General features: G+C 66.9%; 106 protein-coding genes, 2 tRNA genes and 1 riboswitch (2 of these 109 running past the window's edge). Of the genes, 58 read left to right on the top strand and 50 right to left on the bottom strand.

Features of this window, described 5'->3' with window-relative positions:
* From WG901_RS10275 to WG901_RS10260, 4 genes are all read right to left on the bottom strand, one after another.
* On the bottom strand, window positions 1-967 hold the 5' portion of the coding sequence (locus WG901_RS10275) for a class I SAM-dependent methyltransferase (protein ID WP_339586973.1). The gene continues 269 nt to the left of window position 1, outside the view; only the first 967 of its 1,236 coding nucleotides appear in the window; its start codon is at window positions 965-967; the stop codon falls past the left edge of the window.
* Window positions 968-1,311: 344 nt separating this feature from the next.
* A complete protein-coding gene (gene fabI, locus WG901_RS10270) occupies window positions 1,312-2,118 on the bottom strand; it encodes an enoyl-ACP reductase FabI (protein WP_339586972.1) in 807 nt (268 codons plus the stop codon).
* Complete coding sequence (locus WG901_RS10265; protein WP_339586971.1) at window positions 2,115-3,131, bottom strand: YihY/virulence factor BrkB family protein; 1,017 nt, start codon at window positions 3,129-3,131, stop codon at window positions 2,115-2,117. Before WG901_RS10265 ends, fabI begins: the two co-directional genes overlap by 4 nt.
* 6 nt (window positions 3,132-3,137) lie before the next feature.
* Window positions 3,138-4,058, bottom strand: a complete 921-nt coding sequence (locus WG901_RS10260) for a DnaJ C-terminal domain-containing protein (protein WP_339586970.1) — start codon at window positions 4,056-4,058, stop codon at window positions 3,138-3,140.
* Window positions 4,059-4,219: 161 nt separating this feature from the next.
* Here WG901_RS10260 and pdxH point away from each other — a divergent pair, with 161 nt between their 5' ends.
* From pdxH to WG901_RS10245, 3 genes are read left to right on the top strand one after another with little or no spacing between them, the layout of a single operon-like run.
* Window positions 4,220-4,828, top strand: coding sequence for a pyridoxamine 5'-phosphate oxidase (gene pdxH / locus WG901_RS10255; protein ID WP_339586969.1), 609 nt, complete (start codon window positions 4,220-4,222; stop codon window positions 4,826-4,828).
* Between the two features lie 13 nt (window positions 4,829-4,841).
* Window positions 4,842-5,774, top strand: coding sequence for a cation diffusion facilitator family transporter (locus tag WG901_RS10250; protein WP_417602695.1), 933 nt, complete (start codon window positions 4,842-4,844; stop codon window positions 5,772-5,774).
* A complete protein-coding gene (locus WG901_RS10245; RefSeq protein ID WP_339586968.1) occupies window positions 5,774-6,565 on the top strand; it encodes a PhzF family phenazine biosynthesis protein in 792 nt (263 codons plus the stop codon). The genes WG901_RS10250 and WG901_RS10245 overlap by 1 nt, the downstream gene beginning before the upstream one ends.
* Here WG901_RS10245 and WG901_RS10240 read toward each other — a convergent pair.
* Complete coding sequence (locus WG901_RS10240) at window positions 6,562-7,683, bottom strand: serine hydrolase domain-containing protein (protein ID WP_339586967.1); 1,122 nt, start codon at window positions 7,681-7,683, stop codon at window positions 6,562-6,564. The two genes, WG901_RS10245 and WG901_RS10240, sit on opposite strands and share 4 nt — an antisense overlap.
* 31 nt (window positions 7,684-7,714) lie before the next feature.
* On the opposite strand from WG901_RS10240, the gene WG901_RS10235 reads away from it, so the two are divergent.
* Complete coding sequence (locus WG901_RS10235) at window positions 7,715-8,068, top strand: hypothetical protein (RefSeq protein ID WP_339586966.1); 354 nt, start codon at window positions 7,715-7,717, stop codon at window positions 8,066-8,068.
* Here WG901_RS10235 and mnmA read toward each other — a convergent pair.
* Window positions 8,065-9,231: a tRNA 2-thiouridine(34) synthase MnmA gene (gene mnmA, locus WG901_RS10230; RefSeq protein ID WP_339586965.1), complete on the bottom strand. Its 1,167-nt coding sequence runs from the start codon at window positions 9,229-9,231 to the stop codon at window positions 8,065-8,067. The two genes, WG901_RS10235 and mnmA, sit on opposite strands and share 4 nt — an antisense overlap.
* A gap of 124 nt (window positions 9,232-9,355) precedes the next feature.
* On the opposite strand from mnmA, the gene WG901_RS10225 reads away from it, so the two are divergent.
* The 6 genes from WG901_RS10225 (at window position 9,356) to WG901_RS10200 (ending at window position 16,397) form a co-directional block, all read left to right on the top strand.
* A complete protein-coding gene (locus WG901_RS10225) occupies window positions 9,356-9,685 on the top strand; it encodes a hypothetical protein (protein WP_339586964.1) in 330 nt (109 codons plus the stop codon).
* An 8-nt stretch (window positions 9,686-9,693) separates the two neighbouring features.
* Window positions 9,694-9,993, top strand: coding sequence for a CtrA inhibitor SciP (sciP, locus tag WG901_RS10220; RefSeq protein WP_217405124.1), 300 nt, complete (start codon window positions 9,694-9,696; stop codon window positions 9,991-9,993).
* 235 nt (window positions 9,994-10,228) lie between these two features.
* Window positions 10,229-11,416 carry an efflux RND transporter periplasmic adaptor subunit gene (locus WG901_RS10215; protein ID WP_339586963.1) on the top strand — a complete coding sequence of 396 codons (1,188 nt, stop codon included), beginning with the start codon at window positions 10,229-10,231 and terminating at the stop codon, window positions 11,414-11,416.
* A 3-nt stretch (window positions 11,417-11,419) separates the two neighbouring features.
* Window positions 11,420-14,626, top strand: a complete 3,207-nt coding sequence (locus WG901_RS10210; protein WP_339586962.1) for an efflux RND transporter permease subunit — start codon at window positions 11,420-11,422, stop codon at window positions 14,624-14,626.
* 32 nt (window positions 14,627-14,658) lie between these two features.
* Window positions 14,659-15,873, top strand: coding sequence for a DUF445 domain-containing protein (locus WG901_RS10205; RefSeq protein WP_339587698.1), 1,215 nt, complete (start codon window positions 14,659-14,661; stop codon window positions 15,871-15,873).
* The gene (locus tag WG901_RS10200) at window positions 15,870-16,397 is read left to right on the top strand and encodes a GNAT family N-acetyltransferase (RefSeq protein WP_339586961.1); all 528 of its coding nucleotides are present in this window, start codon (window positions 15,870-15,872) and stop codon (window positions 16,395-16,397) included. The genes WG901_RS10205 and WG901_RS10200 overlap by 4 nt, the downstream gene beginning before the upstream one ends.
* Here the strand turns inward: WG901_RS10200 and WG901_RS10195 are convergent.
* Window positions 16,394-16,951: a nuclear transport factor 2 family protein gene (locus WG901_RS10195; protein WP_339586960.1), complete on the bottom strand. Its 558-nt coding sequence runs from the start codon at window positions 16,949-16,951 to the stop codon at window positions 16,394-16,396. The genes WG901_RS10200 and WG901_RS10195 overlap by 4 nt on opposite strands.
* Window positions 16,952-17,078: 127 nt before the next feature.
* Between WG901_RS10195 and WG901_RS10190 the strand changes: the two genes are divergently transcribed.
* Entirely contained in the window at window positions 17,079-17,765 is a 687-nt protein-coding gene (locus WG901_RS10190; RefSeq protein ID WP_339586959.1) for an enoyl-CoA hydratase/isomerase family protein, read from the top strand.
* Window positions 17,766-17,882: 117 nt separating this feature from the next.
* A complete protein-coding gene (locus tag WG901_RS10185) occupies window positions 17,883-18,695 on the top strand; it encodes a TauD/TfdA dioxygenase family protein (RefSeq protein ID WP_339586958.1) in 813 nt (270 codons plus the stop codon).
* A 61-nt stretch (window positions 18,696-18,756) separates the two neighbouring features.
* Here the strand turns inward: WG901_RS10185 and WG901_RS10180 are convergent, their stop codons facing one another.
* From WG901_RS10180 to sucC, 3 genes are all read right to left on the bottom strand, one after another.
* Entirely contained in the window at window positions 18,757-19,689 is a 933-nt protein-coding gene (locus WG901_RS10180; protein WP_339586957.1) for an electron transfer flavoprotein subunit alpha/FixB family protein, read from the bottom strand.
* Between the two features lie 42 nt (window positions 19,690-19,731).
* Complete coding sequence (locus WG901_RS10175; RefSeq protein ID WP_339586956.1) at window positions 19,732-20,478, bottom strand: electron transfer flavoprotein subunit beta/FixA family protein; 747 nt, start codon at window positions 20,476-20,478, stop codon at window positions 19,732-19,734.
* A 188-nt stretch (window positions 20,479-20,666) separates the two neighbouring features.
* On the bottom strand, window positions 20,667-21,866 hold the full coding sequence (gene sucC, locus WG901_RS10170; protein WP_339586955.1) for an ADP-forming succinate--CoA ligase subunit beta: 1,200 nt from the start codon (window positions 21,864-21,866) through the stop codon (window positions 20,667-20,669).
* Window positions 21,867-22,023: 157 nt separating this feature from the next.
* On the opposite strand from sucC, the gene WG901_RS10165 reads away from it, so the two are divergent.
* Complete coding sequence (locus WG901_RS10165; RefSeq protein WP_339586954.1) at window positions 22,024-22,809, top strand: 3'(2'),5'-bisphosphate nucleotidase CysQ; 786 nt, start codon at window positions 22,024-22,026, stop codon at window positions 22,807-22,809.
* On the opposite strand, the gene WG901_RS10160 is transcribed toward WG901_RS10165, so the two are convergent.
* A complete protein-coding gene (locus WG901_RS10160) occupies window positions 22,806-23,402 on the bottom strand; it encodes a TetR/AcrR family transcriptional regulator (RefSeq protein WP_339586953.1) in 597 nt (198 codons plus the stop codon). The genes WG901_RS10165 and WG901_RS10160 overlap by 4 nt on opposite strands.
* A 72-nt stretch (window positions 23,403-23,474) precedes the next feature.
* Here WG901_RS10160 and bdcA point away from each other — a divergent pair, with 72 nt between their 5' ends.
* Window positions 23,475-24,188 (top strand): SDR family oxidoreductase, encoded by a 714-nt coding sequence (bdcA, locus tag WG901_RS10155; protein WP_339586952.1) that lies wholly within the window; start codon window positions 23,475-23,477, stop codon window positions 24,186-24,188.
* Between the two features lie 42 nt (window positions 24,189-24,230).
* Window positions 24,231-24,344, top strand: a riboswitch (yybP-ykoY riboswitch).
* 89 nt (window positions 24,345-24,433) lie between these two features.
* The gene (locus tag WG901_RS10150) at window positions 24,434-25,003 is read left to right on the top strand and encodes a TMEM165/GDT1 family protein (RefSeq protein ID WP_339586951.1); all 570 of its coding nucleotides are present in this window, start codon (window positions 24,434-24,436) and stop codon (window positions 25,001-25,003) included.
* 37 nt (window positions 25,004-25,040) lie between these two features.
* On the opposite strand, the gene WG901_RS10145 is transcribed toward WG901_RS10150, so the two are convergent.
* Window positions 25,041-25,736 (bottom strand): YiaD family glycine zipper/OmpA-like lipoprotein, encoded by a 696-nt coding sequence (locus WG901_RS10145; protein WP_339586950.1) that lies wholly within the window; start codon window positions 25,734-25,736, stop codon window positions 25,041-25,043.
* Between the two features lie 183 nt (window positions 25,737-25,919).
* Between WG901_RS10145 and WG901_RS10140 the strand changes: the two genes are divergently transcribed.
* Window positions 25,920-27,251 (top strand): hemolysin family protein, encoded by a 1,332-nt coding sequence (locus WG901_RS10140; RefSeq protein WP_339586949.1) that lies wholly within the window; start codon window positions 25,920-25,922, stop codon window positions 27,249-27,251.
* A gap of 19 nt (window positions 27,252-27,270) precedes the next feature.
* Here WG901_RS10140 and WG901_RS10135 read toward each other — a convergent pair.
* Together WG901_RS10135 and WG901_RS10130 are read right to left on the bottom strand one after the other, a co-directional pair.
* A tRNA-Gly gene (locus tag WG901_RS10135) sits at window positions 27,271-27,344 on the bottom strand.
* Window positions 27,345-27,348: 4 nt separating this feature from the next.
* Entirely contained in the window at window positions 27,349-28,176 is an 828-nt protein-coding gene (locus WG901_RS10130) for a tyrosine-type recombinase/integrase (protein ID WP_339586948.1), read from the bottom strand.
* A gap of 37 nt (window positions 28,177-28,213) precedes the next feature.
* On the opposite strand from WG901_RS10130, the gene WG901_RS10125 reads away from it, so the two are divergent.
* Window positions 28,214-28,831 carry a glycoside hydrolase family 108 protein gene (locus WG901_RS10125; protein ID WP_339586947.1) on the top strand — a complete coding sequence of 206 codons (618 nt, stop codon included), beginning with the start codon at window positions 28,214-28,216 and terminating at the stop codon, window positions 28,829-28,831.
* A gap of 121 nt (window positions 28,832-28,952) precedes the next feature.
* Entirely contained in the window at window positions 28,953-29,495 is a 543-nt protein-coding gene (locus WG901_RS10120; RefSeq protein ID WP_339586946.1) for a hypothetical protein, read from the top strand.
* 647 nt (window positions 29,496-30,142) lie between these two features.
* Here WG901_RS10120 and WG901_RS10115 read toward each other — a convergent pair.
* Both WG901_RS10115 and WG901_RS10110 read right to left on the bottom strand, forming a co-directional pair.
* Complete coding sequence (locus WG901_RS10115; RefSeq protein WP_339586945.1) at window positions 30,143-30,655, bottom strand: hypothetical protein; 513 nt, start codon at window positions 30,653-30,655, stop codon at window positions 30,143-30,145.
* Between the two features lie 51 nt (window positions 30,656-30,706).
* Complete coding sequence (locus WG901_RS10110) at window positions 30,707-30,919, bottom strand: hypothetical protein (protein ID WP_339586944.1); 213 nt, start codon at window positions 30,917-30,919, stop codon at window positions 30,707-30,709.
* Window positions 30,920-31,215: 296 nt separating this feature from the next.
* Here WG901_RS10110 and WG901_RS10105 point away from each other — a divergent pair, with 296 nt between their 5' ends.
* Window positions 31,216-31,458 carry a hypothetical protein gene (locus WG901_RS10105; RefSeq protein WP_339586943.1) on the top strand — a complete coding sequence of 81 codons (243 nt, stop codon included), beginning with the start codon at window positions 31,216-31,218 and terminating at the stop codon, window positions 31,456-31,458.
* Window positions 31,459-31,866: 408 nt separating this feature from the next.
* Window positions 31,867-33,183: a malonyl-CoA decarboxylase gene (locus WG901_RS10100; protein WP_339586942.1), complete on the top strand. Its 1,317-nt coding sequence runs from the start codon at window positions 31,867-31,869 to the stop codon at window positions 33,181-33,183.
* Between the two features lie 169 nt (window positions 33,184-33,352).
* Here WG901_RS10100 and WG901_RS10095 read toward each other — a convergent pair whose 3' ends face one another.
* From WG901_RS10095 to pepN, 6 genes are all read right to left on the bottom strand, one after another.
* Window positions 33,353-33,889: an adenine phosphoribosyltransferase gene (locus WG901_RS10095; protein ID WP_339586941.1), complete on the bottom strand. Its 537-nt coding sequence runs from the start codon at window positions 33,887-33,889 to the stop codon at window positions 33,353-33,355.
* Between the two features lie 78 nt (window positions 33,890-33,967).
* Window positions 33,968-34,804 carry a cytochrome c1 gene (locus tag WG901_RS10090; protein ID WP_339586940.1) on the bottom strand — a complete coding sequence of 279 codons (837 nt, stop codon included), beginning with the start codon at window positions 34,802-34,804 and terminating at the stop codon, window positions 33,968-33,970.
* A 27-nt stretch (window positions 34,805-34,831) separates the two neighbouring features.
* Complete coding sequence (locus tag WG901_RS10085; RefSeq protein ID WP_339586939.1) at window positions 34,832-36,115, bottom strand: cytochrome b; 1,284 nt, start codon at window positions 36,113-36,115, stop codon at window positions 34,832-34,834.
* Window positions 36,116-36,157: 42 nt separating this feature from the next.
* On the bottom strand, window positions 36,158-36,724 hold the full coding sequence (gene petA, locus WG901_RS10080; protein ID WP_339586938.1) for a ubiquinol-cytochrome c reductase iron-sulfur subunit: 567 nt from the start codon (window positions 36,722-36,724) through the stop codon (window positions 36,158-36,160).
* A 203-nt stretch (window positions 36,725-36,927) separates the two neighbouring features.
* A complete protein-coding gene (gene pgeF / locus WG901_RS10075) occupies window positions 36,928-37,701 on the bottom strand; it encodes a peptidoglycan editing factor PgeF (RefSeq protein ID WP_339586937.1) in 774 nt (257 codons plus the stop codon).
* Window positions 37,694-40,366, bottom strand: coding sequence for an aminopeptidase N (gene pepN, locus WG901_RS10070; RefSeq protein WP_339586936.1), 2,673 nt, complete (start codon window positions 40,364-40,366; stop codon window positions 37,694-37,696). The genes pgeF and pepN overlap by 8 nt, the downstream gene beginning before the upstream one ends.
* A 58-nt stretch (window positions 40,367-40,424) precedes the next feature.
* Between pepN and WG901_RS10065 the strand changes: the two genes are divergently transcribed.
* Complete coding sequence (locus WG901_RS10065; protein WP_339586935.1) at window positions 40,425-41,192, top strand: Rossmann-fold NAD(P)-binding domain-containing protein; 768 nt, start codon at window positions 40,425-40,427, stop codon at window positions 41,190-41,192.
* Here WG901_RS10065 and WG901_RS10060 read toward each other — a convergent pair.
* Window positions 41,189-42,190, bottom strand: coding sequence for a threonine aldolase family protein (locus tag WG901_RS10060; RefSeq protein ID WP_339586934.1), 1,002 nt, complete (start codon window positions 42,188-42,190; stop codon window positions 41,189-41,191). The genes WG901_RS10065 and WG901_RS10060 overlap by 4 nt on opposite strands.
* 53 nt (window positions 42,191-42,243) lie before the next feature.
* Here WG901_RS10060 and WG901_RS10055 point away from each other — a divergent pair, with 53 nt between their 5' ends.
* Both WG901_RS10055 and WG901_RS10050 read left to right on the top strand, forming a co-directional pair.
* Window positions 42,244-42,534 (top strand): GNAT family N-acetyltransferase, encoded by a 291-nt coding sequence (locus tag WG901_RS10055; protein WP_339586933.1) that lies wholly within the window; start codon window positions 42,244-42,246, stop codon window positions 42,532-42,534.
* 282 nt (window positions 42,535-42,816) lie between these two features.
* The gene (locus tag WG901_RS10050; RefSeq protein ID WP_339586932.1) at window positions 42,817-45,234 is read left to right on the top strand and encodes a TonB-dependent receptor; all 2,418 of its coding nucleotides are present in this window, start codon (window positions 42,817-42,819) and stop codon (window positions 45,232-45,234) included.
* Between the two features lie 113 nt (window positions 45,235-45,347).
* Here the strand turns inward: WG901_RS10050 and WG901_RS10045 are convergent, their stop codons facing one another.
* From WG901_RS10045 to WG901_RS10025, 5 genes are all read right to left on the bottom strand, one after another.
* On the bottom strand, window positions 45,348-46,052 hold the full coding sequence (locus WG901_RS10045; protein ID WP_339586931.1) for a phosphotransferase-like protein: 705 nt from the start codon (window positions 46,050-46,052) through the stop codon (window positions 45,348-45,350).
* 2 nt (window positions 46,053-46,054) lie between these two features.
* The gene (locus WG901_RS10040; protein WP_339586930.1) at window positions 46,055-47,005 is read right to left on the bottom strand and encodes a DUF7065 domain-containing protein; all 951 of its coding nucleotides are present in this window, start codon (window positions 47,003-47,005) and stop codon (window positions 46,055-46,057) included.
* Window positions 47,002-47,457, bottom strand: coding sequence for a nuclear transport factor 2 family protein (locus WG901_RS10035; RefSeq protein ID WP_339586929.1), 456 nt, complete (start codon window positions 47,455-47,457; stop codon window positions 47,002-47,004). Before WG901_RS10035 ends, WG901_RS10040 begins: the two co-directional genes overlap by 4 nt.
* A gap of 84 nt (window positions 47,458-47,541) precedes the next feature.
* The gene (locus WG901_RS10030) at window positions 47,542-48,738 is read right to left on the bottom strand and encodes a M20 metallopeptidase family protein (RefSeq protein WP_339586928.1); all 1,197 of its coding nucleotides are present in this window, start codon (window positions 48,736-48,738) and stop codon (window positions 47,542-47,544) included.
* Between the two features lie 63 nt (window positions 48,739-48,801).
* Window positions 48,802-49,710 (bottom strand): CDP-alcohol phosphatidyltransferase family protein, encoded by a 909-nt coding sequence (locus WG901_RS10025; RefSeq protein ID WP_339586927.1) that lies wholly within the window; start codon window positions 49,708-49,710, stop codon window positions 48,802-48,804.
* A gap of 186 nt (window positions 49,711-49,896) precedes the next feature.
* On the opposite strand from WG901_RS10025, the gene WG901_RS10020 reads away from it, so the two are divergent.
* The 5 genes from WG901_RS10020 (at window position 49,897) to WG901_RS10000 (ending at window position 54,600) form a co-directional block, all read left to right on the top strand.
* Window positions 49,897-51,021 carry a CDP-alcohol phosphatidyltransferase family protein gene (locus tag WG901_RS10020; protein WP_339586926.1) on the top strand — a complete coding sequence of 375 codons (1,125 nt, stop codon included), beginning with the start codon at window positions 49,897-49,899 and terminating at the stop codon, window positions 51,019-51,021.
* A 104-nt stretch (window positions 51,022-51,125) separates the two neighbouring features.
* Window positions 51,126-51,839 carry a phosphocholine cytidylyltransferase family protein gene (locus WG901_RS10015; protein WP_339586925.1) on the top strand — a complete coding sequence of 238 codons (714 nt, stop codon included), beginning with the start codon at window positions 51,126-51,128 and terminating at the stop codon, window positions 51,837-51,839.
* A complete protein-coding gene (locus tag WG901_RS10010) occupies window positions 51,836-52,477 on the top strand; it encodes an HAD family hydrolase (protein WP_339586924.1) in 642 nt (213 codons plus the stop codon). Before WG901_RS10015 ends, WG901_RS10010 begins: the two co-directional genes overlap by 4 nt.
* A 196-nt stretch (window positions 52,478-52,673) precedes the next feature.
* A complete protein-coding gene (locus WG901_RS10005; RefSeq protein WP_339586923.1) occupies window positions 52,674-53,774 on the top strand; it encodes an inositol-3-phosphate synthase in 1,101 nt (366 codons plus the stop codon).
* 76 nt (window positions 53,775-53,850) lie between these two features.
* Window positions 53,851-54,600 carry a phosphocholine cytidylyltransferase family protein gene (locus tag WG901_RS10000; protein WP_339586922.1) on the top strand — a complete coding sequence of 250 codons (750 nt, stop codon included), beginning with the start codon at window positions 53,851-53,853 and terminating at the stop codon, window positions 54,598-54,600.
* Between the two features lie 38 nt (window positions 54,601-54,638).
* On the opposite strand, the gene WG901_RS09995 is transcribed toward WG901_RS10000, so the two are convergent.
* Window positions 54,639-55,136: a DUF2141 domain-containing protein gene (locus tag WG901_RS09995; protein ID WP_339586921.1), complete on the bottom strand. Its 498-nt coding sequence runs from the start codon at window positions 55,134-55,136 to the stop codon at window positions 54,639-54,641.
* A gap of 295 nt (window positions 55,137-55,431) precedes the next feature.
* Here WG901_RS09995 and rpe point away from each other — a divergent pair, with 295 nt between their 5' ends.
* The 7 genes from rpe (at window position 55,432) to WG901_RS09960 (ending at window position 62,498) form a co-directional block, all read left to right on the top strand.
* Entirely contained in the window at window positions 55,432-56,097 is a 666-nt protein-coding gene (gene rpe, locus WG901_RS09990; RefSeq protein ID WP_339586920.1) for a ribulose-phosphate 3-epimerase, read from the top strand.
* Complete coding sequence (locus WG901_RS09985) at window positions 56,098-58,005, top strand: heparinase II/III family protein (protein ID WP_339586919.1); 1,908 nt, start codon at window positions 56,098-56,100, stop codon at window positions 58,003-58,005.
* A gap of 249 nt (window positions 58,006-58,254) precedes the next feature.
* Entirely contained in the window at window positions 58,255-59,847 is a 1,593-nt protein-coding gene (gene purH, locus WG901_RS09980; protein WP_339586918.1) for a bifunctional phosphoribosylaminoimidazolecarboxamide formyltransferase/IMP cyclohydrolase, read from the top strand.
* 126 nt (window positions 59,848-59,973) lie between these two features.
* On the top strand, window positions 59,974-60,123 hold the full coding sequence (locus WG901_RS09975; protein WP_339586917.1) for a hypothetical protein: 150 nt from the start codon (window positions 59,974-59,976) through the stop codon (window positions 60,121-60,123).
* Between the two features lie 10 nt (window positions 60,124-60,133).
* The gene (gene msrA / locus WG901_RS09970) at window positions 60,134-60,835 is read left to right on the top strand and encodes a peptide-methionine (S)-S-oxide reductase MsrA (RefSeq protein ID WP_339586916.1); all 702 of its coding nucleotides are present in this window, start codon (window positions 60,134-60,136) and stop codon (window positions 60,833-60,835) included.
* 20 nt (window positions 60,836-60,855) lie between these two features.
* On the top strand, window positions 60,856-61,317 hold the full coding sequence (locus tag WG901_RS09965; RefSeq protein WP_339586915.1) for a Fur family transcriptional regulator: 462 nt from the start codon (window positions 60,856-60,858) through the stop codon (window positions 61,315-61,317).
* Between the two features lie 2 nt (window positions 61,318-61,319).
* On the top strand, window positions 61,320-62,498 hold the full coding sequence (locus tag WG901_RS09960) for a carboxylate--amine ligase (RefSeq protein ID WP_339586914.1): 1,179 nt from the start codon (window positions 61,320-61,322) through the stop codon (window positions 62,496-62,498).
* Here the strand turns inward: WG901_RS09960 and WG901_RS09955 are convergent.
* From WG901_RS09955 to WG901_RS09945, 3 genes are read right to left on the bottom strand one after another with little or no spacing between them, the layout of a single operon-like run.
* Window positions 62,470-63,030 (bottom strand): arsenate reductase/protein-tyrosine-phosphatase family protein, encoded by a 561-nt coding sequence (locus WG901_RS09955; RefSeq protein WP_339586913.1) that lies wholly within the window; start codon window positions 63,028-63,030, stop codon window positions 62,470-62,472. The genes WG901_RS09960 and WG901_RS09955 overlap by 29 nt on opposite strands.
* Window positions 63,030-64,004 carry a polysaccharide deacetylase family protein gene (locus WG901_RS09950; protein ID WP_339586912.1) on the bottom strand — a complete coding sequence of 325 codons (975 nt, stop codon included), beginning with the start codon at window positions 64,002-64,004 and terminating at the stop codon, window positions 63,030-63,032. Before WG901_RS09950 ends, WG901_RS09955 begins: the two co-directional genes overlap by 1 nt.
* Before the next feature lie 5 nt (window positions 64,005-64,009).
* The gene (locus tag WG901_RS09945; RefSeq protein WP_339586911.1) at window positions 64,010-64,867 is read right to left on the bottom strand and encodes a cupin-like domain-containing protein; all 858 of its coding nucleotides are present in this window, start codon (window positions 64,865-64,867) and stop codon (window positions 64,010-64,012) included.
* 166 nt (window positions 64,868-65,033) lie between these two features.
* Here WG901_RS09945 and WG901_RS09940 point away from each other — a divergent pair, with 166 nt between their 5' ends.
* On the top strand, window positions 65,034-65,510 hold the full coding sequence (locus tag WG901_RS09940; RefSeq protein WP_339586910.1) for a PilZ domain-containing protein: 477 nt from the start codon (window positions 65,034-65,036) through the stop codon (window positions 65,508-65,510).
* A gap of 9 nt (window positions 65,511-65,519) precedes the next feature.
* Here the strand turns inward: WG901_RS09940 and WG901_RS09935 are convergent, their stop codons facing one another.
* Window positions 65,520-65,975, bottom strand: coding sequence for a YiiD C-terminal domain-containing protein (locus WG901_RS09935; RefSeq protein ID WP_339587697.1), 456 nt, complete (start codon window positions 65,973-65,975; stop codon window positions 65,520-65,522).
* On the bottom strand, window positions 65,975-66,358 hold the full coding sequence (locus tag WG901_RS09930; protein ID WP_339586909.1) for a VOC family protein: 384 nt from the start codon (window positions 66,356-66,358) through the stop codon (window positions 65,975-65,977). The genes WG901_RS09935 and WG901_RS09930 overlap by 1 nt, the downstream gene beginning before the upstream one ends.
* A gap of 97 nt (window positions 66,359-66,455) precedes the next feature.
* Here WG901_RS09930 and dxs point away from each other — a divergent pair, with 97 nt between their 5' ends.
* A complete protein-coding gene (gene dxs, locus WG901_RS09925; RefSeq protein ID WP_339586908.1) occupies window positions 66,456-68,378 on the top strand; it encodes a 1-deoxy-D-xylulose-5-phosphate synthase in 1,923 nt (640 codons plus the stop codon).
* 214 nt (window positions 68,379-68,592) lie between these two features.
* Window positions 68,593-69,000 (top strand): nucleoside diphosphate kinase regulator, encoded by a 408-nt coding sequence (rnk, locus tag WG901_RS09920; RefSeq protein WP_339586907.1) that lies wholly within the window; start codon window positions 68,593-68,595, stop codon window positions 68,998-69,000.
* Window positions 69,001-69,043: 43 nt separating this feature from the next.
* Here the strand turns inward: rnk and WG901_RS09915 are convergent, their stop codons facing one another.
* Complete coding sequence (locus tag WG901_RS09915; RefSeq protein WP_339586906.1) at window positions 69,044-70,690, bottom strand: peptide MFS transporter; 1,647 nt, start codon at window positions 70,688-70,690, stop codon at window positions 69,044-69,046.
* 300 nt (window positions 70,691-70,990) lie between these two features.
* Between WG901_RS09915 and WG901_RS09910 the strand changes: the two genes are divergently transcribed.
* From WG901_RS09910 to WG901_RS09895, 4 genes are all read left to right on the top strand, one after another.
* The gene (locus WG901_RS09910) at window positions 70,991-71,272 is read left to right on the top strand and encodes an integration host factor subunit beta (RefSeq protein ID WP_339586905.1); all 282 of its coding nucleotides are present in this window, start codon (window positions 70,991-70,993) and stop codon (window positions 71,270-71,272) included.
* A 61-nt stretch (window positions 71,273-71,333) separates the two neighbouring features.
* Window positions 71,334-71,418 (top strand) — tRNA-Leu (locus tag WG901_RS09905).
* A 97-nt stretch (window positions 71,419-71,515) separates the two neighbouring features.
* The gene (locus WG901_RS09900) at window positions 71,516-74,029 is read left to right on the top strand and encodes a TonB-dependent receptor (RefSeq protein ID WP_339586904.1); all 2,514 of its coding nucleotides are present in this window, start codon (window positions 71,516-71,518) and stop codon (window positions 74,027-74,029) included.
* A gap of 190 nt (window positions 74,030-74,219) precedes the next feature.
* Complete coding sequence (locus tag WG901_RS09895) at window positions 74,220-74,882, top strand: PilZ domain-containing protein (RefSeq protein WP_339586903.1); 663 nt, start codon at window positions 74,220-74,222, stop codon at window positions 74,880-74,882.
* Window positions 74,883-74,889: 7 nt separating this feature from the next.
* Here the strand turns inward: WG901_RS09895 and msrB are convergent, their stop codons facing one another.
* Genes msrB through WG901_RS09880 form a run of 3 tightly spaced genes read right to left on the bottom strand, consistent with a single transcriptional unit; the run spans window position 74,890 to window position 77,661 of the window.
* Complete coding sequence (gene msrB / locus WG901_RS09890) at window positions 74,890-75,381, bottom strand: peptide-methionine (R)-S-oxide reductase MsrB (protein ID WP_339586902.1); 492 nt, start codon at window positions 75,379-75,381, stop codon at window positions 74,890-74,892.
* A gap of 52 nt (window positions 75,382-75,433) precedes the next feature.
* Window positions 75,434-76,675 (bottom strand): ABC transporter permease, encoded by a 1,242-nt coding sequence (locus tag WG901_RS09885; RefSeq protein ID WP_339586901.1) that lies wholly within the window; start codon window positions 76,673-76,675, stop codon window positions 75,434-75,436.
* Entirely contained in the window at window positions 76,672-77,661 is a 990-nt protein-coding gene (locus tag WG901_RS09880; protein ID WP_339586900.1) for an ABC transporter ATP-binding protein, read from the bottom strand. Before WG901_RS09880 ends, WG901_RS09885 begins: the two co-directional genes overlap by 4 nt.
* Window positions 77,662-77,707: 46 nt before the next feature.
* On the opposite strand from WG901_RS09880, the gene queG reads away from it, so the two are divergent.
* Together queG and WG901_RS09870 are read left to right on the top strand one after the other, a co-directional pair.
* The gene (queG, locus tag WG901_RS09875) at window positions 77,708-78,790 is read left to right on the top strand and encodes a tRNA epoxyqueuosine(34) reductase QueG (RefSeq protein WP_417602671.1); all 1,083 of its coding nucleotides are present in this window, start codon (window positions 77,708-77,710) and stop codon (window positions 78,788-78,790) included.
* A gap of 19 nt (window positions 78,791-78,809) precedes the next feature.
* Window positions 78,810-79,505 (top strand): lysozyme inhibitor LprI family protein, encoded by a 696-nt coding sequence (locus tag WG901_RS09870; protein WP_339586899.1) that lies wholly within the window; start codon window positions 78,810-78,812, stop codon window positions 79,503-79,505.
* A 31-nt stretch (window positions 79,506-79,536) separates the two neighbouring features.
* Here the strand turns inward: WG901_RS09870 and WG901_RS09865 are convergent, their stop codons facing one another.
* The 6 genes from WG901_RS09865 to WG901_RS09840 form a co-directional block, all read right to left on the bottom strand.
* Window positions 79,537-80,760, bottom strand: a complete 1,224-nt coding sequence (locus tag WG901_RS09865; protein ID WP_339586898.1) for an NAD(P)/FAD-dependent oxidoreductase — start codon at window positions 80,758-80,760, stop codon at window positions 79,537-79,539.
* Between the two features lie 124 nt (window positions 80,761-80,884).
* Complete coding sequence (locus WG901_RS09860) at window positions 80,885-85,606, bottom strand: NAD-glutamate dehydrogenase domain-containing protein (protein ID WP_339586897.1); 4,722 nt, start codon at window positions 85,604-85,606, stop codon at window positions 80,885-80,887.
* A 26-nt stretch (window positions 85,607-85,632) separates the two neighbouring features.
* Window positions 85,633-86,610: an LLM class flavin-dependent oxidoreductase gene (locus WG901_RS09855; RefSeq protein WP_339586896.1), complete on the bottom strand. Its 978-nt coding sequence runs from the start codon at window positions 86,608-86,610 to the stop codon at window positions 85,633-85,635.
* Window positions 86,607-87,476 carry a tetratricopeptide repeat protein gene (locus WG901_RS09850; protein WP_339586895.1) on the bottom strand — a complete coding sequence of 290 codons (870 nt, stop codon included), beginning with the start codon at window positions 87,474-87,476 and terminating at the stop codon, window positions 86,607-86,609. Before WG901_RS09850 ends, WG901_RS09855 begins: the two co-directional genes overlap by 4 nt.
* Before the next feature lie 11 nt (window positions 87,477-87,487).
* On the bottom strand, window positions 87,488-88,243 hold the full coding sequence (locus tag WG901_RS09845; protein ID WP_339586894.1) for an alpha/beta hydrolase: 756 nt from the start codon (window positions 88,241-88,243) through the stop codon (window positions 87,488-87,490).
* A 41-nt stretch (window positions 88,244-88,284) separates the two neighbouring features.
* Complete coding sequence (locus WG901_RS09840) at window positions 88,285-90,297, bottom strand: putative bifunctional diguanylate cyclase/phosphodiesterase (protein ID WP_339586893.1); 2,013 nt, start codon at window positions 90,295-90,297, stop codon at window positions 88,285-88,287.
* A gap of 506 nt (window positions 90,298-90,803) precedes the next feature.
* Between WG901_RS09840 and thrS the strand changes: the two genes are divergently transcribed.
* Genes thrS through WG901_RS09820 form a run of 4 tightly spaced genes read left to right on the top strand, consistent with a single transcriptional unit; the run spans window position 90,804 to window position 94,230 of the window.
* Window positions 90,804-92,795: a threonine--tRNA ligase gene (gene thrS, locus WG901_RS09835; protein WP_339586892.1), complete on the top strand. Its 1,992-nt coding sequence runs from the start codon at window positions 90,804-90,806 to the stop codon at window positions 92,793-92,795.
* Window positions 92,796-92,808: 13 nt separating this feature from the next.
* On the top strand, window positions 92,809-93,255 hold the full coding sequence (locus tag WG901_RS09830) for an acetyltransferase (RefSeq protein ID WP_339586891.1): 447 nt from the start codon (window positions 92,809-92,811) through the stop codon (window positions 93,253-93,255).
* Window positions 93,252-93,665: a hypothetical protein gene (locus tag WG901_RS09825; RefSeq protein WP_339586890.1), complete on the top strand. Its 414-nt coding sequence runs from the start codon at window positions 93,252-93,254 to the stop codon at window positions 93,663-93,665. The genes WG901_RS09830 and WG901_RS09825 overlap by 4 nt, the downstream gene beginning before the upstream one ends.
* 25 nt (window positions 93,666-93,690) lie before the next feature.
* Window positions 93,691-94,230, top strand: coding sequence for a hypothetical protein (locus WG901_RS09820; protein WP_339586889.1), 540 nt, complete (start codon window positions 93,691-93,693; stop codon window positions 94,228-94,230).
* Here WG901_RS09820 and WG901_RS09815 read toward each other — a convergent pair whose 3' ends face one another.
* The 3 genes from WG901_RS09815 to WG901_RS09805 are packed head-to-tail and all read right to left on the bottom strand — an operon-like array spanning window position 94,231 to window position 97,022.
* Entirely contained in the window at window positions 94,231-94,356 is a 126-nt protein-coding gene (locus tag WG901_RS09815) for a hypothetical protein (protein WP_339586888.1), read from the bottom strand.
* A 36-nt stretch (window positions 94,357-94,392) separates the two neighbouring features.
* Window positions 94,393-95,379: an agmatine deiminase family protein gene (locus tag WG901_RS09810; protein WP_339586887.1), complete on the bottom strand. Its 987-nt coding sequence runs from the start codon at window positions 95,377-95,379 to the stop codon at window positions 94,393-94,395.
* Window positions 95,376-97,022, bottom strand: coding sequence for a M28 family metallopeptidase (locus WG901_RS09805; protein WP_339586886.1), 1,647 nt, complete (start codon window positions 97,020-97,022; stop codon window positions 95,376-95,378). Before WG901_RS09805 ends, WG901_RS09810 begins: the two co-directional genes overlap by 4 nt.
* A gap of 104 nt (window positions 97,023-97,126) precedes the next feature.
* Between WG901_RS09805 and WG901_RS09800 the strand changes: the two genes are divergently transcribed.
* From WG901_RS09800 to WG901_RS09765, 8 genes are all read left to right on the top strand, one after another.
* Window positions 97,127-99,871, top strand: a complete 2,745-nt coding sequence (locus WG901_RS09800) for a bifunctional [glutamine synthetase] adenylyltransferase/[glutamine synthetase]-adenylyl-L-tyrosine phosphorylase (RefSeq protein WP_339586885.1) — start codon at window positions 97,127-97,129, stop codon at window positions 99,869-99,871.
* Window positions 99,868-100,341, top strand: a complete 474-nt coding sequence (locus WG901_RS09795) for a peroxiredoxin (protein ID WP_339586884.1) — start codon at window positions 99,868-99,870, stop codon at window positions 100,339-100,341. The genes WG901_RS09800 and WG901_RS09795 overlap by 4 nt, the downstream gene beginning before the upstream one ends.
* The gene (locus WG901_RS09790) at window positions 100,341-101,132 is read left to right on the top strand and encodes a ferritin-like domain-containing protein (RefSeq protein ID WP_339586883.1); all 792 of its coding nucleotides are present in this window, start codon (window positions 100,341-100,343) and stop codon (window positions 101,130-101,132) included. The genes WG901_RS09795 and WG901_RS09790 overlap by 1 nt, the downstream gene beginning before the upstream one ends.
* A 239-nt stretch (window positions 101,133-101,371) precedes the next feature.
* A complete protein-coding gene (locus tag WG901_RS09785) occupies window positions 101,372-102,004 on the top strand; it encodes a M23 family metallopeptidase (protein ID WP_339586882.1) in 633 nt (210 codons plus the stop codon).
* A gap of 614 nt (window positions 102,005-102,618) precedes the next feature.
* A complete protein-coding gene (locus WG901_RS09780; RefSeq protein WP_264444843.1) occupies window positions 102,619-103,071 on the top strand; it encodes a hypothetical protein in 453 nt (150 codons plus the stop codon).
* Window positions 103,072-103,224: 153 nt separating this feature from the next.
* On the top strand, window positions 103,225-105,063 hold the full coding sequence (locus WG901_RS09775; protein WP_339586881.1) for a CHASE2 domain-containing protein: 1,839 nt from the start codon (window positions 103,225-103,227) through the stop codon (window positions 105,061-105,063).
* 92 nt (window positions 105,064-105,155) lie between these two features.
* Window positions 105,156-105,662 (top strand): hypothetical protein, encoded by a 507-nt coding sequence (locus WG901_RS09770; RefSeq protein ID WP_339586880.1) that lies wholly within the window; start codon window positions 105,156-105,158, stop codon window positions 105,660-105,662.
* The gene (locus tag WG901_RS09765; protein ID WP_339586879.1) at window positions 105,659-106,570 is read left to right on the top strand and encodes a M48 family metalloprotease; all 912 of its coding nucleotides are present in this window, start codon (window positions 105,659-105,661) and stop codon (window positions 106,568-106,570) included. The genes WG901_RS09770 and WG901_RS09765 overlap by 4 nt, the downstream gene beginning before the upstream one ends.
* On the opposite strand, the gene WG901_RS09760 is transcribed toward WG901_RS09765, so the two are convergent.
* Window positions 106,567-106,980, bottom strand: coding sequence for an ATP-binding protein (locus tag WG901_RS09760; RefSeq protein WP_339586878.1), 414 nt, complete (start codon window positions 106,978-106,980; stop codon window positions 106,567-106,569). The two genes, WG901_RS09765 and WG901_RS09760, sit on opposite strands and share 4 nt — an antisense overlap.
* A 41-nt stretch (window positions 106,981-107,021) precedes the next feature.
* On the opposite strand from WG901_RS09760, the gene WG901_RS09755 reads away from it, so the two are divergent.
* Window positions 107,022-107,456, top strand: a complete 435-nt coding sequence (locus WG901_RS09755) for a FecR family protein (protein WP_339586877.1) — start codon at window positions 107,022-107,024, stop codon at window positions 107,454-107,456.
* A 2-nt stretch (window positions 107,457-107,458) separates the two neighbouring features.
* Entirely contained in the window at window positions 107,459-108,037 is a 579-nt protein-coding gene (locus WG901_RS09750) for an OmpA family protein (RefSeq protein ID WP_339586876.1), read from the top strand.
* A gap of 136 nt (window positions 108,038-108,173) precedes the next feature.
* Here the strand turns inward: WG901_RS09750 and WG901_RS09745 are convergent, their stop codons facing one another.
* Window positions 108,174-110,264, bottom strand: a complete 2,091-nt coding sequence (locus tag WG901_RS09745) for a CHASE2 domain-containing protein (RefSeq protein WP_339586875.1) — start codon at window positions 110,262-110,264, stop codon at window positions 108,174-108,176.
* A protein-coding gene (locus tag WG901_RS09740) for an MBL fold metallo-hydrolase (protein ID WP_339586874.1) crosses the window boundary here: on the bottom strand, window positions 110,239-110,959 show its 3' portion. It continues 254 nt past the right edge of the window; 721 of the gene's 975 nt are visible here — the last part of the coding sequence; the start codon falls outside the window, past its right edge; its stop codon occupies window positions 110,239-110,241. Before WG901_RS09740 ends, WG901_RS09745 begins: the two co-directional genes overlap by 26 nt.

The following is a 110,959-nucleotide window of genomic DNA, read 5'->3' as shown; positions in this document are numbered from 1 at the left end:
CGGCGGCGCCATAGGCGGCGACCGTCTTCCCTTCGGCCTTGGCCTGCTCGAGGAAGGCCAGCAGGCCCTCGCAGATCGGTGCCACGCGGCTCTGGAACCCGGTGTAGACGTCTACCTTGTCGAAGCCGGCGGCGGCTTCGTCGCGGCGGACTTGCTCTACGGCCGGCGTCGCGCCGTCGCGCATTGCCGCGGTTCGGCGCGCGAACACGCGCAGGCTGCCGCCGTGCGTGGGCAGCTCTTCGAGGTCGAACACCGCGAGGCCATGCGCGGCGAAGATGTTCTCCACCGCCAGCAGGGACAGATAGTAGAAATGCTCGTGATAGATCGTGTCGAACTGTGCGCCCTTGATCAGGCGCAGGAGGTGCGGGAACTCCATGCTGAGCACGCCCTCGGGCTTGATCAGGCGCGCTAGGCCGCCGACGAAATCGTTGACGTCGGGGGCGTGGGCCAGAACGTTGTTGCCGATCACCAGATCTGCGGCGAGCCCGCGGGCGACCAGGTCGTCCGCCACGTCGCATCCGAAGAAGGAGGCTTCGGTCGGGACGCCGATGGCGCGCGCGATCCGGGCGACGTTCTCGGCCGGCTCGACCCCCAGGACGGGGATGCCCGCGGCGACGAAGTGCTTGAGCAGGTAACCGTCGTTGCTCGCGACCTCGATCACCTGCGAACTTGCGTCGAGGCCGAAACGTTCGCGCGTCGCGTTGGTGAACCGGCGCGCGTGCTCGACCCAGCTCTCGGAGACCGAGGACAGATAGGCATAGTCGCTGAAGATCTCCTGCGGGGAGACCGCGACATCGGTCTGCACCAGCCAGCAGCGGTCGCAGACGGTGACCTGCAGCGGATAGGTCGGTTCGGGCTGTTTCAGCTGCTCGGCGGAAAGGAAGCTGTTGGCCAGCGGGGTCGTGCCAAGGTCGATGAAGTCGTGCTGCAAGACCGCATCACAAAATCGACACCGCCGCTCGCTCATCATTCAAATCCTCACAAGCCAAGCGGATCGAGGCGAAGCCTTGTCAGGCTGCCCCGATATTCCAGTGTTCTCTTTGCGGTTCATATAGGCCGCTCGAACTTTCTTTTTCTTTACCGCCTGCGCTGCAGCGGGCCTGTTCTGGGTGAACCAGGGGAGACATCTCTCCGTCCGATACGTCAGGCGCATCGGAAGCCCGTCCCCCACAAGCTCCCCAAGGCGGGACGTAGCGGTCCAGGGGCCGCCACACAAGGCGACACCGCCTGTTCCGCTCGTCTCCAAAGCAGATTTCGACAAGGTTCGATCGGGGGTGAGGGCCGGTCCACGGCCGCCGCCCCGCGAAGCCATCACACCAGGCTGATGTCGGGCGCGTCTTCTTGCTTCATGCCGACGACGTGATAGCCGGCATCGACGTGGTGGGTCTCGCCAGTGACGCCCGACGACAGGTCGGACAGGAAATAGAGCCCGGCGCCGCCGACGTCCTCGATCGTGACGTTGCGCCGCAGCGGTGCGTTCAGCTCGTTCCACTTGAGGATGTAGCGGAAGTCACCGATGCCGCTGGCCGCCAGGGTCTTGATCGGGCCGGCCGAGATCGCGTTCACGCGAATGTTGCGCGGACCAAGATCGTTGGCGAGGTACTTGACGCTGGTCTCGAGCGCGGCCTTAGCCACGCCCATAACGTTGTAGTGCGGTACGACCTTCTCGGCGCCGTAATAGGTCAAGGTCACGACCGAACCGCCGCTTTCAGGCATCATCGCCGCCGCGCGCTTTGTCACGGCGACGAGGCTGTAAGCCGAGATGTTCATCGTCATAAGGAAATTTTCGAGGCTGGTGTCGACATATTTGCCGCGCAGCTCGTTCTTGTCCGAAAAGCCGATGGCGTGGACCACAAAGTCGATCGTCGGCCAGCGGGCGGCCAGCGTGTCGAAAGCCGTGTCGAGCGCGGCCATGTCGGAAACGTCGCATTCGATCAGGAAATCGCTCCCCAGGCTTTCCGCCAGCGGCTTTACCCGCTTCTCGAGCGCTTCACCCTGGTAGGAGAAGGCGAGTTCGGCGCCGTGTTCGCGCAAGCGCTTGGCAATTCCCCATGCTAGCGACTTGTCATTGGCGAGACCCATGATCAGGCCGCGCTTTCCCTCCATCAGACCCGTCATTCTTCGATCGTCCTGCTTTCTTTAAGTGTTGTGCGCGCTCTGTCGTCAGTCTGGCCAATCGCGTCGCGTTCTTCTGGCGTCTCGGCGAGCGCCGCGTTGAGCTCGGCCCCCATGACCATCCCTAGGCCAACCAGCCAGAAAAAGAAAAGCGCGATCATCACCCCGGCCAGGCTCCCGTAAGTCAGATCGTAGGAAAACAGATTCCTGAGGACACCGGGCAGCAGTACCGTGATCGCCACCCACCAGGCCGTCACCAGCATCGCTCCGGGCCACTTTGGATAGCGCCGGTTTCGATAGGCCGAGGGCGTCAGCGACAGGAACAGGACGTAGATCGACAGGTAGAGCATCGCCGCCGGGATCAGACGCGACGTGGTCAAGGTCAGCGTCCAGGCGTCGAGCAGCGGGAACCAGGCGGCGATCACCTCCTGCGCCGCAGTGATCGCCACCTGGGCGAACAGCGAAAGCAGCAGCAGGATGACCGCAATGACGATAAAGCCGGTGGAGAAGAGGCGATAACGCCAAAAGGCCGCGGTCGGGCGTGTGCCATAGGCACGGCGCAGGATGTCCCGGATCGTCTCGATCAGACTCGACACGGTCCACAGGCCGACAAAGCCTCCGACCCACAGCAGCCAGCCGCTGCGCGCCTCGCTGACGCTGAGCGCGACCGGCTCTATCGCGCGCGCCACCACGGGCGGCGCGGCCGATAGAAAGGCGCGGATCGACGCTTCGCGCTGGCCGCTCTCGCCGAGCGCGGTGAACACCGCGGCGATGACGATGAAGAAGGGAAACAGCGCCAGGATCGCGGTGTAGGCAAGATTGCCCGCGTGGATGAAGCCGTCTGACCAGGCGCCAACGAGCACGCGCTTGACCACGGTAAAGAATCGGCTGGCGGGGCCGAGATTGCGATCGAACCGCGCCTGGAGTTTGTCCCGTTCGACTTGCGCGCGGCGGCGGCGGGCCTCGGGCGACTGGTCGTTGCGTTCAACAGTCGCTTCGATCGGAACTTCCCCCACGGCGCCTCAGACGCCGAGCTTGGCGCGTAGCGGCCGGGTGTCCTGCCAGCCCTCAAGCCGACGGATCAGGTCTTCGTCACTCTCGGGCAGATGGATCTCGAGCGTGACGAGTTGGTCGCCGCGGCTGCCGTCCTTGCGGCTCATGCCCTTGCCCTTGAGTCGCAGGGTCTTGCCGGAACTGCTGCCGGGCGCGACCGTCAGCATCACCGCGCCGTCGACCGTCGGCACCTTGACCTTCGCGCCGCCCACCGCCTCGTCGAGGCTGATCGGCAGGTCGAGCCGCAGGTTGTCGCCGTCGCGCTTGAAGAAGGCGTGTGGCTCAATCTGGATCGTCACGATCGCATCGCCGGCGCCGCCCGGACCGGGTTCGCCTTTGCCGCCGAGCCGCATTTGGGTGCCGTCCTCGACCCCGGCGGGCAGCTTGAGGTCAATCGACTTGCCGTCGCCCAAGGTCACGCGCTGCGGTGCGAGCTTGGCCGCATCGGTGAGCGAGACGCTGAGCCGGTATTGCAGGGTGTTGCCGCGCGGCGCAGCGCGGCTGCGCGCGCCACCGAAGCTCGCACCGGGACCGCTACCCTGACCGCGGCCGCCGAAGATTCCGCCGAACAGGTCGCCGAGGTCGATACCCTCGGACTGGAAGCCACCGCCACCAAAGCCCTGGTGCCCGCCGCCGCCGAAACCGCCGCCGCCGAAGCCCATGGGATTGCCGTCGCCGTCGATCTCGCCGCGGTCGAATTGCGCGCGCTTGTCCTTGTCGGACAGCAGATCGTAGGCGCGCGTTACCTCGCTGAAGCGCTCCGCCGCGTTGGGATTGTCGGTGTTCCGGTCGGGATGGAGCTCCTTCGCGAGCTTTCGATAGGCGGACTTGATGTCCTTCTCGCTCGCGCTGCGCGCCACGCCGAGAGTTGCGTAAGGGTCTGCTGCCATGCGCGACTAACTAGGTGTGCCTTGGCGGTTGGACAAGCGCGCTTTCCTACCGATTGCGCGGCGGCTATTCGTCGTGCGACGCAGCCTTCGCTGCTGAAGCGCATTTTATCACCAGGAATGGGTCAACTATGCCAACTTCGTCACCTGTACGGGAGCCTGCGTTGGAAGCTGAACAGTTCGCCGATACCATTACCACCGGCAATCCCTTCACCTTGTTCGACAGCTGGTATCTCGAAGCGCGGGGGGCGGAAGAGGATTCCAACGCCATGGCGCTGGCGACCGCAACGCCGGGCGGGCTGCCTTCGGTTCGGATGGTTTTGCTCAAGGGGCACGGACCGGGCGGGTTTGTGTTCTATACCAATAGCCACAGTCGCAAAGGGCAGGAGATACTGGCCAATCCCAACGCCGCGCTGTTGTTCCACTGGAAGTCGCTGCGCCGGCAGATCCGCATCGAAGGGCCTCTGACCCCGGTTTCGGCCGAGACGGTCGACGCCTATTTCGCCAGCCGTACGCGCGATTCGCAGCTCGGCGCCGTGGCCTCGGACCAATCGTCACCGCTGGACTCGCGTGCGACCTTCCTCGAGCGCTTTGCCGAAACCGAGGCGCAATACGCCGATCGCGAAGTCGAGCGGCCCAAGCACTGGCTGGGCTTCTGCCTGACGCCAAACGCGATCGAGTTCTGGCAGGATCGTCCGCATCGCCTTCACGAACGCCGCGTGTTTACGCGGGCCGATGGTGGCGACTGGGCGAGCACGCTGCTGTACCCTTGAGCCCGGATCGGCCTTGAGCATCGATTCGAACGTCGCGCAGCTCAACCGCAGCGCCGCCTATGCCTCGATCGGCGTGGCGCTGCTGCTCGTCGCGCTCAAGCTCTGGGCGGCCTGGTCGACGGGCTCGACCGCCATGCTCGGCAGCCTCGCCGATACCGCGCTCGATCTGATCGCCAGCCTCGTCACCCTGGTCGGCGTCCACGTCGCCGCGCAGCCGGAAGATGATCAGCACCGCTTCGGCCATGGCAAGGCCGAGGCGCTGGCGGCGATCTTCCAGGTCACTCTGATCTCAATCTCGGCCTTGGCGCTCGCGGCGCGTGCGATCGAGCAGGTCTTCGTCGGAGGACGCACCGAGAGCGCCGAGGGCGGCATCGCCGTCTCGCTGATCGCGCTGGTGGCGACCCTGGGCCTGCTTGCCTGGCAGCGCCACGTCATCCGCCGCACGCGCAGCCTCGCGATCGAAACCGACCACGTCCACTACCAGTCGGACCTTCTGCTCAACCTCGCGGTGATTGCGGCCCTGGCGCTCGATCAATACGTCGGGCTGGCCGGGGTCGATCCGCTGTTTGGCCTGTTGATTGCATGCTGGCTCGGCTGGGGCGCCTGGAAGGCCTCGCAGCGTGCGATCGACGAGCTAATGGACAAGGAGTGGCCCGCGGAGAAAAAGGCGCGCTTCGTCGCCGTCGCGGCGCGGCATCCCGAGCTCAAGGGCATGCATGACCTGCGCACGCGCACCTCGGGCAACCGCGATTTCGTCCAGTTCCACGTCTGGGTCGATCCGAAGATGTCGATCCGCGCCGCGCACCAGGTGATGGACGAGATCGAGGCGCGGCTGCAGGCCGAATTCCCCGACGTGGAAATTCTCATTCATCCCGATCCCGAAGGCCTGATAGACGAGGCCGGACGGGCAGCCCACGAGGTGCTGCCACAAGAGGATCCCGCGTGATGCTTTCCATTCCCTACTGGCACGTCGATGCTTTCGCCGATCGTCCTTTCGCGGGGAACCAGGCCGCGGTGATGGAACTCGACGCCTGGCTCGACGATGCCGTGCTGCAGGCGATCGGCGCAGAGAACATGTTCGCAGAGACCGCTTTCGTCGTACGCAACGGCAGTGAGGTGTCCGACTGGGAGCTGCGCTGGTTCGCGCCCGAGGCCGAAGTGCAGCTTTGCGGTCATGCGACCCTGGCTTCGGGCCATGTCCTGCTGAGCCGCGATCCCGGGCTCGAGCGCGTGCGATTCCAGACGCGCCAGGCTGGTGTGCTCGAGGTGCGACGCCAAGGCGCGGGTTACGAAGTTGGCCTGCCGGCGATAGCGACCGAACCCGGGGCGTTCGCCGAGGCGGTAGCGGCGCTCGGCGAGACACCCTGCGAGGTCTGGCGCTCCCCGCTTGGCTATAACGTTGCCCTCTACGAAGACGAGGCGACGGTGCGCGCGCTGAGCCCGGATTTTCCGGCCTTGGCTGTGCTGGGCGGTCAGTTCATCGCCACCGCGCCCGGTCGCGACACCGACGTCGTCAGCCGTGTCTTCGTGCCCGGCGCCGGCATCGACGAGGACAGCGTCACGGGTTCGGCCCACGCCGTGCTGACGCCGTTCTGGACCGACCGGCTGGGCCGCGACAGCTTCACCGCCTTCCAGGCCTCGGCTCGCGGTGGCGCGCTGACCTGCTGGCTCGAAGGCGACCGCACCTGGCTTGGCGGCCGCTGCGTCACCCTCGTCGAGGGGCGGTTCTTCCTCTAGTCACGCGGGAAGACGGCGAGAATGTCGGCCAACCGCTCGCGCAGGCGGGCGCGGTGCTCGCCGTCGGTCTTGCCGAGGCGCACGAGCGTCAGCTTCTGGCCTGGAGAGACGATGACATATTGGCCGAGGTGGCCGATGCAGGCGAAGGCGGTCCGCGGCGCGCGATCGGGGAACAGCATGTCCTCGCCCTCCGCAGGCTTGTTGAGCCAGAGCTGCGCGCCATAGGCGGCATTGCGCGGGCTCGATGTCTTCATGAAGTCGATCCAGCCGCGCGGGACGAGTTGGGCGCCGCGGACGGCGCCGCCGTTGCGCAGGAATTCGCCGAATTTCGCCCAGTCGCGCGCGGTCGCGTGCATCAGGCTCGAACCGATCAGGGTGCCCGCGGCATCGAACTCGACCACGGCTGATTTCATCCCCACGGGATCGAGCAATCGCGTGTGCAGATAGTCGCGCACGGCCTTGCGGCGGAAGGCGGGATCGGGATTTTCGCTCAACGCGCGCGCGGCGAGGTCAGCGAGGATCACCGTGGTGGCCGACGAATATTCGAACCGGCGCCCGGGTTCGGCCTCGAGCGGCTGGGCCTCGGCATAGGCGGCCATGTCGTCGCGCCCGTCGAGGAACAGCATGCGCACCTCGTCCGATTCGTAAACCGGCGATCCCGCCTCGGTGTGGCGCAGGCCCGAGCGCATCTGGAGGAGTTGGCGCAAGGTGATCTCGCCGCGCGGATCGCCCGAACGCTGCCAGGTCGGAACCGGGGCGGTCTCGTTGAGCCGCAGCCGGCCGTCGGCGACCAATTGCCCGATCATCACCCCGGTCACGGTCTTGGCCATCGACCAGCCGATCAGGCGGCTGTCGCGGTTGTAGCCCTCGCCATAACGCTCGGCGATGATTCGGCCTTCGGAGAGCAGGACCAGCGCGCGGGTCTCGCCCGCATCGTCGTCGGCGAACAGCGCATCGACCGCGCGCGCCAGTCGTTCGCGCGAGACGCCGGGCTTGTCAACGACGGCGGACAGTGCCGCGGGTTCGAGCGGTGGCGGTGCATTGTCTCCGCGGCCGCAGGCCTGAAGGCTTGGCACCAGCAGCAGGGCGAGGATAAGGGGCAGGCGGCGCATCGTCATGAAGCGTCGTCCATGCGCAAGCCGGAGTCCAATGGCAACAGCCAAGCCTATCGCCCGATCGGGTCCCAAAAGCCGCTGGAAACTCCGGCTGGCCCTGCTGCTCGCGGTGATCGCCTTCGCCGCGGCAGTGTGGTTCTGGCAGCCGCTGCGCGCCTATGCGCTGACCGGTGCCTCCTACGGCGCGCGCGTCGCCTGTTCGTGTCGCTACGTCGAAGGGCGGCCTTTGGGCTCGTGCCGCGACGATTTCGAGCCGGGCATGGGCCTCGTCCATCTGAGCGAGGACGACCAGGCGCGCAGCGTCACCGCGACTTTCCCGCTACTTTCGCGTCAGACTGCGGTGTTTCGCGAAGGCGAGGGCTGCGTGCTGGAGAGATGGGAAAACTAGGTCGCGGCCTCTTGAATCGCGGCCGCGGTCGAATCGATCCAGCCGCCGCCGACCACGCGGTCGCCGGCATAAATCACGGCGGCCTGGCCCGGTGCGACGCCGAATTCGGGGCTGGCGAAGCGAATCGTCGTATCCTCGCCGTCGCCGAGCGGACCGTCGAGCACGATCGGCACGGGTTTCGCCAGCGAGCGGACCTTCGCGGTCAGCGGCGCATCGGGTAGCGGGCCGATGCGATTGGTCTCGGTGATCCGCGCCGATGCGACCGCGAGCAGGTGCTTTGGTCCGACGAGCACGCGGCGCGCGGGAGCGTCAATGCCGGTGACGTAGAGCGGCTCGGGCTGGCCGCCGATCTCGAGCCCGCGGCGCTGGCCGACCGTGTAGTGGATCACCCCGCGATGTTCGCCAAGGACGGCACCGCTCGTCGCGTGGACGATCTCGCCGCTCGCCGCGCCCTCGGGGCGGACCTTGCGAACGACCGCCGCATAGTCGCCCTCCGGGACGAAGCAGATGTCCTGGCTGTCGGGCTTGGCTGCGTTACGCAAACCGGCAGTCTCGGCGATGCGGCGCACTTCACTTTTCGGCAATCCTCCCAGAGGGAATCGCAGGAAATCGAGCTGGGCCTCCGTCGTCGCATAAAGGAAATAGGATTGGTCGCGCGCGGGATCGCTGCCTCGGTGCAGTTCTGGGCCGGCCGCGCCGAGCGCGCGGCGGACGTAATGGCCCGTCGCCAGGCAATCGGCGCCCAGCTCGCGCGCCATGGCGAACAGGTCGGTGAACTTGGGCCCCATGTTGCAGCGGATGCAGGGAATCGGCGTGCGTCCGGCCAGATAGTCGTCGGCGAACTTTTCGACGACGTCCTCGCGGAAGCGCGACTCGTGGTCGAACACATAGTGCGCAATGCCGAGCCGGTCGGCGACGGCGCGTGCATCGCGGATATCCTCACCCGCGCAGCAGGCGCCCTTGCGGCCGGTGGCGGCGCCGTGATCGTACAATTGCAGGGTCACGCCGATAACCTCTGCCCCGCTCGCGGCGGCCAGCGCGGCGACGACCGAACTGTCTACCCCGCCCGACATGGCGACCACGATCCGCTTGCCGACGAGCGGCTCGGGCAGCTGGAAAAGCGCGGCGGCATCGAGACCGGGGAGGGCAGCGGTTGCGGGCATGTGCCGCCCATATAGGGCCGGCCGCAGCTTGCAAACAGGGCACTTCCGTTCGGTTAACCTATGTCAATGGGTGGTAAAGCCCGCTTTTACCTCCTTTTGACCAGTCCGCCGTATAAGCATCGCCATGAACGTGGATTTTGACATGGAAAACCGGCTCGCGGCTGCGGCTGCGGGAATGACCGGAAACCATGCGGCGCAGCCGCTGGACTGGCAGGGTCTGCGCGCGCGCATGGCCGCTGCCTATGCCGTGCGGCCCGTCCTAGAGCCCGTGAAACCGCAAGAACCCGTGACCGATGGCGGAAGCTTCGATCGCGGTTCTGCACGCGCTCTGGCGGTCTACGGCCGTGGCCAAGGCGTTGGGTTAGGCGCTGTTAACCCAACTGCTTTAGCTAATGGCAATTCAGGGTGCGACACAGATGCGGACGTCGCCGGATCACAAACGGCCGGTGATTGAGGATAGAGATGATCGAAAACCAGAAAATCCGTCCTGCTATGGTGATCGGGCCTCTCGGTGAGCCCCTTAGCGTGGATTCATTGCCGCCGCCGTCGACGACCCGCTGGGTGGTACGGCGCAAGGCGGAAGTCGTCGCAGCGGTCAATGGGGGCCTGCTGACGATCGACGAAGTGTGCGAACGCTATTCGCTGACGCTCGAGGAGTTCGCCTCGTGGCAGCGCGCGGTTGATCGTTCGGGTATGCAGGGTCTGCGCGTCACGCGTATCCAGCACTATCGCGACCTCTACGAGCGCCAGCAGAAATACTGAGCTCTGCGGCGGCCGCGGCCGCCGCTTTTCCCGCCGAAACCTCGCTTTCCGACTCATCCGGCCGCATGCGGCAGGGCGACGGCGCATTGCCTCGCGGCAAGCGCGGGTCTATGTCGCGAAACGAATATTCCCCGCGCCGCGGCATCCATGGTGATGCGCGCGGCGTTTGGAATCGGACAAAGGCAGGATGTCACGACGCCAGATGAGGCGCCGCGGCGCGACCCGGGTGAGCTCGATGAACTACGACGCCAAGATCGACGCGACCGGCGGAGAGGAGGATTCCTCCTTTAATCCGCTCGTGGCAGGCGATGAGGATCGTGCATCGACCCGCCGAATGTGGATTCTCGGCGCGATCGGCCTCGTGCTGCTGATCGGGCTCTGGTTCGTGCTCCACAGCAAGGATGCGCCCCCGCCGTCCGATGCTGCCGCCCAGGTCCCCGTTGTCACCGTCATCGCGCCCGGGCGTGGCACGATCGCGGGTGAAATCAGCGCGACCGGCACGGTCGGCGCGCGGCGCGACATGCCCGTGGGCTCTGTGGGTGAGGGCGGCCAGATCGTCGAAGTCCGCGTCGAGCCCGGGCAGTGGGTCCGGCAGGGCCAGGTCCTGGCGGTGATCGATCGGTCGGTCCAGTCGCAGCAGGAACTGGGGCTCGGCGCCTCGGTCCGCGTGGCCGAAGCCGATGCGCGCCTTGCCCAGGCCAATCTCGAACGCGGCCAGAAGCTCGTCGGCCGCGGCTTCATTTCCAAGGCCGACATCGACCGTCTGACCGCGACGCGCGATGCCGCCCAGGCGCGCGTCGGTCTGGCCCGCGCCCAGCTCGGCGAACAGCGCGCGCGCATCGGCCGCCTGTCGATCGTCGCGCCGGCCGACGGCCTGTTGCTGTCGCGCCAGGTCGAGCCCGGCCAGGTCGTCAGCGGCGGCAACACGCCGCTGTTCCGCATCGCCAAGGGCGGCGAGATGGAAATGCTCGCGCGGTTGACCGAACAGGATCTCGCGGCGCTGTCGCCCGGCGTTTCGGCCTCGGTGACGCCGGTCGGATCGACCAAGGCGCTGACCGGTCAGGTCTGGCAGATTTCGCCGATCATCGATCCGCAGACCCGCCAGGGCACGGTCCGCATCGCTTTGGCCTATGCTCCCGAACTGCGTCCGGGCGGCTTTGCCAATGCGCGGATTGCCTCAGGCACGGTGGTAGCGCCGATCCTGCCGGAATCGGCGCTGCTGTCCGACACCAAGGGCAGCTACGTCTATACGGTCGGCAAGAACGAGAAGATCGAGCGCCGCGACATCAAGACCGGTGCGATCACCGATCACGGCGTCGTCGTGCTCGAAGGTCTTTCGGGCAGCGAGCGAGTGGTCCTGCGGGCCGGCGCCTTCCTCTCGGTGGGCGAGACGGTGAAGGCGAAAGCCGCGCCGAAGAGCTGAGCCATGGACTTCAGCAAGATCTCAGCCTGGTCGATCAAGAACCCTATCGTTCCGATCGTCATGTTCACCGCGCTGATGCTCGCGGGCATCGTCGCGTTCATGCGCATGGACGTCCAGCAGCAGCCGGACATCGAATTTCCGATGGTGATCGTCACGATCAGCCAGCCGGGCGCCGCGCCGACCGAGATCGAGAACCAGATCACCCAGCGGATCGAAAGCTCGATCCGCTCGATCAACGGCATCGCCGCGATCAGCTCGACTGCCTCGGAAGGCAGCAGCCAGACCCAGATCGAATTCGAACTGGGCGAGGACATCAATCAGGCGGTGAACGAGGTCAAGAACGCCATCGATCGGGTGCGTGGCGAACTGCCCGACGGCATTCTCGAGCCGCAGGTGTTCAAGGCCAACACCTCGTCGCAGCCGATCGCCTATTTCGTCGTCGAGGCCGACGACATGACGATCGAGCAGCTGTCGTGGTTCATCGACGATACGATCGCTAAGCGCCTGCTCAACGTCGAGGGCATGGCCGAAGTGACGCGCAACGGCGGCGTCAACCGCGAGATCCTGGTCACGCTCGATCCGCCGCGCATGCAGGCGCAGGGCGTCACCGCGAGCCAGGTCAACCAAGCGCTGCGCGGACTCAACGTCAACGCCGCGGGCGGCAAGGCCGAGATCGGCAGCACCCGCCAGTCGCTGCGCGTGCTCGGCAATGCCCCCAACGCCTATGCGCTGTCACAGACCGACATCCCGCTGGGCATGGGCCGCTCGGTCAAGCTGGCGGACATCGCCCGGGTCGAGGACAAGTACGGCGAGATCACCTCGATCGCCAAGTTCAGCGGCAAGCCCGTGGTCACCTTCGGCATCGCGCGCGCGCGCGGCGCTTCCGACGTTACCGCCTATGACGGCGCGATCGAGGAAATCGGGAAGATCGAGAAGGAATACCCGGGCATCCACATCAAGAGCATGTTCACCCAGGTCGACTATACCAAGGAGCAGTACGAAAGCTCGATGGCGTCGATGGTCGAGGGCGCCATCCTGGCCGTCGTCGTCGTGTTCTTCTTCCTGCGCGACTGGCGCGCGACGATCATCGCTGCGATCGCCATTCCGCTGTCGGCGATCCCCACCTTCTGGTTCATGGAGCTGATGGGCTTCAGCCTCAATCAGCTCTCGCTGCTGGCGCTGGGGCTGGTCGCGGGCGTGCTGGTCGACGATGCGATCGTCGAGATCGAGAACATCGTGCGCCACATGCGCATGGGCAAGACCGCCTATCAGGCCTCGATCGACGCGGCCGACGAGATCGGCCTGGCCGTCGTGGCGACGACCTTCTCGATCGTCGCGGTGTTCCTGCCGGTCGGCCTGATGCCGGGCGTCTCGGGCGAGTTCTTCAAGAACTTCGGCCTGACCGTCGTCGCCTCGGTGCTGATGAGCCTGGCCGTCGCGCGCATGATCACGCCGATGGTCGCGGCCTATTTCCTCAAGGCGCACGGCGAGGAGGAGCATGCCGGTGGCCCGCTGATGGAACGCTATCTGACCGTGCTCCACTGGTCGCTCGACACGCGCAAGGCGGACGCGTTCCGCGCCGAGCGCCGTCGCGCCGACGGCACGCTCTCGTGGATGAACCGGCTACGCGCCAGGCTGCGCGATCATCGCGTGTGGATGATGGGGACAGGGATCGGCTCGCTGGTGCTGACCGTGCTGCTGTTCGGCGTCATCCCGATGGAATTCTTCCCCACCCAGGACAACGACACCAGCGCCGTCGTGGTCGACATGGTGCCCGGCACCACCCTCGCGCAGACCGAAGCGGTATCGGATCAGGTCAAGCGCATCCTCGCGGCCCAGCCCGAGACGGGCAACGTCTACCAGCGCATTTCTGAGGGCAACAGCCGCGTCATGGCGATGCTCAAGGACGATCGCGCGCGCACCAGCCTGAAATTCGAGGCCGATCTTACCCCGCAACTGCAGGCGATCCCCGATGCGCGGATCACCTTCCAGAACCTCAACAGCGGCCAGACGGGTACGGGCCGGCCGATCTCGGTCATGCTGTCGGGCTCTGACCCGGTGGTGCTCGAACACGCCGCGGCGACCCTGGTCGAGCAGATGAAGGGCGTGAAGCAGGTCGTCGCGCCGCGCATCAGCGCCGACATGCGCCGCCCCGAAGTGATCATCAAGCCGCGGCTCGACCTCGCCGCCAGCCTCGGCGTGTCGACCCAGGCGCTGAGCCAGGCGATCCGCATCGCCACGATCGGCGAGATCGACCAGAACGCGGCCAAGTTCTCGCTGGCCGACCGCCAGGTGCCGATCCGCGTGCGTCTGCCCGAATCGGCGCGGCGTGACCTGTCGACCATCACCAACCTGCCCGTGCCGACCGCCGACGGCGGCTCGGTGCCGCTGTCGCGCGTGGCCGAGATCTCGCTCGGCTCGGGCCCGACGACGATCCAGCGCTACAACCAGCAGCGCCGTATCTTCGTCGGTGCCGATCTCGCGCGCGGTGTGGTCAAGAGCGAGGCGACCGACGCGATCAACAAGCTGCCGGTGATGGTCAACCTGCCGCGCGGCGTCAGCAATGCGCCCTATGGGTCAGACCGCTGGCAGGCCGACATGCTGAGCAGCCTGATGGTCGCCGTGCCTTCGGGCATCCTGCTCGTCTTTGCGGTGCTGGTCCTACTCTACCACCGCGTGATCTCGCCGCTGGTCAACATGAGCTCGCTGTTCCTGGCGCCGCTGGGCGGTCTGCTGGCGCTGCTGATCACTGGCCAGCCGCTGTCGATGTCGGTCTTCATCGGCATCCTTATGCTGTTCGGCATCGTCGCCAAGAACTCGATCCTGTTGATCGACTTCGCGATCGAGGAAATGAAGGCGGGTGCCGGCAAGTTCGAGGCGATCATGGAAGCGGGCCACAAGCGCGCGCAGCCGATCATCATGACCACCGTCGCGATGACCGCTGGCATGCTGCCGACCGCGATTGTCATCCCCGGCTGGACCTCGGGCGACGGCGCGTGGCGCGCGCCGATGGGTACGGTGGTGATCGGCGGCCTGATCGTCTCGACCCTGCTTACCCTGTTGATCGTGCCCGCCGCCTTCAGCCTGGCCGATGGCCTCGAGAAGCGGCTCGGACCTAAGCTGCGCCGCGGCATCCTGACCTACGAGCCCGAACATGGTGAGGCCGCGCGCCGCAAGGAACGCGAAGAAAGCGCCTTGCCGGCCGAGTGAGCGAGAACCTCACTTCGGACCGGGCGCGGCGCATGCGCCTGATCGCCACAGGCCTGCTCGTGGTGATGGCGGTCAGCTTCCTCGCCGCGCGCGAGCTCGCCACGCTGTTTCCGCATCCGGCTTGGGGCTTCGTCATCGCCTTCACCGAAGCGGCGATGGTCGGCGGCCTGGCCGACTGGTTCGCGGTGACAGCGCTGTTCCGCCACCCGCTCGGCCTGCCGATCCCGCACACCGCGATCATACCCGAGAACAAGGACCGCATTGCCGACACCATGGCGGTGTTCCTGCGCACCAATTTCCTCACGCCGGCGGTGGTGGCGCGGCGTATCCACGGTTTCAACCTCGCACTCGCGGCGGGCCACATGCTGATCGAGCAGCGCCGCGGCATCCAGTCGCGGCTGCGCGAGGGCGCCGCCAACCTTTTCGCCGATCTGCTCGAATCGCTCGATCAGGAACAGTTCGGCGGGGTGGTCAAATCGGGCCTGCGCAAGCAGCTCGCCAAGCTCAACCTGGCGCCGCTGCTCGGCCAGCTCCTCCAAACCGCGATTGCCGACAAGCGCCATCTACCCGTACTCGAAGGGCTGATTCGCTGGGCGGCGTTGACCATCGAGGCCAACGAGGACCTGCTACGGCAGATCATCCACCAGCGCGCCAATACCCTGCTGCGATGGACCGGGCTCGACGACAAGGTCGCTAGTGCCGTGCTCGACGGGCTCTACAAGCTGCTCGCCGAGACCCTGGTGGTGCCCGACCATCCGATCCGTGCGAAGATCGAGGAAGGCCTCGAAACGCTGGCGCATGCGTTGCTGCACGATCCCGAGATGCAGGAGCGTGTGACCCGGCTCAAGGACGAGGTCCTGGCCAATCCGGCGATGGCCGCCTGGATCGACGGCATGTGGGAGCGCACGCGTGCGGGCCTGCTCAAGGCTGCGCGCAATCCGCAAGGGCTGATGTCGGGCGGGCTTGGCGTTAGTCTCGAACAGCTGGGCAAGACCCTGGCCGAGGATGCGCCTCTGCAGTTCATGGTCAACCGCTTCGCGCGGCGTACCCTGGTCGGCGCGGTCTCGCGCTATGGCGACGAGATCGTCCGCATCGTCTCGGAGACAGTCAAGCGCTGGGATGCGCATACCGTGACCGATCGCATCGAAGGCGCCGTCGGCCGCGACCTCCAGTTCATCCGGATCAATGGCACGCTGGTCGGCGGGCTCGTCGGCGTGCTGATCCACTGCGTGGACGTGCTGCTGTGATCGGCGACCCGGTCCTGCGCACCGAGCGGCTCGAGCTGTGGCGACCGGGACCCGGCGATCTCCAGGGCTTGGTCGATCTGATTGCCGACGAGGAGACGCGCCGTTTCCTCGGACCCTGGCAACCGGGGCCGAAGCCGCAGTTCGACCGCCTGATGCGGCACGGCGGCAGCTGGAGCTTCTACGGCTACGGCTCGTTCTTCGTGCGTCTGCCCGGCCGAGCGGAGATCATCGGCTCGTGCGGCATGTTCCATTCGTGGCGCGGCTTCGGCAAGGGCCTGGACGACGCCGCCGAGGCAGGCTGGATCATTCACCGTGACCATTGGGGCCTGGGCTATGCCGGCGAGGCCATGGCGGCGGCGATTGCCTGGTTCGATGCCACGCAGGGTCCGCGCCGGATCGCGGCGATGATCGACGCCGACAACTTCGCCTCGCAGAAGGTCGCCCGCCGTTTCGGCTTCGACCGTTACGGCGAGCACGACTACGAAGGCTCGCAGGTGTACCTCTACGAGCGCTTGCCGGCCTAGGCTGTGACCTCGTGCAGCCAAGGGTTGCCTGCGTGGTTCAGCCCCAGCGCGGCATAGGAATGATCCTCCTGCCCGCGCCGCGTCGGTTCGAACCCGCGTCCGGCCAGGAAATCCGCCTCGATCGGCTGCGAGTTCGACCACTCGCGCACGCAGATGCGCTCGCGGATCCGCCATTCTCCGCCCTCGCGCACCAACCGGTCGACATAGCGCCCGCCGAGCTGGTTCAGCCGGTCGGCCGTGCCGTTGCGGCCCGGATAGATCAGCGTCGCGATGAAATAGGTCTCGGCGCCGGCCGTATTACCATCCACCTTGATCAGCGACTGGCCGAGCTGATGACTGACGACCTTGGTCGTGCGCAGCGATTCCTCGACCGTCTCGATCGAAAAACGCCGCCCCTCCATCTTGCGCGGGCCGTGGTTGTCCCAGGACTCGGCGGCGTAGGTCCCCGCCATCTCGACCTCGTCGCCGCGATCGCAACCGTGGCAATAGGTCGCCAGGAGCTGGCGAATCTCGTGGTGGTCGAGCATGTCCTGCAGGCGTGGATCCAGATCCATCTCTTGGCCTCTCCTCTTTTTATTTTCGCGAAGACTATCGCGCCGCGCGGTCTTGGCAAGCCGGCCCGAAAATACGCATGGCCGTCGCGGTCATGGCGAGCGTGAGGCGCCGGTGTTAGGCGGGTGAATGGCCGAAGTGGAACTGAGCTGGGCGGGCGCGGTGGCAACGATCGCGCTGACGCGTGCGACGAAGCGAAACGCCGTGACGATCGCCATGCAGCGCGCGCTGTTTGCCGCGCTCGGGCAAGTGGCCGGCAATGCCGAGACGCGGGCTCTGGTCGTGACGGGGCAGGGCGGCGATTTCTGCGTCGGCGGCGATCGCGCGATCATCGCCCGGCTCGGTGACGATACCGCCTTCCGCGCCGAGACCGCCGGCCTGCACAACCGGCTGTTCCGTCGCCTCTTCGCACTCGACATCCCGCTGATCGCCGCCGTCGAGGGCGCGGCGCTGGGCTTCGGTGCCGAGCTCGCCGCTGCCTGCGACGTGGTGCTGATGGGCGAGACCGCACGGCTCGGCGATCCGCACGTCCGCTTCGGCCTGCCGCCGGCGCCGGTGGTGCTGCTCGTCTGGCCCCAGCTCGCCTCGCGCCTGGCCGTCGCCGAGCTGGTGATGACCGGACGCGATGTCCCGGCGACCGAGGCGGTCGCGCTCGGGCTCGCCAGTCGCATGGTCGCCGCCGGAACCGCTCTGGCCGAGGCGCAGGCGCTTGCCGCGAGCATCGCCGCGCTGCCGGCGCACGGCGTCACCCAGGCGCGGCGCGCGATGCGGCTGGAGATCGCCGACCTCGACGGGTTCTATCTCGAGGCACCCTGACGTCCGATCGTCGATGCAGATCGTATTCGGGCTTGGCCCCGAGGCAAGGCGCCACCTAGACTGGTCCTGCACAGCTGGGCGGCATCCGATCGCCCTGACACGGCATGGGAGTTGGCGATGGAGACCAAGATGCTCGGTCCGGGATTCGCGGTGGAAGTCACCGGGATCGATCCCCGTGAGGCAACCGCCGGAGCTGCAGAGTTGCGGGCGCTGCTCGACGCGTATGGCCTGCTGGTCCTGCGTTGCCCGGATCTCTCCGCCGACGATCACCTCGCCTTTGTCGGCCTGTTCGGCCGCATCTATGACGAAGCGCGCGACAAGAGCGGGCTGTCGCACGTCTCGAATGTCTTCGGCAGCTTCCCCACGGGGCGGCTGCTGTTTCACCAGGACTTCGCCTTCACGCCGAACCCGCATCCCGTGCAGTCGCTCTATGCCGAGGAGGTCGAGGGCGCGGTCGCGCCGACGCTGTTCGTCAGCAACGTGCTGGCCTACGAGAAGCTATCGCCCGCCCAGCGCGAAGGTTGGGCGGGCCTGACCGCGGTCCACGCGCGCGATGCGACGCGGCGGGGCAATGTCGACGACGAATTCGTGCGCATCCGCTTGCTGGACCTGCCCGATGGCGATGACCCGATCCGTTATCCGCGCGCGCATCACGCCGTGCTCAAGCGGCATCCGCGCACCGCGGCGCCGCTGCTTTTCGCCAACGAGTACTATACGAGCCACATTCTCGAACTGCCGCCCGAGCAGGGCGAACCGATCATCCAGGAGGCTTGCGCGCTGCTCTACGCGTCCGAGGCGATCTACGCGCACGAATGGCATGCGGGAGACCTCGTGGTCTGGGACAACATCGCGCTCCAGCATGCTCGTGCCCAGGTTCGGCCCGAGACGCGCCGGACCCTGCGGCGCATCCTGGTCAACGACGCGGTCTGAGCCCAAACAGAAAGGGCGGCCGTTGCCGACCGCCCTCTCGTAAGTCTTGCCGAACCAAGGTTCAGAGCTTGCCAGTGAGTTCCGGCACGGCCGTGAACAGATCCGCGACCAGGCCCAGGTCGGCGACCTGGAAGATCGGCGCATCCTCGTCTTTGTTGATGGCGATGATGGTCTTCGAATCCTTCATGCCCGCGAGGTGCTGGATCGCGCCCGAGATGCCGACCGCGATGTAGACTTCGGGGGCGACAATCTTACCGGTCTGGCCGACCTGGTAGTCGTTGGGCACGTAGCCCGCGTCGACCGCGGCACGCGAAGCGCCGACGGCGGCCTTGAGCTTGTCGGCGAGCGGGAAGATGACCTGCTCGAAGGTCGGGCCGTCCTTGAGCGCGCGGCCGCCCGAGACGATGACCTTGGCGCTGGTCAGCTCGGGGCGCTCGCTCTTGGCGATTTCGGCGCTGACGAAGCTCGACAGACCGGCGTCGCTGCCGCTCGAGACGGTCTCGACCGCGCCCGAACCGCTTGTCGAATCGGCCTTGGCGAAAGCCGTGCCGCGCACGGTGACGACGAGCTTGGCGTCGCTCGATTCGACCGTGGCGATGGCGTTGCCGGCATACGTCGGACGCGTGAAGGTCTTGGGGCCTTCGACCGAGAGGATGTCCGAGACCTGAGCGACATCGAGCAGCGCGGCGACGCGCGGCGCGATGTTCTTGCCGTTGCTCGTGGCCGGCGCGACGAACACGTCGTGATGGCCCATCAGCTCGACGATCAGCGGCGCGACGTTCTCGGCGAGGGCATTGGCGAAGGCCGGGTTGTCGGCGAGGTGGACCTTGCCGACGCCGGCGATCTTGGCGGCGGCATCGGCCACGGCCTGGGCACCCGAACCGGCGACCAGCAGGTGAACTTCGCCGAGCTGCGAAGCGGCGGTGACGGCCGACAGCGTCGCGTCCTTGACCGAGGCGTTGTCGTGTTCGACCCAAACAAGCGTTTTCGTCATGTGTCTGTTCTCCCCTGGGAGCTTACAGAGCGGGGACGGCCCTTAGGCGATCCCCAGCTCCTTGATCTTGGCGACGAGGGCGTCGACGTCGGCAACCTTGATGCCGGCGCTGCGCACGGGCGGCTCGGAGACCTTGAGGGTCTTGAGGCGCGGCGCGGTGTCAACGCCGTAGTCGGCGGGCGTCTTGTTCGCGAGCGGCTTGGACTTCGCCTTCATGATGTTGGGCAGCGAAGCATAGCGCGGCTCGTTGAGACGCAGGTCGGTGGTGACGACCGCGGGAAGCGAGAGCTTCACCGTCTCGAGGCCGCCGTCGACTTCGCGCTTCACCGTGACCGAATCGCCTTCGACCGTGACTTCCGAAGCGAAAGTGCCCTGCGGACGACCGAGGAGCGCGGCCAGCATCTGGCCCGTCTGGTTGCTGTCGTCGTCGATCGCCTGCTTGCCGAGGATGACGAGACCCGGGGTCTCTTCCTCGGTGATCGCCTTGAGGATCTTGGCGACGGCCAGCGGCTCGACCTCATCGTCGGTCTGGACGAGGATCGCGCGGTCGGCGCCCATCGCGAGCGCGGTGCGCAGCGTTTCCTGCGCCTTTTGCGGGCCGACGGAGACTGCGATGATCTCGGTCGCGACGCCCTTTTCCTTCAGGCGGATGGCTTCCTCGACGGCGATCTCGTCGAAGGGGTTCATGCTCATTTTGACGTTGGCGAGGTCGACGCCGGTGCCGTCGGACTTGACCCGCGGCTTCACGTTGTAATCGATCACCCGCTTGACGGGCACGAGGATCTTCATGGGATGAGGTCCTTCCTCTCGGCAGTGAAAACTGGGCGGCAGTGAAATTTGGCCAGGCGCTTAACCGGGCGATTAAACTCAATCGCCGGACGCCATTGCCGGATAGGCGCAGAACGTCAAGCCCCGCTGCGACTGGATCGCAGCGGGGCTCGGGTAGGTCGTCATCAATTCGTGGAAGCGATGAAGGCTCAGGCGGCCTTCTTCACCTCGGCGACGATCTTCTTGGCGGCGTCGCCCAGGTCGTCGGCGGGGACGATGGCCAGGCCCGAATTGGCGAGGATCGCCTTGCCCTGATCGACGTTGGTGCCTTCGAGGCGGACGACGAGCGGCACCGAGAGGTTCACTTCCTTGGCGGCCGTGACGATGCCTTCGGCGATCGTGTCGCACTTCATGATGCCGCCGAAGATGTTGACGAGGATGCCCTTCACCGCCGGATCGGCGAGAATGATCTTGAACGCCGCGGTGACCTTCTCGGTCGTGGCGCCGCCGCCGACGTCGAGGAAGTTGGCCGGGAACATGCCGTTGAGCTTGATGATGTCCATCGTCGCCATGGCGAGGCCGGCGCCGTTGACCATGCAGCCGATGTCGCCGTCGAGCTTGATGTAGGCGAGGTCGTACTTGCTGGCTTCGACTTCGGCCGGATCTTCCTCGGTCTCGTCGCGCAGCGCGGCGATCTCGGGGTGGCGGAACAGCGCGTTGCCGTCGAAGGAGACCTTGGCGTCGAGCACCTGGATCTTGCCGTCGGTGGTCTCGATCAGCGGGTTGATCTCGAGCATTTCCATGTCGGTCGCGGTGAAGGCGTCATAGAGCTGGCGCGCGACGAGCTGCGCCTGCTTGTTGAGATCGCCCTTGAGCTTGAGGCCGAACGCGACGGCGCGGCCGTGGTGCGGCTGGAAGCCCTCGGCCGGATCGATCGTGATCGTGGTGATCAGTTCGGGCGTGTTGTGGGCCACGTCCTCGATGTCCATGCCGCCTTCGGTCGAGACGATCATGGCGATGCGGCCGCTGGCGCGGTCGACGAGCATCGACAGGTAATATTCCTTGGCGATGTCGGCGCCGTCGGTGATGTAGAGGCGGTTGACCTGCTTGCCGGCTTCGCCCGTCTGGATCGTCACCAGCGTGTTGCCGAGCATGTCGGTGGCATTGGCGCGGACCTCGTCGAGCGTCTTCGACAGGCGGACGCCGCCCTTGGCCTCTGCGCCGAGTTCCTTGAACTTGCCCTTGCCGCGGCCGCCGGCATGGATCTGGGCCTTAACGACGTAGAGCGGCCCGGGCAGCTTGCCCGCGGCTTCCACGGCCTCATCCACGGTCAGCGCGGCATGTCCCGCGGGGACGGCGACGCCGAATTTCGCCAGCAGTTCCTTGGCCTGATATTCGTGAATGTTCATGGAAGTGTCGCTTTCCGCTGGGCGCCCATGATCCGGGGGAGGAGGGCGGGTTAGTGCGGCGCCGCATAAGCACAACGCGGGCGGCTTGAAAAGTCCCGCGAACAAGCCGATTTCGACTCTTTCTCTCGGAGACAACACGGAGACCGTACGGGGCCGCATGATCGATCGCCAGCGCCTAGAAGCCATCCTCCGCGAAGCCGGCCGCATGGCCATGGCCTCCTGGCCGGGTGACGGGCACGCATTACAGGCCTGGGAGAAGGTCCCGGGCAGCCCCGTCTGCGAGGCCGATCTCGCCGTCGACGCCTATCTTAAAAGAGAGCTCACTCGACTTCTCCCCGCCGCGGGCTGGCTTTCGGAGGAAACCGTCGATGCGCCGGAACGCCTTTCCGGCGGGCTGATCTGGTTGGTCGATCCGATCGACGGTACGCGCGATTACATCGCCGGGCGGCGCGGCTGGGCGGTGTCGGTGGCGCTGATCAGCGCGGGCCGGCCGCTGTTCGGCATGCTCTGCGCCCCGGCGCGGAAAGAATTCTGGCACGCCGAAGCCGGGCAGGGCGCCTGGCGCAACGGCGAGCGGCTGATCGCCTCCACGCGGACCGAGCTGCCCGGCGCGCGCGTTCCGGCCAAGATCATGCCGCCCGAGGACGCCGATCTGGTCATGGTTAACCAGCCCAATTCGATCGCGCTGCGCATGGCGCTGGTCGCGGCGGACGAGGCCGATCTCGTCGCGACCTTGCGCTGGGGTTTCGAGTGGGACATCGGCGCGGCCGCGCTGATCGCGCGCGAGGCCGGGGCGACGGTGACCGACGCCTTCGGCGGGCCGCTCAACTACAACAAGCCCGATCCGCGGGCCTTCGGCCTGCTCGTTACCGCCCCGACGATACATGCCGCCGCGGTCGCGCGGCTGGCCGATCGCGCGAAAGTGCTGGCGGCGAAAGGCTAGCCGGCCAGCACGGCCGGGATCGCCGCCGCGCTGGCGCGCGCGGTTGCGACGAGGCGCTCGCCGTCCCATCCCTCGCGTGCCCGCGCCGACAGGCCCGAGAGCAGCACGTCGACCAGATCCGCAGTCGATTCGGCGCGGGCAGGCAGGGTCGTCGCGACGAAGTCGTGGACCAGCGCATGGGTCGCGGCGCGATAGGGCTCGGCGGCGGTCGTCGGCACTTCGTCGGCGCCCGGATGCACCGTCTCGAGCACCAGGCAGCCGCGCGCCGACGGCGTCTGCGCGTAGATTCGCGCGGCCGTTTCGACCAGGTCTCTGAGCGCTTCGGCCGGATCGCGATCGGGCCGCAGGATCGTGTCGAGCGGCAGCGCGGAGGCCGCATAGCGTTCGAGCACGCGCGCGAAGAGGCCGGCCTTGCTATCGAAGGCGGCGTAGAAGCTCGGCGGGTTGATCCCCAGTTCCTCGGACAGCGTCGCCACGCTCACGCCGTCGTAGCCGCGCGCGTGGAACAGCGCCTCGGCCTTGGCCAGCGCCGTCTCGAGATCGAAGGCACGGGGCCGTCCGCGCGGCTTCTTCGCTTTTTCTGTATCGATCACTACAAAATACCTTGACGTGTTCTCCTGGTGAATTATGTAGTGGGTAATACAGATTGATCAAGGAGCTTTCCCATGACCCAGTTCACCGACAAGAACGTCCTGGTCATCGGCGGCAGCCGCGGTATCGGCGCTGCCGTGGTCGAGCGCCTCGCCGCCGACGGCGGCCAGGTCGCCTTTACCTATGCCGGTTCGCAGGACGCCGCCGCGGCTCTCGCCGAAAAGACCGGCGCCGAAGCCATCCGCTCCGACGCCGCCCATCGCGCGGCCCTGGTCGAGACCGTCGCCAGCCGCGGCGCGCTCGACGTGCTGGTGTTCAACGCCGGCCTGCTCGTGCTCGGCGATCCGCTCGAACTCGATCCCGACGCGGTCGACCGCATGATCGACGTCAACGTCCGCGCGCCCTACCACGCCGCGGTCGAGGCGGCGCGGCAGATGCGCGACGGCGGGCGTATAATCGTCATCGGTTCGGTCAACGGCGATCGCATGCCCTTCGCCGGCGGTGCCGCCTATGCGCTGACCAAGTCGGCGCTGCAGGGCATGGCCCGCGGCCTGGCGCGCGATTTCGGCCCGCGCGGCATCACCGTCAACGTGGTCCAGCCCGGACCGACCGACACCGACATGAACCCGGCCGACGGCCCGATGGCCAACGACATGCACAGCTTCATGGCGATCAAGCGTCACGGCACCGCGGCCGAGGTGGCAGGCCTCGTCGCCTATCTCGCCGGTCCCGAAGCGGGCATCGTCACGGGCGCGTTGCACACGATCGACGGCGGCTTCGGCGCCTGATCCCGGCGGCTCCCGGATCGCGGCGCTTGTCTTTCCGCCTGTCCGCGGATAGGGAGGCGCCGTCATCTGGGGAGTAGCCAGCCGCCTTCGGGCGGGCCCTTGCGTCAACATACTTGGTCGAGAGGCCATGGCGCAGGGGGAGCGGGAATACCGTTCGGGCGAGACCAATGGCATGGCGCCTCCGCCTGGCCGGGCGGGATGCGCGATGCCGTTGTCTTGTCTAACGCCCGGCCCGGAGACAGTTCTTGGAAGCCCTGCTCACCTCCACCGCGGTCGTCGCGCTCGCCGAGATCGGCGACAAGACGCAATTGCTTGCGATCGTCCTGGCGACGCGGTTCAAGCGGCCAGTGCCGATCATCGCCGGCATCCTCTTCGCGACCCTGGCGAACCACTTCCTCGCGGCACTCGTCGGCGAGCAGGCCGCGGCCTTCCTCGACGGCCTGTGGTTCCGCTATGCCGTCGCTATCTCGTTCATCGTCATGGCCGGCTGGACTCTGATACCCGACACGTTCGACGAGGACGAGGCCAAGCCCGCGAAGTTCGGCGCTTTCCTGACCACGCTGGTTGCCTTCTTCCTCGTCGAGATGGGTGACAAGACGCAACTCGCGACGATCGCGCTCGGCGCGCGCTTCCAGGCGGTCGTGCCCGTCATGCTCGGCACGACCCTGGGCATGATGCTGGCGAACGTGCCCGCGGTGTTCCTCGGCAATGCGCTGATCAAGCGAATCCCGCTGAACACGGTGCGCGTCATCGCGGCGCTGCTGTTCCTCGCGATCGGCCTGTGGCTGCTGGCGCAGACCGCCGGCTGGATCTGAGGAGAGGGAGAGGCGGGTATCGCCCGCCTCTCGGCCCTTAGTACCCCTGCTGCTTCGCCGCCTGGACCTGTTCCTGGCTGATCGGCACGATCTTGATCTCGACGCGGCGGTTGCGGCGGCGGCCTTCGTCGGTGGCGTTATCACCGATCGGCAGGGTCTCGCCGAAGCCCTGGCTGCGGATGCGCGCGCCCGAAACGCCCTGCATCGTCAGATAGTTCGCCACGGTGCGTGCGCGCGCCTCCGACAGCGTCTGGTTGTACTGGTCCGATCCCGTGGAATCGGTGTGCCCGTAAACGTCGACTAGGCTGTTGGGATACTGGTTCAGGCTCTGCCCGATCTGGTCGAGCGTCGTGCGGAAGCTCGGCTGCAGCGCCGCGCTGGCGACGTCGAAGGTCACGCCCTCGGGCAGGTTGACGAGGATCGCCTGGCCGTTGTCGGTCGGAGTGATGTCGACCCCGCTGCCCGCGGTCTGCTCGCGCAGCTCCTTGATCTGCTTGTCCATCGTATAGCCGATGGCGCCGCCGGCGAGGCCGCCGATGCCCGCGCCGATGATACGGCCCGTGCCGCCGCCGATCAGACCGCCGAGCAGGATGCCGCCGAGCGTACCCACGCCCGCGCCGATCGCGGTGCGCGAGACCTTGCGCTCGCCGGTGTTGGGGTCGGTGACGCAGCCCGAGAGCGAGACCAGCGAGATCGCGGTCACGCAGGAGATCAGCAGACGGGATTTCGGCATGGTTTCAACCCTTTCATTCTCGAAAGCCACGGCAGGCCCTGTTGTTCAGGCTTGTCGATTTGCCAACATGAATGGGCGCTGCACGGGGCTTTTGTCAACGAAACCGGGCGCGTGAGTCTCTTGCCGGTCGCGCAGTCGCGACGCCCCTTCGCGTAGCCGCCTTATTCTGCTAGCTCCCAGCGCGTGACGCCGTTTCCCTGGACCGATGTCCTCATCATCGCGGGTCTCATCCTGCTCAATGGCCTGTTTTCCATGTCGGAGCTGGCGATCGTCTCGGCGCGCGTCGCGCGGTTGAAGATGGCGGCGGACAAGGGCAGCGGCGGTGCCAAGTGCGCGCTCTCCCTGTCGCAGGATCCGGGCAAGTTTCTCTCGACCGTGCAGATCGGCATCACCCTCGTCGGCATTGTCGCCGGTGCCTATTCGGGCGCCAGCCTCGGCGGACCGACCGGGGAGCGCCTCGTCGCGCTGGGTGTGCCCGTGCGTGCCGCCGATGAACTGGGTTTCGCGCTCGTCATCGTCGTGACCACCTATTTCAGCGTCGTCGTCGGCGAACTCGTGCCCAAGCAGGTGGCCTTGCGCCTGGCCGAACCGATCGCGCTGCTCGCGGCGCGGCCTATGACCTGGCTGTCGACCGCGATGGCGCCCTTCGTCTGGGCGCTCGACAAGTCGTCGCGGGTGATTCTGGGTCTGATCGGCATGCGCCAGTCGAGCGATCAGGAAGTTACGGCCGAGGAGCTTCACATGCTCTTCGCCGAGGCGACCAAGTCGGGTGTGCTCGAGGAAGAGCAGCAGCAGATCATGAGCGGCATCATGCGCCTCGCCGACCGGCCCGTGCGTGAGCTGATGACTCCACGCATCGAGATCGACTGGGTCGACATCGGCGCCAGCGAGGACGATCTGTTCGCGCGGATTCGCGAGACCCCGCATTCGCTGATGCCCGTGGTCGAAGGCGCGCCTGACAACATCGTCGGCGTGCTCAAGATTCGCGACCTGCTTGCGCAGCGTCTGGCCGGCGAGCCGATCTCGGTGGCCAAGCTGATGCGCAAGGCCGAGGTGATCCCCGACCAGCTCGACGCGATGGACGCCTTGCGGATTCTCCAGCAGTCCGACGTGTCGATGGCCATGGTCCACGATGAATACGGGCATCTCGAAGGCGTGGTGACCCCGGCCGACCTGCTCGCGGCGATCGTCGGCAATTTCGTCAGCCATCAGGACGAGGGCGACGAACCGATGGTGGTCGAGCGCGAGGACGGCTCGCTGCTGATCGCCGGCGCTTTGCCCGCTGATGCCCTGGCGCAGCGCCTCGGCCTCGAACTCGACGACGACCGCGAATTCGCCACGGCCGCCGGTTACGTGCTCTCGGTGCTCAAGCACCTGCCCAAGGAAGGCGAGCATTTCGACGACCAGGGCTGGCGTTTCGAGGTGGTCGACATGGACGGTCTCAAGATCGACAAGCTGCTGGTCGCGCGCCGGCATGGCGGCGAGGAACAGGATGTCGCGGAGAGCGCGGCCTAAGGGCGATGGGCTGAAAGGCTGGAGCGGGTAAGGGGAATCGAACCCCTCTAGCTAGCTTGGAAGGCTAGAGCATTACCACTATGCTATACCCGCGAAATCAACCACTTAGCGTCGTCGATCCGGTATCGTTTTCCACTTCGTTTTCCAAAGCGTCCGCGATCCGACGTCCGATTGCCACCACGATGGCCGCCTCGTCAACATATACCTTCCTGATCGCGGCGACCTGTTTGACGCTCCATCCCATGATGGTCGCTATCTGATCGTCGGTCAGGCTTCCGCCCGGCAATGTCATGAGCTTGGTCGCGAAGGTGCCGCGCAAATCGTGGAGCGTCTTCGCCCGGTCGGGCTCGTCGTCATAGGTGCCGCGGTGCCAGATCCCCTGCTTGTTCTTGGCCTCGGCGCGCCACTTGATGAAATTGGTAGTGAGGGAAGGGCCGGCGATCGGGTTGCCGTGGGCGTTGACCAGCACGGTCTCGACGCCCGGCGTTCTCGGCCGCGTCTTCAGCTCTTCCAGCAGCGCTTTCAGGCCCGGCACAATCGGCATGACCGTGCGGCGGCGCTTGCCCCGGCTCTTCTTGCTCGCGGTGCGCGCAATGTGGGTATCGCTGATCTCGTCCCAAGTGAGGGCGATAAGGTCGGCGCGACGCAGGCCGGTGAATTCGACCAGGCGGCGCACGTCGACCATATACCGCGGGATCTTCGGGGTCGCATCCCAAGCCGCGCAGTCCTCAGGCGTCCAGATGATCTCTTCGCGGTTGCCGCCCTTGTAGATGCGCGGGACCGGCGCGGCTGGGTTGCAGAGCAGCAGGCCGCGCAGCAGCCCCCAGGCGCACATCTGCTGCACGACCTTGATCTGCTCATCGGCCGCGCGCGGGCCATTTGCTTCGGCCGCGTCGTCGCGCCACTTAACCAGCTTGGAGACCATGCGCGGATCCGCGAGGCGCGGAGCGAGGCAAAGCGCGATGCCTAAGCTCGGCCTTCGCCTGGCCGGCGCGGCTGGCCTGATCGCTTCCGTCCTGGCCGGGCTCTATGCCCGTGAGGGCGATTACGTGAATCACAAGGCCGACCGCGGCGGCGCGACCCGTTGGGGCGTTACCGAGGTGGTCGCGCGGGACTTCGGCTATCGCGGCGACATGCGCGTGTTCCCGAAGCACTGCGACGCCGTCACGCCCATCTGCGCCGATCGGATTTATACGACGCTCTATATTGAGCGGCCCGGGTATATGCCGTTTGCCGCCATCGAGCCGGCCGTGCTCGACGAGCTGGTCGACAGCGCCGTGCTCCACGGTCCCCCGCGTGGGTCCGGCTGGCTGCAGGCAACGCTGAACGAAGCGTGCGGCGCCGATCTGCAGGTCGACGGCAAGGTCGGCGCGCGCACCGTCTCGGCTTACGAAACCTGCCAGGTGCGCGTCGGCCGCGTCACCGCCTGCCGGCTGGTCCTCGACACCATGGACGCCAAGCAAGCCGCGTTCTTCCGCGCGATCGTCGCGCGCAACCCTTCGCAGCGGGTCTTTCTCAAGGGCTGGCTCGCGCACCGCGTCGGCAACGTCGACCGGGCCAAATGCGGCAAGGCCGCCTGATGGAAAGGAACGAGCCGATGAAGCACGCCCTACGCGTTGCCTATGAGGTTGCCCGCGACATCACCGTCATGGGCGGCATCGTGGCGATCATCTTCGCCGTCTTACGCTGGGCGATCAGCTGATGGTGCCGCCCGACAAGGCGCTCGCCGTCCTCAAGTCGCGCTGGCTGCACTACGCGGTGCTGTTGGTGCTGCTGATCCTGGCCGTGCTCTGGGGACGCGCCGGCTGGCGCGACGCTGGGAGCTGGGAAACCGCCCACAACAATCAGAAGGCGGCGACGATCGCCACCCAGAAGGCCGCGGAAGCAAAGGCGCTCGCGGTGAAGATCCAAACGGAGAACCGCTATGCCGAAATTGCCGGCGAGGCTGACCGCCTTGATTTGTCCGATGCTCGCGCTCGTGCTGCTGATTACGCTCGGCGCATGCGGGCCGAAGTCGCTTGCCATGCACCCCGCCGACCCGCTGCCGCCGCCCAAGGTGAGGCTCCCCCGCTCGATAACGGCGTGCCCGCAGATGCCGTCGTTCTTACTCGGCCCGAATATGACCTGTTCGTCGAAATCGCCCTCGACCGCTGGCGGAATTACGAATGGGGGCAGTCACTGATCCGGGATGGCCTTGCCGAGCCGATGCCCGAGGTCGCGCTTAGCGCCAATGTTCCACCTTAGAACGATGGGCGAACGCATCTCGAACATTCATCCGCTGTCATCAGCCGTCATCCGCTAGCGAGTGGGTCGTGTCACACTTGTGGGACAAACCGGGGTCATTTTGCCCTCAGAGGGCCCTTGGAGCGTTTAAACGCCCTAACGGCACTCCGATAGTCGCAGCGGGGGAAAGGTGGCTGTAAACGCCTAATAAGCGATTAAGCCTCTTGTGGAGGCAATCGAGTCAGTTCATACAGAAAAGACCCGGAAACGCTTGCAGGCGCTCCGGGTCTAAACCGCGATGGAACCGCGGCATTGATCAGGTATTATCAACGCCCGGAATCTTGCATTCCGGGGTACCGAAGTCAACCCGGTTTCATCGCTTTCGGTCGAAAGGACCAGCGAATGAAACGGACTCCTTCCCCTCCGATCTGCCCGAAATTGGCGGCTCACATCAGGTTTTTGGTGCACGAGCAGGGCCTCTATCAGCACCAGGTCGCGGCGCTCGTGGGCGTGAACCAGGGCCGGGTTTCGGAGGTCGTGAACGGCCTCCGGCACCCGGGCGTTCCGCCCGCGCAGGGCTCCTTCCCGTTCTGATTGCAAACTAGGGAAAAGGCGCCCCGCTTCGGTCAGGGCGCCTTTTCTAATCCTCGTTGCGGGGGCTTGATCCGCTAGGCAGCTTTTTCGACACATTCTGGCGTCGTAGCGACTGTCTTATAGATCAAGTAGCAACCATTCTGGCCCAACTGTTCCTCCCACGCAGCCGCATCTGCGACGAGGATCATCGCCTTAGTGAGGCGAGGTTTCTTAATGTCCAGGGTTTGGAGGCGGAAATCGAGCAGCCCGACCATGGCGTAGGAATGCGCTTTGGCCATGGGTGCAAGCCCGCGTTCAGACAGCCGTCGTTCGATCGCTCGGCCGAGGAAGTATATAATCTTGAACTCGTCTACACTCGCGTCTGCACGTATCAGGAAGAAGTTCAGATACTTGTTGATGCCACTTGCAGCCGCTCGGAAAACATCGTCGCGGTAAGACTCGATTACAGATTTGTAGACTGCAAAGTTCTTTCCGTAGTCGGCTGGCTCGCCCCCGGCTTTAAAATAGGCACGAGGAAACGAGCGGAGATAAACTCCGACCAGCTTAATAAAAGAATCTTTGAGAACAATCTCGATTGCGCGAGACACAGCTAAACCACCCCCGTTGCGCGTCCTTCAGTCTGAAGGACGCCGAACGGTTCAAATGGCAGCTAGAAAGTCGTCCGTCAAATGGTCGCCATTCTCCAAGCGCTCAAGGAACGCATTATCAAGAGAATTGCTACCGTTTGCGGCTTCAGCATCGATCAAATCGAGGTGTAGGCCATCAGTGGACATGTCGGCCAGGCGCCCGCAAAGATCACGGGCAGCCTCAGAAGCCTCCGCTTCCCACTGCTTGAGCTGGATTTCCGTCATATTTCTCACCGAATCATATACACATCGACGCAACGCATTGAACCCTGGAAGGTTTCGGTCGCGTTAACGTGTATCTTTGCCCCTGTCTGGCTGTGCGGATAACACGATATAAATTGGAGCGGAAGATGCAATCGCATCGATCGATTGCCCATCGATCCCCGATCGCGATTTTCACCGACATTACCGAATGACGTCCGGCAAACGCGACAGCATGCATATAGGAGGGGAACGGCGGGTTTACACCCCCTTGGCGATGAACTTTGCGAGATATCAAGGATGCCCTTAAGGCGAACACCGTGACAGTGTCCGACACCCTTGCCGACCTCCACCGGTTGAACTGCAACCTCTGGGCCCAATGCCTTGGCTGCAATAAGATCAACACGCTGATGACGTCGGTTCTCGCCGGCCGCATCGGCAACCCCGGCGGCTATCACGAGGGTATGGAGAAGATCACGATCGGCGACGTCCTGGCCCGCATGAAGTGCTCGAGCTTCGGCGGTCGGGACTTCGATTGGCGTGCTATGAAGCGGGGACGGTAGAGCCAAAAGCGTTTTCCGCCCCGGGCATAACCTATTGATATGTTTGGGGGCGAAATCGGGCCGTTTTCCATGCGGAACGGCAGATTTCCGGGCTTTCCCGTGGGCTTGGAAGGCTAGAGCATTACCACTATGCTATACCCGCTCGTGCGGCGCTTCCAATGCCCGAGCGCGGCTGCCCGGTCAATCGTTGAGGCGGTCAATCGTTTGAGCCCAGTGGCGTCGATCCTTCGCAAGGCAACCGTCGCATGCCTGCAACATCCGCCACGCCGCAGCGTTGAATCGCTTCACCGCGTCCACGGGCACTTGTCACGGCATTGTCAGGTCATTCATTCTAAACGGACTGTGGTTAAGACGAATCGTCAGGACCGGCGCTCGTCGTCCGTCCTGACGGGGAAGAAGGATTTGGCGATGGATATGCCCCGGTCGCGCCCTGTACGGCGCAACCCGCTCGAGCTCGTGATGAATTCGCGGCTCGGCAAGCTGCTCTCGCGGATCGGCATCGCGCCGCGTCCGGCCAGCAGCGAAGGACTGCTCGACCTGGCTGGCGCGCTGCTCTCGCTGCGCGGCAAGGCTTCCGGACCGGCGCTCGCATCGGCCTTCTTCGATCTCTACGAAGCCAGCGACCTCAAGGCGCGCCAGGCCTTCCTCGCACAGATCCACGACCTCCACCCGCGCGACGCCGTGGCGATCGACAAGGCGATCGCGCGTTGGCAGGACAAGCGCGACGAGGCTTCGGCCAAGGCGATCAACGACGCCAGCGAATCGCCGAGCCAGAAGCTCATCGGCATGCTCAACCTCGCGCCGCAGGGCACGCAGCGGCTGATCGCGATGCGTTCGGACCTGCTCAACGCGCCTGACCAGACTCCGGGCCTGAAGGCCCTCGACAAGGAGCTCGAGGACGCCTTCACCGCCTGGTTCAACGCGGGCTTCCTCGAACTGCGCCGCATCGCCTGGGATTCGCCCGCAGCCCTGCTCGAACGCATCATCAAGTACGAGGCGGTCCACGAGATCGCCGGCTGGGACGAACTGCGCCGCCGCGTCGAGCCGGTCGATCGCCGCTGCTACGGCTTCTTCCACCCGCAGATGCACGACGATCCGCTGATCTTCGTCGAAGTCGCGCTGACCGACGAACTGCCCAGCGGCATCGCCCAGATCACCGCGGAGAAGCGCAAGACGGTCGACCCGCACAAGGCCAGCCACGCGATCTTCTATTCGATCTCGAACTGCCAGGACGGCCTGCGCGGCATTCCTTTCGGCAACTATCTGATCAAGCGCGTCGTCGGTCTGCTCAAGGAAGAGCTGCCCCAGCTCAAGTGCACCGCGACGCTCTCACCGGTACCAGGCTTCGCCAAGTGGCTGGCCGCGGAGCGTGGCAAGGATGCCAAGGTGCCGGCGGCCAAGGAGCTGCGCCGCGAGGCCGCACGCTACCTCACCACGGCGCGCTCGAAGCGGGGCGGCCCGGCCGATTCGGTCGCGCGCTTCCACCTCGGCAACGGCGCTCGGCTCGAGGCGATCCATGCCAATGCGGACCTTTCCGCCAACGGCCTGCGCCAGTCGCATGGCGTCATGGTCAACTACGTCTACGACCTCGCCGAGATCGAGGCCAACCACTTCGCGCTGATGGAACTCGGCACGGTGGCGGCCTCGAAGACGGTTCACGTGCTGGTCGAGGAAGGCCAGCCGAAGGACGTCAAGGACGCCAAGAAGGTCGAAAAGGCGGCTTGAAGACCAACCCTCTCCCGCTGGCGGGAGAGAAGCGAGGCTTGGCAGCTTTCTGCCTAGTCGCAGCGGTGAGGGTGGCTGGCCTGGCGCTACACCACCCTCATCTAAGCTTCGCCAGCTCTTGACAGAGCAAGCTGTGCCATCCTTCTCCCGCCAGCGGGAGAAGGGGTGATCAATGTCCCGGGAAATCCATCAGCGCCGTGACCCTGAGGCCGGCCGCGCGCAGACGTTCGCCGCCGCCCAGGTCGGGCAGGTCGATGACGAACAGCGTGTCCTCGACCAGGGCACCGGCCTTGCGCAGTAGCTGCGTTGCGGCGAGCGCGGTGCCGCCCGTTGCCAACAGGTCGTCGATCACCACCACGCGCTGGCCCGTGTGCACGGCATCGGGATCGATCTCGAGCGTGCCCGTCCCATATTCGAGCGCATAGTCGAGCGCGAGCACGGGGACGGGCAGCTTGCCCGGCTTGCGCACGGGCACGAAGGGCAGGCCGATCCGCGCTGCGGCGGCCGCGCCGAAGATGAAGCCGCGCGCCTCTATCCCCGCCAGCGCCTGAGCGCCCATCGCCTGTGCCCGCTCGGCGAGCAGGGCGACCGTTGCGGCGAATCCGTCGCCATGGCCGATCAGCGTGGTCACGTCGCGGAACAGGATGCCCTGGATCGGGAAGTCGGGAATCGAACGCACCAGCGCCTTGAGCTCATCGACGGTCATCGCGGCATCCTCAAAAGAAAAACCCCCCGCATCGCGTGGATGCAGGGGGCATTTCGTTCAGCCTCTGGGGCCTGGACCTCAGTGCTTCTCGTTACGCCACACGTTGCGGTAGGCGAGGTTGCCCAGGACCGTGGCGAACAGCAGGAACAGCAGCACCGGCCAGCCCGTCTGATGACGCTTCTCGAGCTTGGGCTCGGCGGTCCAGACGAGGAATGCCGAAACGTCCTTGGCCATCTGCGAAACCGTCGACTTGGTGCCGTCACCGAAGGTCACCTGGCCTTCTGCGGTCAGCGGCGGTGCCATCGCGAGGTTCAGGTTGGCGAAGTAGGGGTTGTAGTGGAGCCCCGGGCCGGTCTTCGAATCGGGGAACTTCTTGAGCAGCTCGGCCGGCTGGTTCTGATAACCGGTCAGCAGCGAGTAGACGTAGGCGGCGCCGTCGTGGCGGGCCTTGGTCATCAGCGACAGGTCGGGTGGAACCGCATTGTTGTTCGCGGCGCGCGCGGCGATGTCGTTAGCGAAGGGCTTGGGGAAGTAGTCGGTCGCCAGACCCGGACGGGTGTTGGCTTCGCCGGTCGCGGGATCGAGGCCGGGGACCTGGAAGCCGGCGGCGATCGCCTTCACTTCGTCGTCGTTGTAGCCGAGCTGCTTCAGGTCGCGGAAGGCGACGAGGCGCAGCGAGTGGCAGGCCGAGCAGACTTCCTTGTAGACCTGGAAGCCGCGCTGCAGCTGGGCCTTGTCGAACTTGCCGAAAGCGCCGTTGCTGGCGAGCTCGAGCTCCTTCGGGTGCTTGTGGAACTCGTGCTCCGCGGTCGGTGCCGCGGGCTCGGTGATCGCCTGGTAGGCGCCGTTACCGAACGACCACGCCAGCGCGACCGTGAAGAACAGCCCGACGAGGATGGAGAGGATGCGGATCATGTGTCTGTCTTTCCGTCTCTCTGAGGGTCAGGCGGCCGGAGCCGAGGCGGGCTTCTCGTCGTGGCCGAGAACGGCCTCGGTGATCGAGAAGGGCAGCGGTTCGGGCCGTTCGATCGAAGAGACGATCGGCACGATGATGAGGAAGTGCGCGAAGTAGTAGAACGCCGCGATCTGGCTCAGCATCACGTAGGGCTCTGCAGCCGCCGCACCACCGAGGTAGAACAGCGCGGCCATTGCCGGGATCAAGCCGAACCAGAAGAACTTCCGATAGAGCGGGCGGTAGTTGCCCGAGCGCACCGGCGACTTGTCGAGCCAGGGCAGGAAGAACCAGACCAGGATCGCACCGAACATCGCGAGCACGCCCATCAGCTTGGCCGGCACGATGAAGAAGTCGAAGGTGAAGGCGCGCAGGATCGCGTAGAACGGCCAGAAGTACCATTCGGGCACGATGTGCGCCGGGGTGCTCATCGGGTTCGCCGGGATGTAGTTGTCCGGGTGGCCGAGCATGTTCGGCGCGAAGAACACCAGCGCGGTGTAGAGGAACAGGAACGCGCCGAGCGTCCAGCCATCCTTCGCGATGAAGAAGGGATAGAACGGCACGGTGTCGCTCTCGCTCTTCACTTCGACGCCGGTCGGGTTCGACGAACCCGGGATGTGCAGCGCCCAGATGTGCAGCACGACCACGCCGACGATCACGAAGGGCAGCAGGTAGTGCAGCGAGAAGAAGCGGTTCAGCGCGGCGTTGTCGGGGGCGAAACCGCCGAGCAGCCACTGCTGGATCGGCTCACCCACGAGCGGGATCGCGCCGAACAGACCGGTGATGACCTTGGCACCCCAGAAGCTCATCTGGCCCCAGGGAAGCACGTAGCCCATGAAGGCCGTGGCCATCATAAGCAGGAAGATCACGACGCCGAGCAGCCAGACCATCTCGCGCGGGGCCTTGTACGAACCGTAGTAGAAGCCGCGGAAGATGTGGATGTAGATCACGATGAAGAACGCCGAGGCGCCGTTGGCGTGCGCATAGCGCAGCATCCAGCCCCAGTTGACGTCGCGCATGATGTGCTCGACCGAATCGAAGGCGACGCCGGCATTGGCCGCATAGTGCATCGCCAGGATGATGCCCGTGACGATCTGCAGCGCGAGGCAGGTCAGCGCCATGAAACCGAAGTTCCACCAGTAGTTCAGGTTGCGCGGAACGGGATAGCCCGAACCGACGGCATTATAGACGAGGCGGGGCACCGGCAGGCGTTCGTCCATCCACTTGGTGAACGGATGCTGCGGGTTGTACGTCTTGGCCCAGGGAAAGCTCATGGTTTGTCCTCAGCGTGTCTGTGGTCTGGCCGACCTGGGGCCTCAACCGATCTTGACGACGGTGTCGGAAGTGAATTCGTATGCCGGAACCTCGAGGTTCTTGGGCGCGGGGCCCTTACGGATACGTGCGGCGGTGTCGTAGTGCGAACCGTGACAGGGGCAGAAATAGCCGCCGAACTCGCCCTTCACCTCACCCTCGCCGGCGCCGAGCGGCACGCAACCGAGGTGGGTGCAGACACCCATGGTGATCAGCCAGTTTTCCTTGCCGGGCTTGGTGCGCTCGGCCAGCGACTGCGGATCGCGCAGCGACGAGACGGAGACCTTGTCGGCCTCGGCCACTTCGTGCGGCGTCAGATTGCGCAGGAACACCGGCTGCTTGCGGAAGATGCCCTTGATCGCCTGACCCGGCTTGATCTGCGAAAGATCGACCTCGACCGAGCTTTCGGCCAGAACGTCTGCCGAAGGAGCCATCTGGCTGATCAGCGGGATCAGCGTGAGCGCTCCGCCCACGCCAGCCGCGCTGACTGCAGCAATGTTGATGAAATCGCGCCGCCGCACCCCATCTCCGGCAATAAGTTCCGGAGTGTCAGTGCCCGCATCATGTGCCATGGTTGACCTTGCCTTGCTTGATGCCCGCAACCAGAAAGAGGTGCGGACCTATTCGCCCAGTGCTACGCGAAGTAGCCCCCTGACGCCGGATTCTGCACGGTTTTACCCATGCCGGACCCCGGCTTGGCGCGCTGATAGACGCGAAAATCCACCGTGCCAACAGCCTTTTTGGCGATTTAACCGCGCCCGGCGGCGGGGTTAACCTAGCCTTCGGACAGGCCGATCAAGGCCATCTGCCGTCCATAGGCAGGCTCGCTGCGATGTGTCGCGCGGCGGAACGAATAGAACCGGTCGGCCTGAGCATAGGTATCGAGCGCCAAGTCCTCGACTTGGGCGATCCCCGCGGCGGCCAAGCGCGCGGCGACATAGGCAGGCAGATCGAACTGCCAATGGTCGGGCTTTCCCGCGGCGAAGAACCGTGCATTTGCCGAATCGGCATCGAGAAAACGCGTGCGAAAGCCTTCGTCGATTTCGTAGCTGGCCTGGGTGATCGTCGGGCCGATCGCAGCGACGATCGCCTCGCGTCGCGCACCGAGCGTCAGCATGGCCGCGACCGTATTGTCGGTAACCCCGCCGATCGCGCCCTTCCAGCCGGCATGGGCCGCGCCGATCACGCCGGCCTCGCGATCGGCGAAGAGCACCGGCGTGCAGTCGGCCGTGACGATTCCCAGCAGGAGGCCCGGGCGGTTCGTTGCCAGAGCGTCGGCCTGCGGGCGCTCGGCGTCGCTCCAGGGCGCGGTGACGGTCACGCAGGCGGGCGAATGGATCTGATAGCAGGAAACGATCGGCGCGCCGGGCAACACTGCCTCGGCGCCGCGCGCGCGGTTCTCCGCCACGGCCTGGTCATCGTCGCCCGAGCCGAGGCCCATGTTGAGCCCCGCGACCAGCCCCGTCGAGACACCGCCGCGCCGCCCGAGGAACCCATGGGGTGTTCCGGCGAGGACGTCGGCGCGGTTGACTTCGATGGGTTCAGCCAAGGCTCTTGGTCACCTGCTCGAGCGTGTCGCGCGAGAGCTTGGGCGCCTTGGCCACGCGCTCGAGCTCGGCGCGCATCAGGGCCGAGCGCTTGGGCTCGATGCGCCGCCAGCGGCCGAGCGGGGCGACGAAACGCGCGGCGGTCTGCGCGTTGATCGGGTCGAGCGCGAGGATCAGGTCGGCGATCGTGCGATAGCCTTCGCCGTTCTCCCCTTCCTGATTCAGCGCGTGGAACGCCTTGGGATTGACCGCGCAGGACATGTAGAGCGCGCGCACGCGGTTGGGGTTGGTCAAGGTGAAGTCGGGACTGTCGGCCAGGGCGCGGACGTGTTCGAGCACCTTGGGGTGCAGCGAGCCCGCCTGGAGCGAGAACCACTTGTCGATTACCAGGGCATTGCCGTCGTAGCGCTGGCGGAAGTCGGCGAGCGCGTCGTCGCGAGCCGGCGTGTCGAGCCCGCAGAGCACCATCAGCGCGCCCTGGCGGTCGGTCATGTTGTCGGCGGCGGCGTACTGTGCCGCCGCGCGGCTTGCGGCTTCCTCGGGGGCGCCGGCGGCAAGATAGACCAGGGCCTGCGTTTTGAGCTTGCGCGCGCCGCGCGCATCGGCACCGCGGCCATAGGGGAGGGCGGAGACGCGATCGTGCAGCGCGGTCAGCCGGTCCTTCAATTCGCGGCCGAGCCAGGCCTTGAGCCCTTCGCGCTCGGCGTGAATCGCGCCGGGATCGGCAACCTTGAGCTGTTCGGAGAGATAGGCCTCGGAGGGCAGGATCATCAGTTCGCCGCGCATCAGATCGTCGAGCGCGGAGTCGTCGATCACTGCCGCCAGGGCGCGACCGATCGCGTCCCGGCCGGCCTGGCGTTCGGCGTCGCAGAGAATGCCACCGCCGACCGCGGCGACGAGGTGCTGGACGATCAGGCTCTGCATCGCCTCGTAGCGCGCGAAAGGGTCGTCGTCGTTGGCCGCGAGGAACACGAGGTCGGCGGTCGGCACGTCGCTGGTGATCGCCACGGGCGCGGTGAAGCCGCGGTTGATCGAGAGCACGGGGATGCGCGTGAAGCCCGAGAAGGCAAAGCTCGCCTGCTCCGCGTCGAGCACGATCAGCTCCTCGCCGCGGTGCTGGCCGGTGTCGCGGTCGAACAGCGCGAGGCGCAGAGGGATCGGCATCGGCTGCTTGACCGGCTGGCCCGGCGTTGCCGGCACGACCTGTGACAGGTGCAAGGTGGCGACATCACCCTCGTGATCCAGCCGCACCTTGACCTGCGGCGTCCCCGCCTGGCTGTACCATTGGCGGAATTGCCTGAGATCGAGCCCGGCACCATCCTCGATCGCCACGACGAAGTCCTCGCAGGTCGCCGCCTCGCCGTCGTGACGCGCGAAATAGAGATCGGTGCCTTTGCGGAAGGCCTCGACCCCGGCCATCGAGCGCATCATGCGGATCACCTCGGCACCCTTGTTGTAGACGGTCGAGGTGTAGAAGTTCGAGATCTCCTGGTAGGAATCGGGCCGGATCGGGTGTGCGAGCGGCCCCGAATCCTCGGGGAACTGCGCCGATCGCAGCACGCGTACGTCCTCGATGCGCTTGACCGCCGCAGAGCCCATGTCGGCGCTGAACATCTGGTCGCGCAGGACCGTAAAACCTTCCTTGAGGCTTAGTTGGAACCAGTCGCGGCAGGTGATGCGGTTGCCCGACCAGTTGTGGAAGTATTCGTGGCCGATCACGCCCTCGACCGCGTCGTAGTCGGCATCGGTCGCGGTCTGGGGGTCGGCGAGCACGTAGCGCGTGTTGAAGACGTTGAGCCCCTTGTTCTCCATCGCCCCCATGTTGAAGTCGGAAACGGCGACGACGTTGAACAGATCGAGGTCGTATTCGCGGCCGAAAGCCTCCTCGTCCCACTTCATCGAGGCGATCAGCGAATCCATTGCGTGCTGTGTGCGATCCTCGTCGCCCGGGCGGACCCAGATGTTGAGATCGACCTTGCGGCCGCCAGCCGTGGTGAAGCTGTCGTGGTTGGCGATCAGCTCGCCCGCGACGAGCGCGAAGAGATAGCAGGGCTTGGGCCAGGGATCGTGCCACTCGGCCCAATGGGTACCGTCGGCATTCTCGCCCTGGGCCGTGCAGTTGCCGTTCGACAGCAGAACGGGGAAGCGCGCCTTGTCGCCGGCCATCCGCACCGAATAGGTGCTGAGCACGTCCGGGCGGTCGGGGAAGAAGGTGATGCGACGGAAGCCTTCGGCCTCGCACTGGGTGCAGAGCATGCCGTTCGAGGCATAGAGCCCCATGAGCTGGCTGTTGCCGGCCGGGTTGATCACGGTTTCGATCTCGACCGTGTGGTTCTGCCCGGTCAGTTCGATCAGCAGGTCCTGCCCGTCCATTCGCCAGTCGTTCGCGGCCTGGCCGTCGACCGTCACCGTGCGCGCGGCAAGACCATCACCATTGAGCCGCAGGGTCTGGCCGCCCGAGCCCTCGGGATTCTGCCGGACCACGAGCGTGGCCGTGACCTTGGTCGAATCGAGGTCGAGCGCGAAATCGAGCGCGATCTCGGGCACCAGCCACTCGGGCGGCTGGTATTCCTCGCGCCGGATCACCGCGGGGGCCTGCGGCGGCACGGCGGCGTCCGCCGTCTCGGGGTTCTCGATCGGGGTCGACGGTCTGCTGGCGATATCCATGCAAACTATCTAGCGCGCGTGCTTCCGATTGCCAGCGGCTGCGCTATCAATCGTCGTCATGAAACGCCTGTTTATTTTCGGTCTCGGCTATTCGGCCGGGGTGATCGCCCAGAAGCTGCGCGCGCAGGGCTGGATGGTCGAGGGGACCGGCGGCGGCAACCTGCGCTTCGACGACGAGGCGCGCGTGCGCGAAGGCCTGGCGGCGGCGAGCCATGTCCTGTCGTCGGTGCCGCCGGCCGAGGGCATCGATCCGGTGCTGACGCGCTATGGCGATGCGCTTGGGCACGGCTGGCTCGGCTACTTGTCCTCGACGGGCGTTTACGGCGATACCGGTGGCGCCTGGGTCGACGAGACCGCGCCGATCGGCGGCGGCCGTCGCTCTGCCCGCGCCGAGGCCGATGCGGAATGGCTCGAACGCGGCGCGCGCGTGTTCCGCCTGCCGGGAATCTACGGGCCCGCGCGATCTGCGCTCGACCGCGTGCGGGCGGGCAAGGCGCATCGCGTGGATCTGCCCGGCCAAGTGTTCAGCCGCGTCCACGTCGAAGACATCGCAAGCGGGGTGATCGCCGCGCTGGAAGCTCCGGCGGGGGCCTACAATCTTGGCGACGACTTGCCCTGCAGCCAGAATACGGTGATCGAGGAGGCTAGCCGCCTGCTCGGCCTCGCGCCGCCGCCGCTGCTGTCGCTCGACGAAGCCGGCCTCTCGCCCGCCGCGCGCGGTTTTTATGCCGAGAACCGCCGCGTCGCGAACGGCAAGGCCAAGCGCGAGCTCGGCTGGCGGCCGCTTTATCCGACCTATCGCGAAGGGCTGCGGTCGCTCGTCTAGAGCGCGGCGATCGCTTCGGCCAGCGCCTGGCAATGCTCGCGCTGACTGTCCCACGCGGTGACGAAGCGCGCACCGTCAGCGCCCTGGTCGTAGAAGGCAAAGCCCTGCTCGCGCAGCTTTGCACGCTCCTGCGTGCTCATGCGCAGGAACAGTTGGTTGCCCTCGACGGGTTCGAGCAGGCGGTCGGCGGCACCGTGCGAGACGATCGCCGCCGCCTCGTTCGCCGCCATGGCATTCTCGAGCCACAGCTTGCCCTCGAGCATCGCCAGGATCTGCGCGGCGAGGAAGCGACCCTTCGACTGCAGGTGTCCGGCGCGCTTGCGGCGATAGCCGGCGATCTCGGCCAGGCCCTCGTCGAAGAAGACGATCGCCTCGGCGCTCATGCCGCCGTTCTTGATGCAGCCAAAGCTCAGCGCGTGGACTCCGGCGTTGCAGCTCACCGCCGCGGGCTCGCAGCCGAGGAAGGCCACGGCATTGGCGAAGCGCGCGCCGTCCATGTGCAGCCAGAGCCGCCGGCCTTGCGCCATCAGGCCGATTTCGGTGACCTCGGCGGGGGTATAGACGCGGCCGAGTTCGGTCGCCTGGGTGATCGACACCGCCGCCGGCTGCACCCAGTGGACGCCGCGCTTGATCGGATCGATGACCGCGGCGATCCCCGCGGGCGTCAGCTTGGCGCCGTCCCCTTCGGCGAGCAGCAGTTTGGCGCCGTGGGTGAAAAAGCCCGGTGCGCCGCCCTCGTCGCGCTCGATATGCGCGAGCCTGTGGCAGACGGCGGCGGCCTGCGGCGGCACCATGGTTGAGAGGGCCAGGCAGTTGGCGGCCGTGCCGCTGGCCACCCACAGCACCCAGCAGGGCCGGCCGAAAACTTCGGCGAAAGCCGCGTCGAGCCGGGCCGAGAGCGCGTCGCCGTCATAGGGTGCGTCGGGCGCATCGGCGGCGAGGAGCGCGGCCCAGACCTGCGGATGGACCGCGGCGGCATTGTCGGACATGAACTGCATGACCATATGCCTTGCGGCGGGGAGCGGTTCCGTCAAGCGTCAGGAGTCAGTCCATGGAAGGTCTCACCATCACCCGGCACGATCACGCCACCGGCGGCGAATACCGCGCGCACGTGCCCGGCACGGAGACGGTGGGCCGGCTGACATGGGTCGACGCCAAGGGCGTCAAGGTGGCCGACCACACGCTGGTTCCGCCCGAGATCGGCAACCGCGGCATTGCCGCGAAACTGGTCGAGCGAATGATCGAAGACGCCAGGACCGAAGGCTTCAAGATCAATCCGCTGTGCAGCTACGTCGCGGTCGCCTTCAAGCGTCACCCCGAATGGGCGGACGTGCACGCCTGAGGATTTCTGCCCCTTCGTTTTGTGGGGCGATCTGCTGAGCAAATGGTCAGTTTCTGACTGCGTCGGTAGGGGCCGACGGGGGAAAATTGACTCATCCAGCAAAGGCCCGGGACGCGGTCGCAAATCGCGAGACTTGGCGATCCAATCATCTATGCACCCGCTTGCCCGGCATCATGCCGATGGGAAGTCGGGCGATCGCGCTGCCGCAAAGATGCGGAGTTTCCGGCTGACAAGCCGGCGCACGGCGACAGAGCGAAGCCGTCGGCCATAGGGAGGGGACACATGAGAAAAGCAGCACTCTTGGCGGCCGTTGCGGCACCGGCGATCGGAATCTGGGCCACGCCCGCCTTCGCGCAGGAGACCGAGGAACCCAAGACCTCTTCGGCCTACGTCGCCAATGGCGACATCATCGTCACCGCGCGCAAGCGCCAGGAATCGATCCTCAAGGTGCCGGTCATCGAAACGGTGCTGACTCCCGAAGTCCTGGCCGATCGCCAGGTCACCAATATTACCGGTCTGACCCAGCAGGTCGCCGGCCTGCAGATCGGCAACAACGTCTTGTCGGTCGGCGCGCAGATCTCGCTGCGCGGCGTCGGCACGAGCTCGCTCGATGCGGGCGTCGACCAGTCGGTCTCGCTCAATATCGACGGTCTCCAGCTGACCCAGGGCGCGAGCTATGCCGTCGGCATGTTCGACATGCAGCAGGTCGAAGTGCTCAAGGGCCCGCAGGCGCTGTTCTTCGGCAAGAACAGCCCCGGCGGCGTGATCTCGATCCGCACCGCCGATCCCGGCGACGAGCTCGAGGTGATCGCCCGCGCAACCTATGGCTTCGAAGCGCGCGAGAAGCGTGGCGAGCTGATCTATTCGGGTCCGCTCAGCGACACCGTCGGCATCCGCATCGCCGGCATGTATTCGGACGACGACGGCTACTTCTTCAACAAGGCGACGGCCGCGCCGGGCACCGGCGCCAAGACGCCGAGCAGCAACCGCTACAATGCCACCGAGGAATATATCCTGCGCGGCACCTTGGTGTGGAAGCCCGATGCCGACGTCAACGTCCGGCTCAAGGTCAACAACACCAAGAAACGCGTCATCGGCGGCGGCGCGCCGATGGGTTCGTGCCCCGACGGCAACGGCGCCCCCGCGGGCATTCCCTTCATCAACCCGGCCGACGACTGCAAGATCGATCGCAACGTCTACATTGTCGACGTCCTGCCTTCGGCCTTCCCCGAAGCGCGCAACGGCGGCACGCCGTTCCAGCAGTACGTGACGAGCTTCGGCACGCTCGAGATTGGCTACAACGTCGCCCCGCAGATCAGCCTGACCTCGACCACGGGCTACTACAACACGCGCTTCGATGGCCTGCTCAATGGGGTCAATTCGGGCTTCGCCGGCCCGACCCTGATCGCCGACAACCGCTTCAAGCGCCGTGACTGGACCCAGGAACTGCGCCTCGAATCGGATTTCTCGACGCCGCTCAACTTCCTGCTCGGCGGCTATTACCAGAACGCGCGCGTCTCGAACCGCATCTGGGTCGGTGGCAACACCGCCTACGGCTTCCCGGGCACGCTGACCTCGGGCATCAACGACGTGAAGATCGAGGCCTGGTCGCTGTTCGGTCAGCTCCGCTGGAAGCCGGTCGACGTGATCGAGATCGCCGGCGGCGTCCGCTACGCCGACGAGCGGCGTCATGACGATGCCGCGAGCGCGACGAGCTATTTCTCGGCGTTGACCCCGATCACGATCGCCAACCCGACCCTGCGCGCCAAGAACTGGTCACCCGAGCTGACGATCACCTATACCCCGACCGACGATCTCACCGTCTTCGGGGCGCTCAAGCAGGGCTACAAGTCGGGCTCGTTCATCATGACCGTGCCGGCGACCCCGGGCGGCGACAACTCGTTCGGCGACGAGCGCGTGCGGGGCGGCGAAGTCGGTATCAAGGCGCGTCTGGCCGATCGCGCGCTGAGCATCGAAAGCGCGTTCTATTACTACAAGTACGACAACCTCCAGGTCGGCGCCAACGAAGTGGCGCAGGGCGGCCTGCCGGTGATCCGCACGATCAATGCGGGCAAGTCGACCGTCTACGGCGTCGATTTCGAGGCGACCTACCGTCCGCCGTCGCTCGAGGGCCTCAGCGCCCGCCTCGCGGTCAACTGGAACCACGCGCGCTTCACCGAGTTTGCCAATGCACCCTGCGCCGGCGGCCAGACCATCGCCGAGGGTTGCAACCGCGTGCTGAACCCGACCACCGGCCGGTTCCAGGCACAGGACCTCGCTGGTCTGCCGCTGCCCAAGGCTGCGGACTGGACCGCCAACGGCGGGCTCGACTACGACGCCACCGTGGGCGGCGGCCTCCAGCTCGGGCTGGGCGTCAATGTCCAGTATTCGTCGAAGTTCCTGAAGAATCTCGGTCGCCGCGCCGACTTCTTCCAGCCGAGCTTCGCCAAGCTCAACGCCAATGTCAGCCTCGCGTCGGAGAACGATTCGTGGGAGCTGGCGCTGATCGGCAACAACCTGACCAACAAATACACTGCGGGCAATTGCACCCAGTTCAGCGGTGCCACCGGCCAGGTGCTCGCGCCGCCGCTCAGCGGTGCGCCGGGCCGCAACGCCTCGGGCGTCGACGAACTCGCCTGTATCGCCGATCCGGGCCGCCAGGTGTTCCTGCGCCTGACCTTGCGTCCGACCGCGTTCTGACGATCGTGGGGATTCCGGGTTCGCCCGGGATCCCATGCGAAAACGCCGTCCTCGCTGGCGCGGGGGCGGCGTTTTCGTTTTGCGGACCAGAATTCAAGCCGAGGCCTGCATCCTCAGGGCCGCGGGTACTTGGCGCGGATGCGATCGAAGGCCGTTCCCGGCCCTTCGGCCAGCCGTGCCTCGATCATTGCGGCTACCGCTTCGGGGCCGTGGATGCTGGTGTCGACGGTCAGATCGGCCTCGTCGTTGGCATAGACCGATTCGTAGAACCATGGCCGCAGCCGCGTCAGCCGATCGACGATCTTGCGCGCAGCGTCCTCGCCGAGCAGGTCAACCGGAATCTTCTTGTCCATCTGCCGCTCGGCCACGCGCTTCTCGAGGACTTCGAATGGCGGCTTGAGCGTGACGAGCAGCACGGGCAGGCCCTCGAGCCGCCAGGCGCAGTCGGCGAGCACGGGCGTCTGCGTCATCAGCAGGTGATCGAACACGATGTTGCAGCCGACGCGCGACGCGGCGGCGAGCCACTCGTGCAAGGTCGCGAAGGCCTGGACACCCTTGGGGCCGAGCACCCATTTGAGCGGCCCATCGGGATTGGCCGGATCGGCCGGTTCGGCGTGGATACCCTCGCGCGACTTGGGACCGTGGTGCCCGTATTGCGCGGGCTGGCTGCCGGCGAGGAAGTGATCGATGCCGTAGAGCAGCCAGTAGTCGTCCGAGCGCTTCTGCAGCAGTTCGGCCGTGGTCGACTTGCCCGACCCCGACGTGCCGTTGATGACGACGATCTGTCCGGGAGCCGGGCTGGGTGCGGTGTCGGCCATGATCACTCTCCCAGCTTGATCTCGCCGCGCGCGAGCTGGCGGAACGGCTCGGCGGGCGAGAATTCCTGGTTGTCGCCCCAGTGCTTGACCCCGTTCCAGTCCCATTCGGCCAGCGACCAGACCACGCTGTGATCGGTATAGCCGGTGAAGATCAGGCCGGGGTCAACCGTACCCGTGGCGGTCATCGACCGGCCCAGCGTGTCGGTGCCCGTGAAGGCCACCTTCGACGGGCCGAATTCGCCGAATTCGAGCACCGATCTCTGGCCCGAGACGAGGCTGGCCATCTCGCCGTCCTGCATGATGTAGCCGCCGATGCACTTCGCCTCGCGGCCGTAGAGCCCTTCGCTGGTCATGCAGAGCGCGTGGAACGAGCTGTTTTCCGAGATGCCCCAGAAATAGCCGCCGGTCGCCAGCGATTCGTATTCGCGCGCGCCGTAGGACGTGTCGCGCATCGAGAAGCAGTCGATCGCGAAATCTTCGCCGTGGCGGCGCACTGTGCCCGTCATCCGGCCGGGCTGCTCGATGTGGAACTTGGCGGTCGACTGCTGGCCGGGATCGCCGGTCTTGAGCTCGTGGCAGGGGCCGATCGCCTCCCACACGAGGTCCATCTCGAAGCCTTCCTTGTCATAGTCGATCTTGTAGCGCTTGAGCGGCTCGAGCATCTTGACCTTGAGCGAATTGCGCGCCTGCATGTCGAACTTCTGCGCGCCCGCAGGCATGCCCTGGAGGTGCGCCCAGTTATAGTAGAGCGCGTTCCACTGGTAGGTGCCCGAGGCGTCCCACATGCAGGGACCGCCGTTGAGCATGCCCATGTTCGGGCGGAAGTAGTACTGCAGCATCCCGTGAATCCGCCGCTCGGGGATCGAGAACGAGAACCAGACGCTCTCGTTCCAGTAGGGATTGTCGTCGCGGCCTTCGCCGAAATAGTCGGCGAAGCTGAGGTCGGCGGTCATGCGGGTTCGTGTCCTTCGGGCCAGGTGATGTCGAGCGAGAGGCGGGTCAGGGTCAGCGTGGCGATGCGCCAGGCGCCGTCCTCGCGGCGGTAGGTTTCGTGGTAGTGCCCGCGGCCGAGGATCGATTTCCAGCCGGTGCGCGGATGGCGGTCCTCCCAGGAGATGACGTCCTGCATCGCCCAGATCGCGCTGACGGTTCCGTCGGCATGAATCTCGACTTCGCCGGCTAGCCCCTGGTGGACCGAGACCGCATGCTCGAGCGAGTGGCGCAGGGCCTTGGCATAGGTGTCGCCGCCCTCGGCGTAGACCTTTCCCTCGGGGGTCAGGACCTTGAGATCGTGAGTGAACACCAGGCGCAGTTCGTCCCACTGCTTGGTGTCCATCAGCCGGAAATAGCGCGCCTTGAGACTGCGGATCGCCTCGATCGCTTCCAGCCGCTCCAGCCTATCCATGTCGCTCTCCTCGGCGGCGAGGGAAGGCGAAGCGCGGCATCAAGGCAATGACCGGCGCGGCAATCGGGATTGCAGGGGCTTTGCTTATGCGAAGCCGTTTTCCAGGAAATCGGCCGCAAGCCCCGCGAGGAACGCGGCGCCCTGCGGCATGACGCTCTCGTCGAGCATCATCTTGGTCGAGTGGATGCCGCAGCATCGGGTCCAGTCCTCGCCGGCGTGGCTGACGCCGAGGAAGAACATCGCGCCGGGCACCTTGTCGAGCACATAGGCGAAGTCCTCGGCGCCCATGATCGGATCGTCGAGCCGCAGGAAGCTCTGGGTGCCGAACATCTGCCGGCTCAGGTCCTCCCCGAACGCGACCGCGCGCGGATCGCAGATCGTGACGGGGAAGCCCTCGGTGATCGTCACCTCGGCGGTCAGTCCGTGCGCGCCCGCGATCCCCGCCGCGAGCAGCCGCACCGAGTCGGCCAGAGCCGCGCGGTTCTCGCGGCTCAGGCTGCGCATCGTCCCGCGCAGCGATACGCGGTCGGGAATCACGTTGTGCGCGGTGCCAGCCTCCATCTTGGTGATCGTCACCACCACCGGGTCGTGCGCGTTGAACCGGCGCGTCACCATCGTCTGCAGCGCGAGCACGAGCTCGGCCGCGACGGGCACGGGATCGAGCGTCTGGTGCGGCATCGAGGCATGGCCGCCGTGTCCTTCGATCACCACGTCGAGCTGGTCGGCGGCGGCGAGCAGCGGGCCCGAGCGCCCGGCGATCAGCCCGTGCGGCGCGGTCGGCATGACGTGGAGCGCGAAGGCCGCGTCGGGGAGCGGGTCCAGCAACCCGTCCTCGAGCATGAAGCGCGCGCCGTGATAGCCTTCCTCGCCCGGCTGGAACATGAAGCGGATCTCTCCCGCGAGCGTGTCGCGCCGCGCGCAGAGCAGCTCGGCCGCGCCGGCCAGCATCGCGGTGTGCGCGTCGTGGCCGCAAGCGTGCATCGTGCCCGGAATCGTCGAGGCGAAGGCGAGTCCGGTCTCCTCGGGCATGGCCAGCGCGTCCATGTCACCGCGCAAGAGCACCGAGCGGCCCGGCTTGGCGCCTTTCAGCGTGGCGACGAGCCCGGTGGTCGAAGGTCCCTCGCGCCATTCGAGCGGCAGGTGGGCGAGCGCAGCGCGGACCTTGTCGCGCGTCTTGGGCGTGTGCAGGCCCAGTTCGGGCTCGGCGTGGATCGCCCGGCGCAGCTCGGTGATGCGGGGCGCGAGTTCGCCGGCTCCGGCGATCAGGTCTTGCAGTGTCATCGGGCGCTCCGGCTGTCGGGCCGTGCATGATAGCCTTGCGCGAAGCCCTGTCGAGCCGGAGGCTTAGGCGCCGATCTCGGCGGCAATGCGGCGGGCGGCGGCATTGTGCATCTTGACCGAGATCACGAGCAAGACGTTCAACACGACCGCCTGGTAGAGGAAGTACCAGATCGGACTACCCGCCAGCATCGAGGCGCCGAGCACCAGCGCGCGCGGGTTGGGGCCGAGGAACTTGCACATCAGCAGCAGCGGCGGTGCTTCGGCGCGGACGGCGGCGCGGATCAATTCTGCCCGCGCGGGATCGCCCTTCGCCGCCTCGACCGCGGCATCGATGCGCAAGGCGTGCGGCGTCATGCCCGAGGCGAGTTCCAGGTAGGCGGCGACGATCGCGCCGAGCCCTCCCTTGCCCGTGGCGTCCTGGCCCTTGGCCGTATTGCGCAGCCAGGGCGTGCCGTAGACCCACCATTGGTATTGGCGGCGCTGGACCTCGACGTGGTTGGACTGGACGATATGGCTGAGCCCCGCGGGCACCATGAACAGCCAGGCGGTCCAGCCCATCTGCTGGTCGAGCAGCCAGCCGAGCACGAAGTAGAGGACGATGTGGCTCAGATAGTCGCAGAGCCCGTCGACGAGTTCACCCGTCGGGCTGCTCTTGCCGGTGATCCGCGCGAGATCGCCGTCGGCACCGTCGACCACGTGCCAGGTCATGTGCAGCACCAGGCCGAGCAGCGCGGGCCCGGGCCAGCCCGGCTGGGCATAGGCCACGGCCGCGCCGATCACGCAGAGCGCACCGATCACCGAGACCATGTTGGGCGTCAGCGGCGTATGTGCGAGGCGCTTGGCTAGCTGCCAGGCCAGCGGATGATAGAGATAGTGGTTGAGCGGATCCTGCAGCTCGCGGGCGCGCACGGGGCGGCTGACCTTGCCTTCGGCGCCCATTCCGGAGCCTGTCCCAGAGCCTGTCTTGGTCACGCGAGGAACTCCCGGTGGGGGCTGCGGCGGACCCGCACCGCGCGGACCCGGCCGCTCCCTAGAGAGCGACGCGCGCGAAGGCAACCGGCGCGGCAGAGCGGGAGCAGACGTTTCGCAGTGGACGTGGCTGGGGCGAGCACCTAAATTGCCTGCAAGTTTTACGCATCTTCGGTTTCCGCCATAGCAATGTCCGTTCCTTCCTCCGCGGTCTCGCCGGACTTCTCGGTCGCGATCCCGACATCTCCGTTTCTTCGCCAGCGCATGGGCGGTCTGACCGGCATTGGTCGTTCGGTGATTCTCGCCGATCTCGTCGGCGCGCGGACGATCTACGTGGTTTCGTCGCGCGCCGAACCGACCGACTGGCTGCGCAGCTTCGCGCTGCGCGAACGCCCGCTGCCCGAAGTCGTCTTCGTCGCCGATGTCGGCGAGATTCCGGAAGCCTCCCAGGCGCGGCTGGTCACGGTCCCGGCCGATCGCCTGCCGACCGCGCAGGGCCTGCGCCGGCTGGTCGCGGATCCCGCGGCCGCGCTCGATGCGCCCGGCGATGGTTTCGGACCGGGCTCGCCCGATGCCGTGACCTGGCAAATGCTGCAGGCCTCGATGAAGCCGAGCGAGGGCTGGTTCGGTCGCCATCTCAACCGGCCTATCTCGTTCCGCACGGCCGCCTGGCTGATGAAGCGGGACGTCTCGCCCAATGCCGTCACTTGGTTCACTTTCGCGATCGCCGTGGTGATGACGATCCTGCTCGCGCATGGTGGCCTCTGGTGGCTGGCGCTCGGCGGCCTGCTCTACCAGGTGGTGTCGGTGGTCGATTGCGTCGACGGCGATATCGCCCGCGTTAGCCATCAGACCAGCCGCTCTGGCGCCGTGCTCGACACGGGATTCGACATGCTGGCCAATCTCGGCTTCGTGGGCGGGCTCGCCGTGGGCCTCGTGCGGACCTACGGCATGGGCCAGCTCCAGGTCGCCGGCGCGATGGTCGTCATCGCCGCGCTGTGCATGAGCCTGATGGCGCTGCTGGTGCGGCTCGGCCCTCGCCGCGGCAGCTTCGACGTGCTGCGACAGGCGCTGGCCTTGCGCCTCTCGCATACGCCGCGCCTTGCCGCGGTCGTGCTCACTGCCGAGAAGCTGTTCAAGCGCGATTTCTACGCCCTGTTCGCCGCCTGTCTCTGCCTCGCCGGCGTCCCCTGGCTCGTGCCGCAGCTCGCGCTCGGCGGCATCTGCATCTGGCTCGCGGCGATCCTTTGGTGCGCGCCGGTCATCGTGGCCGACAAGGGCGGCGACCTCCTGCCCGCGCATCTGAAGGCCTGAACGCCGCTGGCGCCATTTGCGTCGACTCTTAACGCAGGTTCTTGACGGTGTGACCGTGCTTCGTCATCGCGCTGCACGATGCGTGTAAAGTCCAAGTCATAACGATGAGGGGTGTCATTCTCGCTGCCGGGCGCGGCAGCCGACTGGGCGAGGCGACCGCGTCGCTGCCCAAGCCTTTGCTCGTGGTCGGCGGGCGCGCCTGCATCGACTTCGCGGTCGAGGCGCTGCTGAGCGTCGTCTCCGAAGTGATCGTCGTCACCGGCTATCAGGCCGATCAGGTCGAGGGCCATCTCCGGCAGCGTTGGCGCGACAGTCCGATCCGCACCGTGCGGAACCTCGATCTCGAGGCTGGCAATCTCACCTCGCTGCGCGCCGCGCGTGCCTCGCTGGGGCGGGATCCCTTCGTCGTCACCAACGCCGATCACCTGTTCCCGGCTGCGATGTACACGCGTCATTTTCAGCCTGGCGCCGACGTGACGATCGCCTGCGAGCGTGACCGGACGATCCTCGACGACGAGATGAAGGTCCTTGCCTCGGGCGAGCGCCTGACCGACATCGCCAAGACGCTGACGCAGTACGATGGCGCCTATATCGGTACCACCGCGGTCGGGGCAGACATGACCACGCGCTACTGGGGGGCCTTCGATGCGGTCGCGGCCGAAGCCGACGTCCGCACGGCTTCGGTCGAGATGGTGCTGGCGCGGCTGGCCCGCGATACCGCGACGGCGCCGCGGCTGCAGTGGATCGAAGGCCTGCGCTGGTACGAGGTCGATACCCAGGAGGACCTCGACCTCGCCCGCGAAGGGCTGGGGGCATGACCGTCGCCCTGCTCGTCTTCGACCTCGACGGCACGCTGGTGCCGACGATGGAGGACTATGCCGACCAGGCGGCGAGCTTGATGGAGGCCCATCTCGCCACGCCCTGGCACGACGCTCGGCGCGACTATTTCCGGACCTCGGGGCTGCCGTTCCAGAAGCAGCTGCGCCAGCTCTATCCCGACCGCGACGATACCGACTCCGTGGCCGAGCGATTCGAGCAATGGAAGGACGGCTATCTGCGCGCGATTGCCTTGCCGGCTCCGGTAGAGCGGCTGTTCGGCGAATGGCGCGATCGCGGCTTCCGCATCGCGATCTCGTCGAATAACATGCAGGCCTACGTCGATCGGCTGGCGCAGGACTGGCCGGTGGACTTCGCGCTCGGCTTCCGGCCCGAGGACGGCTTCGCCAAGGGCGAGGATCATTTCCGCACGCTCGAAGCGCGCTTCGGTTTCGGTCGCGAGCGGATGGTCTTCACCGGCGATTCGCCCAACGATGCGCGGATCGCGCGCGACACCGGGGTGGCCTTTCGCGCGCTGCTCACCACGGCGTTCCGGCCCGAGGACTTTCGCGCGGTCGATCCCGCGATCGTCCTGCTCGATGGGCTCGACCAGCTTGTCGCGACGCTTCCGATCGGTTAACGGCGCGCGCCGGCGCAGTCGGGCGATTCGCAGCGGCTGGCAAATCCGCCACACGAGGGTTGGATAATGGCGGGTTGTCCCCATCATGCCCAACCATCCGACTTGACCGCGTGCAAACTTCTTGCTTTTGCCGCGTGATTTCACAATGACGTGCGAATAGGGCGCCAAAGCGTCTTTCGAAAGGGATCGAAATCTGATGAAGCCAATCAAGGTCGCCGTGATCGGCGTGGGCAACTGCGCCAGTTCGCTGGTGCAAGGGGTTGCTCACTACCGCTCCAACAATTCCTCGCAGGGCCTGATCCATGACCGGATCGGTGGCTACGGCGCCGGTGACGTCGACTTTGTGCTGGGTGTCGACGTTGACGCACGCAAGGTCGGCAAGGACATTGCCGAAGCCATCTTCGCGGCTCCCAACAACACGGCCGTGTTCCACGCCGACGTGCCCGCCACGGGCGCGAAGGTGATCATGGGCCGCGTCTCGGACGGCGTCGCCCCGCACATGACCGACATGGGCGAGCGCGGCTTCATCGTCGCCGACGAAGCCGAAGCCACCAAGGAATCGATCGTCGCCGCCATCAAGGCGTCGGGCGCTGAAGTCCTGGTGAACTTCCTGCCCGTCGGTTCGCAGGAAGCGACCGAGTTCTACATGGAATGCGCGCTCGAAGCGGGCGTCGGTGTGGTCAACTGCATGCCGGTGTTCATCGCCAGCCGCCCCGAGTGGGAAGCCCGCTTCCGCGAGAAGCGCCTGCCGATCGTCGGCGACGACATCAAGGCGCAGGTCGGTGCGACGATCGTCCACCGCGTGCTCTCCAGCCTCTTCGCCGCCCGCGGCGTCCAGGTCGAGCGCACCTACCAGCTCAACACCGGCGGCAACACCGACTTCATGAACATGCTCGACCGTCAGCGTCTGGGCAGCAAGAAGGAATCGAAGACCGAGGCGGTTCAGGCCATGCTGGCGGAGCGTCTGGCCGACGAGAACATCCACGTCGGTCCGTCGGACTACGTTCCCTGGCAGAAGGACAACAAGCTGTGCTTCCTGCGCCTCGAAGGCAATCAGTGGGGCAACGTGCCGATGAACCTCGAGCTGCGTCTCTCGGTGGAGGACAGCCCGAACTCGGCCGCTTGCGTCATGGACGCGATTCGCTGCGCCAAGGTTGCGCTCGAGCGCGGTGAGGGCGGCGCCCTGATCGGTCCGTCGGCCTACTTCTGCAAGCATCCGCCGCAGCAGTTCAACGACGACGTCGCCGCGCAGATGGTCGAAGAGTACATCGCTGACACGGCGCTCGCCGCCGAGTAAGCGCAGCGATCTGCACATTGACGGCGCCGGTCAGCTCGTTCTGACCGGCGCCGTTGTCATATTACCGGATGGGACGATGCCGAAAGGGACGATGGAAGCGCTGATCATCGCCGCGGGATACGGCAGCCGCTTGCGGGACATCTCCGAATCGAAGCCGCTGACCCCGGTCGCGGGCGTGCCGCTGATCGAACTCGGCGTGCGCCAGGCCGCCGCCGCGGGGGCGACGCGCGTCGTCGTGGTCACCGGCCATGCGGCCGAGCGCGTCGAGGCGGCGCTGCCGGGCCTAGCCGAACTGGCCGGCATTCCGGTCGTCGCGGAGCGCGTCGAGGACTGGTCGAAGCCCAACGGCTTCTCGGTCATGGCCGGCGCGGCACGGATCGACGGCGACTATCTGCTGATGATGGCGGATCACATTTTTTCGGCCGGGATACTCAAGGATCTGGCGCGTGCCGGCTCGGACGAGCGCGGCGTGACCCTGGCGGTCGACCGCCGCGTTACCAGCCCGCTGATCGACCCCGACGATGCGACCTGGGTCTCCACCGACGATTGCGGCCGCATCCGCGCGATCGGCAAGACGATTCTCGAATACGATGCGGTCGATTGCGGCGCCTTCCTGGCGACGCCCGAACTGGCCAAAGCGATCGCCGCGGCCGTTGCCGCGGGCAAGGCCGGCAGCCTGTCCGACGGCATGCAGCGGCTCGCCGACGCGGGTCGCGCAGGCACGATGGACATTGGCGAGGCCTGGTGGCTCGACGTCGACGATCCGCGCGCCCACGCGCTGGCCGAGGCGGAGGCCCCGGCCGAGCTCAAGGAAATCTACGGCTAACACCTGATCCTCCCCGTGTCGGGGAGGGATCTATCCGCTTACGGATACTTCATCTGGACGCGCGTGGTCAGGCCCGAGCGCGGGATGTTGAGGCGGACCGAGCGGAATGACGGCAGGCCGGCAAGCGTCGGCGGGTTGTTCGAGAAGCCGAAGCCCTCGGCCGGGAAGCCGATTCCGGTGCGATCGAACGAACGGTTGCCGTTCTCGTCGTGATAGAGCGCCAGCGCATAGACGCCGGGTTTCGGCACGAAGATGCACATGCGCGTGGTGCCGGCTTCCGCGTTGACGCGGCCGACGTAGAGCGAGCCGTGGCGAACCAGGAACTTGCTGGGCTTGTCTTCGTACAGTGTAACCGCAAGCAGTCCGCTGCCGCTGCGCAGGCCCTGCGCGACGACGTTGATCCAGGTCGAGCTGGGTGTGCCGGTGCAGCCCGGAGGCGGCGCGGCGGCCGGCTGGGCGGCAACGGGGCTCGCGGACAGGGTCAGTGCGGCGGCGCAGGCGAGCGCGGCGGCGCTCAGACGTCTGGGCAAGGTCATGGGCTAGTCGGTCCTGACAATGAATCGGGTATGGCGGGGGCGGCTTTCTCAGCAACAATGTGTTGCTTTCAAGGCGAAGAGGCCAGCGCGAGGGAGCCTGCGCCCCCTTCGAACAGGCTCCATATGCGATTCGGGCGCTGAATACAGACTGAATTTGCGCAACCCCCACAGCCCGCAATCCGGCGCAAGCTCTGCTGCGGTCGTCGCATAAAGCCATCGCGTGTGGAAAAAGCCACGTCCCGTCCTTGTCGCCCCAAGATGTGGTGTCTAATCGCCGTGCCAAGGAGCTAGTTCCATGTCCGCGCCGTTGATTTCGCCTTCGATCCTGTCCGCCGACTTCTCGCGCCTCGGCGAGGAGGTGCGCGCGATCGACGCTGCCGGGGCCGACTGGATCCATGTCGACGTCATGGACGGACATTTCGTCCCCAATATTACGATCGGCCCGATGGTGGTGAAGGCACTGCGTCCGCACACGACCAAGCCCTTCGACGTTCACCTGATGATCTCGCCCGTCGATTCCTATCTCGAGGCCTTCGCCCAGGCCGGCGCCGACATCATCACGGTTCATCCAGAAGCCGGGCCGCACATCCACCGTACGGTCCAGGCGATCAAGGGTCTGGGCAAGCAGGCAGGCGTCTCGCTCAATCCGGGCACGCCGGCCAAGATGCTCGACTATCTGATCGACGACATCGATCTGGTCCTGATCATGAGCGTCAATCCCGGCTTCGGCGGTCAGAGCTTTATCTCGAGCCAGCTCCGTAAGATCGAGGCGGTGCGCAAGATGATCGACAAGTCGGGCCGCGACATTCGGCTCGAGGTCGACGGCGGCGTCGACGTCGGGACGATACGGTCCTGCGTCGAGGCCGGTGCCGACGTGCTGGTCGCGGGTACGGCGACCTTCCGCGGCGGGCCCGATCGCTATGCCGCCAATATCGCCGCACTCAAGGCTCTGGGCGACTGAATGATTGGCGAGACGGCCATTTCCGATCTCGCCGCAACGCGCCGCTCCGGCGCCGACAACGGAGCCATTCCGCTGGTCGCAGCGGGCGAGGAGAGCGGATTGATCGAGACGGGCGGCAGCGATCCTGATGCCGAGACCGAAATCGCGGCAGGACGCGGCGAGCTGATCGAGCCCGGCCGCGCGTTGGCGCTCGCCGATTTTTCGCCGCCGCCCCTCGGCGCCGGCGAATGGCTGGTTCGCTTCGCCTACCGGCTCGGCGTGCCCGGCTCGATGCTGTCCTCGCCTATGGGCAAGACCAGCAAGACCCGCCTGCTGGCCACCGTTTCCAATCCGCTGCCCGGTGATCGCGCCGGCGGCACCGCGCTGCGCGCCGGCCATTTCCTGGTCCACGGCGCCAAGACGCCGATCGCGCAGATCGACTTTGCCGGCGCCGGCCGGATGACCCCGCCGCTCGAGCGCGTGGTCCATTCGTTCGCCTGGCTCGCCGATCTCGAGGCGAGCTGCCCGCGCGAGCAGGGCGCGCCCGTCGCGGAGCGGATCATTGCCTGCTGGCTCGATGCCAATGGCAAGCCGCCGTCGAAGCCCGGCAAGGGGCCGGCCTGGAGCCTGGCCAATGCCGGCGCGCGCCAGCTCAACTGGCTGGTCCAGGCGCCGCTGATCCTGTCAGGCAAGGACAAGCGCCTGCGTGCGCGGATTCTCAGCGCGATCAGCGAGGGCGCGCGCTGGCTCGACAAGAACGTCGCCCGCGCCGAAGACCTGCTCGGCGCCGTCGCCGGCTGGTGCGGTATCGTCGCCGCGGGGCTGCTGCTGCCCGACGGTCGTGCGCGCCGGCTCTATGGCGAGGCAGGGCTGATCCGCGCGCTCGGCGATCTGATGGGCGACGACGGCGGCGTGCTCTCGCGCAGTCCGCTCGGCCAGATGGAGGCGATCGCCCTCCTCGTCACCCTGCGTGCCTGCTACCGCGCGACCCGGCGCGAGCCGCCAGCTTCGCTCGACAATCTGATCGCCGTGCTCGTGCCGCCGTTGCTGGCACTGACCCATGGCGACGGTTCGCTCGGCTCGTGGCAGGGCTCCTGGGCAATCGACGCCGAGACGATCGCGCGGCTGGTCGATGCCAGCGGCGTACGCACGCGGCCTTTGCGCGACGTGCGCCAGTGGGGCTTCCAGCGCGTGGTCGCGCAAAAAGGGCTGCTGCTGTTCGACGCGGCGCCGCCGCCGATGGCGAAGCACGCGCGCAGCGGCTGCGCCTCGACCCTGGCTTTCGAATTCTCGCAGGGCGGACACCGCATCGTCGTCAACTGCGGCGGTTCGGGCTGTGCCGGCGGGCTCGTCCCGGTACGGCTCGAACAGGGCCTGCGCGCCACGGCGGCCCATTCGACCCTGGTGCTCGACGACGCCAATTCGACGGCGGTGCTGATCAACGGCGGTATCGGTTCGGGCGTGTCCGAGGTCGACATCGACCGCCGTACGCTCGAGGGCGATGCCGGTACCAAGGGACGCGGCCGCGCGACCCGGCTCGAAGGCAGCCACAACGGCTACGCCGCGCGCTATGGCCTGGTCCACCGGCGCATCCTGATCCTGCGCGACGACGGTAACGAGCTGCGCGGCGAGGATCTGCTCGTGCCCACGGGCAAGAAGGGCAAGCGTGGCAAGGTCGGTTTCGCGATTCGCTTCCATCTTGGCCCTAATATCGAGCTCGGCCTGTCCGAGGACGGCAAGGGCGTCGGCATCGCCTTGCCCGACGGCTCCTACTGGCAGTTCCGCGCCGCGGGCGGTGACGTTTCGGTCGAGGATTCGTTCTGGGTCGACGGGCAGGGCCGGCCGATGCCGATCCAGCAGCTCGTGGTCAGCGGCCTGGTCTCGCGCGGGGGCGGCAACTTCGCCTGGCTGCTCAAGAAGATGAGCTGAGAAGAGTAGGGTTTCTCACGCGAAGACGCGAAGAATAAGCGCCCGCGGCAACGCCGCTTTCTCCCCATGGCATTGCGATGATAAGCGAGACCTTTGGCCAGGCGTCAGTTCTTTGCGTCTGCGCGTGAATCCCGTTTCTGCTTTTTCCAATCGTTCGAACAGCGGAAAAACGCCCGCCAGCGCTGGCGAATCGTGCGCAAAGGCCTATGGGGAGCCGCGACTCCTCCGCCAGCAACGAGAGCCCCACCCATGACCGATGTGACCGTCCGCCGCGCGCTGCTTTCCGTTTCCGACAAGGCGGGACTCGCCGATCTCGGCAAGGCGCTCGCCGCGCGCGGGGTCGAGCTGGTGTCGACCGGCGGCACGGCCAAGGCCCTGCGCGATGCCGGGCTGACGGTGAAGGACGTGTCCGAACTGACTGGCTTTCCCGAGATGATGGACGGTCGCGTCAAGACCCTGCACCCCAAGGTCCACGGCGGGCTTCTGGCCGTGCGCGACGACGCCGAGCACGCCAAGGCGATGGCCGAGCACGAGATTGGCGCGATCGACCTCGTCGTCGTCAACCTCTACCCGTTCCGCGAGACCGTGGCCAAGGGCGGCACGCGCGACGAGGTGATCGAGAACATCGACATCGGCGGTCCCTCGATGGTGCGCTCGGCGGCGAAGAACCACGCCTATGTCACGATCCTGACCGATCCCGCCGACTATGCGACCCTGCTGACCGAGCTCGAAGAGACGAACGGCGCGACGCGCATCGACTTCCGCAAGGCGATGGCGGCCAAGGCTTTCGCCGCGACGGCGAGCTACGATGCCGCGATCGCCGGCTGGTTCGCGCGCACCGACCAGCAGCAGCACTTCCCGCCGACGCGCGCGGTCGCGAGCAAACTCGCCACGACCCTGCGCTATGGCGAAAACCCGCACCAGACCGCGGCGCTCTACCTGCCGACCTTCTCCTCGCTCGGCACCGGCATCCCCCAGGCCGAGCAGGTCCAGGGCAAGGAGCTGTCGTACAACAACTACAACGACGCCAATGCCGCGCTCGAGCTGGCGGGCGAGTTCGCCGGCCAGGCGCCGACGGTCGTTATCGTCAAGCACGCCAACCCTTGCGGCGTCGCCACGGCGCCGACCCTGCTCGAAGCCTGGGAAGCCGCGCTGGCTTGCGATTCGGTTTCGGCCTTTGGTGGCATCGTCGCCACCAACGTGCCGCTCGATGGCCCCACCGCCGAGGCGATCTGCAAGATCTTCACCGAAGTCGTCGTCGCCCCGGGCGCTGATGCGGCCGCGCGCGAGGCCTTCACCAAGAAGAAGAACCTGCGCCTGCTGATCAGCCAGGGCCTGCCCGATCCGCTGCGCCAGGGCTTCAACCAGATCGTCATTGCCGGCGGCCTGCTCGTGCAGGACCGCGATACGGGTTCGATCACGCGCGATCAGCTCAAGATCGTCACCAAGCGCCAGCCGACCGACCAGGAGGTGCGCGACTGCCTGTTCGCCTGGACCGTGGCCAAGCACGTCAAGTCGAACGCGATCGTCTATGCCAAGGACGGCGTCACCGCGGGCATCGGCGCGGGTCAGATGAACCGCCGCGATTCGTCGCGCATCGCCGCGATGAAGGCCAAGGAAGCGGCCGAGACCTATGGCTGGGCCTCGGCCCGCACGGTCGGCTCGGCGGTCGCTTCGGATGCTTTCTTCCCCTTCGCCGACGGCCTGCTTGCTGCGGCCGAGGCGGGTGCCACTGCGATCATTCAGCCGGGTGGCTCGATCCGCGACGACGAAGTCATTGCTGCGGCGAACGAAGCAAATCTTGCGATGGTCTTCACTGGAATGCGGCATTTCCGTCACTAAATAGACGGTTCGATCCGCGTCCGGCGCATTTCGTCGGTTCGGCCGCGGGAATGTGGCTTTATTCACTTCGTTGCAAGAGCAGCGGTGGCATGGAGCCTTCCTACCGACGAATCACGAGCTGCTGCCATGACCATCTTCAACGCCGAGTTCTATCGCTACCTCGCCCTGGGCTTCGGTGCCGGGGCGATGCTCGTGCTCGCGACGATCGGCATCGGCGGCACGCAGGAACAGCCCGGCGGCATGGTGACGTCCGCTGTCGCGGCGCCGGCTCAGTAAGCGCGCGGCGGTGAAGCTCTCCGCTTCTCTCCGCCGGCTTCTCCTGCTCCCAGCGCTCGCGGCTATCGCCGCCTGCCAGCAGCTTGCTACCAGCCCTGCCCAGGCGGCCGAGGCCACCGTGGTCGCGCCCCTCGCGCAGCGCCAGGCGAGCGAACCGCGCGGGCTTAAGACGGCGATCTTCGCCGGCGGCTGCTTCTGGGGCGTGGAAGGCGTGTTCAGCCACGTACGCGGCGTGACCAGCGCGGTCTCGGGCTATCATGGCGGCGATGCGAAGACCGCGCGTTACGAGCGGATACACGGCGGCGCGAGCGGCCACGCCGAATCGGTCCGCGTGACCTACGATCCCGCGCGCGTGCGCTACGACCAACTGCTGCGTGTGTTCTTCTCGGTCGTCACCGATCCGACCCAGCTCGATCGCCAGGGACCCGACGTTGGCCGCGAATATCGCAATGCGTTGGTGCCGCTGAGCGCCGAGCAGCGCGCGGTCGCCGAGGCCTATCTCGCGCAGCTGCGCGGCTCGGGCGTCTGGCGCGCGCCGATCGTCACGCGGATCGAGGCCTACCGGCAGTTCTTTCCGGCCGAGGCCTATCACCAGGACTTCATGCTGGCGAACCCGGATCATCCCTATATCCGCCGCTGGGACGCGCCCAAGGTGGCAGCGCTGCGCCAGCTATTCCCCGGTTACTACAAGGCCGGCTTCACCAGCCGCTGATTGCTGCCTATATCGGTGCCATGTCCGGGCAACATCATCATCACGAGCACAGCGGCGAGAACCTGATCGACGCGGCGCGTCACGCGCTCGTCGATTCGGGCGAGCAATGGACCGACATGCGCGCCGACGTGTTCACCGCGCTCGCCGAGCGTGACCGGCCGGCTTCGGCTTACGACATCGCCGAGGCGGTCTCGGCGCTGCGCGGCAAACGCGTCGCGGCCAACAGCGTCTACCGTATCCTCGATCTTTTCGTGCGCACCAACCTCGCGCGGCGGGTCGAGAGCGCCAACGCCTATGTTGCCAACAGCCATCCGGGCTGCCGCCACGACTGCATCTTTCTGATCTGCGATTCGTGCGGGCAGGTGGTCCACATCGACGACGACAAGCTGACCGGCGCGCTGATCGGTGCGGCCAAGCAGGCCGGTTTCGCCGACGTGCGCCCGGTGGTCGAGCTGCGCGGCATGTGCGAGGCCTGCTCCTAGGCATGATTGCCGTCCTGGGAGCCGATAGCCCGATCGGCCTTACCGTGATCCGCGAACTGGGCGAACGGGGGCTGCCCTTGCTGGCCCAGGGCAAGACGCCGCAGGCGCTCGGCCGCTATTCCAAGCACGTGAAGCATTTCGTGGGGACTTCGGCGCCAATCGCCGAATGGCTGCCGCAGCTCGTCGCCCAGCATGGCATCGAGGCGATTCTCGCCTATTCCGAGCATCACCTGCTGCAACTGGCGGCGCTCAAGGGTGCGCTTGGCGACTGCCGGGTGCTCGTCCCCGATGCCGGCAGGCTCGCGACGGTGCTCGACAAGCAGCGGACCTTTGCCGCCGCGGCGCGCGTAGGGATCAGCGTGCCGGCGAGCTGGTCGCCCGCTCTGGGCGAGAACTTCGCCGAAAAGGCCGCGGCGCTGGCCTATCCGGTCGCGATCAAGTGGCCCGATCCCAACGATGTCGCCTCGGCTCTCGCCGCGCAGGGGCTCGATCTCGAGAAGGTCGAATATGCGAAGTCGGCCCAGGAACTGCTCGCGATCCTGCGCCGCTACGATGCCGTCGGCCTCTGGCCGCTCGTCCAGACCTGGTGCCCGGGCCAGGGCCTTGGCCAGATGCTGCACATGCACGGGGGGCGTGCGACCTTGCGCTTCCAGCACAAGCGCCTGCGCGAATGGCCGCCGACGGGCGGCGTATCGAGTTTCTGCGAAGCCGTGCCGCTCGACCAGCATCAGGCGCAGATGGACCTCTCCGAGGCCCTGTTGCGCGAGATCGGCTGGGAAGGCCCGGCTATGGTCGAATATCGTCACGATCCCGCCACCGGCAGCTACTGGCTGATGGAGATCAACGGCCGCTTCTGGGGTTCGATCCCGCTGGCCTATCATGCCGGCGCGCATTTCGCCTGGGAGACCTATCGCTGCCGCGTGCTGGGTCAAAGCGATGCGGCGCAGCCGGAGCTGAAATCACGCCGGGCGCGCTATGTCATCCCCGATAGCAAGCACATCGTTGCGATCCTGCGCGATTCGCGCCTGCCGCTGGGCAGGCGCCTGCGCGCAACGATCGGTTTCCTCGCCGATTTCGGCGATCCGCGGGTCCGCTACTACGTCTGGTCCTGGCGCGATCCCAAGCCGTTCTTCGGTGACATGCTCGCGATCGTCAGGCGCGCCTTGCGGCGGGGAAGCTAGCGCAGAGCCGTTCGACTGCATCCTCGACGCGCGTCAGGCAGACGCGGGTATAGCCGTCGCCGAGCTTGTAGGGATCGTGCAGATGCGGCAGCGGAAGCCCGGCATAGCTGCCGAGCAGCCCGCGCGGCAGGGCCGCGATCGCCGGAATCGTCGCCATCTTGCGCAAGTGGCGCACTTCCATCGCCAGCAGATAGTCGCCGGGCAGCGGCACGAAGTCCTCGACCCGTGTCGTGCGGTGCGGTGACAGATCGAGCCCTCGCTCGGCGGCGATGGCGGCAATCGGCGGATGCGCGGGACTACCGGTGCTGGTCGAGAGGCCGAACGAGGCCGTGGCATAGCCCTCGCGCTGCGCGATCGCCTCGGCGAAGGCGCTGCGGCAGATGTTGCCGTGGCAGACGAAGACCAGCCGGCGCACCGCATCGCGCTCCGGGCGTTGGATCGGTGCGAAGCCCCCGGCGACTTCGGCATAGGACAGGCCGAGGCGCACGGCGCCGCGCGGCGTTCCGAAGCGATCGTCGATCCACTGACGCATCAGGCGCCTCCGTAAAGCGCGTTGGCGGCGGCCTGCTCGACCAGGCGCAGGCCGGTGCGCCAGGGGTTGTGTGGCAGCACGCGCTGCGGCGCGGGCGTGCGGGGGAGCCGGGGCGGGGCATCGGCATAGGTCGCCGTCGTGACGCCCTCCATCCGCGCGAGGCCCGCGCAGACCTGCTCGAAGCGGCGCTTGACGATCTGGTTGGTGCGCAGGCGGTCGCGGCTGGCGAGTTCGAAGCTGTGCGAGACGAGGGTGAAGCTTTCGCCGCCTTGCGAGCGCGTGTGGCGCAGCGCGGCGAGGATTTCGCCGGCCGAAAGCGCGGTGAGCTGGCCGTGGCGCAGTCCGTCGCCGCGCGTGGCTATCGCGCCGATCGGCACTTCGATCACGCCGTAGCGCTCGACCGGCAGGCGATCGTCGGCGCCGAGGCCGATCGCGCAGTCCGATCCGGCGATTCCCGGGCAATGGCTGGTGTCGTAGGCCAGGCCGATTTCGGCGAGCGCGCGCAGTGTATCGTCGTTGGCGCCGTAATTGCCCGCGCGGAAGGCGATCGGTGCGGGTGCCCCCGCGGCGATCAGCGTGTCGCGCGCATAGGCGAGCAGGCGGCATTGTTCATCGAAGGCGAAGTCCTTGATATGCGTGCCGGTCCGCGTGCCGAGCGGATTGGCGCTCCCCGCGAATTCCAGCCATTCGGTGTGCAGGTGAAGCTGGACATCGTGCCCGCGCGCGACGATCGGGCCGACGACGTCAGCGATCGCCGCGACGCCCCAGACCAGTGCCGGCATCGGATCCACGAAGAACACCGCCTTGAGTCCATGACGGTCGAACCGGTCGAGCTGGTAGCCGATGCCGACCGGTCCCGAGGGCGTCTCGCAGGCGATGGCGCGGGCGAAGTTCTCGGCGCGGCAGTCGGTGCCCTGCTGCACGACCATGCCCGCCGAATATTCGGTATCGATCGTGATGTAGACCTGAGTCACCGGGATCAGCGGCCCAGCCCGCCGCGCAGCTTGCGGATCGCGCGGTGGCCCAGCGACTTGGCGAGGTTGCGGTTGGGGAAAGGCGCTGGGCTCGCGGGACTAAGGCCGAGCCCGCGCAGCATGTGATTGAACGCGCGCGCATCGGCTTCGGCGAAACTCCACTCGGAGCGCCAGGTGACCGACAGCGAGATCGAGACTTCCGGACCGTTCTTCACCCAGTGCGGCGCCTTGACCGGCACGTAGAGTGCTTCGCCGGGCTCGATCGTCATGGCCTGGCCGGCGGCGCCGAATTCGTCCTGCCAGGGCAGGTTGCGGTGATGCTGGCCGAGGTGGAACGCCTCGTGGATGCGCGGATCGGCCAGGCGGTCGTCGTGCGCCGGGAACACGGTCATGGTTTTCGAGCCGCGCAGCTGCAGCAGCACGTTGTGTTCGGGATCGAAGTGGAACGGGGTGATCGAACCGGGCGAGGAAATGAACACGAAGCCTTCGAGCTCGAGCATCGGCCCGGTCCGAGGCCGGACGACGGGTTCGAGCTGCGCCAGCACGCTGCCGAGCAGCTCGGCATAGCGCGGGTCCTGCTCGATCCGCTTGAGCACGGCCCAGGACTTGCTCTCGTCGATCGTGCGGATCGTCTCGACGATGCCCAGGTCGCTGGCGGGAATGTCCTGCGGGTCGATGCCGATCGGCATGGCGCCGAGATTGTGCTCGACGCTGTCCGCCGGAAGCGTACCGGCAAGCTCGGCCAGGCTGTCGAGTGCGAGCAGCGGGTGGCCGATCAGGCCATGACCGATCCGGCACGGCGTGTTCGGATAGGCTTGCTTGAGCGTGGCAAGCGCCGCCGCGGGGAACAGATCGCTGGTCATGGCAGGCTTACTATAGTCGGCAGGGGTTAACGGTGGGTTCGCCTTGCAGGCCGTCTGGTCTCCCCTGTCCCGGGGTTTTCGCGCTCTGCTTAACGAGGTCGAAAGCCTTGGGCGTTACACGCTCGTCGCTTGGAACCGTGCAGAGCGCGCAGGAGACGATCGCCGCATGAACATGCTTACTCCTCTGGGAACCAGCGCGACCGAGCGCCGTCGCCGGAGCGAACGCCGGCAGACCGAACGGCTCGACGCCCGCGGCGCGGCGATCGCTGTCGCGCGCGGCGATGGCACCGCGTCCGCGCTCTGCGGCGACATTTCAGGTCATGGCGTGCGCCTGTCGCTCGACCGGCCCATGGCCGTGGGCGAGACCGTCGCACTGCGTTTCGGCCCCGATCTCGATCTCGTCGGACGCGTCGCCTGGGTGAAAGGCGCCGAATGCGGCATAGCCTTCGAACGCGCGGTCGACGGGCCGGTCGGTCTGCCCGCGGTCCGGCGCGACCGGCGGCGGGCGCAACTCGTCTCGCTGCGCCACAACCGGCGCTTCCGCGAAGGCCTCAGCGTCACGGTCGTCCTGCCCGACAGCGAGCACAAGGCGGTCCTGCGCTGGACCGAGGACGATTTCGTCGAGATCTCGATCCTGCCCTGACCGGGGGCTTCAGGTCCCGTCGTCTTCGAGGAAGGCGACGAACCTGCCCGTCAGGCAGCCGGCCACTTCTCCGCGATAGATCAGCTCCGAGCGCACCGCGATTCGCGCGCGTTTCCTGCGCGTAAGCATCCGGATGAAACCGGGCCAGGCCTCGACATCGGCGAGCGCGGAAACTGCAGTGAACGCGCCGGCGATCGGGCGATCGTAGTCCATGCTGTTCGACTGGATGACGATCTCGCCGCGAAGATTCTCGGCGGTCAGACGAAGGTGGACCAGCGACCAGGCGGCGAGAATGCCGAGGGCCGAAACCGAGCCGCCGAAAGCCGTATGCTTGTGATTGATGTTGGGTTCGAGAGGCGCGGCCAGCACGACCGAATCGGGCGCAGCCGATCGCACCGCAACTTGCATCGCCGCCGAGAGCGGGATCTGGCGGTGCAGGTATTCTTCGAGATCGCGAAGCTCCATCACGCGAACTGCGTGAGGCTCAGCACGTTGCCGTCGGGATCGGTGAACCAGGCGACCTGCGCGCCGCCGCCCGGCGGGCTCCAGATCGCGTCGGCGTCTTGGCCGAAGCCCTCATAGACGCGAAAGGTCACGCCCTTGGCCTTGAGTTCGGCCGCCGCGGTGCGGATGTCGGCCACGCCCCAGCCGAGCACGGTGTGGCTCGCGCCGGTGTGGCCGGGCAGGTCGGTGAGTCGGATCGTGGCGCCATCGCCAAGATCGAAGGTCACCGCGAAATCGTCCTCGGAGAGAATCGGCAGGCCCAGCGCGCCGGCGTAGAACGGTTTCGCCTTGCTCCGGTCGGCCGTCAGTATGAAGGCGATCGGCTTTGCGGTCAGCAGCGACATCGGCATTTCCCCCTGGCTCTGCACCTTTGCAGGCGACTGGTAATATTGCGTAAGGCCTCAATCGACACCAGATAATCGAGGGTGTAAGGGCCTTTCAATGACCGCCGATCCGGCTACGCCGCTGCTCGACACGATCGATAACCCCGACGACCTGCGCAAGCTCGCGCCCGAGCAGTTGCGCCAGGTCGCCGACGAGCTCCGTTTGGAGACGATTTCCGCCGTCGGCCAGACCGGCGGACACCTCGGCTCGGGGCTCGGGGTGGTCGAACTGACCGTCGCGATCCACTACGTCTTCAACACGCCGGCCGACCGGCTGATCTGGGACGTCGGCCACCAGGCCTATCCGCACAAAATCATCACCGGCCGCCGGGATCGCATCCGCACCCTGCGTCAGGGTGGCGGGCTTTCGGGCTTCACCAAGCGCAGCGAGAGCGAATACGATCCGTTCGGCGCGGCGCACAGCTCGACCTCGATCTCGGCCGCGCTGGGCTTCGCCGTGGCCAACAAGCTCGCGGGCACGCCGGGCCGCGGCATCGCCGTGATCGGCGACGGCGCGATGAGCGCGGGCATGGCCTACGAGGCGATGAACAACGCCAAGCAGGCCGGCAACCGCCTCGTCGTGATCCTCAACGACAACGACATGTCGATCGCGCCGCCGGTCGGCGGGCTTTCGGCCTATCTGGCCAAGCTGGTCTCCTCGCGCCAGTTCCTCGGCATCCGCGATCTCGCGCGGCGCATCTCGCGCAAGCTGCCCGAGCCGCTGCACCGCGCCGCCAAGAAGACCGATGAATTCGCGCGCGGCATGGCCATGGGCGGCACCTTCTTCGAGGAGCTGGGCTTCTACTATGTCGGCCCGATCGACGGCCACAACCTCGACCAGTTGATCCCGGTGCTCGAGAACGTGCGCGATGCCGCTGAAGGCCCGTGCCTGATCCACGTCGTCACCACCAAGGGCAAGGGCTATGCCCCGGCCGAGGAAAGCGCCGACAAGTATCACGGCGTGCAGAAGTTCAACGTCGTCACCGGCGAGCAAGCCAAGGGCGCGGCCGGTCCGCCAAGCTACACCAATGTGTTCGCCCAGGCGCTGATCGCCGAGGCGACGCGCGACAGCACGGTCTGCGCGATCACTGCGGCGATGCCTTCGGGCACCGGGCTCGACAAGTTCGGCCAGACCTTCCCCGATCGCGCGTTCGACGTCGGCATTGCCGAGCAGCACGCGGTGACTTTCGCCGCGGGTCTCGCCGCACAGGGCATGCGCCCGTTCTGCGCAATCTATTCGACCTTCCTGCAGCGCGCTTACGACCAGGTGGTCCACGACGTCGCGATCCAGAACCTGCCCGTGCGCTTCGCCATCGATCGCGCCGGCCTGGTTGGCGCCGACGGCGCGACTCACGCGGGCTCGTTCGACGTGACCTATCTCGCCAGCCTGCCGAACATGGTGGTCATGGCCGCGGCCGACGAGGCCGAGCTCGTGCACATGACGCATACAGCGGCCTGCCACGATTCGGGCCCGATTGCCTTCCGCTATCCGCGCGGCAACGGCACCGGCGTACCGCTGCCCGAAAATCCTGAACGGCTCGCGATCGGCAAGGGCCGGGTGGTGCGGCAGGGCAGCAAGATCGCGCTGCTCTCGCTCGGCACGCGCCTGGCCGAAGCGCTCAAGGCGGCCGACCAGCTCGAGGCCAAGGGGCTGTCGACAACGGTTGCCGATCTGCGTTTCGTCAAACCGCTCGACGACGAACTGATCCGCAAGCTGATTGCCACGCACGAGGTGGTGGTCACGATCGAGGAAGGCGCGATCGGGGGCCTCGGCGCCCACGTGCTGACCATGGCCAGCGACGAGGGGCTGACCGACGCCGGCCTCAAGATCCGCACCATGCGGTTGCCGGATGTGTTCCAGGATCACGACAGCCCGGACAAGCAGTACGACACCGCGGGCCTCAACGCGCCGCAGATCGTCGATACCGTGCTCAAGGCGCTGCGCCACAACAGCGCTGGGGTCAGCGAAGCGCGGGCGTGAGCCGGCGAGCCGCTATCGGCTCGTTTGACTCCGCGCCTGTCGCGTCCCATCATCACGCTATGCCGAACCCGGTCGTTACCAGCCGTTTCCGCTTCCATGGGGGGCAGCTTCTCGCGGGCATCTAGCCCCGGGTTCCGGAGCCTTGCGCCCCGAGCCCGGGGTGACCAGCGATCCCCGCGCGCGTGATCGCGCGCTCTCCGGAAGGTATTCAGGCATGACGAACGACCAGGCCGCGCCGCGGCCGCCGATACATATGATCGACAGCGAAGCCGAGACGCTCTCCAATCTCGCGCTCGGCATCGAGGACCGGCTTCCCGACGTGAGTGCGATGCTCATCGAGGAGATCAGCCGTGCCACGCTCCACCCGCGCGCGACGATCGCGCCCGAGGTGGTGACGATGAACGCCGAGGTGAGCTTCATCGACGAGGCCAGCGGCGCCGAGCGCTGCGTGCGGATCGTTTTTCCGCGCGAAGCGGACATTGCCGCGGGTCGTATCTCGATCCTGACGCCGGTCGGCGCCGGGCTGATCGGGCTGGGCATGGGCCAGTCGATCGTCTGGCCCGATCGCGACGGGCACGAGCGGCGGCTGACGATCGTCGCGGTAAGTCAGCCGCCGGCCTGAGGCACGATGGCTGGCCGGTCGGGGGCGGGCGCCCCCGGTCGCCTCAGACCTTGGGCAGGCCGACCACCGCCGGCTCGCCCTCGCCGCCGCCCGGCACGTTCGCCTGATCCGCCGGCGTCACGCGATCCTCGAGCGTGTCGAGGTGCATCCATCGCTTCACCCAGCGAGAGAGCACCAGCACCACGACGGCGACGACGATCGTGGTCCAGCCGATCTTCTCGTAGATGCCCAGGGTCAGTTCCTTCGACATCTCGCCGCTTTCGCCGCCGGTGGCTTCGCCGATCTTGCCCGCGACGAAATTGCCCACCGCGGTCATGTAGAACCAGGCGCCCATGATGAAGCTGCCCAGGTGCAGCGGCGCGAGCCGGGTCATTGCCGACAGGCCGACCGGCGAGAGGCAGAGCTCGCCCGTGGTCGCCAGCAGGTAGATCAGGAACACGAAGATTACCGGAGTCATCGTCTCGAGGCCGACTGCGCGCGCGCCCCAGACGAAGACGAGGAACGAAAGTCCGACCTGGATCAGCGCGAGGCCGAACTTGGCCGGAGCCGAAGGTTCGAGTCCCTTACGGCCCAGCCACTGCCACAGCGCCGCGAAGATCGGCCCAAAGATCACGATGTAGATCGGGTTGATCGACTGGAACAGGCTGGTCGGCACGCCCTGGCGATCGACGAAACGATCGGTGTAAAGGCTCAACGAGCCGCCGGCCTGCTCGAACAGGCCCCAGAAGATCGGGTTGAGCGCAATCAGGAACAGAATCGCGAACATGCGCTCGCGCGGCTCCTTGGGGAGTTTGAACGCCTCGTAAAGCGTGTAGCCGAGCATCGCGATGCCGCTGACGATCAGCAGGTTCTGGATCACGCCCTGATACTGGATCAGGAACCAGATCACCGCCACGGCGCCCGCACCGACGCCGTAGAGTGTCCATTCGCGGCTGCCGACCAACGGCTTGGGCGGCTCGCCCTGGCCCTTAAGCGCGGGCTTGCCGATCATGAAGATGATCAGGCCCAGCACCATGCCGATGCCGGCGAGGCCGAAGCCCCAGGACCAGCCGATCGTCTCGCCCAGATAGCCGACGAGGATCGTGCCGAGCGCGGCGCCGACGTTCACGCCCATGTAGAAGATCGTGTAGGCAGCGTCGCGGCGTGTGTCGCGCAGGCCATAGAGCTGGCCGACGATGACCGAGATGTTGGCCTTGAGAAAGCCCGAGCCGACGCAGATCAGCGCGAGGGCCAGCCAGAACACGTTGATCGCCGGATCGGCCTGCTTGACCAGCGGATCGGTGACGCCGTGCATCCCCTCGACCGCCATGAACAGGTGGCCCAGTGCGAGCAGCGCGCCACCGAAGACCACGGCCTTGCGCTGGCCCAGATAGCGGTCGGCCAGATAGCCGCCGAGCACGGGGGTGATGTAGACCAGACTGGTATAGGCGCCGTAGATCAGGTTCGACTTGCCGTCGCCGAACAGCCAGAACTTGGTCAGATAGAGGATCAGCAGCGCGCGCATGCCGTAGTAGGAGAAGCGTTCCCACATCTCGGCGTAGAACAGCACGAACAGCCCGCGGGGGTGGCCGACGAACTCCTCGCTCTTGCGCGTCGCGATCATCGCGCCGATGCCGAGGAAGGCGAACAGGGCGAAGGCACCGATGGCGGCGATCCAATCGCCTTCGTTCCACAGGGAAATCGGCTTCATCGGCGCGAAAGCTTCATAGGCGGCACGGTCCTTCGATGGGCAGCAATCATGCAGGATAGCCCCAGTTTCCGCGCGAGAAAAGCGCGCTGAGCCGAAAACGGCGTTCTCATGCTCGCGCACGCCAGCGAAATGATACGCAACGGTAAAATTGGGTGACTTAACTTCCGTGTTCCAGCTTTCCGTATTGCGAATACGACACCGAAGTGGCATTTTGTCCTGGCACGAGAATGGCGGGGATGGCCGTTCGCGCAGAGGATCTTCGTCGGAAGGTCCGGGTCACGGTTAAGGGGTACTCATCTTATGATCCGATCCGAGCTTCTGCAGGCCTTGGCCAAGGAGAATCCCGAACTGCGCATCGAAGACGTCGAGCGCGCGGTCGATACCTTTTTCGATGAGGTGACCGACAGCCTCGCGCAAGGCGGCCGGGTCGAGCTGCGTGGCTTCGGCGCCTTCTCGACGCGCCAGCGCGAAGCCCGCAAGGGCCGCAATCCGCGCACCGGCGACACGGTCGAGGTGCCCGAGAAGCGGGTACCCTATTTCAAGCCAGGTAAGGAAATGCGCGCTCGCCTGAACGTCGGGTGAGCCGATAGTGGACGGTTGCTACCGGCCCGCCCGTCTGCGAGAGACGGCGTCGCAGCGCCCCGCGGACGTGGCGGAATGGTAGACGCAGCGGACTTAAAATCCGCTTGGGTATCCCAGTGCGGGTTCGAGTCCCGCCGTCCGCACCAGATCAGTATCGGGTCTCGAATCCCGCGCGATTGCGCGTGCGAGCCCGTGCGCAAGGAGAATTCGACGTAATCGAATGACGAAGAAGGGGAGGATGCAATGAAAACATATAACAGCAAGACATTCGAATCTCGGCGCGGGCTGCGCCTGGCTGCCATGCTCGGCGCGACTGCGCTGGCACCTCTGGCTGCGAGTCCCGCCTGGGCTCAGGCGGCGGCGGAGGCCAGCGTCGACAACAACACGATCGTCGTCACCGCGCAGCGCCGTGCGGAAGCGGTCGAGGACGTGCCGATGACGGTTACCGTCGTCACGCCCGAGACTCTGAGCCAGCTCGGCGTCAACAGCGTTCGCGACCTGCAGAACGTGACCTCGGGCTTTTCGCTCAACAACAGCGGTACCTATCCGCAGCCGGCGATCCGCGGCGTCACCACGACGAACTCCGGATCCTATGAGAACAACGTCGCGCTGTGGGTCGACGGGCTCTATCAGATCACGCCGCAGATTCTGAACATGGATCTGCCCAACGTTCAGAGCATCCAGGTCCTGAAGGGGCCACAAGGTGCGCTCTACGGCCGCAATGCCACCGGCGGTGCGATCCTGCTCGATACGCTCGATCCGACCAGCGACATGAAGGGCAATCTCGAGGTGACCTACGGCCGCTTCGACGATCGGCGCGCACGCGGCTACATTTCGGGACCGCTCAGCGAGAACGTCGGCTTCAGCATCGCGGGCACTTATCGCAAGACCGACGGCTACTACAAAAAGGTCAGCCTCACCGACGTGACGAAGACCGACGGTCGCACGTTCGGGCTCGAGCAGGAATCGGTCAGGGCCAAGCTCAAGGGTGATCTGGGCGCGCTGACGGCCACGCTTGCCTACAATTACACGCGGGCGAATGACCCGCGCGGTGCCTTCTTCACGCCGTTTGAGAATCTGACGGCGGGCTTCACCCCGCGAAACCTGGGCGAGGTTTCCGAAGATGCGGCCGTGCTCGACTTCAAGCAGCACGAGGGATCGCTCAAGCTGGAACTGGATACGGGGATCGGCACGTTGCGCTCGGTCACCGGCTACCAGCACTCGACGCTCGTCACGACCTACGATTCCGATGGCCGCTACAGCGCCTTCGGTCTCACCGGCGTTGCCAACGATACGATCTCGGATTCTCTGATCTACGAGGATACCTGGCAGGAAAACGTCGACTTCACGATCGACGCCATCGAGAATCTCGACCTGATCATTGGCGGCACCTACTTCCAGAACAAGGAGAAGTTCGGGAAGGGACGAGAGAACGCCAACTACGTGTTCCCGAACACGGCCACCTCGGGTCCGGGCACGCCGTTTTCGGCCTACCGCCTCGCCTCGACCAGCGACTATGCGCGCAAGAAAGAGGCATTCGCGCTGTTCCTCGACGCGACCTTCCGCGTGAGCGACAAGCTCAGCGTCAATGTGGGTGGCCGCTACAGCAAGGAAACGCAGGACATCACGGCCGTAAAGACGTCGTACTGCGCCGTGCTGACGGGCTGCGCAGCGCTCGGCGCCACGGCGATCACCATTCCGTTCGGCGCTACGCGCGGGCAGAACTACAACGCGGCCAACGGATCGACGTATAGCAAGTTCACGCCGCGTGCTTCGATCCGCTATGAGATCGCGCCGCGGACGAACGTCTACGCCAGCTATTCGCAGGGCTTCAAGGCCGGCGAATGGAACGGCGTCATTCCGTTCGACAATGCCGCCACCTGGAGGCAATTTGGTCAGATCGGCCAGGAAACGATCGACGCCTTCGAAGTCGGCATCAAGGGCGCGGGCAGCAATTACAGCTTCGATCTCGCCGGCTTCTATTACAAGTATCATGATCTCCAGGTCAGCTCGGTCCAGTTCGTCAACGGCGTCACCGGCGTTCTGCTGCAGAGCATTCCCGAGGCCAGGATCAAGGGTATTGAGGGCAACTTCAGCTTCAACGTGACGCCGGAATTCAAGATTAACGCCGGCGCCACCTGGCTGCATGCGCGCTATGGCGACGGCGCCTATTATCGCGGTACTTCCGTCAACCCGGCGGCCGTGCCGGCCTTCCCCAATTCGGCCGATCCGCTCCGCGGCATGACCAACGTGTTCATTCCGCCGGCCTGGCAGGACATTTCGGGCATGCAGATGGTGCGTGCTCCGGATTTCTCGGGCTTCGTCGGGCTCGAGTACAAGGTGCCACAAGGCGAAGGCGGGCTGACCTTCGCGGCCAACCTCAAGTACACCACGAGCTACGTCGTGACCGATGCCTCGATCTGGGGTGGTGAGACCGATGCCTCGTACACGGCGCGCCTGGCCGCCGCGGGCGGGGGCAACATCGCTCCGAACAACCAGCAGATCTTCACGGCTGCGGGCGCTGCGGGCCAGCCCTATCTCGCCCGCGCGAACGAGCAGCGCGCGCGGCAGGGCGCCTATGCCCTGGTCAACGCATCGGTCACTTGGACCGATCCGACCGACCACTTCTATGTGCGTGTCTGGGGTAACAACCTGACGAACAAGATCTACAAGGTCCATTACCGACCGACCACGCGTACCTATGCGCCTATCGGCGAGCCGCTGACCTTCGGTGGTACGGTCGGCTACAAGTTCTGATCCCAACCGTCGTAGTTGTTTTGAGGGTCCGGTGGCTTTGATGCTGCCGGACCCTTCTTCTTTTGTCCGGTCCGCTCAAGTCCTGAAGTCAGTCTTAATAAGACATTAGGTCGTATCGCATATCCTTCGGTTTGAAATCAGTCACGACGGTGCCCGTCTCCGCACCGTTCGGACAGCCATCAGGTGCGGAATGGACGAAGTGCGGGCCAATCAGGAAAGCGGGCAGCCGCGGCAGGTCTCGGTCGAGGATCTGCGCGCCGCGCCGCGCTTCACGCTGCTGATCCGCAGCGCAAAGCTGCTCTGCGAGCACGGCGAATACCTCTGCATCATCCGCGACGTCTCGGCGAGCGGCGTGCGCCTGCGCACGTTCCATCCGCTACCGGCGATCCAGGCCTTCTCGCTCGAGCTGTCGTCGGGCGAGCGCTTCGATCTGGAGCGGGTGTGGGAGGGCGGCGATCACGCCGGCTTCCGCTTTGCCGACTGGATCGAGGTCAAGGACTTCATCGCCGAAGCCAGCCCCTATCCCAAGCGCTCGCTGCGTCTGCGGCTCGAGTTTCCCGCGAAGCTCGAGGTCGACGGCAACAGCGGCGAGGCCATGATCCGCGATCTCTCGCGTGAGGGCGCGCGGATCGAGAGCGAACTGCCCCTGGCGATCCGCCAGAAGGTGCGGATATCGGCCAAGGGCTTCCCTTCGATCGTCTGCAACGTGGCCTGGCGTTCGGCCACGGCCTATGGCCTGGTCTTCCAGCAGGTCTTCACGTTCGAAGAGCTGGCCAAGCTCGCGGCGCAGCTCCAGCCGGTCAGTCGGTCGATCGCGCCGTCACCGTCGGCGATCGCGCGCCGGATCGCCTGATGCCGGCTCAGGCGGGGCGGAACTGCATCGCCACGCCGTTCATGCAATAGCGCAGGCCCGTCGGCGCGGGGCCGTCGTCGAAGACGTGGCCCAGGTGCCCGCCGCAGCGCGCGCAATGCACTTCGGTGCGGATCATGCCCAAAGTGCGGTCGCGGGTCGTGCCGATGCCCCCCGCCAGCGGTCGATAGAAGCTCGGCCAGCCGGTACCGCTTTCGAACTTGGTGTTGGAAGCGAACAGCGGATGGCCGTCCGCGGCGCAGACGAAGCTCCCGCGCCGATGTTCTTTGAGTAGCGGTGACGTCCCTGGTCTCTCGGTGCCGTGCTCGCGCAGCACGTGGTACTGCGCGGGAGTCAGTCGGCGGCGCCATTCGGCATCGCTGTAGCTGACCGGAAAAGCCGCGGCCGCGGCTGGATCGCTGCCGCAGGCGGCGAGCGCGGGAAGCGCCGCCGAGGCCGATAGCCAGGTCAGGAAGCGGCGGCGCGGAAGGGCGGTTTGCATTCCACCAAGATCGGTCGCCCACCGGCGATCGTCAATGCCCGTGCTGGCCAGCTCAGGCGCGCGTCTTTCGCGTGAACAGGCGCCGCCGCCCGGGCTTGCTCCCCTGCGGCCCCGACTTCATCACGCGCTTGCGGAACAGGCGCGAGCCCATGCGCACGAGCAGGACAACCCACAGTACCTGCCAGCCGATCGCGGCGAGATGCGGCCAGACCGCACCGTCTTGCGCCGCGCGCGCGAGCATCGCGAAGGGCGAGGAGAACGGCACGAGCACTGCGGCAAGCTCGATCGGCGAGCCCGGACGCGTCATCGCATAGGTCGCGAAGAAGAAGACGAAGAGCTGCAGCATCGTCGCGGGCATCGACAGAGTCTGCACCTCGCGCACGGTCGTCGCCATCGAGCCGATCGCGAGGAAGACCGAGCCGATCAGCAGATAGGCCATGGCGAAGTAGACCGCGCCCAGCGTCAGGAACAGCGGCCAACCAACCGCCGGATCGGCCAGGCTTTCGAGCGATTGGCCGCCGGCGAGGAGTACCGCACCACCGGTCACGCCCCAGACGCCGATGCCGACGAGCGAGACCCCGAGCATGGCGAAGAGCTTGCCGAAGAACACCGCGTCCATCGGGATCGCCGCGGCCAGGATCTCGATGATCTTGTTGCCCTTCTCCTCGACCAGGTTCGACAGGACCATGCCCGCCAGCAGCATCGTCAGCAGGAACAGCAGGGTCTGCCCGGCCTGGGCCGTGCGCATGCGCGTGTCGGTCTTGTCGGCGGTCGTGGTCGTCTGCGTGCTCGCGAGCGTGACGCTCGGATAGGTCTTCGGCCCGCGCCCGAGCGCCTGGGCCGCGACGATCGAGACCGGCCCCTGCCACCACTCGATGCGCTCCTTGGGACCTGTCAGCACCAGCGCCGCGGGCGAACCGCTGGCGATCGCCGCGAGATTGGCGCCCGTGCCCTTGAGCGCTTCGCCCGGATCGAAGGCCTCGTCCGGCGCGAGCCGTCGGACCACGACGAATTCGGGCAGGCTGGCGCCGATGCGCGGATCGAGCGCGGTCCGTGCCGCGATCATCGCATCGGCGTCGGCCGTCTGCATCGCGATGCCGAGCACGGGTTGCGCGGCGCTCTCCTGGACCTTCTGGCCAATGCCGCCGGCGAGCACGCCCACAAGCACGGGGAACAACGGCCCGAGCAGGAAGAAGATGAAGCTCCGGCTGAACAGGATCGCGGTGAAGTCGCGCCGCGCGATGACGAGCGCGGCGGCGAAGGTCGAGAGGCGGCCTACGGCACGGCTGGTCATGCGCGTTCCTCCGTTTCGCCTTCTTCGAGCGCGCGTGCCGCGGCCTCGCCGGCGATGGCGACGAAGGCGTCGTGCAGGCCGGCGCGCTCGATCGACAGCGAGAGGATACCTGCCTCGCCCTCGATCAGCGCGCGCAGCAGCGGCTCGATGCCGCTCTCGGGCAGGGTGAAGTTCCAGAACCGGCCTTCGCGACGCGCGTCCGCGGGCAGGGCGGTGCGCCAGGCACCGTCTTCTGCGCGCGTCTCCAGCCGCACCTGCGGGCGGATGCGATCGCGCGCCAGGTCGACCGGGCCGGCAAAAGGCACGCGGCCGCCGGCGATGATCGCGACCTCATCGCAGAGGCGTTCGGCATGGGCGATGACGTGGGTCGAGAAGATCACCGTCGTGCCCTTTTCGGCGAGCCCGCGGATCATCTTCTCGAGCTTACCCTGGTTGAGCGCGTCGAGGCCCGAGAAGGGTTCGTCGAAGATAACCAGCCGCGGTTCGTGGACCAGAGTGCCGAGGATCTGCACCTGCTGTGCCATGCCTTTCGAGAGCTGGCGGATCTGGCGGTCGATCGCATAGCCGAGGCCGTGCTCCTCGAGCAGCGCCTTGCCGCGTTTGCGGCCTTCGGCCAGCGGCAGCCCACGCAGCGCGCCGACAAAGGCGATCGCCTCATAGGCCTTCATCGCCGGATAGAGCCCGCGCTCTTCGGGCAGGTAGCCGATCGCGTGGGCGACGTCGTGCGGCCGCTCGGCGCCGAGAATGCGGCGCAGGCCGGCGTCGGGATCGATGATGCCCAACAGCATGCGCAGGGTCGTGGTCTTGCCCGCGCCGTTGGGGCCGAGAATGCCGTAGATCGCGCCTTCGGGCACGGCCAGGTCCACCCCGTCGACCGCGGTGAAATGGTCGAATCGCTTGATCAGCCCGCGGGCCTCGATGGCGAGCGGTCTGCCGCCGGCTGCTGCGTTGCCCGCCAAGCCCTGATCCCCTAGGTCCATCTTCATAGCCTGTGCGATAAATCCGCGGCTGTGAATAGGAACCTGACGGACATTGGTTAACCCCGAAGTCATTGCTGCCCTGCGCGCCGACCTGGCCGCCGAAGCCGCGCGGCTGGGCTTTGCGGCATTCGGCGTCGCACCCGCGAGCGAGAACGCGCGCACCGCGCTGCGGTTCGACGACTGGCTGGCCGAGGGGATGCACGGCTCGATGGACTGGATGGAGGCGCGCGCGCACCACCGCCGCTCGCCGCAGGGGCTCTGGCCCGAGGCGCAGCGGGTGATCGGCTTGGGCATGAGCTATGCCCCGGCGACCGATCCCACGGTGCTCGCGGCCTATCCCGATCGCGCCCGGATTTCGGTCTATGCGCAAGGCAAGGACTACCACGACGTCGTCAAGAAGGCGCTCAAGGCGCTGGCGCGCTGGCTGGTGGAGGCCGGGAAGAAGCGCGGGCTGGGCGACGTCGGCGTCAAGGTGTTCGTCGATACCGCGCCGGTCATGGAAAAGCCGCTGGGCGAGGCGGCGGGGCTTGGCTGGCAGGGCAAGCACACCAATCTGGTCAGCCGCGACCACGGATCGTGGTTGTTCCTCGGCGCGATCTACACGACGCTCGAACTGCCGCTCGACGAACCCGGCGAGGACCGCTGCGGCTCGTGTCGGGCTTGCCAGGACGCCTGCCCGACCCAGGCCTTTCCCGCACCCTACCGGCTCGATGCGCGGCGCTGCATCTCCTATCTGACGATCGAGCACAAAGGCCCGATCCCCGAGGAATTCCGCGAAGCGCTCGGCAACCGCATCTACGGCTGCGACGACTGCCTGGCCGCCTGCCCGTGGAACAAGTTCGCCGACGAGGCCCACGCAATGCGCCAGTTCCTCCCGCGCGCCGAACTCGTCGCGCCGCGGCTGGCCGAACTGCTCGCGCTCGACGATGCGGGCTTCCGCGCGCTGTTCTCGGGCTCGCCGATCAAACGCGTGGGCCGCGACCGCTTCGTGCGCAATTGCCTGATCGCCGCGGGCAACAGCGGGGATGCGGGTCTGCGCGACGTGGTCGCGGGACTGCGCGCCGATCCTGATCCCGTCGTCGCCGAAGCGGCGGACTGGGCCTTTGCGCGGCTTGCGGCTATGACGGGCGCCTGATCACCGGGGGAGCGGGGACATGACATCACGCGTGGCAATGGGTTTCGTGCTGGCCATCGGTGCCGCTCTGCTGGCGCCCGCGGCGCAGGCACGCGGGATCGACTGTAGCAAGGCGACGACGCGGCTCGACAAGATCATCTGCGCCGATCCGCAGATGCGCGAGTACGACGGACGGATTGCGACCGCCTATGCCTCCGCACTGACCGTGTGGAACGGTGCGATCGCCGCCTATGTGCGCCGCGACCAGGCGGCCTGGCTCAGCGCCTTCCGCGCGATCGGCGTCGATGACAACGGCGGCTGCACGCTCGACGACCGCGATTGCATCCGCGCGGAAATGCTGCACCGGACCGAAGACGTCGAAAGCGGCACCTACGTTCACAGCGGCGTCTACCTCGCCGCCGATGGCCGCAAGCTGCTGCTCACGCCGCGCCGGGCCAACGGCTATGCGCTGCGCGTGTTCAAGCTGCCCGATCGCAACGTCACCTCGCTCGACGAGGAGCGCGCGGCGCTGTGGGACGGGCCGAATGCGATGGTCGCAAAGATGGGCGACGCCAACGGCGCGCCGCTGCCCAAGGCCTGCACGCTGCGGCTCGTGCCGACGCCGCTGGCGATCGCGGTGACCCAGACGGGCGCCTGCGACGGGCACAGCTATGCGGGCAGCTATCGCCGCGATCTGAAGCAGACCCTGGCCGACTATCAGTTGGAGCTGTTCTGACCGTGCCCCCGCCTGAGCGGGGGCGGCGGGATTACAGCAGTTCCTTGAGCGGAACCGAGGCGTCAGCGAGCTGGGCGAGGTCGGGGCTCGCGCCCGCCTCGACCAGCTTGCGGCCCTGGACATAGTCCTTGACCATGTTGACGCAGTCGAGCGCGATGACCTTGCCGCCCTTGAGGTAGACCACCGAGAACGAGCGATCGTCGGGATTGCCGCGCAGCACGGTCTGGTCGAAGCCGACCGAGAGCCCCGCGGTCTGCAGGCGCAGGTCATACTGGTTCGACCAGAACCAGGGGAAGGCCTTGTAGGGCTTCTCGTCGCCGAGGATCGCCTTGGCGACGCAGGTCGCCTGATCGTTGGCGTTCTGCACCGATTCGACACGCATCACCGTGCCCGCGGCATATTCGACCGCGAAAGCCGCGCAGTCGCCGATGGCATAGACGTCCGGCAGCGAGGTCCGGCAATATTCGTCGATGTCGACGCCGTTGCCGCCCGAAGCGCCGGCGGCAATCAGCGCGCCGACCGCGGGGACGATGCCGATGCCGACGATCACCGCGTCGGCAGGAAGCACGGTACCGTCGGCGAGCTTGACCCCGTTGACCCGGCCTTCACCGACCAGGCCCTCGACTGCCACGCCGGTGCGCAGGTCCACGCCGTGATCGCGGTGCTCCTTTTCGTAAAATGCCGAGAGCTCTTCGCCGGCGACGCGTGCCAGCACGCGCGGCAGAGCTTCGAGCAAGGTGACATTGCAGCCGAGCTTGGTCAGCACGGCCGCGGCCTCGAGGCCGATATAGCCGCCGCCGATGACGACGATGTTCTTCACGCCGCCGTCGATCTCGCCCATCAGCTGGTCGCAGTCGGCGCGCGTGCGCACGGGGTGCAGGCCGGCGAGGTCCGAGCCCGGGCACGAGAGGCGCCGCGGATCGCCGCCGGTCGCCCAGACGAGCTTGCCGTAGCCCAGCGTCTTGCCGTTCGAGAGCGTGACCTGCTTGGCCGCGGGATCGACCGCGGTGACTTCGGTGTTGAGATGGAGATGGACGTCCTTCTCTTCCCAGAAGGCTGGCGGACGGATGTAGAGTCGGTCGAAGGTTTTCTCGCGCGCGAAGTATTCCTTCGACAGCGGCGGTCGCTCGTAGGGCGGCTCGGGCTCGCGCCCGATCATCACGACCGACCCGGTGAACCCCCCCTGGCGCAGTGCGATGGCGCACTGCGCCCCGCCATGACCCGCACCCACGATGACGACGTCTGCTTGATCCATGCCCGCTCGATTGGCGAAAATCGGGACCGCGTCAATGGGGGCATTACCGGATTGTGATCCTTTGTGGATCATAGGTTGCGAGAGGCAATGCGCTCATCCTCCCCGGAACGGGGAGGATCTGTCCTTACCGCGCCAGCAAGTTCCGGGCCTGGCTGGCGAGCTGGGCGAGGATCGCGGGTGATACCGCCACGGCGGTCTGCGCCCGGGCGATCATTGCGCGGAACTGGCGCACCGCGCCCGCTTGCGCCTCGGCCCAGCGATCGACCGTGGCAACCGGATCGCCCTTCTTGGTCACCGTGCGGTGGAGGAAATCGAGCCGCATCTGCTGGAAATCGCGCGCGAGGCCGGCGACGAGCAGGCGCTCCCACGAATCCGACGGGTTCATGCGAACGGCCGCCGCCTGGGCCCAGTCGAGCCCGAGCCGCGCGCCCAGGTCGATGAAGCCCGCGGTCAGCGCCGCCGCGGTGACGCCGATGTCGCGCGCCAGACTGGCGAGGCCGACCGCGCCGTCCATGTCGAACACGTGCGCGACCATGCCGGTCTCCGCATCGGGTGCGCCGGTGGCACCCAGTTCACTGCGCAGCCGCGTGGAGCTCGCGCGTCCCTCGCTGCCGAGCAGCTTCTGTGCGGCCTTGGCGAGCTGGTCGACGCCCGGTTGGAGCGCTTCGATGAGCACCGAAGGATGCGTCTGCCCGCCGCCTGCGCGCAAGAGGTCCGCGATCTGCGGGCGCAGCGCCGCGGCGGCGCGGTCGAACAGCTGGATGCGCGCGGCCTCGGGCATCTCGCTGGTCTCGATCGCCTGCCAGACCTTGTCCATGCCGAACAGGCGCTCGGCGGCGACGAAGCCCGCGCAAACCTGCGCCAAAGTCGCGCCTTCCTGTTCGACCAGCTCGAGCGGATGCACGATGCCGAGTCGGTTGATCATGCGGTTGGCGAGCTTGGTGGCGATGATCTCGCGCCGCAGCCGGTGCGAGAGGATGTCGCCCTCGAACTTGCGGCGCATCTGCGGCGGGAAGGCGGCGAGCAGGTCTTCGGTCAGGCCGGGGTCGTCGGGCAGCGAGCTTTCCTCGAGCCCGCCCTGGACCGCGAGCTTGACGCTCGACAACAGCACGGCGAGTTCGGGCCGGGACAGGCCGAAGCCTTCTGCCGCGCGGCGCGCCAGGGTCTCGTTGTCGGCGAGGCCCTCGGTCTTGCGGTCGAGCTGGCCGCGCTCCTCGAGCATTTCGATCACGCGGATGTACGACGGGGTTGCTGCCGGTCCGGGCGCTTCGGCGATCGACAGGCCGAGTGCCTGGAGGCGGTTGTCCTCGAGCACCAGCGCGGCGACGTTGTCGGTCATGTCGCCGAGCAGCTTGACTCGCGCCGTTTCGGTCAGACGTCCCTCGCGCTTGGCCGAAGCCAGTGCGATCTTGATGTTGACCTCGTTGTCCGAGCAGTCGACGCCGGCCGAATTGTCGATGAAGTCGGTGTTGATCCGGCCGCCCGCCTGCGAGAATTCGATGCGCCCGGCCTGGGTGCAGCCCAGGTTGGCGCCTTCGCCGATGACATGGGCGCGCACCTCGCGGCCGTCGACGCGCAGCCCGTCGTTGGCCGGGTCGCCGACCTGGACGTTGTTTTCGCCCGCAGCCTTCACGTAGGTGCCGATGCCGCCGAACCAGAGCAGGTCGACCGGGGCCTTGAGAATGGCCGAGATCAGCGTCTCGGGATCGGTGCTCTCGGCGTCGATGCCGAGGACCTCGCGGACCTCCGCGCTCAGCGGGATCGATTTGAGCGAGCGCGGGAAAACGCCGCCGCCCTTCGAGATCAGCGCCTTGTCGTAATCGTCCCAAGACGACCGCGGCAGCGCGAACATCCGGTTGCGCTCGTCCCAGCTTTTCGCCGGATCGGGATCGGGATCGAGGAAGATATGGCGGTGGTCGAAAGCGGCAACGACCTTGAGCGCCTTCGACAGCAGCATGCCGTTGCCGAAGACGTCGCCCGACATGTCGCCGCAGCCGACGACGCGGATCGACTCGCTCTGCACGTCGACCCCGCGCTCGAGGAAGTGGCGCTGGACCGATAGCCAGGCGCCGCGCGCGGTGATGCCCATGGCCTTGTGGTCGTAGCCTTTCGAGCCGCCGCTGGCGAAGGCATCGTCGAGCCAGAAGTCCTTTTCCTCGGCCAGGGCGTTGGCCGTGTCGGAGAAGGTTGCCGTGCCCTTGTCGGCGGCGACGACGAAATAGGGGTCCTCGCCGTCGCGGATGACGACGCTCTTCGGATGGACGACCTTGCCGCCCACGATATTGTCGGTGATCGACAGCAGGGTGCGGATGAAGACCTGGTAGCTCGCCTTGCCCTCGGCGAGCCAGCCTTCGCGGTCGGCCGTCGGATCGGGCAGGCGCTTGGGATAGAAGCCGCCCTTGGCGCCGGTCGGTACGATTACGGCGTTCTTGACGCGCTGCGCTTTCATCAGCCCGAGAATCTCGGTGCGGAAGTCGTCGCGGCGATCGGACCAGCGTAGGCCACCGCGGGCGACCGGGCCGGCGCGCAGGTGGATGCCCTCGACCCGGCGCGAATAGACGAAAATCTCGCGCCACGGGACGGGTCGCGGCAGGCCAGGCACCTGGGCCGATTCGATCTTGAACGCGAGGGCCGTCTCGGGCGCGTTTCGCTGCGGCACGACGAAGGCATTGCTGCGCAGCATGGCTGCAACAAGCGCGCGGTAGTGGCGCAGCAAGCGGTCGTCGTTGATCGCCGAAACCTGCGCGAGACCGTCGCGAATCGCTTCCTCGGCCGCCGCCTCCGCCTTGGCCCTATCGCCGGCGAAAGCGGGATCATGGCGGGCGACGAACAAAGCGATCAGCCCGCGCGCCACCTGTGGTGCGTTGGCTAGCGCGTCGACCACCGTGACGATGCCGAAAGAGAGCGTCGCCTGACGCAAGTAACGATACCAGGCGCGCAGCCAGTTCGCCTCGTGGGCAGCGAGGCCCGTCGCGGTGATCAGCCGGTTGAACGCGTCGTCCTCGGCGAGGCCGTTGAGCACGGCGGCGATGGCGGCCTCGACTTCCGCGGCGCGCGCCAGCAGATCCGGTGCGGTCACTCCGCGTGGCAGGTCGAGCGTGAAGTCGTGGATCGCGCCGAGTTCGCCGCCGTCGGTCTCGGGGGCGTCGAGCAGGGTTGGCACGTCGCCGGCGACACGGAAGCCGAAATTCTCGAGCATCGGCACGGCGTCGGACAGTTCGAGCCGGCCGCGGCGCTGATAGAGCTTGAGCTGGACCTGCCCTCCGCCGCAGCCCTCGGGGCAATGGAACCGCGCGTCGCGGTGCGGCGCGTCGATGACCTCGACCGCCAAGCCGCGCAGACGCATGATGTCAGCTGCCGCCTCGGCCGGGCCGTAATCGGTGCGATAGGCCAGCGGGAACGCCTCGGCGAAACGCGCAGCCAAGGCCGCGGCGCGTGCGGGCGAATCGTGTTCGACGAGTTCAGCCTCGACCGCCGCCGGCCAGCCGCGCACCATCGCTGCGAAGACGCGGTCGAGTTCGGTTTCGTCGGGCGTGGTCGCGTCGTCGTCGATGTCGATGACGAAGCGCATGATTGCCAGGTTGGCGGCGATCTCGAGGTTCCAGTCGATCACCGGCGAATGCGCGGCCTCGGCGAGCAGGGCCTGGACCTGGAGCCGCAGCGCGGTCGACATCGCATCGCGCGGCAGCCAGACGAAGGCGTAGAGATGTCGATCGAGCGCCGAGCGCACGAGCAGGATGCGTGGCCGCGGGCGATCGACCAGGCTCATCATCGCGGTCGCGACGCGGGCCAGGTCGTCGGCCTCGAAGGCGATCAGCAGGTCGTGCGGCAGGGTGGTCAGGGCATGGACAAGCGCCTTGCCGTCATGCCCGCGCCGGTCGAAGCCGAAGCGCTGCATGAGATCACCCAGCGAGGCGCGCAGACCGGGCACCTGATCGGGCGGAGAGGCGAGGGCGGCGCTGGTCCAGAGCCCGGCATGGGCCGAGATCGCGGTAATCTTGCCATCCTCGACGACCGGCACGAACACGAGGTCCACGGGCACGCGGCGGTGGACGTGGCTGATCTCGTCGGACTTGAGGATCATCGGCGCCTGGGCGCGCTTGGCCTTGGTCTGGGCTTCGAACCAGGCGAAGGCGCGCTCGAAGGTCGTGGACGAGGGCATCACGCGATCGTCGAGGCGGCAGATCCCCAGCGCCTTGGTCTTGCGACCGTCGCGCGCGTAGAGAACGTGCCCGAGCTGGGTCATGCGTCCCTCGCGGAACCAGCGCAGCAGCGCGACACCTTCGGTTTCGGCATCGGCGCCGGCCTGAGCGGCGAGCCGATCGGCGTCGGCCGCCATTGCCGCCTGCATCTGCGGCCAATCTTCCACGGCGAGGCGTACTTCGTCGAGCGTGGCCGCCAGCGCCGAGCGCAGCCGCACGCGGGTGCGCGCATCGGCGCGCGGGGTCTCGACATAAACGATCGATTCGCGCTGAACCTTGTCGTTGTCGGGCTCGTCGGGGCCGAGCTCCTTCAGCTGACCGTCGGCGCCGCGACGGGTGGTGATGATCGGGTGGACCAGCCGGTCGATCGCCAGGCCCTCGGCATCGACCGTCGCGGCGATCGAATCGACCAGGAACGGCATGTCGTCGTTGACCACCGCGATGCGGGTGAGGCGCTCGGTGATCGCGCCGGTGACGGCCTCGACGACGATCGCCGATTGTCCCGGCTTACGGTCGAAAGCAGCCTCGAGCACGACGCGCGCAGCCTCGGCCAGGCCGGGCTTGCTGAAGCCCTCCTCGCCGGCCAGCAGCGAGGCCGACAACTGTTCGGCCATCGCGCTTGCCAGATGCTTCTGAGACGACATCGCTTCGCTCCCGTCCTGTTCGGCCCTTATCGCAAGGCCTCAATCGTCAATTGCAAGGAGCGTTCCCGCGCCTTGGGATCCCAGATGGCACCGGCGACGATGATTTCGTCCGCCCGTGTTCGTTCGATAAAGGCGATGACCTGGTCGCGCACCGTCGCCGGGCTGCCGATCGCGCTGGCCTGGCGCGCGAAATCGAGGCCTTCGCGAATGGCGGGCGGCAGGCTGTCGCGATAGCCGGGAACCGGCGGCTTGAGCTTGCCAGGATTGCCCGTGCGCAGCGCGACGAAGGACTGATCGCCCGAGGTCGAGAGCAGCCGGGCCTCGTCGTCGGTCTCTGCCGCGATCACGTTCATCGCCGCCATGACGTGGGGCTTGGCAAGCGTCTCGGACGGCTGGAAGCGCTCGCGATAGACGGTCAGCGCCTGGTCGAGCTGCGCCGGCGCGAAGTGCGAGGCGAAGGCGAAAGGCAAGCCGAGATGCGCGGCCAGGCTCGCGCCGAACAAGCTCGAGCCGAGAATCCACATCTCCACGGGCGCGCCGGTGCCTGGGGTAGCGGCGATGGGCAGAGCATGACCGGCGAAGCGCGCCTGCAGCTCGACAACGTCCTGCGGAAAGCGATCGGCGGCTTCCATCAGGTTGCGGCGCAGCGCCTGGGCGACCTTCTGATCGGCGCCTGGCGCGCGACCGAGGCCAAGATCGACGCGGCCGGGGAACAGCGCGTCGAGCGTGCCGAACTGTTCGGCAATGACCAGCGGGTTGTGGTTGGGCAGCATGATCCCGCCCGCACCGATGCGGATCGTCGACGTCGCATGACCGACATGCGCGAGCGCGACCGAAGTGGCGCCGCCAGCGATGCCTTCCATGCCGTGGTGCTCGGCGATCCAGAAGCGCCGATAACCGGCCCCCTCGGCGACCCGCGCGAGCGCGGCGGTCTCGGTGAGCGCTTGGCCGACCGTGCCGCCCTCGCGCACGGGGACGAGATCGAGGACAGAAAGCGGGATCATCGCGAGGGTTGCTCCGTGGGTTTCGGCGTTGGCTTGCTCGCCAGGGCCGGATCGAGCTGGGCCAGATAGCCCTTGGCGGTGGTCGCTTCGATGCTGCTCGGCGCGGTGGCGACGACCGATTGCCACGACCGGCGCGCGGCTTCGTCGCGCCCGGCCAGCACGGCGATGACGCCGGCTTCGAGCCCGATCGCAGGATCGGCCGGTTTCAGCGCGACGGCCTTCTCGATCCGGCTCTGGGCGTCGGCCAACCTGTTCAGCCGGCGCGAAAGCGTGGCGGAGAGCAGCCAGATCTCGGCATCGTTCGGCGCGGCATCGCGCGCCTGCGCCAGTGGCGCCTCGGCCTCGGCATCGCGCTTGAGTGCGACCAGGGCGCGGGCGCGCAGAAGCGCGACGAAGCCCGACATGGCGATGCTGTCGAGCGCGTCGGGGACCGTGGCATCAAGCGCGGTCAAGGCCGTCGCCGGATCGTTGCCGTTGAGCGCCGCTTCGCCCGCGGCGGCTCCCAGGCGCGCGCGCCACGACGGCGTCCGCGCATCCTGGCGCGCCGCGGCGAAGGCCGTGCCGGCCTCGTTCCAGCGGCCGGTCATGCCCAGCAGGGTCCCGAGACACTCGTTGGCCTTCGCGCGTTCGACGCCGGTGCTCCTCGCCGCCAAGGCGCGCGAGGCATCGGCGTCGGCGGCGAAATCGCCGGTCTGCGGGCAAACGGTCTCCGTCACGACCCGCGGGGCGGGGGCACCGGCGACCTTGGTCCGGTTGCGCGGCGGCCGCAGCGGCGTGGTGTCGCGCTCGTGCGGCAGCGGCGGGGCGGCGCCGGGCGTGTTGAGCGCGCCCACTTGGGCCGCGAGAAGGGCAAGTGCGAAGGACATTCCGGGCTCCGTCAGCCGGCCTCCCCGATCAGAGCCGCCACCGTGCGCAGCAGCAGCGCGATGTCGCCGTCGCGCGAGAGGCGGTGGTCGCCGTCCTTGATCAGCGCGACCTGCACGTCGGCTGAACGCAGCACCGCGGCGATCCGCATCGACACTTCCCACGGCACGTCGGGATCGGCCTGGCCGTGGATCAACCGCACCGGACAATCGAGCGCGATCTCGTCAGCGAGGAGCAGCCGGCGCTGCCCGTCGGCCCAGAAGCCCGCATGGGTCGGGGTGGGTTCGGGACCATACTGGTTGGGCTCGAAAATGGTCTCGCCCAGGATAAGCTTCGCCTTGTCCTCGGGCGCATAGCCCCAGGTCGTGAAGTCGGGCGCGGGCGCCAGCCCGACCAGTCCGGCGCGGTGTTCGGCGGGCAGGGCGAGCGCCACGAGCAGCATCAGCCAGCCGCCCATCGACGAGCCGACCAGCACGACGGGGCCCGGGCACTGCGCCGCGATCAGCGCCAGCACCTCGTCGCGCCATCGCGAGAGCGTGCCGTCGGCGAAATCGCCCGGGCTCTCGCCGCAGCCCGAATAGTCGAGCAGCAGGCAGGCGCGGCCTTTAGCCGTAGCCCAATCGAACAGCGCGGTGGCCTTACCGCCAGCCATATCGGACATGTAGCCGGGCAGGAACACCAGCGTCGGGCCAGAGGCTTCGGCACTTCCGGGGGTGAAGCGGTAGGCGATGCGGCGGCCGTCGGCCAGCGTGTGGAACTGCGTGGGCATCGCCCGCTATGTGGAACCGTCCCGCCCGAAGGGCAAGGGTGTCACGCCACCTTGCGGTCGCTCTTGCGATCGACCGTCGGCCCGGACTCGTAATATCCGTTCACGGCCTCGGCTTCGATCGGTCGGCTGTAGTGATAGCCCTGAACGTGGGTGCAGCCCGCGCTGCGCACGGGATCGACCAGGCCTTCCTCGCTGATACCCTCGGCCACGACCTCGGCGCCGATACGCAGCGCCATGGTCACGGCCGCGTCGAACACCGCCTGCGAGGTCGGGTCCTTGCCCAGGTCGGTGATCAGGCTGCGGTCGAGCTTGAGGCGGTCGAACTTGAAGGTCTTCATCATGCACAGCGACGAATAGCCCGTGCCGAAATCGTCGAGTGCGATGCGGAAGCCGGCGTTGCGCAGTAGGTTGAGCGTCATCAGCGCGCGCGTGTTGCGTTCGATCGACAGCGATTCGGTGACTTCCAGGATCACGCGCTGCGGCGTGATCGCGTGCTGGCGACAGCAATCCATGAGGAAGCCAACGAAGCCGTCCTGCTGCAGTTGCAGCGGCGAGAGGTTGATGCTCATTGACAGGTGCGGCCAGCGCGACAGATCGTCGAGCGCGCGCTGGACGATCCAGTAGCCAAGCTGGACCATCAGGCCTGAGCGTTCGGCTGCGGGGATGAAGCGCGCGGGGCTGATCTCGCCGAGCAGCGGATGCTGCCAGCGAACCAGGGCCTCGACCTCGTCCTCCCCGCCCGCGATCGAATGGATCGGCTGGTAGACCATGCGCAGTTGGCCATCGTCGAGCGCCAGGGCGAGGTCGCGTTCGAGCGCGCGGCTGAGCTCGCGTTCTTCCTCGAGATCGGCGGTGAAACGCGTGGCGCGATTGCGGCCGCCGTTCTTCGAGGCATAGAGCGCGAGATCGGCCTGGTTGATCAGCGCGTTGACCTCGTCCTCGCTCTCGCCCGTGGTCGTTTCGACGAGGCCGAGCGAGATCGAGATCGCGACGTTGTAGTCGCCGAGATCGAAGGGCGCGCGCATGGCGCCTACGAGGTCGGTGCCGAGCGTCGCCGCGGCGGCGCCTTTGGGCAGCATGGTGCAGAGCGCGAATTCGTCGCCGCCGGTGCGCGCGATGATCGCCTCGTTCCCCAGTAGCTCCTTCATGCGTTCGCCGATCAGCTTGACCAGGCGATCGCCGACGGCGTGGCCGTAGTCGTCGTTGACGTGCTTGAAGCGGTCGATATCGGCCAGCATGACCAGGAAGATGCTGCCGTTGCCCGCTCCCAGCTTGCGCGCGGTCCGTTCGACGAAGGCGCGGCGGTTGGGCAGCCCGGTCGAGGGATCGGTGAAGGCCAGGTTCTTCACGGCCTGGGCGTTGCGGCGGAAAGTCTCGAGCGAGCCCGACAGCGCGCGCAGTTCGCGCAAGCGAAAATCGCCGACCTCGAAGTCGAGATCGCCCTCTGCGAGGCGGCGCAGCGCCACGTGCATACGGCGCAGCGCGGGCAGAATGTTGCGCAGCAGATCGATCAGAATCAGCAGGGCAAAGGCGATCGTCACGGTGCCGGCGCCGATCACCAGCATCTGCCAGTTGTGGCTCGACCGGCTGAGCTGGTCGTAGGCGCCGTCGCGGTCGGCGCTGGCCTTGGCTTCGATCGCGGCGGCGAGCGAGGCCATCTGCGCATTGCGCTCGTCGATCGCGCCGCGCTCGGCGCGGCCGGATGCGGGGTTGCCGCGCACCTCGGCGATCGTCGCCACGTGCTGATCGATGTCGTTGAGCACGGCGATGTCCTGCGGCAGGCCATAGAGCTCCATGCCGCTGGCGCGTAGCGCGTTGATCTGCTCGCCGATACGGATGGCGACGTCGGTCATTTCGCCGTCCGCGCGCGCGGCTTCGCTTGCCGAGGCCGGCGACAGATACAGATGCGTCGCCAGCCGGAACTGCGCGACGAGCTTGACCAGCTGTTCGGCATGTTCGGTGTTGGTCGCCGTCGCACGCATCTCCTCGCTTTCCGCGCGCAGCTTGAACGCGCGGTCCTGCGAGATGACCTGCAGTGCGCACGTGCACGCCACGATCAGCAGCACAGAGCCGAGCAGGCGTTTCTCGAGCGACCCGAATATTGCCCCGAAGCCAGCCTTCAGGCTGAACCCATGTACCCGCACCATATCGACCTCATCGACTTATGAACGGCCGCTCCCCGGCAGCCTGACTCGTGACCCGTTGCGGCGCTGGCTAGTCCGGAAAGGTTGAGAAAGTGTCCCCGCGTCATCAAGCAAATCCTTAGATTTCTGCCATTTTTGTGTCATATAGGCGGTGCTTGAGCGTGGTCCTTGGCCATGCTAGTTGGCGGGTGATGGCGCGTGTGATCCTTCTGGCACCGAGCACTACCACCACCCCGGGCGACCGGGGGCGGTTCGTCGCTCGCGCCTAGTGCGCTAGCCGCGCCGCCGTCCGGGTTCGGACAGGCGGTGTCTCCTATCCGAACCTGATCGAATAGACGCCGCCCCTTCCGGTGCGCCGGTCTTTCTGCCAAAGCGCGCCCTGAATTTACCGAGCAGAATTCTTACCGAGAGTCAGCATGACCGAGCTTCTGAAAATCAGCCTGCCCGATGGTTCCGTGCGCGAGATGCCCGCGGGCTCGACTCCCGCCGACGTCGCGGCCGCGATCGGCCCAGGCCTCGCCAAGGCGGCGCTGGCGGCAAAGATCGACGGCGAACTCGTCGACCTGTCGCGTCCCTTCACGCAGGATTCGGCGCTTGCGCTGGTGACCGTCAAGGACGAGGCCGATGCACTCGACCTTGCCCGGCACGACTATGCCCACGTCCTGGCCGAAGCGGTGCAGAACCTGTTCCCCGGCACGCAGATCACCTTCGGTCCCTCGACCGACGACGGCTTCTATTACGACTTCGCGCCGAAGGATCGTCCGTTCACCGACGAGGACCTGCCGGCGATCGAGGCCGAGATGCGGAAGATCATCGCCGCGAACAAGCCGCTCGTGCGCGAAGTGATCGCGCGCGACACCTTGATCGCGCAGTGGCAGGCCGCGGGTGAGAGCTTCAAGGCCGAGTGGGCCGCCGAACTGCCGCAGGGCGAGGAGCTGACGGTCTATCACAGCGGCTCGGACTGGTACGACATGTGCCGCGGTCCGCATCTGCCCAGCACCGGCAAGCTCGATCCCGCTGCCTTCAAGCTGACGCGCGTCTCGGGCGCCTATTGGCGCGGCGACCAGAAGAACGCGATGCTGAGCCGCATCTACGGCACCGGTTGGCTCAACAAGAAGCAGCTCGAGGCGCATCTGCTCCGGCTGGAGGAAGCGGCCAAGCGCGATCACCGCAAGCTCGGTCAGGAGATGGACCTGTTCCACCTCCAGGCCGAAGCCCACGGTTCGGTGTTCTGGCACCCCAAGGGCTACGTCATCTATCGCGCGCTCGAAGACTATATGCGCCGCGCGCTGAGCACGGGCGACCATAAGGAGGTCAAGACCCCGCAGGTGATGGACGCTCGCCAGTGGGAGAAGTCCGGCCACTGGGGCAAGTACCGCGAGAACATGTTCGTCATCCCCGACGAAGTACCCAACATCGACGATGACGGCCCGGTGATCTCGGGCGAGGCCGACTGGATGGCCCTGAAGCCGATGAATTGCCCGGCGCACATCCTGATCTTCAAGCAGGGCATCAAGTCCTATCGCGACCTGCCGCTGCGCCTGGTCGAGAACGGCTGCTGCCACCGCAACGAGCCGCACGGCGCGCTCCACGGGCTGATGCGTGTTCGCCAGTTCACCCAGGACGACGGCCACCTGTTCTGCCGCGAGGACCAGATCGTCGGCGAAGTCCGCGCGTTCTGCGAACTGGCCGACCGCGTCTACAAGCACTTCGGCTTCACCTATGCGATCAAACTGGCGCTGCGCCCGGACAATCGCATCGGCACCGAGGAGCAGTGGGACATTGCCGAGGCCGAGCTGCGCGACGCCGTCGTCGCGGCGGGTCTCGCGACCGCAGACTACGGCTGGGAAGAGCTGCCCGGCGAAGGCGCTTTCTATGCGCCCAAGCTCGAATGGCACCTGACCGACGCGATCGGCCGCACCTGGCAGGTCGGCACGATCCAGTCCGACCGCATGCTGCCCGAGCGGCTCGACGCCAACTACATCGGCGAGGACGGCGAGAAGCATCGTCCGGTCATGCTGCACCGCGCGATCTTCGGTTCGTACGAGCGCTTCATCGGCATCCTGATCGAGCACTTCGCGGGCAAGCTGCCGGTCTGGCTCGCGCCGGTCCAGGCGGTCGTGGCGACGATCGTCTCGGACGCCGACGGCTATGCGGCCGAAGTGGCGGCGAAGCTCAAGGATGCGGGCGTGCGGGTCGAGACCGACCTGCGCAACGAGAAGATCAACTACAAGGTCCGCGAGCACTCGCTGGCGAAGGTCCCGCACCTGCTGGTCGTCGGCAAGCGCGAGGCCGACGAGGGCACCGTCGCGATTCGCACCCTGGGCGAGGAGCGGCAGAAGTTCGTCTCGCTCGACGAGGCGATCGCGCTGCTCAAGGCCGAGGCGACGCCGCCTGATCTGAAATAGTGGCCGACCTGCGGTGATCGTCCGGCCGGGAACCTCGGCCGACGTATCGCGCGCGCTGGAGATCTGGCGCGCCGCGGTCGACGCGACGCATGGATTCCTCACGCCCGAGGACCGCGCGGCGATCGAGCATATGGTCGGCACGCAGTTTCTGCCCTTCGTCGAACTCTGGCTGGTCGACGACGCGCCGGGGCGCCCGATGGGTTTCCTGGCGATGGACGGCGACATGATCGACGCGCTGTTCGTCGATCCTGCCGTCCACGGGCGGGGCTACGGTAGTGCCTTGATAAGACATGCTCTTGCCCTGGCGTCGAATGCCCGCGTCGATGCCAACGAGCAGGCAACGAATGCCTTGCCCTTCTATCTTGCGCGTGGTTTCGTGGTGATCGGACGGTCCGAGACCGATGGCGAGGGGCGACCCTATCCGCTGATCCATCTGCGCCACGGGGGAATCGGGGCATGATGTGCGTGCGATATGTTGCAGGCATTTTGCTGGCGCTTGCCGCCACTCCAGCCGCCGCGCGCCCGGCCTCCGAGATCGAGCGCTATTACCTCGGCCGCTACGTCGTGAAGACCGAGGATTCCGCGCGCACCGTGTGCCGCGCCGAGATCGCCTGGGCCGACGACGTCGGCGGCGAATTCGTTGCTACCGGATGCGGTGCGGTCCCTGCGATCGCCGAATCGGCGCGCTGGTTCTTCGACGAGGACAAGGGCGAGGTTCGTTTCGAGGATCCGCTGCACAAGTCGCGCTTCCGCCTTCGCGAGACCGATGCCGGTTTCATCGCGATCCTGCCCGACGAGAGCCGCTACTGGTTCGAGAATGCGCCGAAGCCGGCCTCAAAGCCGGCGCGACGTGCGCGCCGCCGTTCCTGATCATCCTGACCGGAGGAAATTGCCGATGACCATCGATCTTCGTCGTTCGCTTTGCGCGCTAACGCTCGCCGGCCTCGCCGCGGGCTGCAGCGGTGGCGGTGCGGGAGGCAGCAGCAAGGGCGCCGAATGGGCGGTCGATGCCTGCAAGACCTTTCCGGCCGAAGCCGCGGGCAAGGCCGGCGGGGTCGCCGTGGCCAAGGCCGAAAGCTCGGCCGCAACCAGCAACCAGCAGGTCACGGTGTCGAACTGCACGTATTCGAGCGCCGACGGCAAGGACAACTTCGGGGTGCTGTTGCGTCAGGACAAGGTCAGCGGGCAGACCGTCGACGAGCAACTCGCCGGTGTGACCTCGCAGCCCGACGTGACCGGCCCGGGCGAGCCTGTCGCCATGCCCAAAGGCAAGGCCGTGTGGATGACGAAGCTGCGCACGCTGTCTTACGTGCCGGAAGGTGCGCGTATGATCGTGGTGACGCCGCCCGGCGCGATCGCCTTCGGTCAGGCGCCGGTGCCGGTCGAGCAACTCAAGACCAAGGCCATCGCGATCGCAAACGCGATCGAGGGCTGATCAGAACGGAAAGGCCTGGCCCGCCAGGATCAGCGCGAGCGCGCAGCCGCTGACGATCAGTATGCGCAGCGCCTCGAGCTTGCGATGCTGCGCGACGGTGCGGGTAAGAGCGATGACTCGGGCCATGGGTGTGATTGTGCGCCCATGGCGGTTACCGAGCCGTTAAGAGGCAGCGCTTGCCATCTGCTGGCTCGCGCAGTGGAAGCCGCCGCCGCCCGCGAGCACGGCACCGCCTGGCAGGCCCAGGGTGTCGCGATCGGGGAACAGCGCCGCCACGGCGGCAACGCCCTCGGCATCGTGCGGGCTGCCGAAGGTGGGCACGACCACCAGCTTGGAGGTGATCGCAAAATTCATGTAGCTCGCGGGCTCGATGCGGCCGTCACGTTCGACGCGGCCCGGCGAGGGAACCTCGCGCACCGTCACGCCGAAAGCCTCGGCGCGCGCCTTGGTGTCGGCATAGATCGCGGCATTGGGATCGTCGGCCCCGGTCGCGCGCGGCACGGCGAGCATGCCGGGCGCCACGAAGCGCGCGAGGTTGTCGACATGACCGTCGGTGTGATCGTTGATCAGCCCGTCGCCGAGCCAGAGCACGCGTTCGAAGCCGAGGTCGGCGCAGAGCCGCGTCTCGATCTCGCCGCGCGTGAGCTGCGGATTGCGGTTGGGGTTGAGCAGGCACTGTTCGGTGGTTGCGACCAGGCCGGCGCCATCGGTGTCGATCGCGCCGCCTTCGAGAATCCAGTCCGACGTGTCGATCGCGAGCCCGGCGTCGCGCGCGAGTTCGGCGCCGATCGTCTGGTCGCCGTCCATCAGGTATTTCCCGCCCCAACCGTTGAAGCCGAAGCGCCGCGCGCGGCGATTGCCGGCGCCGTCGAGCACGACCAGCGGCCCGGTATCGCGCAGCCAGACGTCGCCATAGGTGCGCCGCTCGATCGTGACCTTGCTGCTGACCAGCGCTCGCGCGCGCACTTCGTTGGCCTCGTTGCGGACGATCAGGCGGGCTTCCTGGCCGCTCTCGGCGACGGCGCTGGCGAAAGCGGCGATCTGCTCCTGGGCTTGCTCGAGAAAGCCCGGCCATTCCTCGCCCTCATGCGGAAAGCCGATCCAGATCCAGTCCTGCGGATGCCATTCCGGGGGAAAGCGGAAGGTCACTTTCTCGCCTCTCCTCGGCTGGCGTCGCGCACGCGGCGGAACTCGTCGTCGGGGTGCCAGTTGGGCCAGGCGTTGCTCGTCGCGAGGTCGCGCCCGAGCGTGTAGAATAGCTGGACGTCCTGGGTGATGCCCGACCAGTCCCAGTCGGGCGAATATTCGTCGTTCGGGCCGTGGTAGCGATTCTTGACGTAGTCCTCGTTGGCCGCTTCGCCGGCCGCGACACCGCCCTCGAACTGGTCGAGACCGCGCTTGAGATTGTACATCGGCACGCCGCGCTTGGCGAAGCTGAAGTGGTCCGAGCGGTAGTAACCGCCGCGCTCGGCGTGATCCTCGGGTGCTTCCTTGAGCCCCAGCGACTGCAGGGTCGCGCGGAAGCTCGTGGTCAGGTCCGATTTGTCGCCGCCGACCATCTGATAGTCGCGCGCGCGGCCGCTGACGCGCAATGCGTCCATGTTCACGCCCCCGACGGTCTTGGCCAGCGGATAGACCGGGTGCTGCGCATAAAATTCGGAGCCGAGCAGACCCGATTCCTCGAGCGTCACCGCCAGGAACACCTGGGTGCGCGGCGTGCGGCCGGCGGCGCCATTCGCCTTGGCCAGCGCTGCGAGCGCTGCGACGCCGGTCGCGTTATCGACCGCGCCGTTGCACATGTCGTCGCCGGTGGCGTCGGGCTTGCAGCGGCCGAGATGATCCCAGTGCGCCGAATAGAGCACGTATTCGTCGGGCTTGGTCGTGCCGGGCAGGACGCCGACGACGTTGCGAGAGACCGATTTGCGCGCGGTGTTGTCGAACGAGAGGCTGGCTTTCACACCCAGCGGAACCGCTTTGAATCCCTTCTGCTGCGCCGCGGCGCTGAGTGCCGCGAAGTCCTTGCCGGCGGCGGCGAAGATCTTTTCGGCGACGCCTTTCTGGATCCAGCCGTTGGCCTCGGTCTGGCTCGCGCCGTCGTCGGCCGATTGCACGTAATATTGCGCGCCCGACCAGGACGATTCGACCACGTTCCAGCCATAGGCGGCGGGGAACGTGTCATGGACGATCAGCACGCCCGCGGCGCCCTGGCGCGCGGCTTCCTCGTACTTGTAGGGCCAGCGGCCGTACCAGGTCATGCGGCGGCCCTTGAACGGACCCTCCTCGCTCTCGGTCTGGTAGTCGGGGTCGTTGACCAGGACCACCGCGATCTTGCCCTTCATGTCGAGGCCGGCATAGTCGTTCCAGCCCAGCTCGGGGGCGTTGATGCCATAGCCGACGAAGACCAGCTCGGCGTCCTTGAGCGCGGTGCGCGGGGTCACGCGGTACGAGGCGGCGACGAAGTCGCTGCCATAGGCGAAGCTCAGCGGCGCGCCCTTTCCGCCGATCGTCAGCGGCGAGTATTTGCTGCCGGTTATCTCGACCGTGGGCACGTCCTGCAGCCAGCCGTCCTTGCCCGGCTGGAGTCCGGCCGCCTTGAATTCGGCGATGATCGCATCGAGCACCTTGGGTTCGGTCGCGGTGCTCGGCGCGCGGCCTTCGAGCGTATCGGAGGCGAGCGTCTCGACCACGCGCTTCATCAACGGGACGTCAATCTGCGGTGCCGGAGCGGCGGAATGGGCGGGCGCTGCCAGGACGGTGGCCAAGGCGGCGAAGGCGAAAAGCTGTGATTTCATGACCGAATGAACCTCGAAGGGAGGGAATGGCGCGGTTCTAGGAGAGGCGGTCCGAGCGGACAAGCCGGCTTGCCCTGTGCGCTCCGGACGGGCAGTCAGACGTCATGACTGCCGCCCCCCCGCCTTACGATTGGACTGGAGCCCTCGCGCGCGCTGATCGATATGCGCCTTTCCTTTCGCGGGCGATGGGGCGCCTGCCCGATTGCGTCGCGCTGCTCGCGGCCGGCGAGGGCGAAGCGGCGCTGGCCTGGGCCAAGGCACAGGGTGCCAAGACACGGGAAAAGGGCATCGACGACGTCGGTGTGGCGCTGCGGCGCGAGCGGCTGGCGCTGGCCCTGGCGCTGGCGGTGGGCGATCTTGCCGGGGCCTTCCCCGTGACGCGCGTCACCGGGGAGCTTTCGGCCTTCGCCGACCGGGCAATGGACGCGGCGATCGCCGACGCCATTCGCCGCCGCGTGCCCGAGGCGGAGCCCGCGGGCTTCCTCGCGCTGGCCTTGGGCAAGCACGGCGCCTGCGAGCTCAACTACTCGTCGGACATCGATCCGATCCTGCTCTACGATCCTGCACTGCTGCCGCGGCGCGAGCGCGACGATCCGGGCGAAGCGGCCGAGCGGGTGGCACGCACCCTTATGGAGACGCTCGCGCGCTCGACCGACGAGGGCTATGTCTTCCGCGTCGACCTGCGCCTGCGACCGGCCTCCGAGGTCAGCCCGCTGGCGATCCCGATCGACGCGGCGCTGACGCATTACGAAAGCTCGGCTCTCGCCTGGGAGCGCGCCGCCTTCATCCGCGCGCGCGCCTGCGCCGGCGACGTGTCTGCGGGCGAACAGTTCCTCGCGGCGATCCGGCCTTTCGTCTGGCGCAAGAGCCTCGACTTCGGCGCGATCGCCGAGATCGGGCGGCTGACCGCGCAGATCCGCTCGAACACGCGCCAGGCCTGGACCGTCGGGCCCAACTTCGACCTCAAGAAAGGCCGCGGCGGCATCCGCGAGATCGAGTTCTACGCGCAGACGCACCAGCTGATCCACGGCGGGCGCAATCCGGCGCTGCGGCTGCGCGGGACGCGCGCCTCGCTCGATGCCCTGGCCGGGGCGGGGATCATCCCGGCCGACGATGCGCGACTGCTCGGCGAGAGCTACGACCGGCTGCGCACGCTCGAACACCGCCTGCAGATGGTCGCCGACCAGCAGACTCACGCGTTGCCCAACGACTGGGCGGCGATCGAGGAGGTGGCCAGGCTCGAAGGCCTGCCCGATAGCGATACCTTGCTGTCCGAGATCACGCGCATCACCCAGGGTGTCGGCGAGCGCTACGACGCGCTGATCGCCAGCACCGGACCTGGCGAGGGCAAGGCCGCGCCGGCGATGCCCGCCAGCAACGCGCCCGTCGCCGACGAACTCGCAAGCCTCGGTTTCGCCGATGCCGAAGAGCTCGCGCAGCGGATCGACGGCTGGCGCTCGGGCAAGCTGCGCGCCTTGCGCAGCGATGCCGCGCGCATGGCCTTCGAGGCGATCCAGCCTGCGCTGCTCGCGGCCTTCGCCAAAGCGCCCGAGCCCGAACAGGCCTTCCTGCGTTGGGAACGATTGCTCGCCAACCTGCCCACCGCGATCAACCTGTTCAACCTGCTCGAGGCGCGGCCGGCGCTCGTGCAATTGCTCGCGCGCATCCTCAGCCTCGCGCCTCCGCTCGCCGACGAACTCGCGCGGCGCGCCGACCTGCTCGATCCGCTGATCGACGCCAGTGCCTTTGCGCTCCCCGGCGATGTCGAGGCACTGATCGGCGAATTCGCGCACGGCGAGAGCGACGACGACTACGAACGCGTGCTCGATCGCGTCCGCCGCCGGGTGGGCGAGAAGCGCTTTGCACTCGGTGTGCAGCTGATCGAGGGGGCGACCGATCCGCTCGAGATCTCGGCCGGGCTCGCGCGCGTCGCCGAGGCGGCGATCCGTGTCCTGACCGACGCGGCGCTCGTCGAGTTCGAGCGCAACCATGGCCGCATCGCCGGCAGCGAACTTGTCGTGCTCGGGCTCGGCCGCATGGGCGGCGGCGCGCTGACCCACGCCTCGGACCTCGATCTGGTCTATCTGTTCACCGGCGATTTCGCCGGCGAATCCGACGGGCGGCGTCCGCTCGGCGCCTCGGCCTATTACAACCGCCTGTGCCAGCGCGTGACCGGGGCGCTCTCGGTGCCCACGGCCGAAGGCGCGCTCTATGAGGTCGATACGCGGCTGCGCCCCTCGGGCGATCAGGGGCCACTGGCGGTCAGCTTCGACAGCTTCGCGCGCTACCAGCGCGAACAGGCCTGGACCTGGGAGCACATGGCGCTCTGCCGCGGACGGCCGCTCTACGGTTCCCCGGAAGCGCGCGCCGAGCTTTGCGATGTGGTCATCGGCGTGCTGACCGCGCCGCGCGATCCGGCCAAGCTGCGCGCCGACGTGCTCGACATGCGCCGGACCATGGCGCAGCACAAGCCGGCCAAGGGGCCGCTCGACGTCAAGCTGGCGCGCGGCGGGCTCGTCGATGTCGAGTTCATCGTTCACTACCTGCAACTGCGCGAGGGAACAGCGCTGCTGCCGCGCCTCGGCGAGGCGATTCCGGTTCTGGTGGCGCAAGGCTTGCTGCCCGAAACGATGATCGCCGCTCACGGCGCGCTGGCGCGAATGCTGATCGCCGCGCGGCTGCTCGCGCCCGATGGCCAGGAACCGCACGCGGCGGCGCGCGCGGTGCTTGCCAAGGCCTGCGGATGCGGCGATTGGGAGGCGGTGCTGGCCGGACTGGCCCAGGCGCGCGGCGCGGTCGCCTCCGTCTGGCGCGAACTGTTCGGCGAAGACCTGGAGATCGACTCATGACCACCCCCCCCGTCGCCGGTGACGTTCTTCCCGATATCGCGCTCGAGACGCCCGAAGGTGGCAGCATCAAGCCCTCGGACTTCAAGGGGAGGAAGCTCGTGCTGTTCTTCTATCCCAAGGACGACACGCCGGGCTGCACCACCGAGAACCTCGACTTCTCGCGGCTTGCGCCCGAATTCGAGAAGGCCGGCACGGGGCTGCTCGGCGTCAGCAAGGATCCGCCCAAGAAGCACGCCAAGTTCGCCGAGAAGCACGCGCTCGTCGCCCCGCTCGCCAGCGACGCCTTGGAAAACGGTCTGTCGGACGCGCTCGGCATCTGGACTGAGAAGCAGAACTACGGCCGTACCTATATGGGCATGGTCCGCACGACCCTGCTGATCGATGCCGAGGGCAAGATCGCGCAAGTCTGGGACAAGGTGAAGGTCAAGGGCCACGCCGAGGCGGTGCTGGAGGCGGCCAGAGCGCTCTGATGGCTGCGAGCGTCGCGTCCGCGATCCGGTCGGCGCTGCTGACCGCCGATCCGCGCGCCAAGGCGATGGCGGCGCGCGCGGTGGCGCGCGACTGGCGGCTCGGCCGGCTCGGCTTCGCGTTCGACGCGGAGATGCCCGATCGTCCGGCGCGACCCGAGCGGCCCGAATTGCTGCTGCCCAAGCACATGCCCAAGCGTCGCAAGGGCGGATCGGAGCGCGGCCGGATCGCGCTGTGGCATGCCCTGGCGCATATCGAATTCGTCGCGATAGACCTTGCGCTCGACATGGCCGGACGCTTCGGTGCCGGAATGGAACGCGGCTTCGTGGGAGACTTCCTCGCCGTCGCGGCCGACGAGGCGATGCATTTCGCGCTGATCGAACGCCGGCTGCGCACGCTCGGCAGCCACTACGGAGCGCTGCCTGCGCACGACGGTCTGTGGGATGCCGCGCTAGAGACGCGGCATGACGTCGCCGCGAGGCTGGCGATCGTGCCGATGGTGCTCGAGGCACGCGGTCTCGACGTCACGCCGGCGATGATCGAGCGGCTCCGCGCGATGGGTGACGAGCCCGGCGTGAGGCTTCTGGAACGAATCCTTGACGATGAAATTAACCACGTCCGAATCGGCGCAAATCATTTCACCGCGGTCTGCGCGTCGCGCGGCGAAGAGGTTAACGAAACCTGGAATCTGTTAATAACTCGGCACTTTCGGGCGGGTTTGAAAGGACCGTTCAACGACTCAGCGCGTGCGGCAGCCGGTTTACCGCGGCCAACCGAGCATGCGCTTGCCTAGCTTAGTTTCGTCTGGGTAATAGCAATCTGCGAGACGGCGGGGGGGTTCCGACCATCTCCAAAAAAAGGCTTCGGCGGTTCCGCCGCCGGAGAATACGACAGTCGTATCGGCTTCCGCACAGCGGAAATGTCCGACCTAGACGAGGTATTTTTTGAGTGGTCGCTAACGGTCTTTTTGCCACGGTTCGTGCAGTTGCAGGTTCGCTCTTCGCTGCCGCCGCGGTTTTCAGCGCAAGCCCCGTGCTCGCCAACAGCAGTGCCAATGCCGACATCGCTGCCCCGCTCCGCGCCGCCCAGGCCGCGAAGCCGGCGACCGGCGGTTCGGAAGAGCAGTTCAAGCAGCTCTTCTCCAATTGGCAGGCAATCGAAAAGCAGCAGGCGCCGCAGTCGGTCAACCTGGCCGCTTCGTCGCGTGCCGCGCCGGTCGCCACGATCGGCGGCGCCAACCCCTTCCGCCGTTCGGCGGTCTCCATTCCCTCGCGCGTCCCGGTCGAAGGCGTTCACTTCTCGAGCGACTACGGCATGCGCGTCCACCCGGTCCTCGGCGGCCGTCGCGCCCACAAGGGCGTCGATCTGTCGGCTCCGGTCGGCACGCCGATCTACGCCACGGCCGACGGCACGATCAGCCGCGCCGACTGGTTCAGCTCCTATGGCCTCTATGTCTCTATCGAGCATGGCGGCAATCTCGAGACCCGTTACGGCCACATGTCGCGCCTGAACGTCGCGGCGGGCCAGGAAGTCCGCAAGGGCGACATCATCGGTTTCGTCGGCTCCACCGGCCGCTCGACCGGGCCGCACCTGCACTACGAAGTGCGCGTTGCCGGACAGGCCGTGAACCCGGTTCCCTACATGCAGATCGCCCAGATCCGCTAAGCCGATCCGCTGACAGTTTCGCCCCCCTTTGGGGTGGCCGCGAATACCCAGCCCCGAGAAAACAACAGGGGTAGAACAACAAGGGCACTGTGGAGGATGCAATCAAAGGGCGGCGCCTAGCGCCGCCTTTTTTGTTTGTGCGGCGCGGGCGTGGGTCAGACCTCCCCCTTAGGGGTAGGTGGCACGCCGCAGGCGTGGACGGAGCGGCGTCCCCGTCTTTCTTCCTATCCTTCATCGTCATCCCGGATTTGCCCGGGATCCATGCGGCGCAGCGTCGGCCATATGTCGCGCGCTTCGCGAAGCGATGGCGGATCTTTCCTCATGCGGAGCCCGGAATGGATCCTGCCTTTCGTCAGAATGACAGACGATGGTGGGAGGCGTCCCCGGCGCGTGCCTCCGTCCCTGGGAGGAAAAACCCGGGGCCGCATGGCGCGGCCCCGGCTAAGTTGGGGAGGGAGAAAAGGTCAAAAAATGACCCAGGCAACGGACGAGGCCAACGCTTCATCCGCTGTCGAGACCTAGTTATTGCGAATCATTTGCATTTGCAAGAGGAATAGTGTTCTTTGTTTTTCAGGAGAGGGAATCACCCCACCGAGAGAAAACGGGAGCCCAGAATGTACGAATTTCTCGACCGCCCGGTCACCGGTCTCGACCATGGCGGACGCTTCATGGTCTGGTCGATGCGATCCTGGGTCAAGGCGATGGGCGAGCGTCAGTGCCCCGGCACGGCGCTGGGGAGCGCTTTCGCGCGCTGGAACATGATCGCCGGCTTGCAACCCTTCCTGAGGATGATGTCGCTGTTCAACCGCAACGGGCTCGAGACCTTCCAGTTCTGCGCGCTCGCCTGCAATCACGTGTCCGAACATGAGGCGATCATCCTCAGCCTCGTCTGCTCGCTGCGCGACGGCCGCCCGGACATGCTGCGCGACACGCTGACGCTGCTGATCGAGGAGGACTCGATCGGCGACCTCCTCGAGGCACTTTCTGCGTTGGGCCGCATCATGGATGAGGCGACCATCTTTCCGGTGCGCCCGGTTACAGCAAACTGTCAGAATCCACCGCTATGATGCGGTGACGGCCGGTTGAACGGTTAACGGAGGGAGCTCCACCCCGGACAGGCGCCGGCCGGGAGCTCCCTCCAAAGTCCGGTTCCGGGCCCCGCCCTCTCAGACATACCGAAGCGATTGCACCCGCCGGCCGGCTCGTCCAAGATCGCGCGCATGGGGCAGGTAGCGGAACGGGTGCGGCGGCTCGCGACGGGCAGATGGTTCCTGCTGGCGCTCCTCTTCGCGCTGCTGGTCTTCGTCGATTACCGCCATGTCGGCCTCACGCGGATCGCCGACCAGCGCGGCGGCGACGTCCTGCTCAAGTTCAACACCAGCCGACGGCCGCCATCGGACCGCGTCGTCGTCATCGACATCGATCAGCGCTCGCTCGAGATGATGAACGATCTCGCGGGCTCCTGGCCCTGGCCGCGTTCGGTCCACGGCGAACTGATCGACTACGTCACGCAGCAAGACCCTCGCGGCGTAGCCTTCGACATCCTGTTCAACGAGGCCGACATCTACCGCCCCGAGCACGATGCCGCCTTCGCCGATGCCGTCGCGCGCCATCCCAACGTCTGGTTGGCGATGACGCTCAATGAAGACGGCGAGGGCGCCTGGGTCAGTCAGATGCCCGCCGCAGTCGGGGCGCAATCCGCGCGAAACCCGCCGGTCGATGCGCGCGTGCCGCTGATGATGCCTCTCGTCGTGGCGCCCGAGGCGATGCGCGGCGGGCTGATCAATTTCACCAGCGACAGCGACGGCGTCGGCCGCCACCACTCGTTGTACCGCGAGCGTAGCGGCTGGCGCTTTCCCTCGCTCGCGGCACGGATGCTGCGCGACCTCGGGCACCCGCTGCCGCCGGACCGCGAGATCCTGCTCAACTGGCGCAGTGGTTGGAAGCACGTTTCCTTCGCCGACGTCTATCTCGATGCCTTGCGCGAACGTCCCCTGCGTCCACGCGACGAGTTCAAGGACAAGCTGATCGTCGTCGGCACGGCCGCGCCCGGCCTGCTCGACCTGCGGCTGACTCCGCTCGCCAGCACCTATCCCGGCGTGCAGATCCTCGCGACCGCGCTCGACAACCTCGACCGCGGCGACTGGCTGCGCGAGGTGCCGCGATCGGCGGTGATGCCTTTCGCCCTGGCGCTGATCGCGCTCGTGGCGATCGGCCTCGCGCGCAACGTCAGCGCCAACCGCATCGGCTATGTCCTGCTGGCGATCACCGTCGCGGCAATCGCGGTCGGCGCGCTGGCCCTGGCCAACGGGGTCTTCGTCCCCATCTTCGGCCCGCTCGCCTTCGGCTGGACCTTCTATTTCCTCGGCTCCGCGCTCGCCTATTTCGAGGAGCGCAACCAGCGCCTGCGCACCTCGGGCATGTTCAAGCGCTTCCTCGATCCGCGCGTGGTGACGAGCCTGATCGAAACCGGCGAGATCGATCACCGCAACAGCGCCGAATCGCGCGAGGTGTCGGTGCTGTTTTCGGACATCCGCGGTTTCACCTCGCTGTCCGAAGTGTCGAGCGCCGAGGACGTGGTGGCGTTGCTCAACGGCTATTTCTCGCAGCAGGTGCAGGTGATCTTCCGCCACTCGGGCACGCTCGACAAGTTCATCGGCGATGCGATCATGGCCTTCTGGGGCGCGCCGGTCGCGACAGCGAACCACGCCGAGCAGGCGGTCGCCGCCGCGCTCGACATGTCGGCCGCGCTCGAGGCGCTGCGCGGCCAGCTCGGCGCGCTAGGGGCCGAGCTCGAGATCGGCATCGGCATCCATTCGGGCCGCGCCGTCGTCGGCTTCATCGGCTCGAACGACCGACTCGACTACACCGTGATCGGCGACACGGTGAACCTTGCAAGCCGCATCGAAGGCCTGACCAAGGGCATTGCCCGTGTGCTCGTTTCCGAAGCGACGCGCGAAGCCGCCGGCGACGCCTTCGAATGGCGCGACTGCGGCTCGCACAAGGTCAAAGGGCGCGAGGCGCCTGTGCGTCTTTTTGAACCAACGCGCCGGACCTAGAGTCGCGTTTGTACAAGTTTCGTCCCCGGCTTGCCTCTAGGACCGCGGCGGGAATGGGTGTATTCGGGTCGCGCAACCGATCGAGGGGAAAGATGAGACGTTGCGCTGCCATCCTGCTTGCCGCCGTCCTGCTCTGCCGGGTGACGAGCGCCGAAGCGGCCGAAAAGGGCCAGATCCTGCGCGCGGGTGACCTGCTGGCGCAGCCTTTCATCGATGCGGCGAAGTCCGGCCCGGTGACCGCCAACCAGCCGGTGACGATCCTCGAACGGCGTGGCGCCTGGGCTTCGGTCGAGGCAGGCAGCACCAAGGGTTGGGTGCGCCTGCTCAACCTGCGGCTCGAAGCCGGCGCGGCGCGTCCGGGCGCGACGCGGCCCGGCGGCATCGCGAGCCTGCGCACGGGTAGTTCCGGCCGCACCGCGACGACGGGCATCAAGGGCATGGACGAGGAGGACATCCGCAACGCCACGCCCGACTATCAGGAGCTCGAACTGCTCGGAACGCTTGCGGTGACCGCCGACGATGCGCGCGCCACGGCGCAGAAGGCCGCGCTCAAGGAAAACACCGTCGCCTATCTCGACAAGGGGAGGTCGCGGAAATGATCGCTCACCGTATCCTTCTGGCGGCTGCGCTGCTCGCGCTGCCCGGTGTCGCCCAGGCCCAGTTTCCCAACATCGGCGGGCTGGTGAAAGGCGTGCAGAACGTCAAGAAGCTCGGCGATTCGCTGCGCAAGATCCCCGAGCCCGAGGAGATCAAGCTCGGCGGTGATCTCGCCAGCATCATCCTCGGCGCCGCGCCGCTGGTGCAGGACGCCGAGAAGCAGCGCTACGTCAATCGCGTCGGCCGCTGGCTGGCGCTGCACAGCGATCGGCCTGACCTGCCCTGGCAGTTCGGCGTGGTCGAGACCGACGACGTCAACGCCTTTTCGATGCCGGGCGGCTACGTGCTGATCTCGCGCGGCATGTTCGACCAGATGCGCAACGAGGCCGAACTGGCCGGCGTGCTCGCGCACGAGATCGCCCACGTCGCCAAGAAGGATCACCTCGGCGCCTTGCAGGGCAGCCTGCGCAATGCCGCGCTCGGCGATTTCACCGAATATGTCGGCGGCAGCGGGGGCATTGGCGGCGCGTTCAAGTCGGCGCTGATCAACGCGGGCAAGGACATGTTCGCGCGCGGCCTCAACCACGACGACGAGTACGATGCCGATCGCATGGGCGTCGTCATCGCCGCGCGCTCGGGTTATTCGCCCTATGGCCTCGTCGGGGTGCTGCAGACGCTGAGTGCCGCGCCCGAGGAAAAGGGCTATGCGCTGATGAACAAGACCCACCCGCTGCCCGTCGATCGGATCGAACGGCTCGACCGCGCGATGGGCACCAAGTTCGACACGGTCACCGCGGTGGTCGAGGACCTGCCGAGCTTCGTCGCGCTGCGCGCCGCGCCGGCCCCCGCCGCAGCGAAATCGACACCGGCGCGCGCGCCTGCGCGTGCTCGCAGTCGCCGCCGAAACTAGCGCAGCCGCAGGATCAGGCGGTTGCGGCCTTGAGCGCTATCGTAAGCCACGATGTCGCACCAGGCGCCGACGAGCGCCAGTCCGACGCCGCCACCGCGCACCGGTTCGGGCATCTCGGGGATCGGCGCCGTGCGCGGATCGAAGGGATCGCTGTCGTCGTCGAGCACGATATGCGGCCCCGCCGTGCCATGATCGAGCGAGAGCGTGAACGCGATGTCGCGATCGTGCGCGGCGTGGCACAGGAGGTTGCTGACGATCTCCTCGACGACGATCGCCAGCCGCTGCATCGCCGGCGTCTCCAGCCCATGCGACACGGCGAACCGCTCGACCAGCGCCATGGCCGCGATCAGCGTGTCGCCCGCTTCCTGCCCCGCCTTGTGGCAGCGCGAAATGGTTGTGCCGGAAACCATGGCGATGATATGCCACGCGGTGGCGGTCAGGGGAGAATAAAATGCGTCCTCTAGCAATGCTGGTGGCCCTCGCGGCCCTATCGTTCCTGGCGAGTCCGGCCCTGGCCGAGATCGGCCGGGTCAAGAGCAACGTCGGCGCGGCCTCGGTAAACCGGGGCGGACGGATCATGCCGGTGGCCCCCGGCGTCCAGCTCGAACCGGGCGACGTGCTCGTCACCGGCCGCGACGGGCGCATGGGCGTGACCTTCGCCGACGGCACGCGCTTCGCGGTCGGCCCGAATAGCCGCGTGACCCTGACCGAATTCCAGTTCGATCGCACGCGCCAGACCGGCTCCTTCGTCACCAGCGTCGATCGCGGCTCGCTCGGCGTCGTCTCGGGGCGCATCGCCAAGTCGCGCCGCGACGCCATGCGCGTGCGCACTTCCACCTCGATGCTCGGCGTGCGCGGAACCCGCTTCGTGGTGGAAGTGCCCTGAACATGCGCCAGGGGGGGATCGTCGTCGGGCTTCTGCTGACCTCGGCCTGCGCTGCGCCGCAGACCTTGCTGCTGCCGGGCGAGGACGGCCACGGGGTCGGCGCGCTCGCGGTGCTCGAGGCAGGCGGCCAGGAGCAGGTGCTCGACGCGCCGCTGCGTTCGGCGCGGATGACCGCCGGGCGCACTTCGCTGCGTACGGTGAAGGCGATCAAGCCCGCCTACCGGCAGCTGATGAACGGTCTGCCGCCGCCATCGCGGAGTTACACGCTCTACTTCGTCGATGGTGCGACCAACCTCGTTCCCGAATCGCGCACGGTGCTTGATCAGATCCGCGCCGACGTCGCCGTGCGGCCGGGCGCCGAGGTCCAGGTCACAGGCCATACCGACACGGTCGGCAGCGAGGAGGCCAACGACCGCTTGTCGCTCAAGCGCGCCAAGCAGGTCATGAGCGTGCTCGCCGCCGAGGGCTTTTCGCCCGACGCGTTGAGCGCGGTGGGCCGCGGCGAGCGCGAACCGGCGGTCGAGACGGGCGACAACGTCGCCAATGCGCAAAACCGCAGGGTCGAGGTGATCGTCCGTTAGGGCACATCCTCCTTGGTACGGGGAGGGGGACCGCTCGCACAGCGAGTGGTGGAGGGGGCCATCGATTGACGCAGCGCTCGTTCGAGAGCCCCCTCCGTCAGCGCTGCGCGCTGCCACCTCCCCGTACCGGGGAGGATTAAGCCCCCCGATAGCTGAGCGCCAGAATCGTCAGGTCGTCGCTCGGCTCGGTCGGGTGCTCGAATAGGCGCACCGCCGCGACCAAGCTCCGCACCATGGCTTCGGGTTCGTTGTTTGCGCGCTGACCCAGCGTCTTCATCACGCCGTCGAGGCCGAACAGCGCGCCGTCGGCGTCCTGTCCCTCGGTCACGCCGTCGGTTAGCAGGACCAGCGCGTCGCCGGGGGCGAGGAACAGGGCCTCTTCAGGATAGGAGAAGGGCACGACGCAGAACGGCGGCCCGCCTTGCATGGATATCGTGCGCGGTGGCCGGCCGGGCTTGAGCAGGATCGGGTTCTCGTGCCCGGCGTTGACCATGGTCAGCTCGCCCGTCGCGCAATTGGCGAGGACCACGAGCATGGTTACTCCCATGGCATCGTCGGCATCGCGCATCAGTTCGAGGTTGAGCGTGTTGACTGCATGGGCGAGCCCGCCGCGCTCGCGCACCAGCACGCTCTTTGCCAGAGTCTTCGACAGCGCCATGTAGAGCGCGGCGGGCACGCCCTTGCCGGTAACGTCGCCGACGAAGAACAGCAGGCGGTCGGGATCGATGCGGATCGCGTCGTAGAAGTCGCCGCCCACCGAATGGGCGGGTTCGAGCACGGCCGCAGCATTCATACGCGGGTCGAGCCCGGCCAAGCGGTCGCGCGTCGGCACCATGCCGAGCTGGATCGACCGGGCGGCCTGCAATTCGCCCTCCTGCACGGCCGAGGTGACGCGCTGTTCGATCAGTTGCTGCGCGAGCTGACGGCGTTCGGTGCGGTTGCGCAGTGCGACTAGGGTGCCGAGCGCGACAGCGGCCGAAAGGCCGATCAACCCCGGTCGCAGCGGATCGAACAGAAGGCTGCCGCCCTGAAACAGCAGCCAGGACAGCGGCGGCAGCAGGAGGCCGACCGCGCCTGCGACGAACCAGGGCCAGCGCCGGCGGAGACTGCCCGCGAGGCCGACCAGCAGGACGAGCAGCAGGCCTACGGCCCACTCGCTGCCGGCGAGCCAGGCGGGGCGTGCCAGCCAACCGCCGCTCAGCAGCGCCTCGACCGCCTGGGCCTGGACGAAAACGCCGTAGCCCTCGGTCTCGAGCGGTGTCGCGACGAGGTCGGCGATGCCTTCGGCGCCGAGGCCGATCAGGACGATCTTGCCGCGAAAGGCGTCGGCCGGCACGGCCTTGGCCAGCACCCGCGCGGCCGAATGGCGCGCGCTGTCGGGGAAATGACCGAAGCGGAGCTGGACCTGGCCGGCATTGTCGACGGGAATGCGCTGCTTGCCGAGCAGCGCCGTGTCGCCGCGCCAGGCGAGCTGCGGGACGTCCTGCGCAATCCGCGCCAGCTCCGCGGCCATGCCCGGCATCGGCCGCGTGCCGGCGAGCACCGTGAAGGGCACGCGGCGGACGACGCCGTCGTCGTCGGGCGGTCCGTTGAGCATGGCATGGCCGAGCGCGACGTCGTCGAGCTCGGTGATCGAGGTGAGGACGTAGGTATAGCGCGGCGTGCCCCGCGGCGGTCGGCCCTGGACCTCGGGATCGACGAAGACCGCCTTGGGATCGCTGCCGTCGCCGTCGATGCCGAGGCGGCCGAGCACGACGGGTGCTTCGCCGAGCACTTGCGCGAAGCTCGCATCCATCGAGGGCAGCGCACCGATTGCCGCGGCCGCCTGCGGATCGATCTCGGGATAGAGCGCGACGAAGCGATCGGGATTGAGCCGGTCGGCCTCGGCGAAGATCATGTCGAAGCCGATCGCCTTGGGCTGCTGCGCCGCGATCGTCTCGGTCAGCCGTGCCAGATAATAGCGCGGCCAGGGCCACGGGCCGACCGCGGCGAGGCTCTCGCGGTCGATCAGGACGACCGCGACCTTGCCCGCGTCGATCTTGCCCCCTCCGATCTTTCTGGGTGCGAGCACCTGCCACTCGTCGAACAGCGCGCGCCGCACGGGCGGTGCCACCCACAGACTCAGCAGCGCGCCGGCCAGCGCGCCGAGCGCCGCCACCAGCCAGACGAACCGGCGCAGCGGACGGCGCGGTGGCGCGGGTTCAGATCTCGACGGTGAGGCCGTCATAGGCACAGATGACCTTGAGCGGTGCACCCTCGCGGGTCAGTTCCTCGTAGCGGATGGACTCCTGGTGCATCCGCTGGATGTCGGCGTCGCTGTAGGTCGGCTCGTGGTGGAACAGCGCCAGTCGCCGCGCCTGCGCCTGATGGCAGAGGTCGATCGCGACGACATTGCTCGAATGGCCCCAATCCTCCTTCATCGAGGCGGAATCGGCGAGCGAATACATCGTGTCGCAGATGACGAGGTCGCAATCGCCGAAGAAGGCGACGAAGGCGGCTTCCTGGTCCATGCGATCGACCTTGTGCTCGCTGTCGGTGCTGTAGACCACCGACGTTCCGGCCGCGTCAGTGAAGCGGTAACCGTAGCTTTTGTGCGAGTGGTTCTGTTCGATCAGCTCGACCGTCACCGCGCCGATTTCATAGGGCTTGCCCGTCTCGAGCGTGACGAAGCTGATCTGCGCGCGCAGCCAGTCGAAGGCGACGGGGAAGGAGATTTCCTCCTGCTGCCGGCGCAGTGCCTCCTCGGCATCGGCATGGCCCGAATGGATGACGATCTTCGTTTCGGGGTCGAACACCGGCACGAAGAAGGGGAATCCCATGATATGGTCCCAGTGGAAGTGGGACATGAACAGGTGATAGACGCGCGCGTGGCCGCGGGCACAGCGACCCATGGCGTCGAGCCCGAACTCGCGCGCGCCGCTG

The sequence above is a fragment of the Novosphingobium anseongense genome, assembly GCF_037482895.1.
Classification (GTDB): domain Bacteria; phylum Pseudomonadota; class Alphaproteobacteria; order Sphingomonadales; family Sphingomonadaceae; genus Novosphingobium; species Novosphingobium anseongense.
This window is presented reverse-complemented; position numbering and strand designations above follow the sequence as displayed.

Excerpts from the sequence above, each read along its gene's own strand:
- fabI (WP_339586972.1), bottom strand. The coding sequence starts at position 2,118 with ATGACGGGTCTGATGGAGGGAAAGCGCGGCCTGATCATGGGTCTCGCC.
- WG901_RS10260 (WP_339586970.1), bottom strand. The coding sequence starts at position 4,058 with ATGGCAGCAGACCCTTACGCAACTCTCGGCGTGGCGCGCAGCGCGAGC.
- WG901_RS10245 (WP_339586968.1), top strand. The coding sequence starts at position 5,774 with ATGCTTTCCATTCCCTACTGGCACGTCGATGCTTTCGCCGATCGTCCT.
- WG901_RS10240 (WP_339586967.1), bottom strand. The coding sequence starts at position 7,683 with ATGACGATGCGCCGCCTGCCCCTTATCCTCGCCCTGCTGCTGGTGCCA.
- WG901_RS10235 (WP_339586966.1), top strand. The coding sequence starts at position 7,715 with ATGGCAACAGCCAAGCCTATCGCCCGATCGGGTCCCAAAAGCCGCTGG.
- mnmA (WP_339586965.1), bottom strand. The coding sequence starts at position 9,231 with ATGCCCGCAACCGCTGCCCTCCCCGGTCTCGATGCCGCCGCGCTTTTC.
- WG901_RS10225 (WP_339586964.1), top strand. The coding sequence starts at position 9,356 with ATGAACGTGGATTTTGACATGGAAAACCGGCTCGCGGCTGCGGCTGCG.
- sciP (WP_217405124.1), top strand. The coding sequence starts at position 9,694 with ATGATCGAAAACCAGAAAATCCGTCCTGCTATGGTGATCGGGCCTCTC.
- WG901_RS10215 (WP_339586963.1), top strand. The coding sequence starts at position 10,229 with ATGAACTACGACGCCAAGATCGACGCGACCGGCGGAGAGGAGGATTCC.
- WG901_RS10210 (WP_339586962.1), top strand. The coding sequence starts at position 11,420 with ATGGACTTCAGCAAGATCTCAGCCTGGTCGATCAAGAACCCTATCGTT.
- WG901_RS10205 (WP_339587698.1), top strand. The coding sequence starts at position 14,659 with ATGCGCCTGATCGCCACAGGCCTGCTCGTGGTGATGGCGGTCAGCTTC.
- WG901_RS10195 (WP_339586960.1), bottom strand. The coding sequence starts at position 16,951 with ATGGATCTGGATCCACGCCTGCAGGACATGCTCGACCACCACGAGATT.
- WG901_RS10190 (WP_339586959.1), top strand. The coding sequence starts at position 17,079 with ATGGCCGAAGTGGAACTGAGCTGGGCGGGCGCGGTGGCAACGATCGCG.
- WG901_RS10185 (WP_339586958.1), top strand. The coding sequence starts at position 17,883 with ATGGAGACCAAGATGCTCGGTCCGGGATTCGCGGTGGAAGTCACCGGG.
- WG901_RS10180 (WP_339586957.1), bottom strand. The coding sequence starts at position 19,689 with ATGACGAAAACGCTTGTTTGGGTCGAACACGACAACGCCTCGGTCAAG.
- WG901_RS10175 (WP_339586956.1), bottom strand. The coding sequence starts at position 20,478 with ATGAAGATCCTCGTGCCCGTCAAGCGGGTGATCGATTACAACGTGAAG.
- sucC (WP_339586955.1), bottom strand. The coding sequence starts at position 21,866 with ATGAACATTCACGAATATCAGGCCAAGGAACTGCTGGCGAAATTCGGC.
- WG901_RS10165 (WP_339586954.1), top strand. The coding sequence starts at position 22,024 with ATGATCGATCGCCAGCGCCTAGAAGCCATCCTCCGCGAAGCCGGCCGC.
- bdcA (WP_339586952.1), top strand. The coding sequence starts at position 23,475 with ATGACCCAGTTCACCGACAAGAACGTCCTGGTCATCGGCGGCAGCCGC.
- WG901_RS10145 (WP_339586950.1), bottom strand. The coding sequence starts at position 25,736 with ATGCCGAAATCCCGTCTGCTGATCTCCTGCGTGACCGCGATCTCGCTG.
- WG901_RS10130 (WP_339586948.1), bottom strand. The coding sequence starts at position 28,176 with ATGGTCTCCAAGCTGGTTAAGTGGCGCGACGACGCGGCCGAAGCAAAT.
- WG901_RS10125 (WP_339586947.1), top strand. The coding sequence starts at position 28,214 with ATGCCTAAGCTCGGCCTTCGCCTGGCCGGCGCGGCTGGCCTGATCGCT.
- WG901_RS10120 (WP_339586946.1), top strand. The coding sequence starts at position 28,953 with ATGGTGCCGCCCGACAAGGCGCTCGCCGTCCTCAAGTCGCGCTGGCTG.
- WG901_RS10110 (WP_339586944.1), bottom strand. The coding sequence starts at position 30,919 with ATGACGGAAATCCAGCTCAAGCAGTGGGAAGCGGAGGCTTCTGAGGCT.
- WG901_RS10100 (WP_339586942.1), top strand. The coding sequence starts at position 31,867 with ATGGATATGCCCCGGTCGCGCCCTGTACGGCGCAACCCGCTCGAGCTC.
- WG901_RS10095 (WP_339586941.1), bottom strand. The coding sequence starts at position 33,889 with ATGACCGTCGATGAGCTCAAGGCGCTGGTGCGTTCGATTCCCGACTTC.
- WG901_RS10090 (WP_339586940.1), bottom strand. The coding sequence starts at position 34,804 with ATGATCCGCATCCTCTCCATCCTCGTCGGGCTGTTCTTCACGGTCGCG.
- WG901_RS10085 (WP_339586939.1), bottom strand. The coding sequence starts at position 36,115 with ATGAGCTTTCCCTGGGCCAAGACGTACAACCCGCAGCATCCGTTCACC.
- petA (WP_339586938.1), bottom strand. The coding sequence starts at position 36,724 with ATGGCACATGATGCGGGCACTGACACTCCGGAACTTATTGCCGGAGAT.
- pepN (WP_339586936.1), bottom strand. The coding sequence starts at position 40,366 with ATGGATATCGCCAGCAGACCGTCGACCCCGATCGAGAACCCCGAGACG.
- WG901_RS10065 (WP_339586935.1), top strand. The coding sequence starts at position 40,425 with ATGAAACGCCTGTTTATTTTCGGTCTCGGCTATTCGGCCGGGGTGATC.
- WG901_RS10060 (WP_339586934.1), bottom strand. The coding sequence starts at position 42,190 with ATGCAGTTCATGTCCGACAATGCCGCCGCGGTCCATCCGCAGGTCTGG.
- WG901_RS10055 (WP_339586933.1), top strand. The coding sequence starts at position 42,244 with ATGGAAGGTCTCACCATCACCCGGCACGATCACGCCACCGGCGGCGAA.
- WG901_RS10050 (WP_339586932.1), top strand. The coding sequence starts at position 42,817 with ATGAGAAAAGCAGCACTCTTGGCGGCCGTTGCGGCACCGGCGATCGGA.
- WG901_RS10045 (WP_339586931.1), bottom strand. The coding sequence starts at position 46,052 with ATGGCCGACACCGCACCCAGCCCGGCTCCCGGACAGATCGTCGTCATC.
- WG901_RS10040 (WP_339586930.1), bottom strand. The coding sequence starts at position 47,005 with ATGACCGCCGACCTCAGCTTCGCCGACTATTTCGGCGAAGGCCGCGAC.
- WG901_RS10035 (WP_339586929.1), bottom strand. The coding sequence starts at position 47,457 with ATGGATAGGCTGGAGCGGCTGGAAGCGATCGAGGCGATCCGCAGTCTC.
- WG901_RS10030 (WP_339586928.1), bottom strand. The coding sequence starts at position 48,738 with ATGACACTGCAAGACCTGATCGCCGGAGCCGGCGAACTCGCGCCCCGC.
- WG901_RS10020 (WP_339586926.1), top strand. The coding sequence starts at position 49,897 with ATGTCCGTTCCTTCCTCCGCGGTCTCGCCGGACTTCTCGGTCGCGATC.
- WG901_RS10015 (WP_339586925.1), top strand. The coding sequence starts at position 51,126 with ATGAGGGGTGTCATTCTCGCTGCCGGGCGCGGCAGCCGACTGGGCGAG.
- WG901_RS10010 (WP_339586924.1), top strand. The coding sequence starts at position 51,836 with ATGACCGTCGCCCTGCTCGTCTTCGACCTCGACGGCACGCTGGTGCCG.
- WG901_RS10005 (WP_339586923.1), top strand. The coding sequence starts at position 52,674 with ATGAAGCCAATCAAGGTCGCCGTGATCGGCGTGGGCAACTGCGCCAGT.
- WG901_RS10000 (WP_339586922.1), top strand. The coding sequence starts at position 53,851 with ATGCCGAAAGGGACGATGGAAGCGCTGATCATCGCCGCGGGATACGGC.
- WG901_RS09995 (WP_339586921.1), bottom strand. The coding sequence starts at position 55,136 with ATGACCTTGCCCAGACGTCTGAGCGCCGCCGCGCTCGCCTGCGCCGCC.
- rpe (WP_339586920.1), top strand. The coding sequence starts at position 55,432 with ATGTCCGCGCCGTTGATTTCGCCTTCGATCCTGTCCGCCGACTTCTCG.
- WG901_RS09985 (WP_339586919.1), top strand. The coding sequence starts at position 56,098 with ATGATTGGCGAGACGGCCATTTCCGATCTCGCCGCAACGCGCCGCTCC.
- purH (WP_339586918.1), top strand. The coding sequence starts at position 58,255 with ATGACCGATGTGACCGTCCGCCGCGCGCTGCTTTCCGTTTCCGACAAG.
- WG901_RS09975 (WP_339586917.1), top strand. The coding sequence starts at position 59,974 with ATGACCATCTTCAACGCCGAGTTCTATCGCTACCTCGCCCTGGGCTTC.
- WG901_RS09965 (WP_339586915.1), top strand. The coding sequence starts at position 60,856 with ATGTCCGGGCAACATCATCATCACGAGCACAGCGGCGAGAACCTGATC.
- WG901_RS09960 (WP_339586914.1), top strand. The coding sequence starts at position 61,320 with ATGATTGCCGTCCTGGGAGCCGATAGCCCGATCGGCCTTACCGTGATC.
- WG901_RS09955 (WP_339586913.1), bottom strand. The coding sequence starts at position 63,030 with ATGCGTCAGTGGATCGACGATCGCTTCGGAACGCCGCGCGGCGCCGTG.
- WG901_RS09945 (WP_339586911.1), bottom strand. The coding sequence starts at position 64,867 with ATGACCAGCGATCTGTTCCCCGCGGCGGCGCTTGCCACGCTCAAGCAA.
- WG901_RS09940 (WP_339586910.1), top strand. The coding sequence starts at position 65,034 with ATGAACATGCTTACTCCTCTGGGAACCAGCGCGACCGAGCGCCGTCGC.
- WG901_RS09935 (WP_339587697.1), bottom strand. The coding sequence starts at position 65,975 with ATGGAGCTTCGCGATCTCGAAGAATACCTGCACCGCCAGATCCCGCTC.
- WG901_RS09930 (WP_339586909.1), bottom strand. The coding sequence starts at position 66,358 with ATGTCGCTGCTGACCGCAAAGCCGATCGCCTTCATACTGACGGCCGAC.
- dxs (WP_339586908.1), top strand. The coding sequence starts at position 66,456 with ATGACCGCCGATCCGGCTACGCCGCTGCTCGACACGATCGATAACCCC.
- rnk (WP_339586907.1), top strand. The coding sequence starts at position 68,593 with ATGACGAACGACCAGGCCGCGCCGCGGCCGCCGATACATATGATCGAC.
- WG901_RS09915 (WP_339586906.1), bottom strand. The coding sequence starts at position 70,690 with ATGAAGCCGATTTCCCTGTGGAACGAAGGCGATTGGATCGCCGCCATC.
- WG901_RS09910 (WP_339586905.1), top strand. The coding sequence starts at position 70,991 with ATGATCCGATCCGAGCTTCTGCAGGCCTTGGCCAAGGAGAATCCCGAA.
- WG901_RS09900 (WP_339586904.1), top strand. The coding sequence starts at position 71,516 with ATGAAAACATATAACAGCAAGACATTCGAATCTCGGCGCGGGCTGCGC.
- WG901_RS09895 (WP_339586903.1), top strand. The coding sequence starts at position 74,220 with ATGGACGAAGTGCGGGCCAATCAGGAAAGCGGGCAGCCGCGGCAGGTC.
- msrB (WP_339586902.1), bottom strand. The coding sequence starts at position 75,381 with ATGCAAACCGCCCTTCCGCGCCGCCGCTTCCTGACCTGGCTATCGGCC.
- WG901_RS09885 (WP_339586901.1), bottom strand. The coding sequence starts at position 76,675 with ATGACCAGCCGTGCCGTAGGCCGCCTCTCGACCTTCGCCGCCGCGCTC.
- WG901_RS09880 (WP_339586900.1), bottom strand. The coding sequence starts at position 77,661 with ATGAAGATGGACCTAGGGGATCAGGGCTTGGCGGGCAACGCAGCAGCC.
- WG901_RS09870 (WP_339586899.1), top strand. The coding sequence starts at position 78,810 with ATGACATCACGCGTGGCAATGGGTTTCGTGCTGGCCATCGGTGCCGCT.
- WG901_RS09865 (WP_339586898.1), bottom strand. The coding sequence starts at position 80,760 with ATGGATCAAGCAGACGTCGTCATCGTGGGTGCGGGTCATGGCGGGGCG.
- WG901_RS09860 (WP_339586897.1), bottom strand. The coding sequence starts at position 85,606 with ATGTCGTCTCAGAAGCATCTGGCAAGCGCGATGGCCGAACAGTTGTCG.
- WG901_RS09855 (WP_339586896.1), bottom strand. The coding sequence starts at position 86,610 with ATGATCCCGCTTTCTGTCCTCGATCTCGTCCCCGTGCGCGAGGGCGGC.
- WG901_RS09850 (WP_339586895.1), bottom strand. The coding sequence starts at position 87,476 with ATGTCCTTCGCACTTGCCCTTCTCGCGGCCCAAGTGGGCGCGCTCAAC.
- WG901_RS09845 (WP_339586894.1), bottom strand. The coding sequence starts at position 88,243 with ATGCCCACGCAGTTCCACACGCTGGCCGACGGCCGCCGCATCGCCTAC.
- thrS (WP_339586892.1), top strand. The coding sequence starts at position 90,804 with ATGACCGAGCTTCTGAAAATCAGCCTGCCCGATGGTTCCGTGCGCGAG.
- WG901_RS09825 (WP_339586890.1), top strand. The coding sequence starts at position 93,252 with ATGATGTGCGTGCGATATGTTGCAGGCATTTTGCTGGCGCTTGCCGCC.
- WG901_RS09820 (WP_339586889.1), top strand. The coding sequence starts at position 93,691 with ATGACCATCGATCTTCGTCGTTCGCTTTGCGCGCTAACGCTCGCCGGC.
- WG901_RS09815 (WP_339586888.1), bottom strand. The coding sequence starts at position 94,356 with ATGGCCCGAGTCATCGCTCTTACCCGCACCGTCGCGCAGCATCGCAAG.
- WG901_RS09805 (WP_339586886.1), bottom strand. The coding sequence starts at position 97,022 with ATGAAATCACAGCTTTTCGCCTTCGCCGCCTTGGCCACCGTCCTGGCA.
- WG901_RS09800 (WP_339586885.1), top strand. The coding sequence starts at position 97,127 with ATGACTGCCGCCCCCCCGCCTTACGATTGGACTGGAGCCCTCGCGCGC.
- WG901_RS09795 (WP_339586884.1), top strand. The coding sequence starts at position 99,868 with ATGACCACCCCCCCCGTCGCCGGTGACGTTCTTCCCGATATCGCGCTC.
- WG901_RS09790 (WP_339586883.1), top strand. The coding sequence starts at position 100,341 with ATGGCTGCGAGCGTCGCGTCCGCGATCCGGTCGGCGCTGCTGACCGCC.
- WG901_RS09780 (WP_264444843.1), top strand. The coding sequence starts at position 102,619 with ATGTACGAATTTCTCGACCGCCCGGTCACCGGTCTCGACCATGGCGGA.
- WG901_RS09775 (WP_339586881.1), top strand. The coding sequence starts at position 103,225 with ATGGGGCAGGTAGCGGAACGGGTGCGGCGGCTCGCGACGGGCAGATGG.
- WG901_RS09770 (WP_339586880.1), top strand. The coding sequence starts at position 105,156 with ATGAGACGTTGCGCTGCCATCCTGCTTGCCGCCGTCCTGCTCTGCCGG.
- WG901_RS09765 (WP_339586879.1), top strand. The coding sequence starts at position 105,659 with ATGATCGCTCACCGTATCCTTCTGGCGGCTGCGCTGCTCGCGCTGCCC.
- WG901_RS09760 (WP_339586878.1), bottom strand. The coding sequence starts at position 106,980 with ATGGTTTCCGGCACAACCATTTCGCGCTGCCACAAGGCGGGGCAGGAA.
- WG901_RS09755 (WP_339586877.1), top strand. The coding sequence starts at position 107,022 with ATGCGTCCTCTAGCAATGCTGGTGGCCCTCGCGGCCCTATCGTTCCTG.
- WG901_RS09750 (WP_339586876.1), top strand. The coding sequence starts at position 107,459 with ATGCGCCAGGGGGGGATCGTCGTCGGGCTTCTGCTGACCTCGGCCTGC.
- WG901_RS09745 (WP_339586875.1), bottom strand. The coding sequence starts at position 110,264 with ATGACGGCCTCACCGTCGAGATCTGAACCCGCGCCACCGCGCCGTCCG.